We start from the raw sequence: 84,489 nt of genomic DNA, 5'->3' as shown, positions 1-84,489 counted from the left end.
GACACCCAGCCACGCCCGAAACCGACACGTCCGGCGCCGCGGCTCCCGAACCGACGTGCGTCAGCGGTCGAGGCGCAGACGCATCGCCGGCCAGGCCGTCGGGGCGAAGCCGAGCTCCTCGTAGAGCCGCGACCCGTCACCCGTCGCGAAGAGCTCGACCACCGTCGCCTCGGTCTCGTCGCGCAACCAGTCGAGGACGCCCTCGACGCATGCCCGGGCCAGGCCCTGACGACGTGCGCGCGGCTGCGTCGCGACGTTGTTGAGCAGGCCCCAGACGCCGTTCGGGTTGACGGGCGAGGGGGTCTCGAACCGCAGCCCCACCATGGCCCCGGCCACGACCTCGCCGTCGGCGTCCTCGGCGACGACGACGCAGCACCGCCCGCCGTCGAGCTCCCGCTCGAACCACGCCGTGGCCGCCTCCTGCCAGCCCGGGTCGTCGACCCCCGGAACGCCCATCTCCGAGAACATCAGCGCCCGCAGCCCGACCACGGCCGCCGCATCGGCGGCGGTCGCCCGCCGGGTCGTCCACGCGGTCACCGGAACGCACCACGCGAGAACGCGGGAGCCAGCGGCACGTCGCCGGCGGCATACGTCGTCTCGACGGCCCGCGACAGCCGCAGCGCCATCTCGGCCAGCTCGGGCAGCGCCCGACCCGCCGCAGCGGTGCGCAGGAAGCGGAGCACTGGGTCCGGCATGCGTGGCATCGGCTTGACGGGGTTGACCCGCGCTGGCTCCTCGTCGACGAGACCGGTGAGACACCAGCTGCCCGCGAGCCAGGCCCACGCCTCCGTCGCCAGATCCAGGTCGTGGTCGAAGTCGGCACCCAGCGTGGCGGGCCACTCGACGGCCACCGCCTCACGCCACCGGCCCAGGGCCAGCTCCGCGGCCGCCGCCTCGAGCGACCAGGCGCACCAGCACGTCGGCCACGGCACCCTGAGGTATGCCGCATCCCAGGCGATCGGCCGCCACAGGGCGAACTCGAAGTCGAGCAGGACGAGGCCGGCGTCGCGGACGAGGTTGTTGTCGGGGCACATGTCGGCTGCAGAGAGGCTCGAGGCGTCGACGCGGAACCGGTCCGGCACCGTCGCGAGCACGTCGAACACCCCGGCGGGCGCCGTGACGTCGAGGGCGGCGGCCAGCCGTGCCCACGCCGGGACGGCCTCGGCGAGCTGGCCCGGGAGGTAGTCGAGCTCGACCGGCTCCGACGAGCGCGACCGGACGCCCGCCTCGAAGGTGTCACGCACCCGGCGTCCCTCGGTGTGCAGTCCCGCGACGGCCGAGGCCCACCCCGAGAGGGTGGTCACGGCCCGGTCGGCGTCGTCACCGAGCAGCGCGTCGGCCAGGTGCCCACCGTCGCCGAGGTCGCCCATGACGACGAGGCGCGGGTCGGTGGACTCGGCCACGAGCGTCGGCGTCTGCGCGAAGCCGGTCATCGCCGCGAGCGCGGACGCCTCGCGGGCATACGCCTCGCGCCCCTCGTCGGTGACGTAGCGCTTGACGACGAACGACCGGCCCGCACCGTCGAGGACGCGCACGACGAGCGTGCGTCGACTTCCGGGAAAGGGCGCGCCGACGACGCGCAGCGGGGCGCCCACGAGGTCGGCGGCGACCGACACGGTCTCGCTCACGAGGTTCTGGCCCACCGCTGTCCGGGTCTCACTCACCGGGTCACTGTGCCAGATCGGGACGGTCGCGGCGGGGGTGGTGGAGCGGCCCGTGGCCGGCCACACGGCATTCCACAAATGCCCCATGTACCGCTATTCCGAATTTTCTCGTCACAAATTTGTCGAAAGTCCGTACATGTGGCGACAGCTTCATTAGTGTCACACCTGTAACACCCCCACGGCTGGCACGCACCCCCCCATCCGCACCAGCCTCGAAGGAGCCCGTCCTGCGCGCGCAGGCGGGCTCCTTCGCCCGTTCCGGGGGCCTCTGCACGTCGGTGCTCGCGCCCACCCCGACCTGCTCGCCCGGCGCGGAGTCCCGGACCGTCAGATCGGCAGCCGGCGGAAGAGAGCGCGCGGCGTCACCGCGAGCGCCCCCATGACCCACCCCATCGAGGTCGGGACCCAGATGGTGCGAGACCCCAGGGTAAGGTTGGCGGCGATGGCCTCGGCCACGTCCTGCGGGGTCACGGCCAGCGGCGCCGGGCGGAGGCCGGCTGTCATCCGGGTGCGCACGAAGCCGGGACGGACCACGACCACCGAGACCCCCGTCGACTGGAGTGCGTCACCGAGCCCGCTGGCCAACGCGTCGACCCCCGCCTTCGTCGAGCCGTAGACGGCGTTCGAGGCCCTGCCCCGCACCGCGGCCGCGGACGAGAGCACGACGATGACGCCGTGGCCCTGGGCGCGCTGGTGCTTCGCCGACGCGAGCAGCGTGGTGACGACGGCGGTGAAGTTGATGTCGACGACCTCGGCTGCCGCGAGCGGCTCTGCCCGGACCCGGTCCTCGTCCGGCAGGACCCCGAAGCAGATGAGGACCACGTCGATCTCGCCGGCGTCGAACGCGTCTGCCACGACCTGCTCGTGCCCCGCGCGATCCCGGGCCTCGAAGTGGTGACTGGTCACGAGCGGCACGCCGAGCCGGCGCACCCGCTCCACCTCGGCATCGAGGGCCGCGCCGCTCCGGCCCGCCAGCACGACCCGCTGCAGACGCCCCGCACTCGCCAGCTGCGTGACCGTGGCCCTGGCGATGTCGCTCGTGGCCCCGATGACGAGCATCGACTGCGGCGCGCCGACGGCGTTGATCATAGGTTCAGCCTCCGTGAGAGGTCGGACTGGAAGACGTGCTCGGGGTCGAGCTCGTCACGCAGGGAACGCCATTCGTCGAGACGGGGATACATCAGGGCGACCGACTCGGGTCGGAGTCGTGAGTCCTTGGCCAGATAGACCCGTCCCCCGCTCGCGAGCACGTCGGCATCGAGCTCGTCGAGCAGGTCGCCCAGCGAGTCGCTGACAGGGAGGTCGACCGCGAGCGTCCACCCGGGTGACGGGAACGACAGCGGCCCCCTCCCCGCCGGCCCCAAGCGCTTGAGCACGCACAGGAACGTCGGCGCCCGGCGATCCGAGAGCCTGCCGACGACGCGCCTCACGCACTCCGGGTCCTCGACCGCGAACTGGTGCTGCACGAAGCCGCGCGAGCCGTAGATCCGGTTCCACCCGTCGACGACGTCGAGCGGATGGAAGAAGGTCCCGACACCCTCGAGGCTGCGACGGGTCGCCCGCGGGGCCCTGCGGTGGTACGCCTCGTTGAACAGGCCGACGGTGACCAGGTTGAGCGCACCGGACGGAGCCCATGGCGGAGCCGGGAGCGGCCGGCGCCCGAGCGCCCGCGACAGGCTCCCGCGTGTCTGGCCCCCCGCATGCTCCCCCGCCTGCTCGCTCGTCGCGTGGTCGCCCGCGGTGACGACTCCACGCCCTCTGGCCGAGCCACGCGCCAGGCAGTCGACCCAGGCCACCGTGTACCGGCTCGTCCGGTCCGACTCCGCCAGGACGGCCATCGTCTCGTCGAGCGAGCCGGTGCGGGTCGTGTCGACCTGCATGAGGCTCGACTCGACGCGGATGAGGCGCAGCGTCACCTCGAGGACAACCCCCGTCAGTCCCATCCCACCCGGCACCGACCAGAAGAGGTCGTCCGAGGGCGTGAGCCTGCGCACGACGCCGCGGCCGTCGACGAGGGTGAGCGCGGCGACATGCGCCGACAGGCTGCCGTCACGGTGGTGGTTCTTGCCGTGCACGTCGGCCGCGACGGCGCCACCCAGGCTGACCTGACGGGTGCCAGGGGTGACCGGGACGAACCAGCCGCGCGGCAGCACCTCCCGCAGGAGCCGGTCGAGGCTGACTCCGGCACCGCACGTGACGAGTCCCGTCTCAGGGTCCACCGGCCCGATCTCGTCGAAGGCACCGAGTCGCAGCACGAGACCGCCTGCGTTCTGGGCCGCATCGCCGTAGCTGCGTCCCAGCCCCCGGACGATGACGCCTCGCGATCCGCTCTCGGCGACGAACCGGGACACGTCGGTGACGGTCGAGGGCGCTGCGACGTGCGCCACCGTGGGCGCGGTCCGGCCCCAGCCGGTCAGCTCCTGCACGACGGGGGCCGCGGGCGAATCGCCAGCGTCCGCCCCCTCGGCACCGTCGCCACGGGCCAGCCTCATGACATGGCCGCCAGCCAGAAGCACGCGAACCAGATGGCCCCGAGGGCCTGCAGCACGTGGTCGTGGAGCATGACCTGCTCGGGCTCCTGCGCCCTCCCGAGGTCTGCGTCGAGGGAGTAGCGCATGATCAGGAGGACGAGCGGTACGACCGAGACACCCGCGAAGACGCCTTGGCTGGGCGCCGTACCGAGCCCGAAGGCCCACAGGCAGTATGCCGTCACGGTGACCGCCCCGCAGACGCCGAACATCATCCGCAGGTAGCTCTGCGTGTAGGACCCGAGGGCCCGCCGCGTCCGGTCCTCGAGGCCGACGCTGACCAGCTCCGACAGCCGCTTGCCGATGACGACGAAGAGCGACGCGAAGCCGGTGACGATGAGGAACCAGCGGCTGATGGAGGTTCCGGTGGCGGCTCCACCGGCGATGGCGCGGAGCAGGAAGCCGGCCGACACCAGGGCGAGCTCCAGCACCGCCTGGTGCTTGAGCGCCGTCGAGTACGCGACGGACAGGACGAGGTAGCCCGTGACCACCCAGCGAAGCGATCCGGACCCGCTCACCGCGACGGCGGCCAGGGCCAGCAGTGCCGCTGCCGCGACAGCCTGGAGCGGGGTCACCCGTCCCGACGCGACCGGCCGGTTGCGCTTGGTCGGGTGGCGCGCGTCGGCGTCGGCGTCGAGCACGTCGTTGAGGCAGTAGGTCGCACTCGCGGCCAGGGTGAAGGCGAGGAACGCCTGGGCCGTGGCCACGAGCACGTCCCGGTGCAGGATCGTGCCTGCGGCGATCGGCACGGCAGCGACGAGCACGTTGCGCAGCCACTGCCTCGGGCGGCCCAGCTGGACCAGGCTGAGGACCAGCGACGGGCCGCGCCTCGCGCTCACCGTCGCCATCAGCGCAGGGTCACGTAGAAGAAGTCGCGCTGGTCCGGCGCGATGTAGCGGTCCGCGCGAGAGGGCATGGTCGGCAGCAGCTTCGCCGGTGACACCGGGCCGTTGGCCGCGGTGGGCGCCCAGCGCGCGAAGAACACCATGTTCGTGTGCATGTCGAGCTCGACGGCCCTCGTGGCCTTCGCGGCGACCAGCGCTGCCGTCAGCATCTTCAAGGTCATCCCGTCGCCCGCGACGTAGATGAGGTTGCCGTGGGCGTCGATCCCGAGACCGGACCGCCACGTGAACTGGCGTTGGTTCTTCGACACCCCCCACGGCCCGCTGGCATCGGCGATCCCCGGTTCCGCCGCCCCCGCGTCGACGATGAGGTGCAGGTTCTGGCGCACCGCGACGACCGACGGCGACATCGTGACGTCGCGTCCCCACTGGCCGACGGTCACCCGCCCGGTCCGGTCGATGACGACCGAGCCAGCCCCCGTCTGCAAGGAGTGCGAGTAGCGGCCGTTCTCGTAGAATCCCCCGAGCAGGTCCTTGAAACGCCACCCGGAGTTGAACGTCGCCACCAGGGACGACACGTCTCCCGGAGCGACGCGCGCCCCGTCGGGCCAGCCGTCGCCGCCGGGTTGGGTGGTGCCCGCGACGAGGTGCCCGACCGTGTCCGACGCACGGATCCAGGCCACGGCCGCCACGACGCTCGCGTGTGTCGGATCCGGTTGCACGAAGGTGGTGAACATGGCGGGCAGGCCCTGGCGGTCGAGACGACCCGGCACCCAGACGCCCTCACGGGCGACCGGCGTGATGCCGCTGGGGATCGTGACGGTGGGCGGCCCGCTGGTAGTACCGGGCCTGCCGGGGTGGCTGGTTCCCGCCGCCCGGGTGCCGGCCTGAGGCGGGGGGAGGTCGGGCAGCGCCGACGGGTCGGGTGCGGCGTTGGGCGGAGGGTTGCGGGTGAACCACCAGTTCTCCACGGCATCGACGACGCCGGCACCGCCGTTGTCGCGCACCCACTCGACCGTGCGGACGGTCAACGGAGCATCACCGGGCGCCAGCAGCGCCTGCCCGTAGGACACGCCCACAGCCACGACGAGCACAGCGACGACCACGGCGGCGACGCGCCTGACCACGCGCCGACGCCGACTGGTTGCAACGTTCCGACGGGAGGGTCGGCCGACCCGCAAGGCACCCATGTGCACCTCGATCCGGCTCTGGACTGAGCTTCAGCGATCGTCGCCGCCGATGCTGGAAGGACGCTGAACCGCCCCGGGTGCAGGGACGCCGCCGGACACGGGAAAGGCCCCCGGCTCGGATGAGCTGGGGGCCAGACCTGATGACGCACCGAACCGATCCGGAGGGCACGAGGCGGATGAGGGCGCTCACCTCATGGCGTCGTGGTCGCGTCAGCGGCAGGCGTGGCCGCGGTGACGCCGGGGGTCTCGGAGGTGGTCGCCGTCGGCGCAGGCGGCGCCGTCGAGTCCGTCGGTTGCGAGGTGGTGCCTGACGGGGACGGGACGGCGGTTGACGATTCCGCCGGATCGGCCCCGGTGGTCTCACTCCCACTCGGTGCGGGGGGCGGTGTCGTCGGGTTCGTGGACGGTGCCCCCGTCGTGCTGGGCGTCGTGCTGGGCGTCGTGGAGGGTGTTGCCGGGCCTGCCCCGACGCCGATGACGGACCGGATCTGGTTCTCGTAGTCGAGGAGCTTGGACCGGACCTCGTCGAGGGGCATGGTCTCGATGGTGCCCGCGAACGTCATGATCTGCTGCCACAGGGCGTTCAGGCGCTGCTTCGTCGCGGGGGTGAGTTCTCCGGGCACGCTGAGGACGAGCTGCTGGGCGAGCGCAGAGGTGACGCACTGCACGCAGGAGTAGTTGACCGCACCGGAGATGTTCTGCGGTATCGCGACGTGAGCATCCCCCGTGATGAGAACCACCTGGAAGGCCACGGCCACGGTCGTGCATCCGCGACAGCTGGCAAAGGCGTAGGCCTCGTTGCTGTTGGTGACCGTGCTGCCGTCGGCCCACACCAGGGCGAAGGCGACGTCGTAGAGCGTCGACCCGTCGGTGGTGTTGACGGCCAGCGCCTGGGTGTCACCGGCTGCGGGAGCGCCGGGGCGGTTGAAGGGGAAGACCCACGTCGGACCGGGGTCGGTCGGACCGGCCGCTCCCGCCTTCGGAACGAGGACGAGGGCAAGCTCGGGGTGGTCCCTGGTGGGCGGGGCCGAGGTGGACGCCCACACGGAACGGTGTCCCTCGACGATCTGCCCGTCGGACAGCGGAGGGGTGCGCCCGGCGAAGCTCGCGGTCTGCAGCCCGTCGACCACCGTGCCCTTCTCGAAGGGCTGGACCGGACGGTAGCGGTTGGCATCGGGCCACCACGCACAGGCGAGACCCGCGGCGACTGTGACGACCAGCAGCCCGGCCAGGGCGCGACGCCCCGGACGACCGGCGGTCCGACGCCAGAGGGAGGCGATGACGGTCTTGACGAGGCGGACGAGCACGATGAGGGATCCGACCACCGGCAGGCAGACGGCCAGGATCGCGAGCAGCCTGACCGCGATCCCGGTGACGTCCCCGCCGGCCCAGTCGACCGTGAGGGCGTGCGCGTGCTTGACCACGCTGTTCCAGGCGGTTCCCAGCACTCGCGGGAGCGCCACGACCATGAGCACGAGGGTCACGAGCAGCAGGGGCACGATGACGAGCACCCAGGCGGTGACGACGACCTTGGCCCAGCGCTTGAGCTCGGTCGCCGCCGGCTCGGGCGCGCGCCCGGGGACGAGGCTGCGCAAGGTCGGCCCGATGCGCGCGGAGAGGTCGGGAACGCCGGTCAGGTCGGCGAGGACGTGATAGCCGTCGAAGCGGACCATGGGCGCCAGCTGGCGGACCATCTGCAGCAGCTGGGCGGCGAGGATGAGCAGCAGGGCGTCCCAGCGCGTGGCGAACCAGACGGCGAACATCGCCACGGTCATCAGCGCGTTGAAGTAGAGCCCCCCGAGGTCGACCCGGAGGCGGCCCGCACGGCCGAGGCGGTAGCTGTCGGTGACGTCGGTGTAGAACGCCGGCCAAACCAGGTAGAGGCCGGTGCCCATGGCGCCGGGGGTCGCGCCGCCGTAGCGGCAGGCCGAGGCGTGGCCGAACTCGTGGAAGCCGGCGGAGAAGATCGTGATGACGAAGACGAGAACCAGCAGCAGCGGCTGGTCGAACGCCTGATGGGTCGCCGAGGCGAGCCCCTTGGTGAACAGGACCCAGCCGGAGATCACCGCGAAGGCGATGAGCATCGTCACGACCACGACGGGTGCGAACAGGGCGGCGAAGGGCGCCGTGATCCGCCGGGTCACGGCGGGGTCCGAGACCACCCACCGGAACCGCAGCGCCAGCAGGGGGTTCGCCTTCTTCACGAGCGGTTCGGAGCCGTCGGCCCCGCGGACCAGTCCGAGCGGCCGCAACCGCGACTCGGTGAGCTGTTGGACGTCCTGGGGTGCGAGGCGTCGACCGTAGGCGCGGCTGACCTCATCGGCGACCTCGGCGTACGTCCTTTGCCCGTCGATCGTCTCGAGCACCCGGTAGAGCAGCGGCGTGAGCTGCACCGTCTGGCCGTCAGCGCGGCGCACCAGAGACGGGGGGTTGCGATATCCGGACCCGGTCAACGTCCCGAGCAGCTCGATGCCCGTGGTGTGGACCGGTGCTCTCGTCGAAGCGCCCACGTCGGCGGACGGCAGTGCCGAAGGGTCGGAGCTGAGGTCCGGCTCGGAAGGCCTGCCGTCCGCGGACGTGAGAGTCACCGTCGGCCGTCTACTGCTGGATCTGCGAGGTCTGGTCGGCGGTGGCCTGGGCAGTCCCCGTCAGGTGCTGGGCGATCGAGCCCTGCTGGTCGGCGATGGACGTGGCCTCGGATCCGACGGAGCCGACGTTGGCCGAGACCGAGGCATCGATCGGTGCTGCGACGTTGGCATTCGCAGCAACCGCACCGTCGATCGGCGCCGCCAGCTTGGCGTCCGCCGCCGCATTGACGTCGATGTTGAGCAGGTTGCCGCTGAGAGCCGAGGATGACGTCGGCGTGGTGCTGGGGGCGGGTGCCGGCGTCGTCGACGAGGCCGACGAGGGATCGGTCGGGGTCGTCTGGTCGATCGAGCTGTGCTGGGGCGCATGGGCGACGGCGGAGCCGGAGAGCTCCTGGTCGATGTTCACCCCCTGGTGGGCGACAGCGGCATCCGCGGAGCCGACGGAGAGGATGTTGGCTCCCACGGCTCCGTTGATCGGGGCCGCCACGTTGGCGTTGGCGGCCACGCCGAGGTCGATCGGAGCCGCGACGTCGAGTGCGAGGTTGAGGTCGGCGTTGAGGTCGAGAAGCGACATCACCTCCTTGTCGGGAAGGGCGGTCGCTCCTTCGGCGGCGAGTTCCTCCGCCGAGACGGGAGGCAGATCGGCTTCACTCATGGGTGGCTCCGTTTCAGCACAAAGGTGCCTGTCGACAGGATTGGTGGACGGCTCTTACCCATACAAATCGCCCATCAACCACCGCCGACAGCCGCCGCACTCCGCACAGTCCCAGAGGTCCGGCCGGTGGTCTGCCATCAGGCCGGCGGCTCGCGCGGCCCGCGGGACCAGAGGAGGCTCGGAGCACGATCGGGGCACGACCCGGGACAAACGGAAAGGCCCCCTGCTCTCGTGAGCTGGGGGCCTTTCCTCTTGCGCGGAGCCGCTTGTCGGAATCGAACCGACGACCTATTCATTACGAGTGAATCGCTCTGGCCGACTGAGCTAAAGCGGCTGGCCGTGTCCCTCGCGACGAGCGCGACCGGACACGGAGGTTGAGTATACGCAGGACATCTGCCGGAGAAAAATCGTGCCCCGGGAGTCGCCGGAACAGTCTCCTGGAGCCTGTGGCACCCGCTCCCTACCGACCGGGAATGCCGCGCCGTGCACCCGACCTTGAACCGTGGGGGAGCGCAGGGGCGCCCCTGCTCCCCCAGGCAGTTCCACACCCTGCAGACCCACGACCCGAGCGAGGAGATCCCGGATGAGCGACACGAGCAACCCCGGCCAGACCATGCGTGCCATGACGTACGACACCTACGGAGGAACGGAGGTGCTCGCGCTCACCGAGCAGCCCCGGCCCAAGGTCGGGCCCGGCGAGGTGCTGGTGCGGGTGCGGTCGGCCTCGGTCAACCCCGTCGACTGGAAGCTCATGTCCGGCGGCCTCGACGCCGTCATGGACGTGCGCTTCCCCGTCGTGCCGGGCTGGGACGTCTCGGGCGTCGTCGAGGCCGTGGGCTTCGACACCCCGGAGTTCTCCCCCGGCGACGAGGTCCTGGCCTACGCCCGCAAGGACTACGTCCACGGCGGCACGTTCGCCGAGCTCGTGACCGTGCCGGTCCGGGCCCTGGCCACCAAGCCGGCCTCGGTCTCGTGGGACGAGGCGGCCGGCCTGCCGCTCGCCGGCCTGACCGCTCTGCGCCTGCTCAAGCGCCTCGAGGTCGGCGAGGGTGACACCCTCCTCGTGCACGCCGCCGCCGGCGGTGTCGGGTCCCTGGCGGTCCAGATCGCCCGCACGCTCGGGGCCCGGGTCATCGGCACCGCGTCCGAGCGCAACCACGACCGCCTCCGTGAGCTCGGCGCCGAGCCGGTCACCTACGGCGACGGCGTGGTCGACCGCATCCGCGCCCTGGCCCCCGACGGCGTGGACGCCGTCGCCGACTTCGTCGGCGACGTCCTCGACGTGACGACCGCCGTGCTGGCGGAGGGCGGACGGCACGGGTCGATCGCCGACGGCTCGGTCGCAGCGGCCGGGGGGCACTACGTGTGGGTGCGGCCCGACGGCGCCGAGCTCGCCCACCTTGCAGCGCTCGTCGAGCGCGGCGACCTGACGGTGCCCGTCGCGCACACCTTCCCCCTCGAGCAGCTCGCCGACGCCTTCCGCCTCAACCAGGAGGGCCACACGGCCGGCAAGATCGTGCTGCGCGTCTCCACCGACTGAGGCCTGCTGACCGCCTGAGGCGACACGGCCGACACGACCGATCGACACGACCGACCGGGCGCGCGGCGCACATCGGTTCAGGTGTTCTTGCCGCAGACGTAGTCGTTCTCGGGCGCCTGCAGGTGGGCGAGGTAGCCGTCGACGACGGCGTCCGCGCAGTCGTTGTCGCGTCCGTAGGCGCCGTGCCCGTCCGCCGAGACGGTGACGAAGCGGGACCGGACGATCTCACCGGCGAGGGCCCTCGTGTCCTCGATGGGGGTCGTCCGGTCCCCGTCGTTGCCGATGACGAGCACGGGTGTGTCCACCTCGGCGTCCAGGAGCAGGGTCGCGCGCTGCACGCCCTTCCAGCCGTCGCACAGGTCGTGCGACGGCGGCTGGACCCTCGCCCACAGCGGGTGGTTGGCCAGGACGTCCCGGCTGGGGACGACCGAGGCCCACGGCGACCGCGGCCAGTCCGAGCACGTGACGAGCAGGTGCGACCGCCCGAACGTCGTGGCGGCATACGTGCCGTCCTCGTTGCGGTCCGTCGACTCCATGGCGAACCAGGCCAGCGGGCCGCCGTCCCCGTCGTTGACCGCGGCGTCCAGGGCGTCGACGAGCTCGGGCCACGTGTCGTGGTTCCTCAGCCCCTCGTCGATCGCCGTCTGCGCCCAGCCCTCCGTCAACCGGGGCAGGCTGTCGTACCCGGTCTCGAGCGGCCGACGGTCGAGGCCGTCGAGGAACCGGACGAGGGCTCGGGACGCCGTGGCTCGGTCCCGCCCCAGCGGACACTCGACGCTCGACCCGCACTCCGTGAAGAACTCGTCGAAGACCTTGTCGAAGTCGTCGGCCCAGCCACGGGCGGCCGCATCGACGTCCTGCTGGCTCGGGGCCTGCTCGGGCAGAGCGTCGGGCAGGACGGCCGAGTCCAGCACCATGAGCCCGACCCGGCTCGTGTAGAAGGACGCGTACAGGGCGCCGATCATGGTCCCGTAGCTCACGCCGTAGTAGTTGAGCCGCTCGTCGCCGACGGCAGAGCGCAGGACGTCGAGGTCACGGGCCACGAACTCGCTGCCCATCCGCGCGGCGAGCGCACCACCGCGCGCGAGGCAGCGCCGGTTGCGCTCGGCCGGGGCCCGACGGGCGGCGGCGCGCTCCGCGGCCGTGTCGGGAGTGGGGTCGGCGGCATACATGGCGTCGAGGTCGGCGTCGGTGAGGCAGCTGACCGGGTCGGACTCCCCCATCCCCCGTGGGTCGAAGCCGACGATGTCGTAGCGCTGGCGGACGGCGTCGCCGAAGAAGGAGCTCGCCTCGCCCACGAACTCGATGCCGGAGCCGCCCGGACCGCCCGGGTTGATGAACAGCGACCCGATCCGCGGCGCGGGACCGGAGGCCGGCAGGCGCCGCAGCGCGATGTGCGTCCGCGCGCCCTCCGGGTGCTGGTAGTCGACCGGCACCACGACCGTCCCGCAGTCGTAGCCCGCGTCGTCGTGGCACTTCGTCCACACGACGCGCTTGCCGTAGTAGGCACGCAGGTAGGCCGGGTCCGCGATGACGGGTCCGGTGAAGGCGATCGGCGTCGTGGCCGGCCGGTCCTTGCGGGCGGCCTCGCCGACGGGCGCGGGCGCCACCGACGGACGACCGGCCGAGGTCGCTCGGACGGCAGCGGCACCCGGCACTGTCGAGGGCCCGGTGGCCAGCAGCAGGAGGGTCGCGAGGATCGCGACGGAGATGAGGGGCGCGAGCAGCCGGCTCAGCAGGTCGTGCCGTCGGCCGGCGCCGTCCCCCTGAGCAGGTACCCGTCCACGGCGGAGTCCACGCACGAGTTGCCAGCGTAGTAGGTGCCGTGCCCGTCGTGGTCGGAAGTGAGCAGAATGCCCGATGCGAGGTCCTTCGCGAGCTGCTTGGTGCCCCCGATGGGCGTCGCGGGGTCGCGCTCGTTGCCGATGACGAGGATGGGCCCGGCGCCCTGGGCGAGCGTCGTGCCCTTGGGGGTTCGCCCGGCCGTCGGCCAGGTGCGGCAGTTGTCGTAGAGCTCGCCGGTCATCCGGGCCCACAACGGGTGGGCAGCCTGCGCCTTCTTCTGCTCGGCCTTGAGCGAGGGGTTGGTCGAGGACCGGGGCCAGTCGGCGCACCGCACCGGGATCATCGCCTGCAGGTAGGTGCTCGGCGCGTAGTCGCCGGTGATGCCCCGCTTGACGACGGACATGCCCTTGGCCAGCAGGATGTCGCCCTTGCCGGTGAGGGCCTGGGCGAGGCCCTGGTTCAGCGTCGGCCACGAGGTGTCGGAGTAGAGGCACATGAAGATCGAGAAGCCGACCCAGCCCTCGCCGATCGTGGTCAGGCCGGGCTTGCTCGTCGTCAGGCCCTTCTTCTCCACCGCGTCGAGCAGGTCGACGATCTTCTGCCGCGCGGTGCTCTTGTCGGTGCCGAGCGCGCAGTCGGTGCGTGCGACGCACCAGCCGATGAAGGCGTCGATCGAGGACTCGAAGCCCTGGATGTCGTACGTCATCTCCTGCTGCTCGGTCTGGTTCGGGGACAGCGCTGAGTCGAGCACCATCCGGCCGACCTTCGCGGGGAACGTGTCGGCATAGATCGCGCCGAGGAACGTGCCGTACGAACCGCCGAAGAAGTTGAGCTTGGTGTCACCGAGCAGCACGCGCATGACGTCCATGTCGCGCGCCACCTCGGTCGTGCTCATGTGCATGGCGCGGACACCGCCGCGCGCCGCGCACCGCTTGGTCACGCCGTCGACGTCGGCGAGCAGCTGCGAGCGCTCGGCCGGCGAGTCGGGCGTCGGGTCGGCGCTGAAGAGCAGGTCCATGTCGGAGTTGCTGAGGCACCGCACCGGGCTGGACGCGCCGATGCCGCGTGGGTCGAAGCCGACCACGTCGTATGCCGCCCGGACCGCCGGTGAGAAGACGAACGACGCGTACTGGGCGTACTCGACACCCGACCCGCCGGGGCCGCCCGGGTTGATGACGAGCGAGCCGAGGCGCTTCGCGGGGTCGGTGGCCGGCGCCTTGCGCAGGGCGAGGGTGAAGCGGTCACCCGTCGGCCTGGCGTAGTCGACCGGCACCTGCATCGTGGAGCACCGCTGCTTGGCGTTGTCGGGGCACGGGGTCCAGGTCAGCTTCTGGGTGTAGTAGGAGGCCAATGCGGCCGGGTAGCCCTGTGCCGCAGCGCCGCCCGACGTCGGGGCGCCTCCGGTCGGGGTGGGCGTGGGTGGCGCGGAGGGGGCCGCCGAGGAGCTCACCGGCCCCTGCGCCTGACCCACGGGCGGCGGGTTGCCGATGCGCCACACGGCCAGGACGACGACCGCGACGACGGCGATCACGGCGACGGCAGCGATGACCGGACGCAGGCTCGACCGGGCCGGCGCCCCCCGGCCACCCGGCGCGGCCGGTGCGGCCGGCGCCGGACCGTCGGCCGCCGAGGACGAGGGCGGCTGCGAAGGAGGCGGCGCGTAGGAGGGCGGCTGCGAAGGAGGCGGCGCGTAGGAGGGCGGCAGGGCCGCATACCCCGTCGGAGCGTCGGGGAGGTCGTCGGGACGGGGGTCCTCGTTCAGCACGTGAGGCCGTCCTCGGGCACCCGACCCTGGACGTAGAAGGCGTCGATGGCGCTGTCGACGCAGCTGTTGCTCCGGCCGTAGGCGGTGTGGCCGTCACCGTCGTAGGACACGAGGACGGCGTTGTCGAGCTGGTCGCGCAACCGCTTGGACCACTCGTAGATCGTCGCGGGGTCACGCGTCGTGCCGACGACGACGATGGGCTCGCTGCCGGGTGCGTGGACCTGGTGCGGGCCCACGGCCGACTTGACCGGCCACACCCCGCAGGGCAGCGCGCCCCAGGCGAGGTTGGCTCCCCACGTCGGGGCCTTGGCGGAGAAGTCCTTGGCGTACTTCTCGTAGGCCGACAGGTTCGGGCTGTCGGGCCGGTCGAGACAGTTGACGGCGAAGATCGACTCCATGAGGTTGCCGTCGTAACCACCACCGGGGCGACGGCCGGCGTACGCGTCAGCCAGCTGCATCAGGCTCTGGCCGTTGCCGGCCTTGGCCTCCTTGAGCGCGTCGGTGAGGATGCTCCACGAGCCCTGGTCGTAGAGGGCGACCGCGACCCCGAGGCGGGCCCAGCCCTCCGTCAGCAGGGGCGCGCTCGGGTCGCCGGTCGGCAGGGGCTTCTGGTCGACCTGGGTGAAGAAGTCGTCGAGGCCCTTGAGGGCTGCCGCGGGGGTGGAGCCGAGCGGGCAGTCCTCCTTGACGCAGTCCTCGACGTAGGCCTGGGTCGCGATCTGGAAGCCGCGGGCCTGGCCCTCGCCGAGCTCGGCGCTCGTCAGGTCGGGCGGGACGACGCCGTCGAGAACGACGCGACCGACCCGCTTGGGGAAGAGGTCGGCGTAGGTGGAGCCGAGGAAGGTCCCATAGGACTTGCCGAGGTAGTTCAGCTGGGTGTCGCCCACGGCGGCCCGCAGGATGTCCATGTCGCGCGCCGCGTCGGCGGTCGAGAGGTGCTTGACGAGCTCGGGGTTGTCCTTCTGGCAGCCGTCGGCCATGGCCTTGGCCTCCGTCATGAGGACCTGCTCCTCGGCGGGGGTGTCAGGCGTCGGGTCCGCGGCGAGGAAGCGGTCGAGGGCCTTGTCGTCGAGGCAGTCGATGGGGTCCGAGCTCGCGACGCCGCGCGGGTCGAAGCCGACGAGGTCGTAGTAGCGGCGCACCTCGGGTCCGCCGATCGTCTCGGCGCCCCCGCGGACGTAGTCGATGCCGGACGCGCCGGGACCACCGGGGTTGACGAGGAGGGAGCCGAGGCGCTTGGCCTGGTCACGGGCCTTAACGCGGGCGACCTTGATCGTCAGGTCCGTCGAGGGGTCGGGCGCGGCGTGGTCGAGCGGGACCCGGAGGTCGGCGCACTCGAGGGCGCCGCACTTCTTCCAGTCCAGCTTCTGGGCGTAGTACGGCGCGAGGGCGGGCGTGGGGGCCGCCGTCGCGGCGGGGATGCCGGTCTTCGCGCCGGGGGCCACGGGCTCGTCGGGCGTCGTGCACGCCGCCGCGGACAGCACCAGCGCCAGTGCCGCCGCAGCGGCGGTCAGGGCACGGGAGATGGCGGCAGGGCGCGTCGTCATGCCCGAAACCGTAACGGGTGGACCTGAGCGCGACCTCCTCGACGGGGGGTCGTGACCGCATCGAGGCCGGATGCCGGGTGGCCGGGCCCGCGGGTGCGCTCAGACGCCGAGCTCACGGGGCACACGCAGCTGCAGGGCCATGGCCTCGAGGGCGAGCAGGGGCGGCACGTTGGCGTTGATGCGGTCGCGGGCCTCGTGGATGGCGTCCATCGCGGCGAGCAGCTGCTCGGGGGTGAAGACGCCGGCGAGCGCCCGCACCTTGTCGACGGCGTCGGGGTTGACGAGGTCGACGTCGGAGCGCAGGCGCAGCACGAGCGCGTCGCGGTAGATCGACGTCAGGTCGACGAGGGCGCGGTCGACGACGTCACGCGCCGCGCGGGTGGCGCGGGTCTTCTGCTCGCGCTCGAGCGCCGCGACCTGGGAGCGGATGTGCGGCGGCTGGGTGCGGGCGGTCGGGTCGGCGCCGAGGGTCTCCATGAGTCGGGCCCGCTCGGCAGCGTCTCGCTCGGCGCTCGACGCGGTCGACTCCTCGTCGGCGATCTGGGCGAGGTCGGCTGCGGCTCCGATGGCGTCCCCGACGCCGAGGATCTTCGTCGCCATGGCGAGGACGTCACGGCGACGGATGCGGGCCTGCTCGTCGCGGGCCAGCCGGCGCGCGAGCCCGATGTGCGACTGGGCGGCGCGGGCGGCATACAGCGCCATGGCGGGGTCGATGCCGTCGCGGCGCTGGAGCAGGTCGGCGACGGCGTCGACGGGGGGCGTGCGCAGCCGGACGTGGCGAGAGCGGGAGCGGATGGTGACGATGACGTCCTCGAGGCTCGGCGCGCAGAGCATCCAGACGGTGCGCGGCGTCGGCTCCTCGAGGGCCTTGAGGAGGGCGTCGGCGGGAGCGTCGGTGTAGGCGGTGAGGCGGTCGGCGTCCTCGATGATGATGATGCGCCACCGGCCCACCGACGGGCGCAGGGCGGCCTCCTGCACGAGCGCCCGGGCCTCGGCGACCTTGATCGACAGGCCTTCGGTGGCGACGACCTTGACGTCGGCGTGGCTGCCGTCGAGCGCCGTGCGGCACTCGCGGCACTGCCCGCACCCGCCGTCGGGACACTGCAGGGCTGCCGCGAAGGCACGGGCCGCCGTCGACCGGCCCGACCCGGGCGGCCCGGTGAAGAGCCAGGCGTGCGTCATGGCGGACTCGTCGCTGACGGCCCGCGCCAGCGTCTCGACGGTCGGCTCCTGGCCGACGAGGTCGTCCCAGACCGTCATGGGCGACCGGCCAGCACGCGGTCGACCCCGTCCACGACGGCGGCGTGGAGCCGTTCGACGGTCTGGGTCGCGTCGAGGACGAGGTAGCGGCCGGGGTCGGCCGCGGCGAGCTCGAGGTAGCCGCGGCGCACCGCAGCGTGGAAGGCGTCGGCCTCGGACTCGAGGCGGTCGTGCTCGTCGCCCCGCCGCTCCCGGCCCACCTCGGGCGAGACGTCGAGGACGATCGTGAGGTCGGGCAGCAGACCGCCGACGGCCCAGTGCTGCAGCGCCGTGATCTCGTCGCGGCCGAGCTCGCGGCCGGCCCCCTGGTAGGTGATCGAGCTGTCGACGTAGCGGTCGGTGATGACGACCTGCCCCGCGGCGAGCGCCGGCCTGATGAGCTGGTCGACGTGGTGCGCCTTGTCGGCCGCGAAGAGCAGCGCCTCGGCCCGGGCAGCGACGTGGTCGCCGTGCAGGACGAGCTCGCGGATCTGCGTGCCGAGCGGCGTGCCACCCGGCTGGCGGGTCACGACGACCTCACGCCCTCGCTGCTCGAGCACCTCGGTCAGCAGCCGGGCCTGGGTGGACTTGCCGGCGCCGTCGCCACCCTCGAAGCACACGAAGAGCCCGGGGGCTGTGTCGACTCGGTGGGTCGCGGCCGCGAGGTTCTCCGTCACGCCCCGACCCTATGCGACTGCCCGGACACGAGGCCCCCCGTCCTCACGCCACCGCGCCGCACACCCCACCCCTCTACCCCGCAACACACCGAGCAGTCGCCAACCACGACGGTTGTAGCCGTGCGGGGTTGGCGACTGCTCGGTGTGTTGCCGGGGCCTGGGCTGGGGCGAAGGCAGGGGCCGGGGTCAGCGGCGCGCGAGGAGCTCCTCGGCGATCTGGACCGCGTTGAGGGCCGCCCCCTTGCGCAGGTTGTCGCCGACGACGAAGAGCACGAGGCCCCTGCCCTCGGGCGCCGCCTGGTCGGCGCGCACCCGCCCGACGAAGACCTCGTCGCGGCCGGCGACCTCGAGCGGGTTGGGCACGTCGGTGACGATGACGCCCGGCGCGTTCTTGAGCAGGTCGAGCGCCTCCTCGGGCGAGATGTCCTCGGCGAACTCGGCGTGGATGGCCAGGCTGTGGCCGGTGAAGACGGGGACGCGCACGCACGTGCCCGAGACGCGCAGGTCGGGGGCGTGCAGGATCTTGCGCGACTCGTTGCGCAGCTTCTGCTCCTCGTCGGTCTCGAGCGAGCCGTCGTCGACGATCGACCCTGCGAGGGGCACGACGTTGAAGCCGACCGGCACGGCATACAGCTGGGCCTCGGGAACGGCCACCGCACGCCCGTCGAGCGCGAGCCCGGTGGGGTCGCCCGCGGCATACGCGCCCTTGAGCTGGCGGTCCAGCTCCTGCACGCCGGCGCCGCCCGAGCCGCTCACGGCCTGGTAGCTGCTCACGTGCAGGCGCACGAGGCCGGCCCTGTCGTGGAGCGGCTTGAGCACCGGCATCGCGGCCATCGTGGTGCAGTTGGGGTTGGCGACGATGCCCTTGGGGATGTCGTCGAGGTCGGCGGCGTTGACCTCCGAGACGACGAGCGGGACGTCGGGGTCCTTGCGCCACGCGCTCGAGTTGTCGATGACCGTCGCGCCGGCCGCCGCGACCCTGGGCGCGAGCTCACGGCTCGCGGCGCCCCCGTTGGAGAAGAGGGCGATGTCGATCCCGGAGAAGTCTGCGGTCGCCGAGTCCTCGACGACGACGTCATCGCCCTTGAAGGGCAGCGTCGTGCCGGCGGAGCGCGCCGATGCGAAGAACCGCACCTGCGTGACCGGGAAGTCCCGCTCCTCGAGGACGGCACGCATGACCCCGCCGACCTGACCCGTGGCACCGAAGACTCCGACTCGCATGCGACAAGGTTACGGCGTGTCCCGGACGGGGTCCGGGCCCGCTCAGCTGGTGGGCGTCGCCGTCCGTCGCGGTGACGGGCACCACCGGTTCTCGCGGTTCCGCCGCGACACGGGACGGCGGGGAGGACCCTCGAAGGTGGGGCCACCAGACCCCTCTCGGGGGCAACCGGGAAACATCTGTAGAGGGGGAGTCGCATGAGCCGACTCAGGATTCGTGGCGCGTGCGCCACCGCAGGCGTGGCAGCGCTCTTGGTCACCGGGGCGGGGGTGGGGGCGGCCGGAGCCGGGGGCAACGGGGCCGTCACCTTCACCGACAACCAGCACGCCGTCGTCGACGTCTTCACCACCGTCAACCCGTGCACCGGCGACCCGGGCACGATCGACGCCCTGGAGAACCAGGTCTTCCACGGCACCGTCAACAAGACCGGCTCGTGGTTCACGGGCACCGTGGAGGGCCGGTTCACCTTCACCCCCGACGACGCCTCGAAGGCCACCTACACCGGCCACTTCGCCACGTGGTTCGGTGACGAGAACAACCTGCGCAACGGCGTGGAGCACAGCACGTTCGACGTCAACGCCACCGGCTCGGACGGGTCGCACCTGCAGTTCCACGACAACGCCCAGGCCACGCTCAACGCGAACGGGACCGTGACGGTGTCGTTCGACCACATGTCCTGCGCCTGAGAGCGGAGGGCAGCAGGTGCCGGGCCGAGCGGCTGCGCACCACTCGGCCCGGCACGGCGCGCGGTCAGTCCGCGGCTGCGTGCCGGTCGGCGTTGGCATGGATCGCGTCGTGGACGTATGCCGCGAGGCCGGGGGCGATGTCCTCGTACGTCTTCGTGAAGCGGGGGTCGGCGACGTACATGTCGGCGAGCCCGCGGTGGAAGTCGTGGGTGAGGTCGTAGAAGCGCTCCTGGATGTGGAGGCGGTGCTGCTCGGCGGCGTCCATGGCGGCGTCGCCGGTCGCGGGCTCCCCGGCGCGCAGGGCTGAGACGAAGGCCGCGTTGACGGCGTCCGCCTCGGCCTTGACCTGCACCCAGTCGGCCTTGGTGTAGCCCTTGGTCCGCGCGGCCGACTGCTTCCATGCGTCGGTCTCGCCCCAGCGCTGCTCCGCCTCCTGCTGGTACTCGTCCTTGAACCCGTCGCCGAAGAGCTCCTTGAGGTCCTCGGTGGTGGCTGGCTGGTCGTTCATCTCTCTCTCCAGTGCTCGGTCGATGGCCGAGACGAGCTCGCGCAGCTCGTCCAGCCGGGACATGACCGTCGCGCGTTGACGGCGCAGGTGCGTGGCCGCGTCCTCACCGCCGCCGAGCAGCGTCGCGATCTCCTCGAGCGGCATCTCCAGCCGCCGGTAGACCACGACCTGCTGCAGCCGCGCGAGGTCACTGTCGGTGTAGAGGCGGTAGCCCGCCCGCGAGCGCTCGCTCGGGACGAGCAGGCCGATCTCGTCGTAGTGGTGCAGCGTGCGCACCGTCACGCCGAAGAGCTCGGCGACCTGTCCCACCGTCCAGCTGGTCATCTCCTGCGTCCTTCCGGTCATGCGGACGAGCCTGTTGCCTCACGCGGCGTCAGGGTCAAGTCCCTTCCGCGACAAGGTCTCCCCCGCCGGGCGGCCGGCGGGTGCTCGGCCGCGGGGACGCCTCCACGCTAGGCCGCCGGCGGCGTCGCCGCCCCTAGAGTGAGCGCGTGCACCGTCGCCTCGCGCTCGTCCGCCGACCGTCCCCCCGACTCGCGGACGGGATCGTGACGCACGTCGAGCGGTCGGGCGCGGTGGACGGCGCCCTCGCTCTGCGGCAGTGGCAGGAGTACGTCGACGTCCTGCGCCGTCGCGGCTGGTCGGTGGTCGAGGCCGCACCGGCCGACGACTGTCCCGACGGCGTCTTCATCGAGGACCAGGTCGTCGTGCACGGCGACGTCGCGGTCCTGTGCCGATCCGGTGCTCCGGGGCGCCGCGCCGAGCAGGTCGGCGTCCGCGAGGCGGTGCAGGCCCACGGCTACCGCACCGTCGCGATCGAGGAGCCGGGCACGCTCGACGGCGGCGACGTGCTCAAGCACGGACACGTCGTGTGGGTCGGGGTCGGTGGCCGCACCAACCAGGCCGGGGTCGACCAGCTGCGGCAGGCGCTCGAGGGGCACCGGGTCGAGGTCGTCCCGGTGCCGGTGTCGAAGGTGCTGCACCTCAAGTCGGCGGTCACGGCGCTGCCGGACGGCACGGTGCTCGGCTTCCCGCCGCTCGTCGACGACCCGACGGTGTGGTCCCGGTTCCTCGCCGTCCCGGAGGAGTCCGGCGCGCACGTCGTGCTGCTGGGCGGCATGTCGGTGCTCCTGTCGGCGTCCGCGCCGCGCACGGCCCAGCTCCTCGCCGCCCGTGGGCACGACGTGACGACCGTCGACATCTCCGAGTTCGAGAAACTCGAGGGCTGCGTCACGTGCCTGTCGGTGCGCCTGCGCGGGTGAGGCCGAACGCCCGGCCTGTTAGGGTCGCTAACTGGATGAGCAATCTCCCGAGCGACTGAGGTGATCGACGTGACCACATCCGCCAGCCCGCGCCCCGACCTGACGACCGCCGACCAGGTGCGTCGGTTCGCCGTCGTCGCCGCCGAGATCTTCTGCGTCGTCGGCACGCTCTTCGGCGTCGGGGTGCTCGGCACGAGGGTCGAGGAGTCCTCCGGGGGCGCCCTCGCCGCCACCGCCACCCTCGTCGCGCCCGCCGGTCCGGCCTTCTCGATCTGGACCCCGATCTACGTGGGACTGCTGGCGTATGCCGTGTGGCAGGCCCTGCCCGTCAACGCCGTTCGCGACCGGGTGCGCACCACCGGCTGGCTCGCGGCCGCGTCCATGGTGCTCAACGCCGCATGGCTGCTCGTCACCCAGCGGGGCTGGATCTGGGTCAGCGTCGTCGTCATCGTCGCGCTCGCCCTGAGCCTCGGCGTCCTGCTGCACCGTCTGACGCGATCACCCTCCGCGACCACGTGGGAACGAGTCGTGCTCGACGGGACGTTCGGCCTCTACCTCGGCTGGGTCGCCGTCGCGACCTGCGCGAACATCACTGCGGCACTCGTGGACTCGGGAGTCGACCTCGGCGCCACGGCCAACCAGGTGGCCGCGGTGGCCGTGCTCGCCGTCGCGGCCGGGCTCGGCGTCGTCTTCGCCCGTCGCCTCGGCGGGCGCTGGGCGGTCGCCGCTGCGATGGCCTGGGGTCTCGCCTGGATCGCGGTGGGTCGCCTCGCTGACGAGCCACGGTCGGTCGCGACGGGTGTCGCTGCCGTCGTCGCCGCCGCGATCGTCGTGGTCGCGGCGTGGCGCCGGCACGCCGGACGGGCGGCGGCACCCGAGGCGTCGCGACGGCTGCACGCCATCTGACGGACCGCTGCGCCGCGCCGTCGTGGCGGCGTGTCGTCACCGGCTGACGGCGCGTCGCGGACCGGCGGGCCACCGGCTCCGGATGCCTCGCGCTCAGCCGCCCGCAGCCACCCCGCGGGGTCTACGCTGCGTCCGGGGGCCGGACTCGAGCAGTGGGGTGATCCTTTCGTGGACGCTGACGTCGTCATCGTCGGGGCAGGGCTGGCAGGGCTTCGGTGTGCGCGACGACTGACCGAGCTCGGTCACGAGGTCGTCGTCCTCGAGTCGTCCGACGCGGTCGGCGGACGCATCCGCACCGACGTCGTCGACGGGTTCCGCTGCGACCGCGGCTTCCAGGTGCTCAACCCCGCCTACCCCGCGGTCCGGCGGTGGGTCGACGTGTCGACCCTCGACCTCAAGCCCTTCGGGTCGGGCGTGCTCGTGCGCCGCTCGAACGGGCTGCAGGTGCTCGCCGACCCGGTGCGCGAGCCCCGACTGCTCGCCCGGACGATGCGCAGCGGCTACCTCCACCCGCGTGAGCTCGCCGGCGTCACCCGGTGGACCGCGCGAGTCATCGCCGATCCGAAGACCGTTCTCGCACAGCCGGACTCGACCCTCGCGGAGTCCCTCGACGAGGCCGGGGTCACGGGCCGGCTGCGTCACGAGGTGCTCGACCCGTTCCTCGCCGGCGTCCTCGTCGACAGCCACGGCACCTCTTCGGCGAACTTCACCAAGCTGCTCGTCCGGATGTTCGCGCTCGGTCGCCCCGCAGTGCCCGCGACAGGCATGCAGGCCCTCCCCGAGCAGGGCGCCGCCCCGCTCGGCGACCGGGTGCGGCTGGAGAGCCACGTCGAGAGCATCACGCCGGTCCATGGCGGCGTCGACGTCCGTGTCGACGGCCGGCGGCTCCGGGCCCGCAGTGCCGTCGTCGCGACCGACCCCGTCGGTGCGTCCGATCTCACGGCACTGCCGGAGCCGGCGACCAAGGGCCTCGTCACGTGGTGGTTCGAGGCGCCCGAGCCACCTCACACGCTGCCGCTCGTCGCCGTCGACGGGCGTCGCCGCGACTCCGTGGCACCCGGCCCGGTCTGGAACACCGCCGTCATGACCGCCGTGGCCCCGAGCTACGCCCCGCCCACCAGGCACCTCGTCGAGGCGACGTGCCTGCTCGACCGACCGGACGGGGACGCGCCCGAGGCCGACGTCCTGCGCCACGTCGGGGAGATCTACGGCTGCGACACCTCCGACTGGCGCGTCGTCACCCGTCACCGCGTCGCCGCGGCCCTGCCGGCGATGACCCCACCACTCGAGGTCAGGTCGCCCGTGACGCTCGGCGACGGCGTCTTCGTCTGCGGCGACCACCGGGACACGGCCTCGATCCAGGGCGCCCTGGTCTCCGGCCAGCGGGCGGCCGAGGCGGTCAACGTCCACCTCTGAGCAGGCTTGTCGGGCGGTCGGTGCCCGGCGGTCGGCACGCGCCCAGATCGGCGGACCCGGGTCAGGCCATGAGGTTCTTCATGGCGGCGATGGCGCCACGGAGGTAGCGCTCGACGACGACGCGATCATGGTCGTCCAGCGTGGCGTCGAGCTCCGCCAGTCTCTCGAACATCGGGGTCATCCGCGCCAGCACCTCCGCGCGGCCGCTGTCGGTGATGACGACCTCGGTCCGGCGTCCGTCGTCGGGGTGCGCGCGGCGCTCGGCGTGCCCGTGACCCACGAGGCGGTCGACGACCCCCGAGGACGCCGCCGAGGTCACCCCGAGCACCTTGGCGAGGTCCACGGGTCCGATCGGGCCGCGCATGAGGTGGCGCAGCGAGTGCAGCTCCGACGTGCTCAGCCCGGCCTTCCGGGCCACGACCGCGGGCACGGTCTCCGACACCTCGACGAGCTCCTGGAGGGCCGACAGGGTGCCGGTGGTGCGCCAGGCGGGCACGCCCGGGACGAGCCCGACCTCCGGGAGACGGTCGGGGGCCTGCGCAGAACCGTCACGGGTCGCCTCGCCCCGGGGTGCCCGAGCACGCCGCGGGGCCGGTGGTGTCCCGGCGCTCTTCCTGCTGCTAATATCACTCACCAACTTAGTAATCTTCTGAGTAACCCTGTTACTCATCCTATCCGGAGGTGTGGTGTGCGCTCGGTGACCGACAGGATCACGCGCAAGTGGTGGGCCGTGGCGATCGTCATCCTGGCGTTGGCCGGGGCGATGGGCGTCGTCAGCGTCGTGGGAGAGGCCGGGCGGACGACGAGCTCGACCGACGCCCTTCCCGTGGGCTCGGACAGCGCCGCCGCGCTCCAGCTCCGCGAGCGACTGCCCGAGTCCGAGGGCTCGACGGCCGTCGTGGTCTTCAGCAGGTCGTCGGGCACCCTCAGCCCGGCCGACCTCACCGCGATCGAGGGCCGTGTCGCGCAGCTGCCGACCGCCGGCCGGGCCCCGGTGCAGCGCAGCGAGGACGGCACGGCGGCGCTCGCGGTCGTGCCGGTGGACGCGACCGATGCCGGCGCCACGGCCGCCCTCGTCGGTGACATCCGCAAGACCGTCAAGGCCGACCTGCCGGCCGGCGTCACAGCGCAGGTCACCGGACCGGCGGCCGTCCAGGCGGACCTCGCTGCCGTGTTCGAGGGCGCCAACACCCGCCTGCTCATCGCCACCGCCTCGGTCGTCGCCCTCCTGCTCGTGCTGACGTATCGCAGCCCGATCCTCTGGATCTTCCCGCTCCTGGTCGTCGGTGTCGCGGACCGACTCGCAGCCGTGCTCGCCACGCACACGCTGGCCGCCTTCTCCGTCGTCTGGGACGAGTCGACGATCGGCATCCTCTCGGTCCTCGTCTTCGGCGCCGGCACCGACTACGCGCTGCTGCTCATCTCGCGCTACCGCGACGAGCTGCGCAGCCACGCCGACCGGCGGGAGGCCATGTCCCTCGCCCTGCGCCGGACCGGGGGGGCCGTCCTCTCGAGCGCGGTCACCGTCGTCATCGGGTTGCTGACGCTGCTCCTCGCGCTCTTCCCGGCGACCCGGGGCCTCGGACTCGCGTGCGCCGTCGGGGTCGTCGTCGCCGCGGTCTTCGTCCTGCTCGTCCTGCCTGCCGCGCTCGTCGTCTTCGACCGCTGGATCTTCTGGCCCAAGGTCCCGCGCGAGGGCCAGGCGTCCCTCGTCGACGGCCATTCGCTGTGGCGCCGGGTCGGTGACCGCGTCGCCGCCCACCCGAGGCGGATCATCGGCGTGACTCTCGTCGTCCTCGCAATCATGGCGGTCGGCATCGGCGCCATCGACACCGGACTGGGGCCCTCCGACCAGTTCCTGAAGAAGCCCGAGGCCATCGCCGCCGGCGAGCGGCTCGCGCAGTCCTTCCCGGCCGGCAGCGCGGACCCGGCCGTCATCGTCACGACGGCCGACCCCGTCGCCGTCAGCTCCGCCGCGAAGTCCGTCGAGGGCATCGCCGGCGCCCGCACGGTCACGCAGGCGAACGGCGTCGCCGAGGTCGACGCGGTGATCCAGGGTGCGCCCGGTTCCGACGAGGCCACGCAGACCGTGCGCGCCCTCCGCACCGCACTCACCTCGCTCCCCCAGAGCCACGTGGCCGGCACCGAGGCCGTCGCTCTCGACCAGGCCGAGGCCTCGTCGCGCGACCGGCTCGTCATCTTCCCGATCGTGCTCGCGCTCGTCCTGCTGGCCCTCGGCCTGCTCCTGCGCTCGGTCGTCGCACCCCTCGTCCTCGTCGCCACGGTCGTCGCGACGTTCCTCGCCAGCGTCGGTGCCTCGTGGTGGATCTTCACGAAGGTCCTCGGCTTCTCCGCGCTCGACGACAGTGCGCCACTCTTCGCCTTCGTCTTCCTCGTCGCCCTCGGCGTGGACTACAACATCTTCCTCGTGACGCGGGCCCGGGAGGAGTCGCGCACCCACGGCTCGCGCCAGGGGATGCTGCGCGGGCTGGCCGCCACGGGCGGTGTCATCACGAGCGCCGGCATCCTGCTCGCCGCGGTGTTTGCCGTGCTCGGCGTGCTGCCGCTCGTCGTCCTGGCCCAGATCGGCGTCATCATCTGCGTCGGCGTCCTGCTGGACACCCTCGTCGTGCGCACCCTGCTCGTGCCGGCCATCGCGATCGTCCTCGGCGACCGCTTCTGGTGGCCGCGCCGCCCACACCCTGCTCCCGAGGAGGCCACCGAGGGCGCGACAGACCCGCGCGGGCTGCTCGCCGAGGCAGGCCGAGCCAACCTTTGACGAACCCTTGACAACCTGTGGAAGGGGTGTGAGATTGAGTCTCGTCGAACCTTCGACAAACCATCGACACGAGCAGATGCACCTGTCATCGGCGACACGTCACGGCGACACCTCACCATCCACACTCGGGGCTGACGAAGGAGTCACGCATGAGGATCCTCCCCCTCGCAGCAGCCGCTGCTCTGGCCTCCACGGCGATCCTGTCGACGGCGGGCACGGCATCCGCCGCACCCGCACCCGACACGGCCTGCATGCGGGCCGGGATGAACACCCTCAAGTCGCTCGGCCTGTTCAGCACGGTGGCCCGCGACGGGCTGCCGATCTCGCTGGCCGTCGCAGCCGGCGTGACCGTGCGGCCCGGGGCCGACATCAGCGGCGTCCCGGACCCGATCCCGCTGAGCGTCGTGCTCGCCGACCACCGCGCGGGGGCCAACAGCCTGTTCATCTACCCCTGGTGCTGACCCCGGGCTCTCCCTCGAGCCGCAGGTAGCACTCCGGCTCACCGCACTCGAACTCATCGCACTCGAACTCATCGCACTCGAACTCATCCGCCCGCCAGGGCCGACGCCCTCCCTCGTCGGCCACGGCCGGCCGTGGGCCACGCGCCGGACTCCCTTCCGGCGCGTGGCCCACGGTCATTCCCGGTGCTCACCGCACCGTTCCCAACCGGAGTGCCGGCCCGGGAGTGCGGCAGCGATCAGCCGGCCCACTCCTCGCGCAGCAGCGCCCACGTGTTGTCGTCGAGCCACGTCCCGTCCTTGCCGAGCGACTTGGCCAAGGTCGTTGCCTCGAGCCGCATGCCGATGCGGCGCAGGACGCGGTTCGAGGCCACGTTGTCGGCGTAGGCGTCGGCCGTGATGCGGCGCAGCCCGAGGTCGCGGAAGCCGATGACGAGCAGCTCGGTCGCGGCCTCGGCCGCCAGGCCGCGACCGTGGACGTCCGGGTGGAGCGCGTAGCCGATCGTCCCCTCCCACTCGCCACTTCCCGACCGGGCGATGCTGTGACTCGGTTCGATCCGCAGCATCACGTCCCCGACGAGCCGGCCGGTGCGCAGCTCCTCGACGGCGAGTCCGAGCAGTGGGTCACTCGCCCCCGGACGCCCTCGCTCGATGCGCCGGGCGATCCGGTCCCGCACCTCGTCCCGTTCCAGCACGTCGTGGCTGAGGTGCACGACGACCTCGGGGAGGGAACGGAACGCGAGGACCGCGTCGACGTCGTCGAGGGTGAGAGGGCGCAGGGAGAGCCGTTGCGTGCGCCGCGGCCACACGAGGCCGGCGAGGCCGGTCGGTGCCGTCGGGGCCGTCGGCCCGGGCGGCCCGGTCGGCCCGGTCGGCCAAGTCGGCCCGGTCGGCCCGGTCGGCGAGGGCTTGCCGGAGGCGGCATCCACTAGCGCCAGCCGCCCTCGTGCACGCCGCCGGGCACGTCGGCCGCCGGGTCGTAGGGCGTGCGGGTGAAGCGGAACGACGCGAGGTCGAGGTGCGAGGGCACGCCGTCGGCAGCGCGCACGACCCGCAGCGGCTCGCCGGTGTAGTAGCCGTCGAGGCCGACCCACTCGTCGGGACCCACCCGCGCAAAGCGACTGCCGCGGGCGCGGCCGGGCTCGCCGAGCACGAGGTGCGCGCCCACGACCCTGGCCGTCGACACGGACGGGCCCCAGTGCCACGTGCCGACGAGCTCGAGCACGGACGGGTCGCCCTCTGCGTGCCACGGCGCTGGTGTCCGCGGCTCGCGCTCGAGGTATGCCGCGAGCAGGTCGGGCACGACGGTCCCCATCCCGGTCGTGCTGTTGGCGAGCACGACGACCCCGTCACCGGACTCGACGTGAACCCGCAGGCCCGCGAGGAAGCCGGGCATCGAGCCGCCGTGACCGGCATACCTCGTGCCGTCGACGTTCCAGACCTGCCAGCCGAGCCCGTGCGCGGTGGTCCACGCCTGCCCGGGGTCGTCGTTGAGGGTGTGCGGCTCGTACATCTCGGCGAGCGTGTCGGTCGAGAGGACCTCGGCCGTGTCACCGCCGGCGAAGGCGGCCCACCGGGCGAGGTCCTCGACGGTCGACCACAGCTGCCCGGCGGGCGCCATGGCCCCGGCATCGTGCTCGGGCTCGGGAAGGAGCACGTCGGCGAAGGGGTGCACCGCCAGCCCCGGCGCCGCCTTGCCCTCCGGACGGGTCGTCGTGCGCGTCATCGCGAGGGGGTCCAGCAGATCGCGTCGGACCACCTCGAACCAGTCGGTGCCGTGCGCACGGGCGACGAGCTCGCCGAGCGCGGCGAAGCCGACGTTGGTGTAGTGGAAGCGACGACCGGCCCGGAAGCGCTGTCCCACAGGCGATCCCGCGAGCTCGGCCCACGAGCCGCCCGGGGTGCGCTCCCACCAGGGGCCGTTGGTCTCCGCCTGGACCCCGGCGCCGTGAGACAGCAGCTGCGCGACGGTCGCGCCGCCGAGGTGCGATCCGGGCACGTGGTCGTCGAACCGGTCACCAAGGTCGAGGCGCCCGGCGTCCCGCAGCCGCATCACGGCGACCGCGACGAAGGTCTTGGTGATCGAGCCCATCCGGTACTGCGTGTCGCTGTCGGCCGGCACTCCCCCGACGCGGCCGTCGACCGAGCCGACAGCGGCGGACCAGGCCAGCGACCCGTCCCGCACGACGGCCGCCGCGACCGACGGCAGCCGCCCACGGCGCTGCTCGGTGGCGAGCAGGTGGTCGAGGTGCCGAGCGGTGGCGGGGTCGATGGCGGGATCGGTGGTCCGGTCGATGGCCGCGTCGATGGTCGCGTCGAGAGCCGGGTGGTCGGCCGGGGTACGGGCAGAGGCGTCGGTGCTCACCCGCTCCACCCTAGGAGGGCGGTCTCTGGCGTGGCGCAGACCACCCCGGCAGGATGGGACGGCGACCCCACGGCCGGCCTGCATCGGATATCTTGACATCAAGATTTATTCAGGATCCCTCGTACTCGGATCTCGGCACGACCAGCAACCCGAACGGAGCACCCGCGTTGGACTCGACAATCATCTACACGCACACGGACGAGGCGCCCGCCCTGGCCACGGCCTCGCTGCTGCCCATCGTCTCGGCCTTCGCCAAGCAGGCCGGCGTCGAGGTCGAGACGCGTGACATCTCGCTCTCGGGTCGCATCATCGCCGCGTTCCCCGACGCCCTTGAGCCCGAGCAGCGCATCGGCGACGCCCTCGCCGAGCTCGGCGCGCTGGCCAAGACGCCCGAGGCCAACATCATCAAGCTGCCCAACGTCTCGGCGTCGATCCCGCAGCTCAAGGCCGCGATCGCCGAGCTGCAGGCTGCCGGCTACGCGCTGCCCGACTACCCCGACAACCCGACCACCGACGAGGAGAAGGCGGCGCGGGCGGCATACGACAAGATCAAGGGATCGGCCGTCAACCCCGTTCTGCGCGAAGGCAACTCGGACCGGCGCGCGCCGGCGTCGGTGAAGAGCTACGCCCGCAAGCACCCGCACTCGATGGGTGCGTGGACCGCGGAGTCCAGGACGAACGTCGCCACGATGGGCGCCGACGACTTCCGCCACAACGAGACGTCCGTCGTCATCGACGCCGACGACACGCTGCGGGTCGAGCTCGTGGGCGCAGACGGCTCGACCACCGTGCTCAAGGAGTCGATCCCCGTCCTCGCCGGCGAGGTCGTCGACGCCACCTTCATGAACGTCGCGGCCCTGCGCGACTTCCTCTCCGAGCAGGTGCGGCGCGCCAAGGAGGAGGGCGTCCTCTTCTCCGTGCACCTCAAGGCCACGATGATGAAGGTCTCCGACCCGATCATCTTCGGCCACGTCGTGCGCGCCTTCTTCCCCGACCTCTTCGAGACGTATGCCGGGTCGCTCGCGGCCGTCGGCGCGTCCCCCAACGACGGGCTGGGCGCCGTGCTCAAGGCCGTCGAGGGCCTGCCCGCCGACGAGCGCGCCGAGGTCGAGGCAGCCGTGGCGAAGGGCTTCGAGGACGGGCCGGCCATCGCCATGGTCGACTCCGACAAGGGCATCACCAACCTGCACGTCCCGAGCGACGTCATCGTCGACGCGTCCATGCCGGCGATGATCCGCACGTCGGGCCACATGTGGAACCGCGAGGGCGGCGAGCAGGACACGCTCGCCGTGCTGCCCGACAGCTCCTACGCCGGCATCTACCAGGTCGTCATCGACGACTGCCGCGCCAACGGCGCCTACGACCCGTCGACGATGGGCTCGGTCGCCAACGTCGGCCTCATGGCCCAGGCGGCGGAGGAGTACGGCAGCCACGACAAGACGTTCGAGATCCCCGCCGACGGCACCGTCCGCATCGTCGACGCCTCGGGCACGACGCTGCTCCAGCACGCCGTCTCGGCCGGTGACATCTGGCGCGCCTGCCAGACCAAGGACGTGCCGATCCGCGACTGGGTCAAGCTCGCCGTCACGCGCGCCCGTGCCACGGGCCAGCCGGCGATCTTCTGGCTCGACGCCGACCGGGCGCACGACGCGAACCTCATCACCAAGGTGGGCGAGTACCTCACCGAGCACGACACCGACGGCCTCACCATCGAGATCATGAAGCCGACCGACGCGATCGCCTACTCCCTCGGGCGCATCCGCAAGGGCGAGGACACGATCTCGGTCACCGGCAACGTGCTGCGCGACTACCTCACCGACCTCTTCCCGATCCTCGAGCTCGGCACGTCGGCCAAGATGCTGTCGGTCGTGCCGCTCATCAACGGCGGTGGGCTCTTCGAGACCGGCGCCGGCGGCTCGGCCCCGAAGCACGTGCAGCAGCTCGTCAAGGAGAACTACCTCCGCTGGGACAGCCTCGGCGAGTTCCTCGCTCTCGCAGTCAGCTTCGAGCACCTGGCCGACGTCACAGACAACGTCCGTGCACGCGTGCTCGGCCAGACGCTCGACCGGGCGACCGGCACGTTGCTCGACGAGAACAAGGGCCCGGCCCGCAAGGTCGGCCAGCTCGACAACCGCGGCAGCCACGTGTGGCTCGCGCTCTACTGGGCCCAGGAGCTCGCGAAGCAGACCGACGACGCCGCCCTGGCCGAGACGTTCGCGCCGGTCGCGCAGGCGCTGTCGGACGACATTGCCACGATCTCCCAGGAGCTCGTCGACGCGCAGGGCCACCCGGTCGACATCGGCGGCTACTACCGACCCGACCCCGCCAAGGTCGCCTCGGTCATGCGCCCGTCGACGACCTTCAACGCGATCATCGACGCCCTGGCCTGACCGCCGGCGACGGCCGAGCGCCGTAGCGAAGTGCCCACTCGACTTCCGGAGTCGAGTGGGCACTTGCGCGTATGCCGTCGTGTGACACTTCGGCCATGACGCTCAGCCTGGACTTCACGAGCCGTGACGAGGCGCAGGAGTGCCCCGACTGCGGCGGGAGGCGACTGGCCCACGACGGCGTCGCCCTCGGCCTCCCCGACGGCCTCCACGCCCGGTTCAGCGCGTTCGAGTACGACCACGCCGCCCCCGAGGTGTTCGTCGAGGTGACCTTCGGGCGCACCCACCGCGGCGCCTTCCACCCCGACGAGACCTTCGCCGCGCGCTACGGGTCGGTCGAGGGTCTGCACGAGCCGGCGTGCAGCCTCGTCACCGGAGGTCTGGTGGCGCCCCCCGATGCCCCTCTCGGGCGCAGGCTCACGCGCGACGAGGCACTCCTGCACCCGCGGCTCGACCAGTTCTGGGAGGTCAACGACCTCGTCCTCGAGCAGCTCGCGGAGCGCCACGGCACCACCTGCTACTGCTGCGGCGGCGACCTCGACGATCTCGAGCGGCACATCCGGTTCCGGCTGCCCGACGTCGTCGCAGCGCTGCCGGACGCCGAGCGCACGGCCGGGGTCGGTCTGAGCGACCGCGACCCGGACCGGGCGGACTTCCTCGAGTCGGCCGAGCACGGCTGCTTCGTCCGATCCCGGCTCCGACTGCCGCTGACCGGCGGGCACGCCCTGACCGTCGGGGTCTGGCTCCAGGTGACGCCCGAGACGGCCCAGCGGATCGGGCGACTGTGGGCGAGCGACCTCTACTTCACGCTGGGCTTCGAAGGCCGGCTCGCGAACGCCCTGCCGCTCGTGGGTGCGGCCGGCGCGCCCGTCACCGCCGGCGCGCCCGTGCCCGCGGACGGGGTGCCGGTGGTCAGGACGTCGACGGACCCTGCGCTCGCCGCTGCCCTGTCGAACCCCCAGGACGCCGCGGTCGTCTTCGACGCGGTCGGCATGCCGCCACCGTCGAGCTGAGCGCACGGCCCACAGCGGGCCGTCCACAGCGGGTCGCCCACGGCGGACGTGGCACCATCCGTGGCACGGCACCACACGGCATACGACGGTCTGGGTCGGAGCTGCCCCGCCTCGGTACGCGCACGAGAAGCGCTGGGATTCCTACGATTCCGCGTCGCGCAGAGCGTCGCTGGCCTCGGTGATGATGGCCTGCATGGCGGCCGCTGCGGCGACGCCGTCACCCGACTGGACGGCCTCGGCGACGTCACCGTGCAAGCGCACCGCCACCGGGTTGGGCGTGGCCGGCATGAGGTCGTGGTGGGTGCGACCGGCGAGCACCTCGCCGACGACGTCGGACAGGGCGGCGAGCATCTCGTTGCCGGAGGCCGCGAGCAGCGTCGCGTGGAAGAGCTGGTCGGCCTCGAGGTAGGCCTCGAGATCGCCGGACTTGGCGTGCACCGCCATCTGCATGACGGCCCCCATGAGGGCGCCGCACTGGTCGGGCGTGGCCCGGGCGGCGGCGAGCTCGGCTGCGACCGGCTCGATGCCGCGCCGGACGTCGCCGAGCGAGAGCAGCTGATCCTCACGGCCCGGCCCGTCGAGGCGCCAGCGGATGACTCGCGGGTCGAAGACGTTCCATGAGGTGCTCGGGAGCACCCGGACACCGACGCGCTTGCGGGCCTCGACGAGCCCCATCGAGCCGAGCACCCGGACGGCCTCGCGCACGACCGACCGCGAGACGCCGTAGCCCTCGTCGAGCTGGTCGATGCGCAGCACGGTGCCCGCGGCGAGCTCGCCCGAGGCGATCTGGCGACCGAGGTCGTCGAGGACGCTCGCGTGGAGCGCGGGGCGGTGTTCGAGGGGCACGGGGCCAGCCTGACACACGGCCGTCCTATGAACGGCAACCCCTTCTTAAAACTGTTTTATTTTCACCGGAGGCTTGATAAGACGCTCTTGTTGCTGCACCCTAGGTCGAGCGACTCGACGAAGACGTCGTTCGAGCCGGACGAAGGAGTCACGGAGACATGCAGCACCACCCACCTCCCCTGGTCGTCGTCATGGGGGTGTCCGGCTCGGGCAAGACCACCGTCGGCGCGGCCCTCGCGCAGCGTCTGCGCGTCCCGTTCGCGGACGCCGACGACTTCCACCCGCAGGCCAACATCGACAAGATGTCGGCCGGCATCCCGCTGACCGACGCCGACCGCGGCCCGTGGCTCGCGACGATCGCCATCTGGCTGCGGGAGCACGCGGAGAGCGGCGGCGTGGCCAGCTGCTCGGCGCTCAAGCGCGCCTACCGCGACGTCCTCGCGGCCGCGGCGCCCCAGGTCTTCTTCGTGCACCTGCACGGCGACCCCGACGTCATCGCCGCCCGCGTCGCCGGGCGCCCCGGCCACTTCATGCCGGCGGCCCTCGTCGAGTCGCAGTTCGCGACCCTCGAGCCCCTCGAGCCGGGCGAGCACGGAGCCGTCCTCGACGTCGACCAGCCCGTCGACGAGCTCGTCAGCCAGTCCCTCTCTCTCCTGAACCCCCGCGACCCGGAAGCGACCCGCCCATGACCGCCGACCTGCTCTCCCTGCTGCCCTCCTCGGCGTTGGCCGCCGACACGCTGCCCGACATCCCCGCCGGACGCCTCGTCCCCGCCGCGCTCATCGGCATCGCCGTGCTCGTGGTGCTCATCGTGCGCTTCAGGCTCCACCCGTTCCTGTCCCTCACCCTCGGGTCCCTCACGGTCGGTGCGATCGCCGGCGTGCCGATGGCCGACGTGCTCGACAGCTACACCAAGGGCTTCGGCAGCACCGCGGCCGGCGTCGGCACCCTGATCGCCCTCGGCGCGATGTTCGGCAAGCTGCTCGCGGACTCGGGCGGCGCCGACGAGATCGTCGACACGATCATCGGCCGCAGCAGCACCCGCTCGCTGCCCTGGGCCATGGCCGCCGTCGGCGCGATCATCGGCCTGCCGATGTTCTTCGAGATCGGCCTCGTCCTGCTGATGCCGGTGATCTTCCTCGTCGCCCGTCGCTCCCAGCAGTCCGTGGTGCGCGTCGGCATCCCCGCCCTCGCCGGCCTGTCGGCCATGCACGGCCTCGTGCCGCCGCACCCCGGCCCGCTCGTGGCGATCGACGCCCTCAAGGCCAACCTCGGCGTCACCCTCGGCTTCGGCATCCTCGTGGCCATCCCGACGATCGCCATCGCCGGCCCGTGGTTCGCGCGCTTCGCCGCCCGCTGGGTCGACGTGCCCGCCCCCGACCTCTTCGAGGCCCGCGAGTCGGAGACCGGCCCTCGCCCGTCGTTCGGCGTCACGATGCTCACGGTGCTGACCCCCGTCGTCCTCATGATGGGCAAGGCGCTCGCCGACATCCTCGCCGGCAAGGGCACCGTCGCCCGCACGGTCCTCGACTTCCTCGGCACGCCCCTCATCGCGCTGCTCATCGCGGTCATCCTCGCGATGTTCACCCTCGGCCGGGGCGCCGGCATGGGCACGAAGGAGATCGGCGCCTCGCTCGAGTCCTCGCTCGGCCCCATCGCCGGCATCATCCTCATCGTCGCCGCCGGTGGCGGGTTCAAGCAGACGCTCGTCGACACCGGCATCGGCCAGCTCGTCGCCACCTGGATCGCCGGCAGCGGCCTCTCGGTGCTGCTTCTCGCGTGGCTCGTCGCCGTCCTCATCCGCCTCGCGACGGGCTCGGCCACGGTCGCCACGGTCACCGCGTCGGGCATCCTCGCCCCACTCGCGGCCGGCATGCCGACGACCCAGGTGTCCCTCATGGTCCTGGCCATCGGCGCCGGCTCGGTCTTCTTCTCGCACGTCAACGACGCCGGCTTCTGGCTCGTCAAGGAGTACTTCGGCCTCAAGGTCGGCCAGACGATCAAGACCTGGTCGCTCATGGAGACGATCCTGTCGGTGACGGGACTCGTCTTCGTGCTCCTGCTCAACCTCGTCGTCTAGCACCCCCCTCGGCCCGCTCCACCGGCCACCACCCCGCCCTCGACCGTCGAGAGGCCGGTGTCTTGCGGGTGTCGCCGAGTCGAGAGGCCAGCTCTCGTCACGAGAGCTGGCCTCTCGACGTCCCGCTCCCCGCACGGAGGGGCGACTCGACGGGTGGGGGTCAGTGGATGCGGACGCCGCTGATGGCGCGGGCGATGACGATGCGCTGGATCTCGGACGTGCCCTCGAAGATCGTGTAGATCTTCGCGTCGCGCGACCACCGCTCGACCGGGTGGTCGGTGACGTAGCCGGCCCCACCGAGGATCTGCACCGCCTTGTCGGTGACCGCCACGGCCACCTCACCGGCCTTGAGCTTGCTCATCGAGCCCTCGGCCGCCGTGAACGGCTGGTTGGTGCGGCCCATCCACGACGCCCGCCACACGAGCAGCCGCGCGGCGTCGATCTCGGTCCTCATGTCGGCGAGGGCGAAGGCGATGGCCTGGTTCTCGATGATCGGTCGCCCGAAGGCCACGCGGTCCTTGGCGTAGTCGAGGGCGTACTCGTAGGCCGCCCGCGCGATCCCCAGCGCCTGCGCGCCGACCGTGGGGCGTGAGATCTCGAACGTCCGCATGGCCGCCTGGCCGGTGGAGGACGTGCCCTCGCGCGCCCGGGCCAGGCGCTCGTCGAGCCTGTCCCTGCCGCCGAGCAGGCACGAGCCGGGCACCCGCACGTCGTCGAGGAACACGTCGGCGGTGTGCGACGCGCGCAGCCCGAGCTTCCGCAGCTTCTTGGCGCCCTCGAGGCCCTTCGTCCCCGGCGGGACGACGAACGCCGCCTGGCCGCGGGAGCCGAGCTCGGGGTCGACCACGGCCGTCACGACGTGCACGTTGGCGATGCCGCCGTTGGTGATGTAGGCCTTCTGCCCGTTGATCACCCATTCGTCCGTGGCCTCGTCGTAGCGGGCGCGCGTACGCATGGCACCGACGTCGGAGCCCGCCTGCGGCTCGGTCGTCGCGAAGGCGGCCAGCTTCGGGTCGTCGGCGTCGCCGTAGCACTGCGGCAGCCACTCGACCATCTGGTCCGGGGTGCCCGAGCCGTAGATCGCGGCGACGGCCAGCGTCGTGCCGAAGATCGACATGCCGATGCCGGCGTCACCCCAGAAGAGCTCCTCGTTGGCGAGGTTGATCGAGATGCCGGTCGGGTCGGACCAGCACTGCGCGAGGAACTCGAAGCCGTAGAGGCCGTTCCTCGCCGCCTCCTGGATGACCGGCCAGGGCGTCTCCGCACGGGCGTCCCACTCGGAGGCCGCGGGCCGGACGACGTCGGCGGCGAAGCCGTGCACCCAGTCCCGCAGCTCGGTCTGGTCGTCGTTCAGGGCCAGCGAGAACTCCACCACGAGGCGCCCCTCAGGCCTTGGGGATGTCGAAGAAGTTCGCGATGTTGGCGGCCAGCCCGAGGTCGCCCTTGGCCTTGATCTTGCCGGTCATGAACATCATGACCGGGTTGCCGCTCTTGGTGATCACCTTGGTGAAGTCGACCGGGGTCATGGCGAGGGTGAGCGTCGCGTCGCCGTCGTGACCGGGCACCGTCGTGCAGGTGCCGTCGGCGAAGCGCACCGTCCACTCGTCGGCGCCGCCGTCGGGGCGCCCGGTGATGCTCCAGTGCGTCGTGGCCGTCGTCGAGCCGGCACGGTCGGGCCGGAAGAGCTCGGGCATGCGCCGGAAGATCGCGTCGATGATCGCCTCGCGGTTGGGGCTCTCCATGACCTGCTTGACGTCCTTGTCGGACATCTCCTTGACGATGCGGATGAACTCGTGGGGCTCGACCGCGGCGATCTGCTCGGCGGTCGCGGTCGTGAAGTCGATCTCGGACATCAGGGGTCCCTCCGGAGGAAACGTCGCTGTCTCGTCGGGCGTGGTCGCACGCCGAGGTTACCGAGAGTAGGTTACCGGACGGTTCACTCGTCGAGGAACCAGCCCGCCACCATTCCCTCGGGACGCCCGGGCTCGATGTAGTGCTCCCACGCGAAGGCCACGGCGAACATCTCCTGCGGCATCTGGAGCATCCCCTGTGCGTCGGACTGGCTCGCATGGGCCTTGAGCGCCGAACGCTTGACCTCGAGGAACTCGCTGACGTCGCAGGCCCAGTGCAGCTCGCTCTCGAGGCTGCCGAGCGGGTTGCCGTCGTCCATCGGCTGGCTCGGGTCCCACTCCCCCACGTCGAGGCCTGCCGCCATGGCGGCCTGGTGGGAGCGGATCATCGCGTCGCGGTTCATCGAGCCCTCGAGGTAGCGCGGGGTGCCGGCGAGCTCGGCCGCGCGCTTCGTGACGGCGTGGACCTTGACGTGGTCCGGGTGCCCGTAGCCTCCGTGCCAGTCGTAGCCGACGACGATGTCGGCGCCCTCCTGACGCAGCACCGCCGCGAGCCGCTCGGCGGCCTCCTCGGTGTCGGCGCGGGCGAAGCTCTCCTCGTGGTCGTTCTGCGCCCAGCCGGTCATGCCGGAGTCGGCGTAGCCGAGGAACTCGACGCGGTGGGTCCCGATGACCGCGTTGGAGGCGGCCGCCTCGGCGCGGCGTCGCTGGACGACGGTCTCGCCCTCGCCGAGGTCGTCGGGCGCGTCTCCGTGGTCGCCGTTCGTGGCGACGACGAGGACGACGCGGTGGCCCTCGCTGACGGCGCGGGCCATGGAGCCCGCGGACTGGGACGCCTCGTCGTCGGGGTGGGCGTGGACGAAGACAACGGTTGACATGTCCTCAGCCTCTCACCGCTCGCCGACGGTGCCCGCGTCGCCGGCGGACGCCTCCCCGACGGGCAGGGTGTAGACGACGTAGCCCTCGAAGGTCGCCACCTCGTCGTAGAGCCTCCGGGCCACGGCGTTGGACTCGTGGGTCTGCCAGTAGACGCTGCCGCAGCCCTGCTCGCGGGCCCAGTCACGCACCGCGCCGATGAGCTCCGTCGCGACCCCCCGGCCTCGCACCGTCGGGTCGGTGAAGAGGTCCTCGAGGTAGCAGAGGTCCGGCTCGCTCGAGCTCGGGTGCACGAGGAAGTGGGTGATCCCCACGAGCTCCTCGTCGATCCAGGCGCCGAGCCCGTGCAGCCTTGCGCCCGAGGCGATCTCACGCCACGCCCTGTCGTATGCCGTGTCGTCGAGCGTGCGCTCGTAGAAGCCGATGTACGCCCGGAAGAGCTCTTCCCACCGGGCCCGGTCGCCGGCCTCGAACCGTCGGATCTCGATCACGACCCGACGCTAGCGCGGCGGCGGCGAACCCGTCAGGGCCAGCCCACGGCATACGCGATGGGCTACTCGGTGACGGGTGTGACGACGAGGCCGCTCGACGGACGGCGGCCGGGGGGGCCACTCGATGGTCGAGTGGCCGCCCCGTCACAGCTGTCGCAGAGCTCAGGACTTCTTGGCCGTCGTCTTCTTCGTCGTGCGCGAGGTCGTCTTCTTCGCGGTCTTCTTGGCGGTCTTCTTCACGGCCCGCTTGCGGGTCGTGGGTCCCTTGGCGCGCTTCTCGGCGAGCAGCTCGTAGCCACGCTCGGGGGTGATCGACGCGGGGTCGTCGTCCTTGCGCAGGGTCGCGTTGGTCTCGCCGTCGGTGACGTAGGGACCGAAGCGACCGTCCTTGACGACGACGGGCTTGCCGCTGACCGGGTCGGCGCCGAGCTCCTTGAGCGGGGGCGTCGCGGCGGCCCGGCCCCGCTGCTTGGGCTGCGCGTAGATCGCCAGCGCCTCCTCGAGCGTGATGTCGAAGAGCTGCTGCTCGGTCGTCAGCGAGCGCGAGTCGGTGCCCTTCTTGAGGTAGGGCCCGTAGCGACCGTTCTGCGCCGTGATCTCGACGCCCTCGGCGTCGGCGCCGACGACGCGCGGCAGCGAGAGCAGCTTGAGCGCGTCGTCGATCGTCAACGTCCCGAGCTCCATGTCCTTGAAGAGCGAGGCGGTGCGCGGCTTGACCTTGGCAGCCTTCCTGGCCTTCGGCTTCTCGGCGGCGGCAGCGTCGTCGTCCTCGATGACCTCGGTGACGTAGGGCCCGTAGCGACCGGCCCGCGCGACGATCTCGCGGCCCGTCTCGGGGTCCTTGCCGAGCACCTTGCCGTCGTCGGCGGCGACCTCGAGGAGCTCGCGCGCCATCTCGGGCGTCATCTCGTCGGGCGCGATGTCGTCGGTGATCGTGGCCCGGCGCGGGGTCGCCGGCACCTCGGCGCCGTCGGCCACCTCACCCGTGGCCAGGTCGACACCGGCAGGCACGACCTCCTCGACGTAGGGGCCGTAGCGACCGACGCGCACGACGATGCCGTCGCCGATCGGGATGGTGCTGATCTCCTTGGCGTCGATCTCGCCCAGGTCCTCGACGAGGCTGCGCAGGCCGGCGGCGGAGGTCGCCTCCTCACCGAAGTAGAAGCGTTTCAGCCACTCGACACGGCCCTCGTCGCCGTTGGCGATGCGGTCGAGGTCCTCCTCCATCGAGGCGGTGAACTCGTAGTCGACGAGGTTGCCGAAGTGCTCCTCGAGCAGCCGCGTCACGGCGAAGGCGAGCCACGTCGGCACGAGGGCCTGGCCCTTGGTGAAGACGTAGCCGCGGTCCTGGATGGTGCCGATCGTCGAGGCGTACGTCGAGGGGCGGCCGATGCCGCGCTCCTCCATCGCCTTGACGAGGGTGGCCTCGGTGAAGCGGGCGGGCGGGCTCGTCTCGTGGCCGTCGGCCTCGGCGCGGACGACCTCGAGCGCCACCCCGGCCGACAGCTTGGGCAGGCGGCGCTCCTCGGCGGCGGCATCGGCCTTGGCCGCGGACTCGTCGTCCCGGCCCTCCTCGTAGGCGGCGAGGAAGCCCTTGAAGGTGATGACGGTGCCGCTGGCGCTGAACTCGACGGTCTGCGCGCCCTCGAGCGCCGTGTCGACGGCGAGCTTGACGGTGGCCGTCGAGCCGCGGGCGTCGGCCATCTGCGAGGCGACGGTGCGCTTCCAGATCAGCTCGTAGAGGGCGAACTCCTCGCCGCGCAGCGACCCGGCCACCTGCGCCGGCGAGCGGAAGCGGTCACCGGCGGGACGGATGGCCTCGTGGGCCTCCTGGGCGTTCTTGACCTTCTTCTCGTAGCGGCGCGGGCTGTCGGGCACGTACTCGGCGCCGTACATGTCGCGGGCCTGGCTGCGCGCGGCGGTCGTCGCGGCGTCCGACAGCGTCGTGCTGTCGGTACGCATGTAGGTGATGTAGCCGTTCTCGTAGAGCCGCTGCGCCACGCGCATCGCGTTCTTGGACGACATCCGCAGCTTGCGCGAGGCCTCCTGCTGGAGGGTCGAGGTCGTGAACGGCGCCGAGGGGCGGCGGGTGTAGGGCTTCTCCTGGACGTCGGTGACGCGAGCCTTCAGAGGCAGGCACGCCTCGGCGATCCGGGTCGCGAGCGCCTCGTCGAGGTGGACGACACCCTTGCCCGTCAGGCGCCCGTCGTCGGCGAAGTCGCGGCCGGAGGCGACGCGGACGCCGTCGACGGAGGACAGTCGGGCGGTGAACTGCTGGCTGGCGGAGTCGGGCGTGAAGTCGCCCTCGACGTCCCAGTACGAGGATCGGACGAAGGCCATGCGCTCGCGCTCGCGCTCGACGACCATGCGGGTCGCGACGGACTGCACGCGGCCGGCCGACAGGCCCTGGCGGACCTTGCGCCACAGGACCGGGCTGACCTCGTAGCCGTAGAGGCGGTCGAGGATGCGGCGGGTCTCCTGGGCGTCGACCATCGCGGTGTCGATCTCGCGGGTGTCGTTGACGGCGCGCTGGATCGCCTCGCGGGTGATCTCGTGGAACACCATGCGCTTGACGGGGACCCGCGGCTTGAGCGCCTCGAGCAGGTGCCACGCGATGGCCTCGCCCTCGCGGTCCTCATCGGTGGCGAGGTAGAGCTCGCTGGCGTCCTTGAGCAGGCGCTTGAGCTCGGCGACCTTCTTCTTCTTGTCCGGGTCGACGACGTAGTACGGCTCGAAGCCGTTGTCGACGTCGACGGCGAACTTGCCGAACGGGCCCTTCTTCATGTCGGCCGGCAGCTCGGACGGGTTGGGCAGGTCACGGATGTGACCGACGGACGCCTCGACCTCGAAGTCCCCTCCGAGGTAGCCGGCGATGGTCTTCGCCTTGGCGGGCGACTCCACGATGACGAGCTTGCGGCCCTTGCCTGCGGCCATGGTGACACCTTCGACTTCCCGCATCTCACGTGCAGCGGATTCGTCGCTGCCCCGACGTGGACGCGGACCGACCGTAACAGCCCGCGCGGGGTGCGGTCTCCCGGCATCCGGTGGAGAGGACGTATGCCGTGTCGCTCGCAGGCTCGCCCGGTGCCCTCAGGCGAGCGACCAGTGGACGAGGGTGCGCCAGGTGGTGGGATCGGGCTCCCGCTCGGGGTCGCTGAGGTAGCTCTCCCACACGACGGGTCCGGGGACCAGCTGCCGGTCGACCATCCACCGCTCGACCTGGCCGTAGGTCTCACCCATGGTGTCGTAGGGCCCGACGTGCACGGCCTCGACGACGCTCCCGCCGGGGAGGGTGCTCGGCACGACCTCGCCGGCAGCCTCGACCGGGCGCGCCACCGGGAAGCCGGCCTCGACGTCGACGACCGTCGTGGGCATGCCCCGGTAGAGCCCGAAGGGAGGCCCCGCGGGAGCCTGCCCCTGCTGCCCGATGGTGGCCGCGGCGGTGGCGAAGGCCCGCGCGAAGAAGGCGGGCAGCTCGTCCATCGCCACCGTGGAGCGCACGACGGCGGTCGGCTGCTCGGTGGTCTCGACGGTGCGGATCTCGTTCATCGACCCAGCGTGCCGTCGCTCGGCGCGGTCCGACAGGGCCGAAGGGCCCACCTGCGGAGGGCCCGCCTGCCGGAGAGCCCACCTGCCGGAGAGCCCGCCCAGGTGCCGGCCGGGCACCCGCGAAGGTCTTCGGTCAAAGGCCACCGGACGGCATACGTCCTCGGGAATGATGACGGGCGAGGCCACGTTCCCTCTGATAGTTTAGACTTCAACAACTTCGGAAGGAAGTCCATGTCCGCCCCGGTCCTCTACCTCAGCCACGGCGCACCGCCGCTCGCCGACGACGTGCGCTGGACGGGCGAGCTCGCCGGCTGGTCGGCCGACCTGCCCAAGCCCAAGGACGTCCTCATGGTCTCCGCGCACTGGGAGGACGCGCCGACGACGCTCGGCTCGACCACCGGAGCACCGCTGACCTACGACTTCTGGGGGTTCCCGCAGAAGTACTACGAGGTCACCTACGACGCGCCCAGCGCCCCCGCGCTCGCCGACGACGTGACCAAGCTGCTCACGTGGCCCGGTCACCAGGTGCACCGCGAAGAGGCGCGCGGACTCGACCACGGCGCCTACGTGCCGCTCAAGGAGATGTTCCCCGAGGCCGACGTGCCGGTCCTCCAGATGTCGATGCCGACTCTCGACCCGCGCGGCCTCTTCGAGATCGGGCGGCGCCTGGCCCCGCTGCGCGAGCAGGGCACGATGATCGTCGGCTCCGGCTTCACGACCCACAACCTGCGCTGGTTCAACCCGCACGGGGGCGCCGACGGTCTGCCGCCTCGCGCGAGTGCCGAGTTCGACCACTGGGCGCAGGAGGCCATGAAGGCCCAGGACGTCGACAGCCTGCTCGACTTCCTCGACAAGGCGCCGGCCGCCCACGAGGCCCACCCGCGCACCGAGCACTTCGCGCCCCTCTTCGTCACCCTCGGCGCGGCCTACGAGTCCGGCGGCCTCGACAACAAGAGCGTCATCGACGGCTTCTGGTTCGGCCTGAGCAAGCGGTCCTGGCAGTTCGGCTGAGCAGCGCCGGCGGCTCGTGGCGGAGTCCGCGGCCCAGTCCGCGGCAGAGTCCGCGCGGCATCCGGGGGATCCGGGGAACCCGCGGGTAACCCCACCCGTTCGACACGTGTGGGGCCCCACGATCGCGGCCGCGGCTCGGAACCTCCCCTGACTCCGAGCCGCGGTCGCACCCCACCGAGGGTCCGGCGCGGGTCCGGCCGGAGCCCGAGGAGGGGGTCCGCGGGGCCACGGAACCCACCCGTTCGCCCGCCCGTCGCAGGCGCACGGCACGTAGAGTGGCCGTACGCCCGACGAAGCGCGCCGCAGGCGTGTGTCGCGCACCTCGCGGTGTGCCTCGCACGGTCCAGCAGCGGTCTCGTGCTCGACGGGCAAGGGACTTCGGTCGCGTCGCCGACGCGGCCGGCACGCGAGGGAAGGACCCGCTCCACATGACTGACCAGCCCGCCCAGCAGGCGACCGCCGCCGCGCCCGCCCAGGTCGCTCCCCTCGAGCCGCCGCCCAGCGAGGCCTTCATCCTCACGGCCCCGGCGCCGACCGCGCCCGTGGCCGAGACGGCCGCACCGAAGATGGCCCCTGCCGTCCCCGAGGCGGCGCTGCCCGGCCTCGACGCCAAGGTCGACACCTACCTCGCGTCGCTCAGCAAGGCCGCGGCCCGCTCCCCCGAGTGGGAGACCAAGGCCGCCGACGTGCGCAGCATGGGCAACGACGAGGTGCGCTTCGCCGCCGAGAGCAGCAACCGCATGCTCCAGATGCCGGTCAAGGCGCTCAACGAGGGCGGCCTGTCGGGCAACTCCAAGGTGGGCAAGACCCTGCTCGACCTGCGCCGCACCGTCGAGGACCTCGACCCCGGCCAGGCCACCGGCGCCAAGAAGTTCCTCGGCATGATCCCCTTCGGCGACAAGGTCACCGACTACTTCCGCAAGTACCAGTCGGCCCAGAGCCACCTCAACGGCGTCCTGCACGCCCTCCAGTCCGGCCAGGACGAGCTCGTCAAGGACAACGTCGCGCTCAACCTCGAGAAGCGCAACCTCTGGGAGTCGATGGGCCGGCTCAACCAGTACGTCTACGTCGCCGAGCGGCTCGACGCCCGCCTCGCCGCCCAGGTGGCCACCCTCGAGGCCACCGATCCCGACACCGCCAAGGCGCTGCGCGAGGACGTCCTCTTCTACGTGCGCCAGAAGCACCAGGACCTGCTGACCCAGCTCGCCGTGTCGATCCAGAACTACCTCGCGATCGACATCATCATCAAGAACAACATCGAGCTCATCAAGGGCGTCGACCGCGCGACGACGACGACGGTCTCGGCGCTGCGCACCGCGGTCATCGTCGCCCAGGCCCTCAACAACCAGCAGCTCGTGCTCGACCAGATCACGGCCCTCAACACGACGACCTCCGGCATCATCGAGCGCACGTCCGAGGCCCTGAAGCAGAACTCGGCGCGCATCCAGGAGCAGTCGGCGAGCGCCACGCTCTCGATCGAGTCGCTGCAGAAGGCGTTCGCCAACATCTACGAGACGATGGACACCATCGACCAGTTCAAGGTCCGTGCGCTCGACAACATGGCCGCGACCATCGGCACGCTCGAGACCGAGGTCGCCAAGTCGCGCACCTACCTCGACCGCGTGGCCAAGCAGGACGCCCGCCGGGCCGAGAACGCCGCACCGGGTCTGCTCGACCTCGGCTCGGGCCGGTGATCCCCACCGGCGCCTGACACCCGGGGCGCGGGCCCGAGCAGCGGTGCGTGCCGGTCGACGACCGGCCCGCGACAGATCAAGAGGAGAACAACGCACGTGGGAATCCGGTCGTGGTTCGGGTTGGACCGGCCCGAGGCAGCCGAGCCGGTGCGCTCGGGACCACCGACCACCGAGCAGCTGGTCGACGCGCTCGACGCCATCGAGCTGCAGGCACGCGAGGGCAAGGTGCCCGGCGTCGTCCTCTCCCGGTTGCTGCGGGTCACGGGGATCGTGCGCCAGACCCTGCCGCGCCTGTCCAACCTCGGCCTCGGAAGCGCCCAGGGCTACAGCGTCATGGCGACCGCCACCGACTACCTGCCGGTGGCGATCGGCAACTACCTGCGCCTGCCGCGCGACTGGGCCGACACCCGTCCCATCGCGGCCGGCAAGAGCTCGGTCATGCTCCTCGTCGACCAGCTCGACCTGCTCGGCACGACGATGGACAAGGTCTACGACGCCGTATGCCGTGCCGACGCCGAGGCGATCATCGTGCACGGGGCGTTCCTCGAGCAGAAGTTCGGGCAGGCCTCGAGCGGCGGCACGCTCGGGCTCGGCCCGGACGCGGCGCAGGTGGCTCCGCCGCCAGAGCCGTCCGCGTCGTCCGAGCCGTCCGCGTCATCCGAGCCGTCCGCGTCGTCGAGCCCGTCAGGCCTGTCGGGCCGACTGGGCCCGACAGGTGCGTCGACTGCCTCCGGCCCCTCCGCCCCGTCGCCCCGGCCGTTGGCCCCGCCCGAGTGAGGAAGCTGCCGCATGACCACTGACGAGTCGCGCCTCGCCGAGAGCCTGGAGCAGCTGAGCGACATCGCCGCCGAGGCGGGCCTCGACCCCGCGGCGGCCCGCGACGAGGGGCTGCGCGTGGCGGCCGCCCTCGCCGAGGCCGTGCCGGGGGCGGCATCGGCGTGGGCGGAGGTGGCACACCCCGGCCTGACCGACGCGGCCTCCGTCAACGAGGCCTTCTTCGAGGCCGCCTCGCGTGGACGGCGCTGGAGAGGGGCTCCGACCGACCTGCTCGAGACGCTCGCCGGAGCCCAGCACTCCCTCGCTGCCGACTACGCCGAGGCCCTGACGGAGGTCGCCTCGTCCGCCGTCATGCTCGGCACCGCACCGATCTGGGTCATCGCCAACGCGTCGGCCGCCTCCAGCGCCTACCTCGCGGCGGCCCGGCCGTCGTGCCAGCGGGTACCGACCCTGCTCGGCGGCAAGGCCGGGACGCGTCCGGGGTCTCCCGACCCGATGCGTCCGAGCATCCCCGGCGCGGTCGACCCCCGCCTCCTCGATCTCGTGCGACAGGATCAGCCCGAGGCCCGGGGTGGCCCGGCCGGAACCCCGGCCCACGACGCCCTCGGGACCGCCGCCCCGACAGAACCTCCGACCGAGGCCGAGAAGCCGGCCGAGCCGCAGCGGTCCGTCGAGGAGCTGCTCGCCGAGCTCGACGCGATGATCGGACTGGCCCGCGTCAAGAAGGAGATCCACCGGCAGGTCGCGCTGCTCACGGTCGAGAAGATGCGCACCGAGGCGGGCCTCAAGGCCCCCAAGATGAGCCGCCACCTCGTCTTCGTCGGCAACCCCGGCACCGGCAAGACGACGGTCGCCCGGCTCGTCGGCGGCATCTACCGGGCACTGGGCCTCCTGCCGACCGGCCAGCTCGTCGAGGTCGACCGCAGCGAGCTCGTCGCCGGCTACGTCGGGCAGACGGCCATGAAGACGGCCGAGGTGTGCGCCAAGGCCACCGGCGGCGTGCTCTTCATCGACGAGGCCTACGCCCTGACCGGCGACCAGTACGCCCAGGAGGCGGTCAACACCCTCGTCAAGGAGATGGAGGACCACCGCGAGGACCTCGTCGTCATCGTGGCCGGCTACCCCGACCCGATGGTCGGCTTCATCGCCCAGAACCCGGGCCTCGCGAGCCGGTTCACGACGACGATCGAGTTCGACGACTACTCCGACGACGAGCTGCTCGCGATCCTCGACTCCATCGCCGAGGGCAGCGACTACGAGGTGACCGACGACGCCCGCACGCGGGTGCGCCACCAGCTCGAGGCGACGCCGCGCACCCCGGCCTTCGGCAACGGCCGCTTCTCGCGCAACCTCTTCGAGCACGCGGTGGGCCGGCACGCGTGGCGCCTCAAGGATGCGACGGAGCCGACCCGCGACGAGCTGCGTCTACTCACCGCGGACGACTTCACCGAGCAGCCCGACGAGCTCGAGCAGGATCCGGCGCCCCTCAGGGCAGACCCTGATGGTCCGGCAGGCCCCGATGGGGCAGTCTCGAACGAGCACGACGAGCAGGACACGCACGCGCACGACGACACGATCGGGCACGACGACACGAGCGGGAACGAGCACGAGGACACCGCATGAGCGCACCGACGACGAACATCCCCGTCGCCATCCCGGCGGGCGGCTCGTCGCGCGCGCCCGGGAGCCAGCCGGGCGCCACTGGTCAGGGCGGCCAGGGCGCGCGCACCATCGCCGGCAGCATCCCGGGAGCGCGGGGCATCGCGGGCCGGCTCCTGCACGGAACACCGGGACGCATGCGCCTCTTCGGGCTGCTCGGCGTCATCGCCGCCGTGCTGCTCGGCGCGGTCAGCGCCAACGCGCTGCTCGCCTCGCAGGCCGCCGTCGAGCGGGCCGCCAACAACACCGCGCAGGTCGTGCGCGCCCAGTCGATCCACGTCGACCTCCTGCGGGCCGACGCCGTCGCCACCAACGCCTTCCTCGTCGGCGGTCTCGAGTCGCCCGACTCCCGCGCGAGGTACGAAGGTGCCATGGCGCGGGTCGCGTCCGGCATCGCCAAGGCCGCCGCCGCCCAGCCGGCCGACGGCAACGCGCTCGGCGTGCTCTCCGAGCGCGTGCAGACGTATGCCGCCCTCGTCGAGCAGGCCCGCTCCAACAACCGCCTCGGCCTCCCCGTCGGGGCTCAGTACCTCACGCAGGCGAGCGCCGGGCTGCGTTCCGACGCCATCCCCATCGTCGAGCAGGTGGTCAAGGCCAACGAGGAGCGGTCGCAGAAGGAGTTCGACCGCAGCAACTCGAGCCTCCAGCTGCTCGTCGGCGTCGTGTCGCTCGCCGGGCTCGTCGCCATCGCCGTGTGGCTCGCACGGCGCACGCACCGCTACCTCAACGTCTCGCTCACGAGCGCGATCGGTCTGCTGCTCGTCGCGCTCTTCGTCACCGCCACCACGATCACCGGCATCGGCAGGGCGACGCGCGACGTCGCCCAGGGCGACTTCCAGAGCGCCGTGACCCTCGCGAACGTCACGACGGCCGCCAACGACGCCCGGGCCAACGAGAGCCTCACCCTCATCAAGCGCGGCTCCGGCGCCGCCAACGAGACGTCGTGGAAGACCGACAGGACGACGGTCGAGACCGATCTCGGACGCCTCAGCGACACCACCCTCGACCCGCTGTGGAGCGACTACGTCGCCTCGCACGAGAAGGTCCGCTCGCTCGACAACGGGGGCCGCTGGGACGAGGCCGTCAAGCTGTCGACGAGCACCGCGACCGGCGGGGCCGCGAAGACCTTCGGCGACTTCGACGTCGCGGTCACCCGGGCCCGTGACGACGCAGGCAAGACCACCGTGTCGAGCCTGAACGGGCTCGGTGGCAGCGCGCCGCTCATCGCGGTCGCCGTCGCCCTCGCGGCGCTCGCCGCGTCCTGGCTCATCACGCGAGGTATCGGCCAGCGGATCGAGGAGTACCGATGAGCGCGTCGACCACGGCGCTGCGCCGCCGCCTCTCCACCCTCGTCGCCGTGGTCGGCCTGGGTGCGCTCGCAGGCTGTTCGGGCGTGACGTACGCCGACACCCAGCTGCCCACGACGGCCGCTCCCAAGCCGGCGAGCAACGCACCCGCGGTCACCGCCCCGACGTGCGACAACGCCACGCAGTCCTACGCCCCGCTCCCCAGCCTGCCGAGCCGCGACCAGATCTCCGACGCGCCGATGCGCAAGATCATCGACAAGGGCTACCTCACGGTCGGGGTGTCCGCCGACACCTACCTCTTCGGGGCCCGCAACGCGTTCACGGGTGGCATCGAGGGCTTCGACATCGACATGGCCCGGGCCGTGGCCAAGGCGATCTTCGGCGACGCGAACAAGGTGCAGCTGCGGGTCATCACGGCCAACGACCGCATCCCGCTGCTCAAGGACGGCGAGGTCGACATGGTCGCGCGCAACATGTCGATGACGTGCGGCCGTTGGAACGACATCGCCTTCTCCGCCGAGTACTACCGCTCCGGCCAGAAGGTCCTCATCTCCAAGAGCCTGGTCAGCGACGACAAGAACGCCGCCTCGTGGGGACTGGCCGACCTCAAGGGCAAGCGGGTCTGCGCCCCCACCGGCACGACGTCGCTGACCAAGCTGCAACAGGTCCCGGGGCCGGTCGTCGTCACCGCCGGCACGCACACCGGCTGCCTCGTCCTGCTCCAGCAGGGCAAGGCCGACGCCATCACCGGTGACGACACGGTGCTGGCCGGCCTCGCCGCGCAGGACCCCAACACCGTCATCACGAGCGCCAAAGCGATCACCGTCGAACCGTACGGGCTGGGCCTCAACAAGGCCGACACGTACCTCGCCCGCTACGTCAACCGCGTCATCGCCGACCTCGAGGCGGACGGGCAGTGGAAGGCGATCTACAACCGCTGGCTGGCAGGACCGCTCGGCCCCGCCCCGGCACCCCCGACACCGGTCTACGGACGATGACCGCAGTGCCGCAGAGCCAGTCGGACCCGGGCACCGCCGCACCGACGGCGCCCGGCCGTCTCGGCGTGCCGGTCCAGGCCGCCGAGGCCCAGACCTACCTCTTCGCCCTGCGCGAGTGGGTCGCCCAGCGCCGAGCGGACCTCGGCGAGGTGGACCGGGCCGTGCTCAAGCTCTCCCAGGCGGAGCAGGTCGCGATCACCAACGACCTCACGGTGGCGTTGACCTTCTGGAAGGCGGTCAGCGACCGGCTGACCCTCCTCGAGACGACGTTCGACGGCGGGCGGGTCGGTCCCGTCGAGGCCGAGCGCCTCTCGACCCTCATCCACGGGCGGCTCGACTCCAACACGACCGAGCACCTCTCGCTGCCGTCCAGCGGTTCGCTGGCCGTCAGCCTCCCCGAGGCGTGCCGGCTGCTCGACTCGCTGACCCGGACCCTGCAGGCTCGAGCCTCCCTGGCCCCCGGGGCCGCCGAGGCGGCGCAGCGGATCACCCTGGTCCGCGCGGGCCTCGAACGCACCCGCGACCAGCTTGCGCTCGTCCCGGCCGGCGCCCAGCGCGACGACGCGGCGGAGAAGCTCACGAGGCTCGACCGTCGCATGGACGACCTCGTCGAGCGCGCGCGGCGCGGAGCGGACGTCGGCGGCATCATCGGCCCGCTCGAGATCGACGTCGCCGTGCTCGAGCGCGACCTCATCGTCGCCGCTGCCGAGCGCGCCTCCGCGGCCCGCAGCCGCGTGCGCACCCAGCAGCAGGTCGAGGAGCTCGACGCCCGCGCCGCCGCGATCCGCGCCCTCGAACGTGCCTGCGTCGAGGCCATCACGCCGGCACCGCACCTCGCCATCCCCAACGTCCGCGCGCTGGGACCGGTGCCGCAGGCGGCGGCCGAGCTCACGGCATACCGCGCCAAGCTCGAGCGGGTCTCGCGGGCGCTCGACCTCGCCCACGAGACGTATGCCGCAGGGCTGGCCGAGCGCGACGAGGTCGTCGGCCTCGTGGGCGCCGTGGGCGCCATGGCGGGGTCCGCCGTGCTGGCACCCGAGGTGGCCGAGGACGTGGCCGAGCTGCGACGCCGCCTCGACGAGACCCTGGCCGCCCGGCCCCTTCCCATCGCGAGGGCGCGTGCCCTCGCGGCCGCCTTCTCGGCCTACGTCGACGCGGCCACCCGGCCCCAGCCGCGGGCCGCACGCGCGGTCGCGGGCCCCGTGCCAGCGACCTCCACGGCACCCGGACCCGCTGCCCCTCCACCTCCCGCACCCCGATCTCCCGCACCCCGACCTCCTGCACCCCGACCCCAGAGGCCCCGCCCATGACCTGCACGCAGCCGGGCTGCACCGGAACGATCCTCGACGGCTACTGCGACGTGTGCGGCATGGCGGCCGGGTCGAACCCCGTCCCCGCAGGCGCCACGGGTACCCAGAGTGCCCTGGGTGCCCTGGGTGCCCTGGGTGCCCTGGGTGCCACGAGCGCCACCGGCGCGTCACGCGTCACGTCGAGCGCCATGGCCACCTCGCCGTCGGGTCCGGCCGCCGCCGGGCCGGCGATCCCCGAGGGCGGGGCCTGCCAGCAGCCCGGCTGCAGCGGAACCATCGAGGCCGGCTACTGCAACGTCTGCGGCACCCCCGCCGACCAGCTGAGTGCCGCCGGCTACGCCGCTGCTGCCGGCGCGCCCGGCCGGAACGGGTCCGGGAACGCGTCCGGGGTGACCGCACCCACCGCCGGCTCGGGGGGCCACGACACGAACGGGGCCAACGGATCCACCGGGGTCAACGGGGGCAACGGGGGCAACGGGGGCAACGGAGGCACCGCGGGCGTGGGTCCGGAGATCTCCACCCGCTCGGCGGCCTCGAGCAACCTCGCGTCGGCCGCCCTGGGCTCGAAACGGGCCCGCGAGTCCGGGTCCATCGCCACGCGCCGCACCGGAGGCTCCCAGCGCCTGCGCTCGGCCCGTCTCGGGGGCGGCATCACGACGGTGCGCCCGGCACCGGAGATCGACGCCGCCAAGGCGCTCCTCAAGGACCCGTCGGTCCCGGAGAACAAGCGCTACTGCCCCAAGTGCGGCGAGCCGGTCGGCCGCGGCAGGGACGGCAAGCCCGGCCGCACCAACGGCTTCTGCGCCACGTGCCGTCACCCGTTCTCGTTCGACCCCAAGCTCAAGGCCGGCGACCTCGTCGCCGGGCAGTACGAGGTCGCCGGCTGCCTCGCCCACGGTGGCCTCGGCTGGATCTACCTCGCCCGCGACAAGAACGTCTCCGACCGCTGGGTCGTGCTCAAGGGCCTGCTCAACTCGGCCGACCCCGACGCCCTGGCCGCGGCGATCGCCGAGCAGCGCTTCCTCGCGCAGGTCTCGCACCCGAGCATCGTCGAGATCTACAACTTCGTGACGCACGACGACGCCGGCTACATCGTCATGGAGTACGTCGGTGGCACGTCGCTGAAGTCGATCCTCAAGCAGCGCCTCCAGGCTGCCGGCAGGTACGACCCCCTGCCGGTCGACCAGGCGCTCGCCTACATCCTCGAGATCCTGCCGTCGTTCCAGTACCTCCACGACCTCGGGCTCGTCTACTGCGACTTCAAGCCCGACAACATCATCCAGGTCGGCGACGAGGTCAAGCTCATCGACCTCGGCGGCGTGCGTCGGGCGGACGACGACGACTCGGCGATCTTCGGCACCGTCGGCTACCAGGCTCCCGAGGTCGCCGAGCTCGGGGTCTCCCCCGCCTCGGACATCTACACGATCGGGCGCACGCTCGTCGTGCTCACGATGGAGTTCCGCGGCTACCAGACCACCTACCTCAACGTCCTGCCCGCGCAGGACACCGTGCCGGTCTTCCAGCGCTACGACTCCTTCTACCGACTCGTCGCCAAGGCCTGCGCGCCCAACCGCGACGACCGGTTCGTCTCCGCCGACGAGCTGCGCTCGCAGATGATCGGCGTCCTGCGTGAGGTCGTGGCCCTCGACCGTGGGTCCGGCGCCGCGACGAGCACCGTCAGTTCGCTCCTCTTCGACGTGCCGACGCCCGGCGTCGAGCCCGACGACTGGCGCAACCTGCCGGCGCTGCGCCGTGACCCGCACGATCCGCAGACCGGCTGGCTGACGACCGTCTCGGGCACCCCGCAGGAGCGCCTGTCCACGCTCAGGCGGGCCGCCGTGCGCACCACTGAGGTGTTGCTCGAGCAGGCCCGTGCCGCCCTCGACGCCGGACAGCCGGACGTGGCCGAGTCCACCTCGGGCGAGCTGTTGAGCGCCGACCCGTGGGAGTGGCGCGCGGTCTGGATGCAGGGCCTCGCTGCCCTCGAACGCGGCGACTCACGTGCCGCTCAAGCCGCCTTCAACGCGGTCTACGGGCAGGTCCCGGGCGAGCTCGCCCCGAAGCTCGCCCTCGCCCAGGCGTCCGAGCAGGCCGGCGACGACGCCGTGGCCGAGAACCTCTACGTCGCGTGCGCCCGGACGGACGCGACCTACGTGCCCATGTCCGCCTTCGGCCTGGCCCGCATCCGGGCCGCACGGTCCGACGTCGACGGCGCCGTCGCCGCCTACCGACTCGTCCCGATGCAGTCGAGCGCCTACCGCACGGCCCGCGCCGGCCTGGCCGAGCTGCTCGCCCGGGCCAACCGTGGCCTGCCCGACCTCGCCGAGGCGCTGCGCACCCTCGAAGACACGTCGCTGTCGGCGCGGCGCCGGGCCGAGCTGACGACGCTCATCTACCGTGAGGCGCTCGTGACGGTGGAGCAGACCGGCAACAAGGCCGACGTCCGCCTCGGCGAGCACAAGGGCACCCCCAACGGCCTGCGCATCGGGCTCGAGGAGGCCCTGCGTGAGCTGGCCAAACGAACCCCCGACCTGTCCGAGCGCGTCCCCCTCGTCGACGAGGCCAACGCCATCCGACCATGGAGCCTCTGGTGACCGACATCCCGACGACGGGAGCGCCGCAGGCCGCTCCGGTGCCCGCGGCCGACCCTGCGACGAGCCCGACCGGCCACCCTGCGACGCACCCTGCGGCGCGTCCTGCCACAGGTCCTGCGACGGGTCTTGGGACAGCGGTTACGGCGTCGCGCGACTGCCCCGCGTGCGGCACGGCCAACCCGGCCGCGTCGAGCTTCTGCGAGGAGTGCGGCGCGGACCTCGTCGTCGCCCCCCGCGCGTCCGCCGTGGTCTCGGGTCTGCCCCACGCCGCCACCCCGACCGGCGCCGCCACGGCCCCCACCGACCCGGACGGCGCGGTGCTGACCTCGGCGACGCCCCAGACCGCCCCAGCCGGCGAGGAGTCGCCGCTCGACGTCGGCTGGACCGGCGCGGTGCCCTCGGCTGCCGTGGTGCCGGCCGACGACGAGCCGACCTGCCAGGCCTGCGGCCAGGGCCGCATCGTCGACGGCTACTGCGACCAGTGCGGCACACCGCCACCCAACCCCCGCGACCACCTCGTCGAGTCCCCGACGACGTGGGTCGGCGGGGTCTGCGACATCGGCCGGCGCCACGCGCGCAACGAGGACGCGATGTCGCTCAGCGCGAGCGACGGACCGGGTTCGCGGGCCGTCCTCGTCGTGTGTGACGGCGTCTCGATGGCGACCGACTCGCACATCGCCTCCCTCGCCGCCGCCCAGGCCGCGCGGGCCGCGCTCGACCAGCCGTTCCCCAAGGGCGCCGGCACCCCGGACGCGTGGGCGGCCGGCGCGGGTCGGGCGCTCACGGGCGCCGTGACCCGGGCCAACGAGGCCGTGGCGGCCGCGGTCGAGGACGTGCCCAACCCCCCGTCGTGCACCCTGGCCGCAGCGGTCGTCGAGGACGACGTCATCGTCGCCGGCAACGTCGGCGACAGCCGCGTCTACTGGCTGCCCGACGCCGCGGACGAGCCTGCGACCCAGCTCGGCCGCGACGACTCGTTCGCGCAGGAGCAGATGGCTGCCGGCATACCTCGTCTCGAGGCCGAGACGGGCCCGCACGCGCACTCCATCACCCGCTGGCTGGGCCGGGACGCACCCGAGGACCTCACCCCGCACCTGACGACGATGAGGGCGACCCCGGGCTGGCTCATGGTCTGCTCCGACGGGCTGTGGAACTACTGCTCGGAGGCCGAGGACCTGCGCAGCCTGCTGCACGACGCGTCGGCCCGGCTCGACGACGTCACGCCCACCACGGTGGCCCAGGCGCTCGTCGACTTCGCCAACGAGCAGGGTGGACGCGACAACATCACGGTTGCCCTCGCCAGACTGGCTGGGCGAGGATCGAGCACGACGACCGAGGCGACCGCGTCCGCGGCGCCGGTGGAAGGGGACCCGACGGATGGCTGACTTCACCGCAGAGGTGTTCCAGAACGAGTTCCTGCCCGACGGGGGCACCGACGTCCACGCCATCGTCCGCGTGACCTCGACGGGCGCGTCCGCGGCGACGGCCTCGGCCGGGCTGTCCGACCCCGGGTCGGCTGCCGAGGTCATCCTCATCGACACCTCGGGCTCGATGGGTCGTCGGGGCGTGCAGGCCGCGGGAGACGCCGCCAAGGCCGCGCTCGCGGAGATCGTCGACGGCACCCTCTTCTCGATCGTCTCGGGCAACGGCACCGCCCAGATCGTCTACCCGTACAGCCACCAGGGCGCCCTCGTGCCGATGTCGGCGCACACCCGCGGAGAGGCCAATCGGGCCATCGAGGGGCTGCGTGCCAACGGTGGCACGGCCATGGGCACCTGGCTCACCCTGGCCCGCCAGATCTTCGAGACCGTCCCGTACGTCACCAAGCGCCACGCGATCCTGCTCACCGACGGCGTCAACGAGGGCGAGACCCAGGCCTCGCTGCAGGCTGCGGTGGCCAGCTGCGTCGGCGCGTACCAGTGCGACTGCCGCGGCGTCGGCGACCAGTGGCGCGTCGACGAGGTCCGCGGCATCGCCTCGGCCCTGCTCGGCACCGTCGACCTCATCCCGGCGCCCGAGGAGATGGCGGCCGAGTTCGAGGCGATGATGCGCGCGTCGATGTCGCGCGGAATCGCCAACTCGGAGCTGCGCGTCTGGGTCCCGCAGGGGGCCGAGCTGCTCTTCGTCAAGCAGGTCTCCCCGACCCTCGAGGACCTCACGTCACGCCGGACCGTCGTCAACCCGCTCACCGGCGCCTACCCGACCGGAGCCTGGTCCGACGAGAGCCGTGACTACCACGTGGCCGTGCGCCTCCCGGCGCGCACGCTCGGGCAGGAGCAGCTCGCCGCCCGCGTGCAGTTCTCGCTCGGCGGTGACCCCGTCGCGCAGGCGCTCGTCAAGGCCAAGTGGAGCAACGACGACTCGCTGACCACCCGCATCGACCCGGCGGTCGCCGCGTACACCGGTCAGGCCGAGCTCGCCACCGTCATCCAGGAGGGCCTCGCGGCCAAGGCGGCCGGCCAGGACGACGTCGCGACGGCCAAGCTCGGCCGCGCCGTGCAGCTCGCGGACTCCACCGGCAACGACGAGATGACGACACGCCTGAAGAAGGTCGTCGAGATCGACGACGCCGACACCGGCACGGTGCGGCTCAAGAAGGGCGCCTCGAAGATGGACGAGATGTCGCTCGACACGGCCTCGACGAAGACGAGCCGGGTGCGCCGATGAGTGCGGTCTGCCCCAACGGCCACACCTCCGAGGCCGACGACTACTGCGACACCTGCGGCTCCCCCATCGACGCGAACGCCCAGCCGGCACCGGCCGCCACCGGGGCTGCGCAGCCGCCCACCCGCGCTGGCGCCCCGCCGTCGGGCTCCTCGCTCGACCTCGATCCGCCACCGGCCGCGTCGTCCGTCTCCGGCGCTGCGCCTGCACCTGCCCCGGCGGAACCCACCACCCCAACGGTGCTCGAGTGCCCCAACTGCGCGACCGAGAACCCCGACGGCGCGCTCTTCTGCGAGGCGTGCGGCTACGACTTCACGACCGGCGCCATGCCGCGGGACCCGGCAGCCGGTCCGGGCGACCTCGCGGACACCGAGCCCGACGGCGAGGCCGTGCCTGCGCCCCCTTCCGGCTCGACCGGCTCGCCCGGCTCGTCCGGCTCGCCCGGCGTGACGGACCCGGCCGGGACCACGACCGGACCGGGCGCGTCCGCGGCGCCCTTCGAGTGGCTGGCCGAGGTCTGGGTCGACCCGGACTGGTACCAGACCCAGGAGGCCGAGGACCCCTGCCCGTCGCCGGGTCTGCCGACGATCATGCCGCTGCGGCACCGCAGCGTCCTGCTCGGGCGCGTCTCCACGAGCAAGAACACCCGACCCGAGATCGACCTGTCGTCCGACCCCGGGGTGAGCCGCCGGCACGCGCAGCTGACCACCGACGGCACCCGCTGGTTCGTCGAGGACCTCGGCAGCTCGAACGGCACGTTCGTCGGGCCGGCGGCCGGGCCGCTGCCCGTCACGGCCATCTCGGTCGGCCCCAAGGCCGAGCTGAGCGACGACGACCGTCTCTACGTCGGGGCCTGGACCCGGGTCGTCGTCCGCCGGGCGACGCCGGACGAGGTCGAGGCCTACGCCTGACGACGCTCGACGCCTGCCGAGGGGACGGCATACGCACGGGCCGGAACGTGAACGTCACCTGAGGTCTACCGACGTCGGGGGCAAACCCCCCTAGGGTGGTGCACTGTGAGCGACCGGCCCCTCCACTCCGTCGACAGTCCGCAGGTCATCGTCGTCACGGGCGTCATGGCTGCGGGCAAGTCGACCGTCTCCCAGCTCCTCGCGGAGCGCTTCTCGCGAGCGGTGCACCTGCGGGGCGACGAGTTCCGTCGCGTCGTCGTGCGCGGTCGCGTCGACATGTCGCCGCACGGCGACCCCGAGGCCGAGCGACAGCTCGCCCTGCGCCACCGGATCACGGCGCGCACCGCCGACGCCTACGCCGAGGCGGGCTTCACCGTCGTCGTGCAGGACCTCTTCGTCGGGGCGAGCCTCACCCGCTTCCTCGAGCAGGTGACGACGCGCCCCCTCAGCCTCGTCATGCTGGCGCCCGACGTCGGCACCGTCATGCAGCGCGAGTCCGAGCGCGCCAAGGTCGGCTACGGCGACCTCTGGTCGATCCGCGACTTCGACCAGACGATGCGCACCGAGACACCGCACATCGGCCTGTGGCTCGACAGCTCGCAGCAGACCCCCGACGAGACCGTCGAGGAGATCGTCGCGCGGCTCGCCGAAGCACGGATCGTCTAGATGTCGACGCTCACCATCGGGCAGGTGGCCGAACGCACCGGTGCGGCGAGCTCCGCCCTGCGCTACTGGGAGGACCTCGGTCTCATCGGCTCGGTGCGCACGAGCGGCAACCAGCGCCGCTACGACCGGAGCACCATCCGTCGGGTCTCGTTCATCCGCGCCGCCCAGCGAATCGGCTTGTCCCTGGACGAGATCGGCGCCGCCCTCGCCACCCTCCCCGAGGGGCGCACCCCCACCGCCGGCGACTGGGCGCGTCTCTCGCGCGGGTGGCGCGGCCGCCTCGACGAGCAGATCCGCCGCATCGAGCGGCTGCGTGACCAGCTCGACTCCTGCATAGGCTGCGGCTGCCTCAGCCTGCGCACATGCGCGCTCAACAACCCGTCCGACGTGCTGGCCGACCGCGGCCCGGGGGCCGTGCTCCTCGAGTCCTGACCGTCCGCCAGTCCGCCCGTCCGCCCGTCCGCCCGTCCGCCCGTCCGACGACGTATGCCGGGTGGTCGGGAGACGAGAGGCCCCGCCGTCCACGCGGGACGACGGGGCCGCTCGTCGAGCAGGGCCTGCGGGGGCTCAGTCGGTGCGGTCCGCCGGGGTCGCCGAGTCCGGGGCCGGGACGCCGGGTCCACCCGCCGGCCCGGGCGCACCGGCACCGACAGCCGCCATCTCGGGCATGCCGTCCGCCCCCGCGGAGGGAACGCCCGCCGAGTCGTCGAGGTCGGCTGCGGCACCTGCGAACTGCGCGGCATACAGCGTCGCGTAGGCGCCCCCGGTCGCGAGCAGCTCGGTGTGCGAGCCCTTCTCGACGATGCGACCGTCCTCCATGACGAGGATGAGGTCGGCGTCGCGGATCGTCGAGAGGCGGTGTGCGATGACGAAGCTCGTGCGGTCCGAGCGCAGCGCGGCCATGGCGTGCTGGACGAGCAGCTCGGTGCGGGTGTCGACCGAGCTCGTCGCCTCGTCGAGGATGAGCAGCGCCGGGTCGGAGAGGAACGCCCGCGCGATCGTGACGAGCTGCTTCTCACCGGCCGAGATGTTCGACGCCTCGTCGTCGAGCACCGTGTCGTAGCCGTCGGGCAGCGAGTGCACGAAACGGTCGACGTAGGTCGCCTTGGCGGCCTCGATGACCTCCGCGTCGGTGGCACCCGGGCGTCCGTAGGCGATGTTGTCGCGGATCGTGCCGCCGAAGAGCCAGGTGTCCTGCAGCACCATGCCGATGCGCGCGCGAAGGTCGTGCCGGGTCAGGTCGCGGATGTCGACGCCGTCGAGGGTGATCCGCCCGCCGTCGAGCTCGTAGAACCGCATGATGAGGTTGACGAGCGTCGTCTTGCCGGCGCCGGTGGGCCCGACGATGGCGACGGTCTGCCCCGGGCGCACTGACAGGTCGAGGTCCTCGATGAGGGGCTTGTCGGGCGTGTAGGAGAACGACACGTGCTCGAAGGCGACGGCCCCGTGCGGGTCGTCGATGCGAGCGGGCGAGGCGGGGTCGGGCTCCTGCTCGTCGGCGTCGAGCACCTCGAAGACGCGCTCGGCCGACGCGACGCCGGACTGGAGCACGTTGGCCATCGACGCCACCTGGGTCAGCGGCTGGGTGAACTGGCGGGAGTACTGGATGAAGGCCTGCACGTCGCCGAGGCTCATGGTGCCCGAGGCGACGCGGAGGCCGCCGACGACGGCGATGGCGACGTAGTTGAGGTTCCCGACGAACATCATGACGGGCATGATGATGCCGCTGATGAACTGGGCACCGAACGCGGCCCCGTAGAGCTCGTCGTTCTTCTCCTTGAAGTTCGCCTGCGTCTCCTTCTGCCGGCCGTAGACCTTGACGAGGCCGTGGCCGGTGAAGGTCTCCTCGACGATGCCGTTGAGCTCGCCGGTGTTGCGCCACTGCTGGACGAAGAGCTTCTGGGACCGCTTGGCGATGAGGCTCGTCACGACGATGGAGATCGGGATCGTGACGAGGGCGATGAGGGCGAGCAGCCACGAGATCCAGAACATGATGCCCAGGACCGCGACGACGGTGAGGAGCGAGTTGAGCAGCTGCGAGAGGGTCTGCTGCAGCGACTGGCCGACGTTGTCGATGTCGTTGGTGACGCGGCTCAGCAGCTCACCGCGGGGCTGGTTGTCGAAGTAGGGCAGCGGCAGCCGGTTGAGCTTGGCCTCGACCTCCTGGCGCAGGTCGTACATCGTGCGCTGGAGGACGCCCTGCAGGATCCAGCCCTGGATCCACATGAGCAGCGAGGCCGCGACGAAGAGGCCGACGACGAGCATGAGCACGCTGCCGACGGCGTCGAAGTCGATGCCCTTGCCGGGGGTGAAGTCGACGTTGCCGAGCAGGTCGGCGTAGGTCGACTGGCCCCGAGCGCGCAGGCCGGCGATGACCTGGTCCTTCGTCGTGCCCGGCGGGACCTGGATCTGCCGCCCGATGACGCCGGCGAAGATGAGGTCGGTCGCCCGCCCGAGGATCTTCGGGCCGATCGAGCTGAGCGCGACGCTCGCGACGGACAGCACGAGGACGAGGACGACCTTGGCGCGGTGCGGGCGCAGGCGACCGATGAGCCGCTTGGCCGACGGGCCGAAGTTGAGCGACTTCTCGGCCGGCTGGCCCATCTGCATGTGGGGCGGACCGCCCCGGCGGGCGGGACCGCGGCGGCTCTCTGCGGCCTTCTCCTCGGCCGTCTTGACTCCCTCGGCCATCAGGCCGCCTCCTCCGCGCTGCGCTGGGACTCGACGATCTCCTGATAGGTCTCACAGGAGTCGAGGAGCTGGTCGTGGGTGCCCTGGCCGACGACGCGGCCGTCCTCGAGCACGATGATGTGGTCGGCGTCGACGATGGTCGACACGCGCTGGGCCACGATGACGACGGTGCTGCGGGCCGTGGCCGGCCGCAGCGCCCGACGGAGCCGGGCGTCGGTCGAGAGGTCGAGCGCCGAGAACGAGTCGTCGAAGAGGTAGATGTCGGGTCGCTTGACGATGGCGCGGGCGATGGCGAGGCGCTGGCGCTGGCCGCCCGAGACGTTGGTGCCTCCCTGGGCGATCGCCGCGTCGAGCCCTCCCATGGCCTGGACGAAGTCCTGCCCCTGGGCGATCCGCAGGGCGTCCCACAGCTCGTCGTCGGTGGCCTCGGGGTTGCCGTAGCGCAGGTTGGTCGCGACGGTGCCGCTGAAGAGGTAGGGCTTCTGCGGCACGAGGCCGATGCGCCCCCACAGGGCGTCGAGCTCGAGGTCGCGCACGTCGACCCCACCGACCCGGACCTTGCCGGCCGAGGCGTCGAAGAGGCGGGGGACGAGCCCGAGGAGAGTCGTCTTGCCGGCACCGGTCGAGCCGATGATGGCCGTCGTGTGCCCCGGCTCGGCGCGGAAGCTGACGTCACGCAGGACGGCGGCCTCGGCACCCGGGTAGTGGAAGTCGACGCCGGCCAGCTCGAGGCCCGCGGACCCGGTCGGGAGGCGGAGCGGCTGCACCGACTCGACGACCGAGGAGTCGGTGTCGAGCACCTCCTGGATGCGCGTTGCCGAGACGGAGGCGCGCGGGATCATCGTCGCCATGAAGGTGGCCATCATGACCGCCATGAGGATCTGGACGAGGTAGGACAGGAACGCCGTCAGCTCACCGATCTGCATGTCGCCGGAGTCGATGCGGTGGCCGCCGAACCACATGACGGCCACGGTCGAGAGGTTGAAGATGAACATGACGATCGGGAAGACGAGCGCCATGAGCCGCCCCACCTGCAGGCCCGCGTTGGTCAGCAGCCCGTTGGCCTCGGCGAAACGGGCCTCCTCGTGCTGCTCGCGCACGAACGCCCGCACGACGCGGATGCCGGTGATCTGCTCGCGCAGCACGCGGTTGACCCCGTCGAGGGAGGTCTGCATGCGCCCGAACCACGGGACCATCCGCGAGATGACGAGTCCGACGAAGAGCCCGAGGAGGGGCACCGCGACGGCGACGAGCCAGGACAGCCCGACGTCCTCGCGCAGGGCCATGATGATGCCGCCGACCATCATGATCGGCGTCGTGACGAGCAGCGCGAAGCCCATGAAGACGACCATCTGGACCTGGGTCACGTCGTTGGTGTTGCGCGAGATCAGGGTCGGGGCGCCGAAGCGCGTCACCTCCTGAGCCGAGAAGTCGACGACGGTCCCGAAGATGTTGCCGCGCACGTCGCGGCCCATCGCCATCGCGACGCGGGCCGCGAGGAAGGTGGCCCCGACGGAGGCCGCGATCTGCACGAGGCTGACGGCCAGCATGATACCGCCGTGGCTGACGATGAAGCCGGTGTCACCCTTGGCCACGCCCTGGTCGATGATCTCGCCGTTGAGGCTCGGCAGGTAGAGCGAGGCCATGGTGCTGACGAGCTGGGCCAGCACGATGAGCACGATCTGGCCGGAGTAGGGGCGCAGGTGACTGCGGAGCAGCCGGATCAGCATGAGAGTGCCTTTCGGAGCATGGTGTCGCTGGGGAACGCTAGGGACTCACGTGGGGTGAGGGTCAACAGGTTTGTCACGGCCGTGGCTCCGGGTCGCGCTGCGCAAGTCGGTCGCGTCGGTCGGTCCGGCTGCAGTCGTCCCGGCGGACGACCCCGTAGAGCACGGTGTCGACGATCTCCTCGGGGGTCAGCACCCGCCCGTCGGCGATGCCGGGGTGGCTGCCGGAGAAGGTGAGCAGCCGGATCCGGTGGATGACGTCGGTGCCGGGCACGAGGAGGTGGTCCTCGTCGTGCACGAGCAGTCCGTGGATGGCCTCGAGCAGCGGTTGGTGCGCCGCCTCGTGCTCCTCGTCGTCGGCGTGGCCGCGCAGGTGGCGGCCGGCCTCGTAGCAGGCGTCGTGCGGGCCGCGGTTCGGCGGCTGGGTCAGCCCCAGGGCGCCCATGAGGCCGAAGACCTCGGTGAAGCGCAGCTGCATGATGCGGGCGAAGTCGACGAGCCGGTCGCGCAGGGAGCCCTCGGGGTCGATGGCGCTGATGCGCCGCCGGACGGGGGCCGGGCAGAACGCCGCCTGCACGGCCTCCTTCTCGAGCACCTCCTTCGTCGGGAACACGCGGAAGATCGTGCCCTCCGCGACACCGGCCTCCTGGGCGATCTCGCTCGTCGTCGGCTTGCGGCCCTCGCGGTGCGCGAGGCGCACGAACACCTCGATGAGGGCGTCGCGCCGGTCGTCGGGGTCCATCGGGGCCGCCCGACGCTGGGTCGGTCGCACGGCACCCTCGACTCGAGTCGTCACCGGCCCATCATGAATGAGTGAGCACTCACTCACAAGTGGTTTGGGGCAGATTCAGACGAGCAGCCCGTCGGCGACGAGCTCGCGCAGCTGCGGCACCGTCTCGCCGCGCACCCGCTCCGGGTCGAGGCCGAGCACCGCCGCGATCGCGTCGAGCGCCGCCCTCGCGGTCAGCTCCCCCTCCGCGACGCCGAGGTATGCCGCGAGCACCGTCCCGGCGCGCACGACCCGTCCCAGCCCGCCGCCCTGACGGACGAGGATGACGCTGGGGTCCTCGGCGCCGGGCCTGCCGTGCCGTTCCTCGGTGACGTCGGGGGCGCACGACCACGCGACGTCGAGGACGTCGTCGTCCGAGTGCTCGGCGAGCCAGGTCCGAGCCCGCAGGCCGGCGTCGACCGCCGGGCCCATCGGCGCCGCCACGGGGCCGTGGGCCTCGTCGAGGGAGCGCCAGGTGGGACGGTCGGTCGCCGGGCGCTGGAGCGTCACGACGCCGAACCCGACCCGCTCGACGTCCCGCGAGGCGAAGTCGCGCAGCCAGGCGGCATACATCTGCGAGTGCGTCTCGCTGCCGGGCTGGGCGCCGCCGTCGCGAGCCCACAGCTCGGCGTACTCGGCCGGGTCCTGCGACTCGCGCTGGACGACCCAGGCGTCGAGCGCCACGCCGTCGCGCGCCTGCTCCTCGAGCCAGTCGTCCCAGACGTCGCGCCACGTGCGCCCGGCCGGGACCTCCCAGTTGCCGAGGAACTGCGCGATGCCGCCGGGCTCGAGGACGGCGCCGACCTGGCGGACGAGAGACCGAACCAGAGCGTCGCCGGCCCGACCTCCGTCGCGGTACTCGTAGAGCGGGAGGCTCTCGTCACGCGGTGTGATGACGAAGGGCGGGTTGCTGACGACGAGCGAGAAGCGCTGTGCTGCAACGGGGTCCAACAGGTCACCGGCGAGGAGCTCGAGCGGCGGCACGGCGCCGGCACGTTCGGAGGCGGCGAGCGCGAGGTTGAACGCGGCATACGCCAGCGCCCGCTCGGAGATGTCGGTGGCGACGACGGCGCCCACGTGGCCCGTCAGGTGCAGGGCCTGCACGCCACAGCCCGTGCCGAGGTCGAGCGCCCGGTCGACGGGTCGGCGCACCGTCCACGACGCGAGGGTCGTCGAGGCGCCGCCGATGCCCAGCACGTGGTCGGGGCGCAGCGGGCCACCGACGGCGAGCTCGGATAGGTCGGAGGCGACCCACCAGTCGTGCGCGTCGTCGCCGTAGGGGCGCAGGTCGCACGTCGCGGTGACCTCCCGCTCGGACGCGGCCGCCGGTCCGGACGCGAAACCCGCGCGGGCTCCCCCGAGACGCACGAGGCCGAGCGCGACCGCGCCGTCGACCCCGAGTGAGGGCAAGGCCCCGGCCAGGGCCGACGCCGGCACCGGACGGCCGAGCGTGAAGAGGCGCACGAGCACCCCGCACGGGTCGTCGCCGGACGAGGCCGAGCGCTCGGTCGCGAGCAACGCCGGCAGCGGTTGCTCGCGGTGGAGCGCCGCGGAGGCGACGGGCCCCAGCCGTTCGGCCACCCCGTCGACCGTGAAACGGGCCGCCGTGAGGTCCGCGCGCAGCAGCGCGATCCGGGCCTCGTCGACGACCGGGGTGTCGCTCAGGACCCCTCGCCCGGCGCGGCTGCGGCGGACTCGCTCGCGGCGAGCGCCGCGTCGAGGGTGGGGTGGATCTCGAAGACCTTGTCGAGGCCGGTGATGGCGAAGACCTTGAGCACGCGGTCGTCGGCGCCGACGAGGCGCATCGTGCCCCCACGCGTGCGGGTCAGCTTGAGGCGTCCGACGAGGACACCGAGTCCCGTCGAGTCGAGGAAGGTGACGTCCGTCAGGTCGACGACCAGCCGCGTGCGGCCGCCCTGGATCTGCTCGTCCAGCTTCTCACGCACGAGCGGCGCGGTGTACACGTCGATCTCGCCGCCGAGGTGCACCACGGTCTGACTGCCGTGGTCGGCTCGGGTGATCGAGAGATCCACCTGTGCCCCTTCCTGTGCCCACACGTGCCCAAAAGCTTCCGGTTGCGTCCGGCGTGGCCGGTGCCGCGCGGCGGACGGTCATCCGCTGACAGCGACCTGAGGGGGTCCCCGCCAGCCAGGCTCCGATGCCCGACCGACTGCGCAGTAACCTGCCCCGCACGACGGTTACCGTACCCCGACGGCATACGGTTGCTCCACATGAACGGGGAGCCGACACCCATGGGACCCGTGCCGGAGGACCTCCTGCGCACGCTCGTCGGTGACCACCCCGAACGTCTCGTCCACGTGCACGAGGTCCCGGCGCGTCGAGCCGTCCACGCCGACTGGCCCGAGTGGGTCGACCCGACGCTCCTCGGGGCCCTGCTCGCGTCGGGCATCGAGGCGCCGTGGTCGCACCAGGTCGAGGTGGCGCAGGCCGCCCACGCCGGTCGCCACGTCGTCGTCAGCACCGGCACGGCGTCGGGCAAGAGCCTCGGCTACCACCTGCCGATCCTCAGCGACCTCGTCGCAGGGGCGAGCGCCCCCAACGGGCGCGGGGCGACGGCTCTCTACCTCTCCCCCACCAAGGCGCTGGCGGCGGACCAGCTGAGCCGGATCGACCGGCTCGCACTTCCGGCCGTGCGCCCCGCGACGTACGACGGCGACACCCCGACCGACGAGCGCCGCTGGATCCGCGACCACGCCAACCTCGTGCTGACCAACCCCGATCTGCTGCACCACTCGCTCCTGCCCGGTCACGAGCGGTGGAGCTCGTTCCTGCGGGCGCTGCGCTACGTCGTCGTCGACGAGTGCCACGTCTACAAGGGCGTCTTCGGGGCCCACATGGCCGCCGTCCTGCGCCGGCTGCGGCGGGTCGCTGCGCGCTACCGGTCGGAGCCGACCTTCGTCTTCGCGTCGGCGACCGTGGCCGACCCCGAGGAGCACGCCTCACGGCTCCTCGGTATGCCGGTGCACCCGGTGACGACGGACGGGTCGCCGCGCGCGTCGATGACCTTCGCCCTCTGGGAGCCGCCGCTCCTCGTCGACGAGACGGGGCAGCCGCAGCGGGTCAGCACCATCACCGAGACCGGCGAGCTGCTCGCCGGGTGCGTGCGCGAGCAGGTGCAGACCGTCGCCTTCGCGCGGTCTCGCGCCGGGGTCGAGGTCGTGGCTCGCATCGCCAAGGAGCGGGTGTCCGTCACCGACGAGGGGCGCATCGCCGCCTACCGCGGCGGGTTCCTGCCCGAGGAGCGTCGCGAGCTCGAGCGCTCGCTACGGTCCAAGGAGCTGCTCGGCCTCGCCGCGACGAACGCGCTCGAGCTCGGGGTCGACGTCAGCGGCCTCGACGCCGTGCTGCTCGCCGGCTGGCCGGGCACGCTGTCGTCGCTGTGGCAGCAGGCGGGACGTGCCGGCCGCTCGGGCGCGCGGTCGCTCGCGGTGCTCGTCGCCGCCGACGACCCGCTCGACACGTTCGTCGTGCACCACCCCGAGGCGATCTTCGGTCGCGGCATCGAGGCGACGGTCGTCGACCCGGACAACCCGCACGTGCTCGCGCCCCATCTCGCTGCCGCGGCGGCCGAGCTGCCCGTCACCGAGGCGGACATCGAGATCTTCGGGCCCCAGACCCGGGTCCTGCTCGACGCGCTCGTGGCCCGCGGCATCCTCAAGAAGCGGCCGCGCGGCTGGTTCTGGGGGCGCGAGGACCGGCCGGCCGACCACCTGTCGCTGCGCGGCGCGGGCGAGCCGGTGCGCATCATCGAGACCCGCACGGGGCGGGTCGTCGGCACGGTCGACGACGCCGCGGCCCACTCCCAGGTGCACACCGGCGCCGTGCACCTGCACCAGGGCCAGAGCTGGATCGTCACCGAGCTCGACCTCGACGACCACGCCGCCTTCGCCGTGCGCGGCGACCCCGGCTGGACGACCCAGGCGCAGTCCGTCAGCGACTTCCAGATCGTCCACGAGACCGAGCACGAGGACTGGGGGCCGCTGCGCTGCTCGTTCGGCCACGTCAGCGTGCGCCACCAGGTCACCTCGTTCCTGCGCCGGCTGCCCGGCGGCGAGGTGCTGGGCGAGCACCCGCTCGACCTGCCGCCACGCACGCTCGCGACCAAGGCCGTCTGGTGGACCATGCCCGCGCCCGAGCTCGCCGCGACCGGGGTGGCGGAGGACGGCATACCCGGAGCGGCGCACGCCGCAGAGCACGCGGCGATCGGGATGCTGCCCCTCTTCGCGACCGCGGACCGTTGGGACATCGGCGGGGTCTCGACGGCCCTGCACCCCGACACGGGACTGCCGACGATCCTCATCTACGACGGACACCCCGGCGGCGCGGGCTTCGCGGAGCGGGGTTTCCGTCGGATCCGACCGTGGCTCAGTGCAACCCGTGAGGCCATCGCGTCGTGTGAGTGCGCCACCGGGTGCCCGTCGTGCATCCAGTCACCGAAGTGCGGCAACGGCAACGAGCCCCTCGACAAGCGCGGCGCCGTCGCGCTGCTCGACCTCGTGCTGCGCCACGCCGGCCCCGCAGCCCCCGCGGCCCCCACGGCCCCCGCGACCGCCTGACGCAGATCCCCGCGCACCCGCAGGGGGACGCGGCTCGCGCGACGGACCACACTCTGAGACATAATCCTGAGTTATTTGACCGGTAACGCGGCGCTATTCGAAACTCCCATGCAACGGATAGGGAAAGCACCGATCCGCCGACACCCTCAGGAGCCCGTCCATGCGCCGCCCGACCCTCGCCTCCAGCGCCCTCGCCACCATCGCCGTCACCGCGACCCTGGGCCTGACGGCGTGCGCCGGCGGGGGGGCCAGCGACAGCGTCGCGGCCGCCGGGACCGCTGCTGCGGGCGGCGCCACGACGAGCACCATCAACCTCTACGCGTATGCCGTCCCCAAGGTCGGCTTCGACGTCGTCATCCCCGCCTTCCAGAAGACGGCAGCCGGCAAGGGCGTGCAGTTCCAGCAGAGCTACGGCGCCTCCGGCGACCAGAGCCGCAAGGTCGCCGCGGGCGCCGAGGCCGACTTCGTCAACTTCTCCGTCGAGCCCGACATCACCCGGCTTGTCGACGCGGGACTCGTCGACCCCAACTGGAATGCCAACGCGCACAAGGGCATTCCCTTCGGCTCGGTCGTCACGATCGTCGTGCGCAAGGGCAACCCCAAGGGCATCAAGGACTGGGACGACCTGCTCAAGCCCGGCATCGAGGTCGTCACGCCCAACCCGTTCTCGTCCGGCTCGGCCAAGTGGAACCTCCTCGCCCCGTACGCCGCCAAGAGCAACGGTGGCGCCGACAAGGCCGCCGGCCTCGCCTACATCTCCGCGCTCGTCAAGGACCACGTCAAGGTCCAGCCCAAGTCGGGCCGCGAGGCCACCGAGACCTTCCTCCAGGGCAGCGGCGACGCCCTCCTCAGCTACGAGAACGAGGCCCTCTTCGTCGAGAAGAGCGGCGACCCCGTCGAGCACGTGACGCCGCCCACGACCTTCAAGATCGAGAACCCGGCCGCCGTGCTCAAGGGCAGCAAGAACCTGGCGACCGCAACGGCGTTCGACAACTACCTCTACACGCCCGAGGCCCAGAAGCTGCTGGCCGAGGCCGGCTTCCGCCCGGTCGACCCCACGGTCGCCCAGGAGTTCGCCTCGAAGTTCCCCAACCCGACGAAGCTCTGGACCATCGCCGACCTCGGCGGCTGGAAGACCGTGGACAGCACGCTCTTCAAGAAGGACGTCGGTGACATCGCCAAGATCTACGACCAGGCGACGCAGTGACGGCCCACACCGACGAGCAGCGCGGGGGCCTGCGTCCGGGGACGGACGCAGCGCCCCTGCCGCCGCGTCCGGACCCGACGCCGACGGACGGCACACGACCTGACGCCGACGCCCCGCGCCCGGACGGTGCCGGCCCACCGGCGGCCGGCCGAGCCGGTTCAGCCGCGGGATCCGGTCGACCACGTGGATCCGGGGCCGGGCTGGGCGGCCTCCGCCGTCCCCTCGGCGTCGGTGTCGTCACCCTGTGGCTCAGCGTCATCGTGCTGCTGCCGTTGGCGGCGCTGACGGTCGCCGCCTTCGGCGACGGACTCGCCGGCTTCTGGGACGCGGTGACGGCCCCGACCGCGCTGGCGGCGCTGTGGGTCACCGTCCTCGTCTCGGCGATCGTCGCCCTCGTCAACGCGGTCCTCGGGACGCTCGTCGCGTGGGTGCTCGTCCGCGACGAGTTCCGGGGCAAGCGCCTCGTCAACGCCGTCATCGATCTGCCCTTCGCGCTGCCGACGATCGTCGCGAGCATCGTGCTCCTCGCCCTCTACGGACCCAACAGCCCCATCGGCGTCGAGCTCAACGCGACCCGGTGGGGTCTCGTCGTCGCCCTGCTCTTCGTGACGCTGCCGTTCGTCGTCCGGTCGGTCCAGCCCGTCCTCATCGAGGCCGACCGCGAGGTCGAGGAGGCCGCCGCCTCGCTCGGCGCCTCCGGGTGGACGACGTTCCGCCGGATCGTGCTGCCGACGCTGGGGCCCGCGATCCTCAGCGGCACCGGCCTCGCCTTCGCCCGCGCCATCGGCGAGTACGGCTCCGTCGTGCTCATCGGCGGCAACATCCCGCGCGACACGCAGGTGGCGTCGCAGTACATCCAGCAGCAGATCGAGATCGACCGGCCGCAGGCCGCCGCCGCCGTCTCGGTGGCGCTCCTCGCCATCGCCTTCCTCACGCTGTTCGTGCTCCGGGTCGTGTCCAGCCGCACCCAGCGCCGCGAGGAGCGTGACGCATGAAGGTCTCCCGTGGCACGCGCCTGTCGCTGCGCGTCGTGGCGCTCGGCTACCTCTTCGTCCTGCTCGCCGTCCCGATCGGCGTCATCCTCTGGCGCACCTTCGAGCCGGGGCTGTCCGAGTTCGTCGCGTCGATCTCGACGCCGGCGGCCAGGTCTGCCCTCAACCTGTCGCTGCTCATCGTGGCGATCACCGTCCCGATCAACGTCGTCTTCGGGGTCGCGACGGCGATCGCGTTGGTGCGCGGTCGATTCCGTGGCCGTGGGCTGCTGCAGGCTGTCGTCGACCTGCCGTTCGCCGTGTCACCCATCGTCGTCGGCGTCGCCCTCATCATGCTGTGGGGGGCGGGCGGATGGTTCGGGGCCCTCGACCGGGCCGGCTTCCAGGTCATCTTCGGCATCCCCGGCATGGTGCTCGCGACGATCTTCGTGACCCTGCCGTTCGTCGTCCGTGAGGTGGAGCCGGTGCTCCACGAGATCGGCACCGAGCAGGAGCAGGCCGCCTCGACGCTCGGGGCCGACGGCTGGCAGACCTTCTGGCGCATCACGCTGCCCGCGATCCGGTGGGGGCTGACCTACGGCATCGTCCTGACGGTCGCGCGGGCACTCGGAGAGTTCGGGGCCGTCATCATGGTCAGCTCCGGCTTCCCGGGGGTCTCGCAGACCCTGACGCTGCTCGTGCACTCGCGCTACATCGACGACCACAACACCTACGGCGCGTATGCCGCCGCCACCCTCCTCATGGGCATCGCGCTCGTCGTGCTGCTGCTCATGACCGTGCTCGACCGCAAGAGGAGCGACCGATGATCACCGTGACCAGCGCCCGGAAGAACTACGGCTCGTTCGCCGCCCTCGACGACGTCAGCCTCGACATCCCGAGCGGCTCGTTGACCGCGCTGCTCGGTCCGAGCGGCTCCGGCAAGTCGACGCTGCTGCGCTCCATCGCCGGGCTCGAGAGCCTCGACTCGGGCACCGTCACCATCCAAGGCCGCGACGTCACGTCGGAGCCGCCCCAGCGCCGCGGCATCGGCTTCGTCTTCCAGCACTACGCCGCCTTCAAGCACATGACGGTCCGCGACAACGTCGCCTTCGGTCTGACGATCCGCAAGCGCCCCAAGGCCGAGACGGCCAGGAAGGTCGACGAGCTCCTCGAGATCGTCGGGCTCGAGGGCTTCCAGCACCGCTACCCGGCGCAGCTGTCCGGTGGGCAGCGCCAGCGGATGGCCCTCGCCCGTGCGCTCGCCGTCGACCCGCAGGTGCTGCTCCTCGACGAGCCGTTCGGCGCCCTCGACGCCAAGGTGCGCACCGACCTGCGCCAGTGGCTGCGGAGGTTGCACGACGAGGTGCACGTGACCACGGTGCTCGTGACGCACGACCAGGAGGAGGCGCTCGACGTCGCCGACCGGATCGCCGTGCTCAACAAGGGCCGCATCGAGCAGGTCGGTGACCCGGTGACGCTCTACGAGCGGCCGGCCAACGACTTCGTCATGGGCTTCCTCGGGTCGGTCGCCCAGCTCGGCGGGCAGCTCGTGCGGCCGCACGACATCGTGCTCGAGCGCGACCGCGCGACGGCCCTGGCGCTGGACGCCAAGGTCGCCGACTCCCCCGGTGTCATCGACGCGGTCGTCGAGCGCGTCGTGCCGCTCGGCTTCGAGGTGCGGGTCGACCTGCGTGCCGACTCGGGCGAGAGGTTCGCGGCGCAGATCACCCGGCGCGACGCCGCCGAGCTGCAGCTGCACGAGGGCGAGACCGTCCACGCACGGGCCGTGGCGCGCTCGAGCGTCGTCGAGCACGACCCGGCCCTCGCCATCTGAGACCACGCGTCCAGCGCGGGAGCCGAGGTTGGACAGCCCTCCCGCTCGCACGAACGACGGCCTAACGTATGCCGTGACGCTTCCTTCGCCGCCACGCGGCGCAGGTGAGAGGCTCGGGACCGCCGGGCGAGGGCTCGAGCAGGAACCCGAGTGAACTGAGGCGGCGAGGGGACGACACCTCGCCGCCTCAGTCATGTCGCCTCAGTCATGCCGCGCCAGTCATGCCACCGCCGACGTGCGGTCAACGACCTGCCGGCTGTCACGCGCCCACCGCCCCGCCCACCGTCCGCCCACCATTCCGCCCACCATTCCGCCCATGGTCCCGTGCCGCACACCCCGTCGCCGACTCGCGTCCGTCATCGCGGAGGCGGTCTCGCGCCAACTCGGGCCGCCGGCTCGAGTCGCGCCAGCTCGAGTCGCGCCAGCTCGGGTCGCGCCCGCACCGGGGTGGTGCTGGCGGACCGTCGGGTGCGGCAGACTGCACGCGTGGACATCTCGGCACGAGTCGACTACGCGGTCCGCGCGATGCTCATCCTCGCCGAGGCGGACGCGGAGGGCTCGGGCCCCATCAGCGTGGACACCCTGGCGACCCGTCAGGAGCTGCCGCGCAAGTTCCTCGAGGCCATCTTCGCGGACCTGCGTCGCAGCGACCTCGTGCTCAGCCGTCGAGGCGCGCGCGGCGGCTACGTCCTCGGTCGCCCGCGCGGCGAGATCAGCGTGGGAGACATCTTCCGGTCCGTCGACGGGCCGCTCGCCGAGGTGCGCGGACTGCGGCCGCACGAGACGGAGTACCAAGGCGTCGCCACGCACCTGCCCAGCCTGTGGGTCGCGGTGCGCGCGAGCCTGCGCGAGGTGCTCGACGAGACGTCGATCGAGGACCTGCGCACCGGAGACCTCCCCGACCGGGTGCGTCAGCTGCTCTCGGCACCGGACGCCTGGCGCAACCGCTGAGCACGGCCGGTCGCGCGGCTCCGCTGGAGTCGGAGGCAGCGACCTGCTCGTTGCCACGACTGCCGGACTCGGGCGCTGCACGGCGGATGGCTGGACAACCGCACGAGAGTCACCGGTGACGAGCCGCGTCATCGCTCCGGACCGGCCCTCGCGCGCGCGACCGCAGGGTCGGGCCACAGTCCGGCAGGCACCGAGACGCGCATCTCCACGACCACCCCGTCTGACGAACAGCTCTGTGTCGCAGCCCTGTTCGCCTGAGCCACGGCCACGGCTCGTGCGCAGGCTCCTGCGGGTGCCACCCCCTCCTGGATCGCCGACGCCCCCGCCAGCGACGCGAGGTCGGCGGCCAAGCGGGCCTGCTGGCTGGCGACGACCGCGGACGCGACGACGAGCGCACCGACCGTGAGGGCCAGCACGACCCCCACGAGGGAGAGCACCAGCACGCTGGCCGCGCCCCGCTCGCGCGGATGCCGTGCTCCCCGCGTCACGAGGTCGTCTCAACGGGGGTGACCGCGGAGGCACTGAGGTCCCACCCCGGAAGAGCACCCGACCCGCCGGTGCGCACCGAGACGGTGACACGCACCCCGCCGCCTGCGACCCCCGAGACCTGAACAGTCGCCCCCGCCGGTGCAGATGCCGCGGCGAGCGCCCGGACGCGGGCCGGGTCGTCACCACGGGCCGCAGCCCTGCTCGCGACGCGCGCGGCGTCGATGCACCGGATCTGGTCGACCGCGGCCCGCGCGGCGCCGAGGCAGAGGGCCAGCACGAGCACGACCGACGGGATGGCGACGGCGAGCTCCGCCGTCACCATCCCGCGCTCGCGCGCCGGTGAGGGACGAGCGCACCGAGGCATCACCCCGCGATCCCCAAGGCGCTCTGCACGATCCCCGCCAGTGCGCTGCGCACCGCGTCGGACTTGACGACGCCGAGCAGCACGAGCGCGAACGTGCAGGCCGCCATGATGCCGACGGCGTACTCCGCAGTCGTCATGCCGGCGTCACGCGCCGGCCGGGCGGTCCTCACACCGGTGAACCGTCGGGTCAGTCGGTGGGTCAGACGGTGGGTCATGGGCTTCTCCTTCTCCTTGCCCGGGCCGGAGCGCCCGGAACGATGTGGGTCCTGGTCGTGGAGGTCGTGCGGATGTCGCGGTCGCTGAGGTGGCCGCTGAGGCAGGTGTCGTGGTCGCTGAGGCACGTGTCGCCCAGAGGGGAACGCGGCGCGGAGGTCAGCCGCTCATGAGGTCACCGGCCAGGGCGATGACGAGCGGGGCCACGGTCGTGAGGCAGAAGGCCGGAAGGAGCACGAGGCCCAATGGCGCCACGAGACGCACGCCGACCTTGGCCGCCGAGACCTCGAGCCGCTCGAGCTCGGACGCGCGCAGGTCGTCGGACGCCGCGAGCAGCATCGCGCCCGGCGGCACTCCCGCCTGGTGGGCGATGGCGATGGCCCGCGCAGCAGGTGCCCAGGCACGTCCGACCGACGACCACGCCTCGGCTTCCCCCGCGCCCCATCGCAGCGCAGTGGCCACCTGCCGAAGGTCGCCGGCCGCCGGCCCGGTCAGCCCGGACGCGACGGCTTCGAGGACGTCCCAGGTGGGCAGCCCCGAACGGTAGGCCAGTGCCAGCAGCGCGAGCGCCGAGGAGACCTCTGCGTCACCGGTCTCGGTCGGAGCGAGCCCAGGCCCTCGAGCGCGGCGGAACCTGCCGGCCTCTCGGTCCTTCCCGCCGCGAGCCGTCGCGCCGGCTGCAGCACGCCTCGAGTGGCGCGGCCCGCCGAGGAGGACGAGCACGGCGGCTGCGGCCAGCGCCGCAGCCACGACGGCTGGGAGGTTGACACCCAGCACGGCCCCGAACGAGGCGAGCGGACTCACGGCCGAACCGCCTTCCGGACCATCCGGATGCACGACACCCGGTCCGCCGCGACGGCGGGCCTCATGGCCGAACCGCCTTCCGGACCATCCGGGTGCACCAGGCCCGACCCACCCACACCAGGAGCAGGCCGAGCACGGCGCAGGCCGTGGCGATGGGCGAGGCGAGGTAGAGAGATGCCGGATCGATGCCGCACGCGAGCCCGAACAACGGACCGGTGAGCGGGAGCAGGGTCAGCACCGTGACCGTGGCGCGCGGCCCCGCGACGGCCACGGCGACCTTGCCCCGCCGGGAGCGGGCGTCGAGCAGTCCCCGGACGGCCCGGTCGACCGCCGATGCCAGTGGCGCCCCGGTGGTCTCCGAGAGCCGCCACGCCGCCGCGACGAGTGAGAGCTCCGCAGTGGCGCTGCGCTCGGCCCACGCGGCCCAGACCGACGAGGTCGGCTCGGCGAGGTCGCTCGCCTCGATCAGGGCGCCGACGAGCCGGTCGATGTCGGCCCGCGGCAAAGAGGACGCTGCGACCAACCCGCCGCGTTCGCTCTCCGTGGTCCCCGGGGGTGGCGTGCCCCTGAGCCGCCCACCCGAACTGCGGCCGCCGTGCCTGCGGCGGCGCCCGCTCTCGTGGTGGGCGTGACGTCGTCTGCTCGACCCCGCCATCGATGCGCGGGCCTCCACCACGCGGGCGGCGCCGAGGGTGGAGGTCGCCGCCAGCTCGATGGCGCGCGCCGGGGTCAGGCCCGCGGCGAGCGCCGGACCGATGCCACGCAGCAGGTCGAGCACGTCGTCGACGAGGTCTCCCGGTCGACGTCTCAGCCTCCACTGTCGGTAGAGGTCGACGGGGTCCTGCCGCCAGAGGCTCGCGGGCGCACCCGAAGCGGTCGTCGACGGGACCTCGTCGCTCACGTGACCGCGTGGGACACCGGTCGAGACCTCGCTCAGGACATCGCCAGGCCGCAGCCCGGCGATCGGCGAGCACACCGATGCCCGCCCGGGCCACAGCAGCACGGCGACGCCGACGAACACCGCCCCGATGACCTCCCCGACGCTCATGACGCCCTCACGGCATGCTCCGTGTCGGCGCTCATGAGGCATCCGGTCCCAGGTCGACGCCCAGGTCGACGCCCAGCCCGAGACGGGCCGCCAGGGCGGGCCACCCCTCGGCACAGCGTGGCGGGTGGCCCGGACCGTCCCACTCGAGCGCCGGCACGATGCAGGGGCCTCCGTCGCGGCGGAAGAGCGCTGCCACCGAGGCGACCCGGCGCAGCCCGCGCTCCCGCGTGACGTGGACGACGACGTCGATGGCCGCAGCCAGCTGTGCCCGGACGGCGTCCGGAGCCAGACCGGCCAGGGCTCCCAGCGCCTCGAACCGGGCGACGACGTCGGCCGGTGCGTTGGCGTGCACGGTGCCGCAGCCTCCCTCGTGCCCGGTGTTGAGGGCGGCTAGGAGCTCGCGCACCTCGGCACCGCGGACCTCTCCGACGACGATGCGGTCGGGACGCATGCGCAGGGCCTGACGCACGAGCGTCGTCAGGGTGACCTCGCCGGCTCCTTCGACGTTGGCCGGCCTGGCCTCGAGCCGAACGAGGTGCGGGTGGTCGACGGTGAGCTCACGGACGTCTTCGACGACAAGGAGCCGCTCGACGGGGTCGCTGCACCCGAGGAGGGCGGCCAGGAGCGTGGTCTTGCCGGCGCCGGTGCCGCCGGAGACGACGAACGCGAGCCGCCGGGCCACGAGCGCCCGCAGCACGGGCTCCCACTCCGGCGGCACCATGTGCCGCGCACACAGCTCCGCCAGCGGCACGGGCTCGACGGCCGGGACGCGGATGGTGATGTGGGGCCCGCCCTCGACGAGCGGCGGCAGCATGGCGTGCAGCCGGGCGCCGGACGGGAGCTGCCCGTCCACCCAGGGGCTGGCCTCGTCGAAGCGGCGCCCGGCGAGGCCCGCCAGCCGGACCGCCAGCCCCCTGGCGTCGTCGCCGTCGAGCCGCACCCCGACCGGCTCCATGCCGTGACCGCGGTCGACCCAGATGCGACCGTCACCGTTGACGGCCACGTCGGTGACGCCCGGCTCGCAGAGCCACGGGTCGAGGGGCCCGGCTCCCAGCACCCGCGACGCGAGCGCCGACCGGGTCTCGGCGACACGGTCGGCCCCGAGCGCGCCGCGCTCCTGCTCCGCGACGGCCCCGACGGCCGCTCCGTCGGGACCGACCCCGGCCCGGACGCGCTGCCACACGGCCGGGGTGAGGGTCCCGCGGGCCTGCCGCTCGGCGCTCATGCCGCGACGGACTGGTCGATGAGCCGGAGCAGCAGCTCGTCGGCGGTGCGCACGACCTCGCCGCGACCCCGGGCACCCGGCGGGAGCCCGTCGGCCACCTCCGCCACGAGCCGGCGGTCGTCGCCCAGAGCGGCCACGAGAGGCACGTCGAGCTCGTCCATGACGAGGTCCTCGAGATCGGCCTCGACCCGCTGGCCGCGCAGCACCACCCAGGGCTCGATGGGCAGCAGCGGCTCGGACTCCCACGGCCGCCCGGCGTCGCGGACCCGGTGCAGGAGCCGCCGCCCACCCGACACCACGGCGGAGGCGACGGCGAGCTGGGGCACCTGGGTGCCGGCCACCACGACGACGGCGTCGACGAGCAGGGCGACGGCATCGAGCACGGCGGGGTCTCGAGGGAGGTCCAGGACGGTCAGGTCGTGGGCGTCCGCCAGTCCGGCCACGACGTCGGGCACCGTGGCGAGCCACTCCCCGACCCCCTGGGGCTCCGCCCACCCCTCAGACCTCGCGGGCCCGGGAGCCGCGTCCCAGCCCGCGCCGCGGCGGCCGGAGAGCACCGGCACGCCGCACGAGACGGGCAGCTCGTCGGCGAGCCCGAGGCCGTCGACGATGCCCGCGACGTCCGCGAGCTCGGGCCACCGCCAGCCCGGCTCCTGCTCGAGGCCGAAGACGACGTCGAGGCAGCCGGCGAGCGGGTCGAGGTCGACCGCGACGACCGTGCGGCCGGCAGCGCACGCGCGGACCGCCACGGCGGCGGCGAGGGTCGAGGACCCGACCCCACCGGAGGCCGGCATGAAGGCGATGACGTTTCCCATGCGCCCACCGTCACGCACCCGCGAGGCCGCGCCCACCGGCATACGACCGACGGTGGACAGCCGGGCTCCCCGACCGGGAGGTGTGGACAACGGTGCCGGGCCGACCACCGGGCCGCCCACGCCGGCCGCCCACCCTGCCGCCCACACCAGCGACCCGAAAGGCCCGGAAATGAGTGGTGGCCCTCGTCCGGGGGAAGACGAAGGCCACCTCACGAGACTGGCGCCGGGGGGGAGGAGCCAGATCGCGTTGGTGCTCTACCCCTGGGGGGAGCACCGCTGTCAATGGTGGACGCTCGACCTCCGGATTGCAAACCGAGATGTCACGACACGCGCGGATTTCTGGCGCTATGTCACGACACGGGAAATTCGGTGAAATCCCGGCCCGCGACAGGAGATCTTCGCATATAGGGCGGAGGCCCCCCGACCGTGGGTCGGGGGGCCTCCAGAGAAGTTCCGGGCTACCAGGCGTGCATTCTCGTTCGTGTCGCCCCGGTTGTGCGCCCGGGGGTGGACTGTTCCAAGGGAACTGCTCTCGCGTGGGTACTCGGCCTCTTCTCGAGACTTCTGTCCTGCGTGGATCCGGATCTACGCCTCTCGGCGATGGTGGTTCCTGAGACCGTTCTACTCCAGGGCCCCGGCGTGGCGACAGACCCCGAGGGCCGGCGCGGGGAAGAACTGTCCACCCCCGTGGACATCCCGCACGAATCGCCACTCGAGTCCGTTCAGCGGGGACTCAGGTGAGGCCTCAGGCCAGGCGTCCCGCCCGCACCGCGTCGCTGATCCGCTGTCCCTCGGCCGCGCCCCGGACCATCGCCTCCCCTGCCTGGGAGAGCCAGAGACCGACGCCGGCCGCGCCACCACTGGCGTATGCCGTGAGCGCCCCGAGGTACGCCGGCCCACCGTTGCCGACGTGGCCGGCTTCCGGCACGGCCACCCCGGTGGTGTCGAGACCGAGGGCCTGGACGAGGGCGCGCTCCATGGCCCGGGCGACGAGGCCGTTGCCGTGGACGAAGGGCCGGACGGCGGCGATCTCCGCGTGGACGAGCGCCGCGACGACCGTCGCGGGGACGCGGTTGCTGCGGGCCGCGGCGACGATGACGTCAGACAGGGAGGCGAGCCGCGCGGCCACGGCGGTCGGGACCGGTGCCGGTCCCAGGTCGACGAGCTCGGTGCAGCCCTCGTCGCCGGTGCGCGGTCGTCCGAGCGCGTCGCCACTGACGACGGACGAGGCGGCGGCGACGTGAAGCCGGGCCAGCGCCTGCAGCGGGGCGGTGCGCACGAGGGCGACGACGCGCTCGCTCTCGGCCGTCGCGCCCACGGCGCCCTTGAGGGTGCGCAGGCCGGGGTCGAGGTCCTCGGGCCAGTCGCGCGCGCCGCTCATCAGCTCGCGGACGACGTCGACGGGGAACTCCGCGCCGTCGAGGGCCGCGCTGGCCTGGGCGCCGCGGACGCGTGACTCGGCGGCGGCCTCGGGGATGCGCCGGCGGAGCGCCTCGTGGAACCTCAGCCGGGTGCACGCCTCGCGGGCGGCGTCGGCGCGCTCGCGCACGTCGGGCAGGTCGGTCAGGGCGACGAGCTGGTCGAGCAGGGCGGTCTGGGCGGGAGTCACGTCGGGCACCGGGCCAGCGTAGGAGCGTCGCGGTGCGCCGACGACGGATCGACAGCCGTGGAGGGCGTGAGTACCCTCACTGACATGAGTTCGACCGTCGCACCGATCCGCGCGTGGTGGCTGCCCAGCTGAGGCGGCCCGTCGAACCAACCCGAGATCCGGAGCCGCCCACGGGTGGCTCCTCGCGTATGTCCTGACGACAAGGACGTGCGGCCAGGTCTCTCCCGTGGGCCTCCCCCACCCAAGGAGAGAGACCATGACCACGAGCACCCTTCGCGCGACGACCACCGCCGTTCCCGACGCGTCCCCCGAGGACCCAGGGACCCCGGCGGTCCTCGACGGCGTGAGCACGACGTATGCCGTGGCCCGCGACCGCAGCGCCGTCCTCGACGCGCTCATCGACGGGCACGCGGCCGAGGACCCGGCGCGCTTCCGCATGCTGACCGGCGACCGGCCGACGGGGCCGCTGCACATCGGTCACTACCTGGCCAGTCTTCGCAATCGGGTCCGACTGCAGGACAAGGGAGTCGAGACCTTCGTCGTCATCGCCGACTACCAGGTGATCACCGACCGTGACTCCGTGGGCGAGATGGGGACCAACGTCCACGGCCTGGTGCTGGACTACCTCGCCGCCGGGATCGACCCGGCCCGCACGACGATCTTCACCCACAGCGCGGTCCCGGCCCTCAACCAGCTGATGCTGCCGTTCCTGTCGCTCGTCACCGACGCCGAGCTGCGCCGCAACCCGACGGTCAAGGACGAGCTCGCCCTCTCCGACGGGCGTCCGCTGTCCGGGCTGCTGCTGACCTACCCGGTGCACCAGGCCGCCGACATCCTCTTCTGCCACAGCCGGATCGTGCCGGTCGGTCGCGACCAGCTGCCGCACCTCGAGCTGACTCGCGACATCGCGCGTCGCTTCAACACGAGGTATGCCGCGGGGCACGGCGTGTTTCCCGAGCCCGAGGCCCTGCTGAGCGAGGTCCCGCTGCTGCTCGGGACGGACGGCACGAAGATGAGCAAGAGCAAGGGCAACGTCATCAACCTGCGTGACACGGCGGACGAGACGGCGGCCCGGGTCAGGGCGGCCCGGACCGACTCGGAGCGCCGGATCACCTTCGACCCCGACGCCCGTCCCGCGGTGGCGAACCTGCTGACGATCGCCGGCCTCTTCCTCGGCGAGGCTCCGGAGGCCGTGGCCGAGCAGGTGGGCAACGGCGGCGCCCAGGCACTCAAGCGCGTCGTCACCGAGGCGGTCAACGACTCGCTGGAGGGGCACCGGGCGCGCCGGGCAGACCTCGCCGCCGACCCGGCATACGTCACCTCGGTGCTCCACGAGGGGAACGCGCGGGCCAACGAGGTGGCCGAGCGGACGCTCGCGACGGTGCGCGCGGTGATGGGGATGAGCTACTGAGCCGAGGGGCCGGCGAGGGGTGACCGACGCGAACGAGCGCGCTTGCGGGAGCGGCGGTTTCGCGCCTCGGCCGCCTGGTCGGCCTTGCGCATGCCCAGCTCGTCGAGCCGCAGCCCCTCCTCCGGCCCGGGCGCGGTGCCGCCACGCGACGCGGGCATCCACCACCGGTCCGCGTCGTCGCGCGGCCGGTCGGGATGGGTCTCGACAGCCTCGGCGAGCAACGCGTCGACACGCGCGCGCAGCTGCTCGGTCACGGCATACGGGTCGTCGTCGGCGTCGGGATGCAGGGGCTCGCCGACGACGATCGTCACGGCGGTGCCGCGACGCAGGCTGAAGCGGCCGCCGACGGTGAGCAGCCGCTGGCTGCCCCAGACGGCCACCGGCACGAGGGGCACGGCGCACCACGTCGCGACGGCGGCGGCCCCGGGGCGGAACGGGCGCAGCTCCCACGAGTGGGAGATCGTGGCCTCCGGGAAGAGCCCGACGACCTCACCGGCGCCGGCGTGGGCCACGGCGTGCCGCAGTGCGACCTCTCCGTGGGCGCGGTCGACGGGCACGTGCCCCATGGCGCGCATGGCCTGGCCGACGACGGGCGGGGTGAAGACGCCGTCCTTGGCGAGGAACCGCACGAAACGACCGCGCTGCCGGCCCACGAGCCCGACGAAGAGGAAGTCGAGGAAGCCCACGTGGTTGCTGGCGAGCACGGCGCCGCCCCGGCTCGGGAGGTGCTCAGCGCCCCGCACGTCGATGCGCAGCCCCAGCCCCGCGAAGAGTCCGAGGGCAGCGCGGATGACGAGGCGATACGTCCGGTCGGTCACACCCCATCTTCGTCACGGGCGCTCCGACCGGATGGCCCGACACGCCTCACCACACGCCGACACCCCGCGTCGCGCACGGAAGAGGCACGGAACACTCTCGGCGCAGGGCGGAACACGCTGGGAGTGACGACCGCTCGTCCCCGACCCGGGACCGCTCGACGGGCTACTCGTCGGTAGCGATGAGACCCGCCTCACTCCGCCCTTGATGCGCGAACTAGCCTGCGTTTGAGTTGTGCCAACCACGTCTGCCCGGGCACCGAGTGCGCGGCTGGCGCGACCGCACCACCGTCGATGCGAAAGGGTGACACCGTGAGCGAAGAGCCGCTCGAGAACCTCGTCCACGAGGGACAGACCTTCCCGCCCCTGCCCGACTTCGCCGCGCAGGCGAACGGCACGGCTGATCTCTACGAGCAGGCGGAGGCCGACCACGAGGGGTTCTGGGCCGAGCAGGCCCGCACCTACCTGACGTGGAGCACGCCCTTCACGCAGTCGCTCGACTGGAGCAACCCGCCGTTCGCGAAGTGGTTCGCCGACGGCGAGCTCAACGCCTGCGTCAACGCCGTCGACCGCCACGTCGAGGCCGGACGCGGCGACAAGGTCGCGATCCACTTCGTCGGCGAGCCCGAGGGCGACACTCGCGACATCACGTATGCCGACCTGCACGCCGAGGTCCAGCGCGCGGCCAACGCGCTCGCCGACCTCGGCGTCGGCAAGGGCGACACGGTCGCGATCTACCTGCCGATGATCCCGGAGGCCGCGGTCGCGATGCTCGCCTGCGCCCGCCTCGGCGCCCCGCACTCGGTCGTCTTCGGCGGTTTCTCGGCCGAGGCGCTGCACTCGCGCATCGACGACGCGCAGGCCAAGGTCGTCATCACCTCCGACGGCGGCTTCCGCCGCGGAGCCCCATCGGCCCTCAAGCCGGCCGTCGACGCGGCGCTCGACCACGGCGACACCTCGGTCGAGCACGTGCTCGTCGTCAGGCGCACCGGCCAGGACACGGCGTGGAACGACCGCGACGTCTGGTGGCACGAGGCGCTCGAGAAGGCCGCCCCGACGCACGAGGCGCAGGCGTTCGAGGCCGAGCACCCGCTCTTCATCCTCTACACCTCGGGCACGACCGGTAAGCCGAAGGGCATCTTCCACACGACCGGCGGCTACCTGACCCAGGCGGCCTACACGAACGCCGTCGTGCACGACGTGCACCGCGACACCGACGTCTACTGGTGCACCGCCGACATCGGCTGGGTCACCGGGCACTCCTACATCGTCTACGGGCCTCTCACCAACGGGGTCACGCAGGTGATGTACGAGGGCACGCCCGACACCCCCCACCAGGGCCGGTGGTGGGAGATCGTGCAGGACTACAAGGTGACGATCCTCTACACCGCCCCGACGGCCGTGCGCACGTTCATGAAGTGGGGCGCCGACATCCCGGCGAAGTTCGACATGAGCTCGCTGCGCCTGCTCGGTTCGGTCGGTGAGCCGATCAACCCCGAGGCCTGGCTCTGGTACCACAAGCACATCGGTGGCGGCCGCGCCCCGATCGTCGACACGTGGTGGCAGACCGAGACCGGCGCGATCATGATCAGCCCGCTGCCGGGCGTCACGACCCTCGAGCCGGGCTCGGCCCAGAAGCCGATCCCCGGCATCAGCGCCGAGATCCTCGACGACGAGGGCAAGCCCTTCACGACGCCCGAGCAGGTCGGCTACCTCGTGCTGACGAAGCCGTGGCCGTCGATGCTGCGCGGCATCTGGGGCGACCCGGAGCGCTATAAGGAGACGTACTGGTCGCGGTTCGGCGAGAAGTACTACTTCGCCGGCGACGGCGCGAAGTACGACGCGCAGGGCAACATCTGGCTGCTCGGCCGGGTCGACGACGTCATGAACGTCTCGGGCCACCGCCTGTCGACGGCAGAGATCGAGTCGGCGCTCGTGTCGCACCCGAAGGTCGCGGAGGCAGCGGTGGTCGGCGCCAACGACGAGACGACGGGCCAGGCCGTCTGCGCCTTCGTCATCCTGCGTCAGGAGTTCGTCGAGGAGGCCGACGAGCCGGGCGAGGGCAAGGACCTCGTCCAGGAGCTGCGCAACCACGTGGCCAAGGAGATCGGGCCGATCGCGAAGCCGCGCTCGATCATGATCGTCAGCGAGCTGCCCAAGACGCGGTCGGGCAAGATCATGCGCCGCCTGCTCCGCGACGTCGCGGAGGGCCGTGAGGTCGGGGACGTGACGACGCTCGCCGACAGCTCGGTCATGGACCTCATCAAGACGGGCATGACGACGGACTGACGGCCTCCCGGTCTCCCACGGTCGCCACCGCCCGAGCCCGTATGCCGCCCGCCTCCCCTCGTGGGGAGGCGGGCGGCGTGCGTGGTCCCCTGGCTCGCCGCAGCCCGTCCACGTGACCACGTCGCCCCGGTCGCCCCGGTCGCCCCGGTAGCCCCGGTCGCCCCGGTCGCCCCGGTCGCCCCGGTCGCCCCGGCCGCCACGGCAGGCGGCACCACCAGGCGGCACCACCAAGGCGGCACCACTAAGGCGGCCGAGACCGACAGGTCGAGACCGACAGGGCTCGACCGACAGGTCGAAGGCCGACAGGTCGAAGGCCGACAGGTCGAAGGCCGACAGGTCGAAGGCCGACAGGTCGAAGGCCGACAGGTCGAAGGCCGA

Annotated in this window: 71 protein-coding genes and 1 tRNA gene; 32 read left to right on the top strand and 40 right to left on the bottom strand. The window is 72.4% G+C overall.

The features are described 5' to 3' along the window. Positions 1-60: 60 nt before the first annotated feature. The 9 genes from TAE01_RS16025 to TAE01_RS15985 all read right to left on the bottom strand — a co-directional run bounded on the left by TAE01_RS16025 (position 61) and on the right by TAE01_RS15985 (position 9,801). Entirely contained in the window at positions 61-537 is a 477-nt protein-coding gene (locus TAE01_RS16025; protein ID WP_147067812.1) for a GNAT family N-acetyltransferase, read from the bottom strand. Beyond that, complete coding sequence (locus tag TAE01_RS16020) at positions 534-1,664, bottom strand: aminoglycoside phosphotransferase family protein (protein WP_147067811.1); 1,131 nt, start codon at positions 1,662-1,664, stop codon at positions 534-536. Before TAE01_RS16020 ends, TAE01_RS16025 begins: the two co-directional genes overlap by 4 nt. 327 nt (positions 1,665-1,991) lie before the next feature. Continuing rightward, entirely contained in the window at positions 1,992-2,753 is a 762-nt protein-coding gene (dprE2, locus tag TAE01_RS16015) for a decaprenylphospho-beta-D-erythro-pentofuranosid-2-ulose 2-reductase (protein ID WP_147067810.1), read from the bottom strand. Next, positions 2,750-4,090: an FAD-binding oxidoreductase gene (dprE1, locus tag TAE01_RS16010; RefSeq protein ID WP_222594154.1), complete on the bottom strand. Its 1,341-nt coding sequence runs from the start codon at positions 4,088-4,090 to the stop codon at positions 2,750-2,752. The genes dprE2 and dprE1 overlap by 4 nt, the downstream gene beginning before the upstream one ends. A 62-nt stretch (positions 4,091-4,152) precedes the next feature. Continuing rightward, positions 4,153-5,040 carry a decaprenyl-phosphate phosphoribosyltransferase gene (locus TAE01_RS16005; protein ID WP_147067808.1) on the bottom strand — a complete coding sequence of 296 codons (888 nt, stop codon included), beginning with the start codon at positions 5,038-5,040 and terminating at the stop codon, positions 4,153-4,155. After that, positions 5,040-6,161 carry a hypothetical protein gene (locus TAE01_RS16000; protein ID WP_147067807.1) on the bottom strand — a complete coding sequence of 374 codons (1,122 nt, stop codon included), beginning with the start codon at positions 6,159-6,161 and terminating at the stop codon, positions 5,040-5,042. The genes TAE01_RS16005 and TAE01_RS16000 overlap by 1 nt, the downstream gene beginning before the upstream one ends. Before the next feature lie 254 nt (positions 6,162-6,415). Further along, positions 6,416-8,617, bottom strand: coding sequence for a hypothetical protein (locus TAE01_RS15995; protein WP_147067806.1), 2,202 nt, complete (start codon positions 8,615-8,617; stop codon positions 6,416-6,418). A gap of 205 nt (positions 8,618-8,822) precedes the next feature. After that, entirely contained in the window at positions 8,823-9,467 is a 645-nt protein-coding gene (locus tag TAE01_RS15990; RefSeq protein ID WP_147067805.1) for a peptidoglycan-binding protein, read from the bottom strand. A gap of 260 nt (positions 9,468-9,727) precedes the next feature. Then, a tRNA-Thr gene (locus TAE01_RS15985) sits at positions 9,728-9,801 on the bottom strand. Positions 9,802-10,080: 279 nt separating this feature from the next. Here TAE01_RS15985 and TAE01_RS15980 point away from each other — a divergent pair. Further along, complete coding sequence (locus tag TAE01_RS15980) at positions 10,081-11,007, top strand: NADP-dependent oxidoreductase (RefSeq protein WP_186815244.1); 927 nt, start codon at positions 10,081-10,083, stop codon at positions 11,005-11,007. 77 nt (positions 11,008-11,084) lie between these two features. Here the strand turns inward: TAE01_RS15980 and TAE01_RS15975 are convergent, their stop codons facing one another. The 6 genes from TAE01_RS15975 to TAE01_RS15950 form a co-directional block, all read right to left on the bottom strand. Further along, complete coding sequence (locus TAE01_RS15975; protein ID WP_147067803.1) at positions 11,085-12,809, bottom strand: alpha/beta fold hydrolase; 1,725 nt, start codon at positions 12,807-12,809, stop codon at positions 11,085-11,087. After that, a complete protein-coding gene (locus TAE01_RS15970; protein WP_147067802.1) occupies positions 12,740-14,557 on the bottom strand; it encodes an alpha/beta hydrolase in 1,818 nt (605 codons plus the stop codon). Before TAE01_RS15970 ends, TAE01_RS15975 begins: the two co-directional genes overlap by 70 nt. After that, positions 14,551-16,104, bottom strand: coding sequence for an alpha/beta hydrolase (locus TAE01_RS15965; RefSeq protein WP_147067801.1), 1,554 nt, complete (start codon positions 16,102-16,104; stop codon positions 14,551-14,553). The genes TAE01_RS15970 and TAE01_RS15965 overlap by 7 nt, the downstream gene beginning before the upstream one ends. Before the next feature lie 99 nt (positions 16,105-16,203). Then, entirely contained in the window at positions 16,204-17,364 is a 1,161-nt protein-coding gene (locus TAE01_RS15960) for a DNA polymerase III subunit delta' (protein ID WP_147067800.1), read from the bottom strand. Further along, positions 17,361-18,020: a dTMP kinase gene (gene tmk / locus TAE01_RS15955; protein WP_147067799.1), complete on the bottom strand. Its 660-nt coding sequence runs from the start codon at positions 18,018-18,020 to the stop codon at positions 17,361-17,363. The genes TAE01_RS15960 and tmk overlap by 4 nt, the downstream gene beginning before the upstream one ends. 186 nt (positions 18,021-18,206) lie before the next feature. Further along, the gene (locus tag TAE01_RS15950) at positions 18,207-19,241 is read right to left on the bottom strand and encodes an aspartate-semialdehyde dehydrogenase (RefSeq protein ID WP_147067798.1); all 1,035 of its coding nucleotides are present in this window, start codon (positions 19,239-19,241) and stop codon (positions 18,207-18,209) included. A gap of 195 nt (positions 19,242-19,436) precedes the next feature. Here TAE01_RS15950 and TAE01_RS15945 point away from each other — a divergent pair, with 195 nt between their 5' ends. Beyond that, positions 19,437-19,925, top strand: coding sequence for a hypothetical protein (locus TAE01_RS15945; protein ID WP_147067797.1), 489 nt, complete (start codon positions 19,437-19,439; stop codon positions 19,923-19,925). 64 nt (positions 19,926-19,989) lie between these two features. Here TAE01_RS15945 and TAE01_RS15940 read toward each other — a convergent pair whose 3' ends face one another. Then, positions 19,990-20,778, bottom strand: coding sequence for a MerR family transcriptional regulator (locus TAE01_RS15940; protein ID WP_246111398.1), 789 nt, complete (start codon positions 20,776-20,778; stop codon positions 19,990-19,992). A gap of 146 nt (positions 20,779-20,924) precedes the next feature. On the opposite strand from TAE01_RS15940, the gene ddaH reads away from it, so the two are divergent. The 3 genes from ddaH to TAE01_RS15925 all read left to right on the top strand — a co-directional run bounded on the left by ddaH (position 20,925) and on the right by TAE01_RS15925 (position 24,017). Next, positions 20,925-21,695 (top strand): dimethylargininase, encoded by a 771-nt coding sequence (gene ddaH, locus TAE01_RS15935; protein ID WP_147067796.1) that lies wholly within the window; start codon positions 20,925-20,927, stop codon positions 21,693-21,695. A gap of 69 nt (positions 21,696-21,764) precedes the next feature. After that, on the top strand, positions 21,765-22,601 hold the full coding sequence (locus TAE01_RS15930) for a TspO-related membrane protein (RefSeq protein ID WP_246111397.1): 837 nt from the start codon (positions 21,765-21,767) through the stop codon (positions 22,599-22,601). Positions 22,602-22,769: 168 nt separating this feature from the next. After that, positions 22,770-24,017 (top strand): NAD(P)/FAD-dependent oxidoreductase, encoded by a 1,248-nt coding sequence (locus TAE01_RS15925; RefSeq protein ID WP_147067794.1) that lies wholly within the window; start codon positions 22,770-22,772, stop codon positions 24,015-24,017. A 61-nt stretch (positions 24,018-24,078) separates the two neighbouring features. On the opposite strand, the gene TAE01_RS15920 is transcribed toward TAE01_RS15925, so the two are convergent. Further along, positions 24,079-24,513 carry a MarR family winged helix-turn-helix transcriptional regulator gene (locus tag TAE01_RS15920; protein ID WP_147067793.1) on the bottom strand — a complete coding sequence of 145 codons (435 nt, stop codon included), beginning with the start codon at positions 24,511-24,513 and terminating at the stop codon, positions 24,079-24,081. Positions 24,514-24,714: 201 nt separating this feature from the next. Between TAE01_RS15920 and TAE01_RS15915 the strand changes: the two genes are divergently transcribed. Both TAE01_RS15915 and TAE01_RS15910 read left to right on the top strand, forming a co-directional pair. Continuing rightward, positions 24,715-26,796: an MMPL family transporter gene (locus tag TAE01_RS15915; protein WP_246111396.1), complete on the top strand. Its 2,082-nt coding sequence runs from the start codon at positions 24,715-24,717 to the stop codon at positions 26,794-26,796. A 149-nt stretch (positions 26,797-26,945) separates the two neighbouring features. Further along, positions 26,946-27,257 (top strand): hypothetical protein, encoded by a 312-nt coding sequence (locus TAE01_RS15910; RefSeq protein ID WP_147067791.1) that lies wholly within the window; start codon positions 26,946-26,948, stop codon positions 27,255-27,257. 236 nt (positions 27,258-27,493) lie between these two features. Here TAE01_RS15910 and TAE01_RS15905 read toward each other — a convergent pair whose 3' ends face one another. Both TAE01_RS15905 and TAE01_RS15895 read right to left on the bottom strand, forming a co-directional pair. Next, entirely contained in the window at positions 27,494-28,183 is a 690-nt protein-coding gene (locus TAE01_RS15905; RefSeq protein WP_222594153.1) for a GNAT family N-acetyltransferase, read from the bottom strand. Further along, positions 28,183-29,619: a serine hydrolase domain-containing protein gene (locus tag TAE01_RS15895; protein WP_147067790.1), complete on the bottom strand. Its 1,437-nt coding sequence runs from the start codon at positions 29,617-29,619 to the stop codon at positions 28,183-28,185. Before TAE01_RS15895 ends, TAE01_RS15905 begins: the two co-directional genes overlap by 1 nt. Positions 29,620-29,786: 167 nt before the next feature. Here TAE01_RS15895 and TAE01_RS15890 point away from each other — a divergent pair, with 167 nt between their 5' ends. Both TAE01_RS15890 and TAE01_RS15885 read left to right on the top strand, forming a co-directional pair. Further along, on the top strand, positions 29,787-32,009 hold the full coding sequence (locus tag TAE01_RS15890; RefSeq protein WP_147067789.1) for an NADP-dependent isocitrate dehydrogenase: 2,223 nt from the start codon (positions 29,787-29,789) through the stop codon (positions 32,007-32,009). 95 nt (positions 32,010-32,104) lie between these two features. Further along, complete coding sequence (locus tag TAE01_RS15885; protein WP_147067788.1) at positions 32,105-33,019, top strand: DUF2199 domain-containing protein; 915 nt, start codon at positions 32,105-32,107, stop codon at positions 33,017-33,019. Positions 33,020-33,160: 141 nt separating this feature from the next. Here TAE01_RS15885 and TAE01_RS15880 read toward each other — a convergent pair whose 3' ends face one another. Then, positions 33,161-33,865: a FadR/GntR family transcriptional regulator gene (locus tag TAE01_RS15880; protein ID WP_147067787.1), complete on the bottom strand. Its 705-nt coding sequence runs from the start codon at positions 33,863-33,865 to the stop codon at positions 33,161-33,163. Between the two features lie 158 nt (positions 33,866-34,023). Here TAE01_RS15880 and TAE01_RS15875 point away from each other — a divergent pair, with 158 nt between their 5' ends. Together TAE01_RS15875 and TAE01_RS15870 are read left to right on the top strand one after the other, a co-directional pair. After that, positions 34,024-34,554, top strand: a complete 531-nt coding sequence (locus TAE01_RS15875) for a gluconokinase (RefSeq protein ID WP_147067786.1) — start codon at positions 34,024-34,026, stop codon at positions 34,552-34,554. Beyond that, the gene (locus TAE01_RS15870; RefSeq protein ID WP_186815240.1) at positions 34,551-35,945 is read left to right on the top strand and encodes a GntP family permease; all 1,395 of its coding nucleotides are present in this window, start codon (positions 34,551-34,553) and stop codon (positions 35,943-35,945) included. Before TAE01_RS15875 ends, TAE01_RS15870 begins: the two co-directional genes overlap by 4 nt. A gap of 160 nt (positions 35,946-36,105) precedes the next feature. Here TAE01_RS15870 and TAE01_RS15865 read toward each other — a convergent pair whose 3' ends face one another. The 6 genes from TAE01_RS15865 to TAE01_RS15840 all read right to left on the bottom strand — a co-directional run bounded on the left by TAE01_RS15865 (position 36,106) and on the right by TAE01_RS15840 (position 42,711). Beyond that, a complete protein-coding gene (locus tag TAE01_RS15865) occupies positions 36,106-37,320 on the bottom strand; it encodes an acyl-CoA dehydrogenase family protein (protein WP_147067785.1) in 1,215 nt (404 codons plus the stop codon). A gap of 10 nt (positions 37,321-37,330) precedes the next feature. Beyond that, positions 37,331-37,798, bottom strand: coding sequence for an SCP2 sterol-binding domain-containing protein (locus TAE01_RS15860; protein ID WP_147067784.1), 468 nt, complete (start codon positions 37,796-37,798; stop codon positions 37,331-37,333). Positions 37,799-37,881: 83 nt separating this feature from the next. After that, the gene (locus TAE01_RS15855) at positions 37,882-38,673 is read right to left on the bottom strand and encodes a PIG-L deacetylase family protein (protein WP_147067783.1); all 792 of its coding nucleotides are present in this window, start codon (positions 38,671-38,673) and stop codon (positions 37,882-37,884) included. Between the two features lie 12 nt (positions 38,674-38,685). Next, entirely contained in the window at positions 38,686-39,162 is a 477-nt protein-coding gene (locus TAE01_RS15850; RefSeq protein ID WP_147067782.1) for a GNAT family N-acetyltransferase, read from the bottom strand. A 162-nt stretch (positions 39,163-39,324) separates the two neighbouring features. Next, positions 39,325-42,096: a type I DNA topoisomerase gene (gene topA, locus TAE01_RS15845; RefSeq protein ID WP_147067781.1), complete on the bottom strand. Its 2,772-nt coding sequence runs from the start codon at positions 42,094-42,096 to the stop codon at positions 39,325-39,327. A gap of 156 nt (positions 42,097-42,252) precedes the next feature. Beyond that, complete coding sequence (locus TAE01_RS15840) at positions 42,253-42,711, bottom strand: GyrI-like domain-containing protein (RefSeq protein ID WP_147067780.1); 459 nt, start codon at positions 42,709-42,711, stop codon at positions 42,253-42,255. Positions 42,712-42,942: 231 nt separating this feature from the next. Here TAE01_RS15840 and TAE01_RS15835 point away from each other — a divergent pair, with 231 nt between their 5' ends. The 13 genes from TAE01_RS15835 (at position 42,943) to soxR (ending at position 58,734) form a co-directional block, all read left to right on the top strand. Further along, positions 42,943-43,722: a dioxygenase family protein gene (locus tag TAE01_RS15835; RefSeq protein WP_147067779.1), complete on the top strand. Its 780-nt coding sequence runs from the start codon at positions 42,943-42,945 to the stop codon at positions 43,720-43,722. A gap of 428 nt (positions 43,723-44,150) precedes the next feature. Next, on the top strand, positions 44,151-45,416 hold the full coding sequence (locus tag TAE01_RS15830; RefSeq protein WP_147067778.1) for a toxic anion resistance protein: 1,266 nt from the start codon (positions 44,151-44,153) through the stop codon (positions 45,414-45,416). 96 nt (positions 45,417-45,512) lie between these two features. Then, the gene (locus TAE01_RS15825) at positions 45,513-46,193 is read left to right on the top strand and encodes a hypothetical protein (RefSeq protein ID WP_246111395.1); all 681 of its coding nucleotides are present in this window, start codon (positions 45,513-45,515) and stop codon (positions 46,191-46,193) included. Between the two features lie 12 nt (positions 46,194-46,205). After that, positions 46,206-47,816 (top strand): AAA family ATPase, encoded by a 1,611-nt coding sequence (locus TAE01_RS15820; RefSeq protein ID WP_147067777.1) that lies wholly within the window; start codon positions 46,206-46,208, stop codon positions 47,814-47,816. After that, the gene (locus tag TAE01_RS15815) at positions 47,813-49,162 is read left to right on the top strand and encodes a GlnX family signal transduction membrane protein (RefSeq protein WP_147067776.1); all 1,350 of its coding nucleotides are present in this window, start codon (positions 47,813-47,815) and stop codon (positions 49,160-49,162) included. Before TAE01_RS15820 ends, TAE01_RS15815 begins: the two co-directional genes overlap by 4 nt. Next, complete coding sequence (locus tag TAE01_RS15810) at positions 49,159-50,157, top strand: glutamate ABC transporter substrate-binding protein (RefSeq protein ID WP_147067775.1); 999 nt, start codon at positions 49,159-49,161, stop codon at positions 50,155-50,157. The genes TAE01_RS15815 and TAE01_RS15810 overlap by 4 nt, the downstream gene beginning before the upstream one ends. After that, complete coding sequence (locus tag TAE01_RS15805; RefSeq protein WP_371860849.1) at positions 50,154-51,467, top strand: coiled-coil domain-containing protein; 1,314 nt, start codon at positions 50,154-50,156, stop codon at positions 51,465-51,467. Before TAE01_RS15810 ends, TAE01_RS15805 begins: the two co-directional genes overlap by 4 nt. Next, complete coding sequence (locus TAE01_RS15800) at positions 51,464-54,061, top strand: serine/threonine-protein kinase (protein WP_147067774.1); 2,598 nt, start codon at positions 51,464-51,466, stop codon at positions 54,059-54,061. Before TAE01_RS15805 ends, TAE01_RS15800 begins: the two co-directional genes overlap by 4 nt. After that, a complete protein-coding gene (locus TAE01_RS15795; protein WP_147067773.1) occupies positions 54,058-55,446 on the top strand; it encodes a PP2C family protein-serine/threonine phosphatase in 1,389 nt (462 codons plus the stop codon). The genes TAE01_RS15800 and TAE01_RS15795 overlap by 4 nt, the downstream gene beginning before the upstream one ends. Next, positions 55,439-56,728 carry a VWA domain-containing protein gene (locus TAE01_RS15790; RefSeq protein WP_147067772.1) on the top strand — a complete coding sequence of 430 codons (1,290 nt, stop codon included), beginning with the start codon at positions 55,439-55,441 and terminating at the stop codon, positions 56,726-56,728. Before TAE01_RS15795 ends, TAE01_RS15790 begins: the two co-directional genes overlap by 8 nt. Next, positions 56,725-57,636, top strand: coding sequence for an FHA domain-containing protein (locus TAE01_RS15785; RefSeq protein WP_147067771.1), 912 nt, complete (start codon positions 56,725-56,727; stop codon positions 57,634-57,636). The genes TAE01_RS15790 and TAE01_RS15785 overlap by 4 nt, the downstream gene beginning before the upstream one ends. Positions 57,637-57,741: 105 nt before the next feature. After that, the gene (locus tag TAE01_RS15780; protein ID WP_147067770.1) at positions 57,742-58,302 is read left to right on the top strand and encodes a P-loop nucleotide/nucleoside kinase family protein; all 561 of its coding nucleotides are present in this window, start codon (positions 57,742-57,744) and stop codon (positions 58,300-58,302) included. Beyond that, a complete protein-coding gene (gene soxR / locus TAE01_RS15775) occupies positions 58,303-58,734 on the top strand; it encodes a redox-sensitive transcriptional activator SoxR (RefSeq protein WP_147067769.1) in 432 nt (143 codons plus the stop codon). Positions 58,735-58,869: 135 nt separating this feature from the next. On the opposite strand, the gene TAE01_RS15770 is transcribed toward soxR, so the two are convergent. The 5 genes from TAE01_RS15770 to TAE01_RS15750 form a co-directional block, all read right to left on the bottom strand. After that, a complete protein-coding gene (locus TAE01_RS15770; protein WP_147067768.1) occupies positions 58,870-60,993 on the bottom strand; it encodes an ABC transporter ATP-binding protein in 2,124 nt (707 codons plus the stop codon). Continuing rightward, complete coding sequence (locus TAE01_RS15765) at positions 60,993-62,723, bottom strand: ABC transporter ATP-binding protein (protein WP_147067767.1); 1,731 nt, start codon at positions 62,721-62,723, stop codon at positions 60,993-60,995. The genes TAE01_RS15770 and TAE01_RS15765 overlap by 1 nt, the downstream gene beginning before the upstream one ends. A gap of 73 nt (positions 62,724-62,796) precedes the next feature. Beyond that, entirely contained in the window at positions 62,797-63,516 is a 720-nt protein-coding gene (locus TAE01_RS15760) for a TetR/AcrR family transcriptional regulator (RefSeq protein ID WP_246111393.1), read from the bottom strand. 51 nt (positions 63,517-63,567) lie between these two features. Further along, positions 63,568-65,154, bottom strand: coding sequence for a DUF7059 domain-containing protein (locus TAE01_RS15755; protein WP_147067766.1), 1,587 nt, complete (start codon positions 65,152-65,154; stop codon positions 63,568-63,570). Next, positions 65,151-65,522 carry an anti-sigma factor antagonist gene (locus TAE01_RS15750; protein ID WP_147067765.1) on the bottom strand — a complete coding sequence of 124 codons (372 nt, stop codon included), beginning with the start codon at positions 65,520-65,522 and terminating at the stop codon, positions 65,151-65,153. The genes TAE01_RS15755 and TAE01_RS15750 overlap by 4 nt, the downstream gene beginning before the upstream one ends. Before the next feature lie 219 nt (positions 65,523-65,741). Between TAE01_RS15750 and TAE01_RS15745 the strand changes: the two genes are divergently transcribed. The 6 genes from TAE01_RS15745 to TAE01_RS15720 all read left to right on the top strand — a co-directional run bounded on the left by TAE01_RS15745 (position 65,742) and on the right by TAE01_RS15720 (position 73,029). Further along, on the top strand, positions 65,742-68,066 hold the full coding sequence (locus TAE01_RS15745; protein WP_246111391.1) for a DEAD/DEAH box helicase: 2,325 nt from the start codon (positions 65,742-65,744) through the stop codon (positions 68,064-68,066). Positions 68,067-68,226: 160 nt separating this feature from the next. After that, positions 68,227-69,273: a sulfate ABC transporter substrate-binding protein gene (locus TAE01_RS15740; RefSeq protein WP_222594152.1), complete on the top strand. Its 1,047-nt coding sequence runs from the start codon at positions 68,227-68,229 to the stop codon at positions 69,271-69,273. Further along, the gene (gene cysT / locus TAE01_RS15735) at positions 69,270-70,268 is read left to right on the top strand and encodes a sulfate ABC transporter permease subunit CysT (RefSeq protein WP_246111390.1); all 999 of its coding nucleotides are present in this window, start codon (positions 69,270-69,272) and stop codon (positions 70,266-70,268) included. The genes TAE01_RS15740 and cysT overlap by 4 nt, the downstream gene beginning before the upstream one ends. Beyond that, positions 70,265-71,071, top strand: coding sequence for a sulfate ABC transporter permease subunit CysW (cysW, locus tag TAE01_RS15730; RefSeq protein WP_147067764.1), 807 nt, complete (start codon positions 70,265-70,267; stop codon positions 71,069-71,071). The genes cysT and cysW overlap by 4 nt, the downstream gene beginning before the upstream one ends. After that, positions 71,068-72,078: a sulfate/molybdate ABC transporter ATP-binding protein gene (locus tag TAE01_RS15725; protein ID WP_147067763.1), complete on the top strand. Its 1,011-nt coding sequence runs from the start codon at positions 71,068-71,070 to the stop codon at positions 72,076-72,078. The genes cysW and TAE01_RS15725 overlap by 4 nt, the downstream gene beginning before the upstream one ends. Positions 72,079-72,564: 486 nt before the next feature. Continuing rightward, positions 72,565-73,029: an RrF2 family transcriptional regulator gene (locus TAE01_RS15720; protein WP_147067762.1), complete on the top strand. Its 465-nt coding sequence runs from the start codon at positions 72,565-72,567 to the stop codon at positions 73,027-73,029. Between the two features lie 128 nt (positions 73,030-73,157). On the opposite strand, the gene TAE01_RS15715 is transcribed toward TAE01_RS15720, so the two are convergent. The 8 genes from TAE01_RS15715 to TAE01_RS15685 all read right to left on the bottom strand — a co-directional run bounded on the left by TAE01_RS15715 (position 73,158) and on the right by TAE01_RS15685 (position 79,605). Beyond that, positions 73,158-73,517, bottom strand: coding sequence for an Rv3654c family TadE-like protein (locus tag TAE01_RS15715; RefSeq protein WP_147067761.1), 360 nt, complete (start codon positions 73,515-73,517; stop codon positions 73,158-73,160). Beyond that, positions 73,514-73,840: a TadE family type IV pilus minor pilin gene (locus TAE01_RS15710; protein ID WP_147067760.1), complete on the bottom strand. Its 327-nt coding sequence runs from the start codon at positions 73,838-73,840 to the stop codon at positions 73,514-73,516. The genes TAE01_RS15715 and TAE01_RS15710 overlap by 4 nt, the downstream gene beginning before the upstream one ends. Positions 73,841-73,881: 41 nt before the next feature. Further along, on the bottom strand, positions 73,882-74,097 hold the full coding sequence (locus TAE01_RS15705) for a DUF4244 domain-containing protein (RefSeq protein WP_147067759.1): 216 nt from the start codon (positions 74,095-74,097) through the stop codon (positions 73,882-73,884). Between the two features lie 157 nt (positions 74,098-74,254). Continuing rightward, a complete protein-coding gene (locus tag TAE01_RS15700) occupies positions 74,255-74,899 on the bottom strand; it encodes a type II secretion system F family protein (RefSeq protein WP_186815239.1) in 645 nt (214 codons plus the stop codon). Between the two features lie 61 nt (positions 74,900-74,960). Beyond that, positions 74,961-75,947: a type II secretion system F family protein gene (locus TAE01_RS20585; RefSeq protein ID WP_186815238.1), complete on the bottom strand. Its 987-nt coding sequence runs from the start codon at positions 75,945-75,947 to the stop codon at positions 74,961-74,963. Between the two features lie 31 nt (positions 75,948-75,978). Next, positions 75,979-77,172: a TadA family conjugal transfer-associated ATPase gene (locus tag TAE01_RS15695; protein ID WP_147067757.1), complete on the bottom strand. Its 1,194-nt coding sequence runs from the start codon at positions 77,170-77,172 to the stop codon at positions 75,979-75,981. After that, positions 77,169-77,987 (bottom strand): CpaE-like family protein, encoded by an 819-nt coding sequence (locus tag TAE01_RS15690; RefSeq protein ID WP_147067756.1) that lies wholly within the window; start codon positions 77,985-77,987, stop codon positions 77,169-77,171. The genes TAE01_RS15695 and TAE01_RS15690 overlap by 4 nt, the downstream gene beginning before the upstream one ends. Positions 77,988-78,732: 745 nt before the next feature. Next, complete coding sequence (locus tag TAE01_RS15685) at positions 78,733-79,605, bottom strand: Fic family protein (protein ID WP_147067755.1); 873 nt, start codon at positions 79,603-79,605, stop codon at positions 78,733-78,735. Positions 79,606-79,852: 247 nt separating this feature from the next. On the opposite strand from TAE01_RS15685, the gene trpS reads away from it, so the two are divergent. Next, complete coding sequence (gene trpS, locus TAE01_RS15680) at positions 79,853-81,007, top strand: tryptophan--tRNA ligase (RefSeq protein WP_147067754.1); 1,155 nt, start codon at positions 79,853-79,855, stop codon at positions 81,005-81,007. Here trpS and TAE01_RS15675 read toward each other — a convergent pair. Next, positions 81,001-81,825, bottom strand: coding sequence for a lysophospholipid acyltransferase family protein (locus tag TAE01_RS15675; protein WP_147067753.1), 825 nt, complete (start codon positions 81,823-81,825; stop codon positions 81,001-81,003). The genes trpS and TAE01_RS15675 overlap by 7 nt on opposite strands. Before the next feature lie 291 nt (positions 81,826-82,116). Between TAE01_RS15675 and acs the strand changes: the two genes are divergently transcribed. Continuing rightward, a complete protein-coding gene (gene acs / locus TAE01_RS15670; RefSeq protein WP_147067752.1) occupies positions 82,117-84,111 on the top strand; it encodes an acetate--CoA ligase in 1,995 nt (664 codons plus the stop codon). Positions 84,112-84,489: the final 378 nt, after the last annotated feature.

It is taken from the genome of Terrabacter aerolatus, from assembly GCF_007991735.1.
Lineage (GTDB): Bacteria > Actinomycetota > Actinomycetes > Actinomycetales > Dermatophilaceae > Terrabacter > Terrabacter aerolatus.
This window is presented reverse-complemented; position numbering and strand designations above follow the sequence as displayed.

Coding starts and splice junctions, on each gene's coding strand:
- TAE01_RS15770 (WP_147067768.1), bottom strand. CDS start 60,993: ATGGCCGAGGGAGTCAAGACGGCCGAGGAGAAGGCCGCAGAGAGCCGC.
- TAE01_RS15690 (WP_147067756.1), bottom strand. CDS start 77,987: ATGGGAAACGTCATCGCCTTCATGCCGGCCTCCGGTGGGGTCGGGTCC.
- cysW (WP_147067764.1), top strand. CDS start 70,265: ATGAAGGTCTCCCGTGGCACGCGCCTGTCGCTGCGCGTCGTGGCGCTC.
- TAE01_RS15870 (WP_186815240.1), top strand. CDS start 34,551: ATGACCGCCGACCTGCTCTCCCTGCTGCCCTCCTCGGCGTTGGCCGCC.
- TAE01_RS15835 (WP_147067779.1), top strand. CDS start 42,943: ATGTCCGCCCCGGTCCTCTACCTCAGCCACGGCGCACCGCCGCTCGCC.
- dprE2 (WP_147067810.1), bottom strand. CDS start 2,753: ATGATCAACGCCGTCGGCGCGCCGCAGTCGATGCTCGTCATCGGGGCC.
- TAE01_RS15820 (WP_147067777.1), top strand. CDS start 46,206: ATGACCACTGACGAGTCGCGCCTCGCCGAGAGCCTGGAGCAGCTGAGC.
- TAE01_RS15740 (WP_222594152.1), top strand. CDS start 68,227: ATGCGCCGCCCGACCCTCGCCTCCAGCGCCCTCGCCACCATCGCCGTC.
- TAE01_RS15885 (WP_147067788.1), top strand. CDS start 32,105: ATGACGCTCAGCCTGGACTTCACGAGCCGTGACGAGGCGCAGGAGTGC.
- TAE01_RS15965 (WP_147067801.1), bottom strand. CDS start 16,104: ATGACGACGCGCCCTGCCGCCATCTCCCGTGCCCTGACCGCCGCTGCG.
- TAE01_RS15745 (WP_246111391.1), top strand. CDS start 65,742: ATGGGACCCGTGCCGGAGGACCTCCTGCGCACGCTCGTCGGTGACCAC.
- TAE01_RS15940 (WP_246111398.1), bottom strand. CDS start 20,778: ATGACCGGAAGGACGCAGGAGATGACCAGCTGGACGGTGGGACAGGTC.
- TAE01_RS15945 (WP_147067797.1), top strand. CDS start 19,437: ATGAGCCGACTCAGGATTCGTGGCGCGTGCGCCACCGCAGGCGTGGCA.
- TAE01_RS15910 (WP_147067791.1), top strand. CDS start 26,946: ATGAGGATCCTCCCCCTCGCAGCAGCCGCTGCTCTGGCCTCCACGGCG.
- TAE01_RS15875 (WP_147067786.1), top strand. CDS start 34,024: ATGCAGCACCACCCACCTCCCCTGGTCGTCGTCATGGGGGTGTCCGGC.
- TAE01_RS15980 (WP_186815244.1), top strand. CDS start 10,081: ATGCGTGCCATGACGTACGACACCTACGGAGGAACGGAGGTGCTCGCG.
- acs (WP_147067752.1), top strand. CDS start 82,117: ATGCGAAAGGGTGACACCGTGAGCGAAGAGCCGCTCGAGAACCTCGTC.
- TAE01_RS15765 (WP_147067767.1), bottom strand. CDS start 62,723: ATGCTGATCCGGCTGCTCCGCAGTCACCTGCGCCCCTACTCCGGCCAG.
- TAE01_RS15950 (WP_147067798.1), bottom strand. CDS start 19,241: ATGCGAGTCGGAGTCTTCGGTGCCACGGGTCAGGTCGGCGGGGTCATG.
- TAE01_RS15705 (WP_147067759.1), bottom strand. CDS start 74,097: ATGACCCACCGTCTGACCCACCGACTGACCCGACGGTTCACCGGTGTG.
- TAE01_RS15710 (WP_147067760.1), bottom strand. CDS start 73,840: ATGGTGACGGCGGAGCTCGCCGTCGCCATCCCGTCGGTCGTGCTCGTG.
- TAE01_RS15805 (WP_371860849.1), top strand. CDS start 50,154: ATGACCGCAGTGCCGCAGAGCCAGTCGGACCCGGGCACCGCCGCACCG.
- soxR (WP_147067769.1), top strand. CDS start 58,303: ATGTCGACGCTCACCATCGGGCAGGTGGCCGAACGCACCGGTGCGGCG.
- TAE01_RS15860 (WP_147067784.1), bottom strand. CDS start 37,798: ATGTCCGAGATCGACTTCACGACCGCGACCGCCGAGCAGATCGCCGCG.
- trpS (WP_147067754.1), top strand. CDS start 79,853: ATGACCACGAGCACCCTTCGCGCGACGACCACCGCCGTTCCCGACGCG.
- TAE01_RS15810 (WP_147067775.1), top strand. CDS start 49,159: ATGAGCGCGTCGACCACGGCGCTGCGCCGCCGCCTCTCCACCCTCGTC.
- TAE01_RS15855 (WP_147067783.1), bottom strand. CDS start 38,673: ATGTCAACCGTTGTCTTCGTCCACGCCCACCCCGACGACGAGGCGTCC.
- TAE01_RS15815 (WP_147067776.1), top strand. CDS start 47,813: ATGAGCGCACCGACGACGAACATCCCCGTCGCCATCCCGGCGGGCGGC.
- TAE01_RS15830 (WP_147067778.1), top strand. CDS start 44,151: ATGACTGACCAGCCCGCCCAGCAGGCGACCGCCGCCGCGCCCGCCCAG.
- TAE01_RS16005 (WP_147067808.1), bottom strand. CDS start 5,040: ATGGCGACGGTGAGCGCGAGGCGCGGCCCGTCGCTGGTCCTCAGCCTG.
- TAE01_RS20585 (WP_186815238.1), bottom strand. CDS start 75,947: ATGAGCGTCGGGGAGGTCATCGGGGCGGTGTTCGTCGGCGTCGCCGTG.
- TAE01_RS15785 (WP_147067771.1), top strand. CDS start 56,725: ATGAGTGCGGTCTGCCCCAACGGCCACACCTCCGAGGCCGACGACTAC.
- topA (WP_147067781.1), bottom strand. CDS start 42,096: ATGGCCGCAGGCAAGGGCCGCAAGCTCGTCATCGTGGAGTCGCCCGCC.
- TAE01_RS15840 (WP_147067780.1), bottom strand. CDS start 42,711: ATGAACGAGATCCGCACCGTCGAGACCACCGAGCAGCCGACCGCCGTC.
- TAE01_RS15990 (WP_147067805.1), bottom strand. CDS start 9,467: ATGAGTGAAGCCGATCTGCCTCCCGTCTCGGCGGAGGAACTCGCCGCC.
- TAE01_RS15960 (WP_147067800.1), bottom strand. CDS start 17,364: ATGACGGTCTGGGACGACCTCGTCGGCCAGGAGCCGACCGTCGAGACG.
- TAE01_RS15800 (WP_147067774.1), top strand. CDS start 51,464: ATGACCTGCACGCAGCCGGGCTGCACCGGAACGATCCTCGACGGCTAC.
- TAE01_RS15725 (WP_147067763.1), top strand. CDS start 71,068: ATGATCACCGTGACCAGCGCCCGGAAGAACTACGGCTCGTTCGCCGCC.
- TAE01_RS15790 (WP_147067772.1), top strand. CDS start 55,439: ATGGCTGACTTCACCGCAGAGGTGTTCCAGAACGAGTTCCTGCCCGAC.
- TAE01_RS15695 (WP_147067757.1), bottom strand. CDS start 77,172: ATGAGCGCCGAGCGGCAGGCCCGCGGGACCCTCACCCCGGCCGTGTGG.